This window comes from Rodentibacter caecimuris (assembly GCF_001019715.1).
GTDB lineage: Bacteria > Pseudomonadota > Gammaproteobacteria > Enterobacterales > Pasteurellaceae > Rodentibacter > Rodentibacter caecimuris.
The window spans coordinates 230,686-346,028 of record NZ_BBXJ01000001.1 but is presented as its reverse complement, the minus strand read 5'-3'; the positions used below and the strand labels follow the sequence as shown (position 1 = coordinate 346,028).

The following is a 115,343-nucleotide window of genomic DNA, read 5'->3' as shown; positions in this document are numbered from 1 at the left end:
CAAATTGCCATTGGCCGATCGTGTTTACCAAAACTTTAAAATTCTAGCAAATACAGAATTGCAACCTGCAACGGATTTGAAAGCTGAAATCGGTCAGAGTTTTACAACGATCTTTAAAACGGATTTAACACCGGAAGATCCTAAGACTTTCTTTAAGGATAAAAATATCAGTTGGTATGGTACGCTGATTAGCCCGTTATTTACCGATTGGGCATATAAAGATTTTTATGATCCAAAAGCACAAGATTTATTGCAACTCGCCGCAATTGATGCTTGGGTTCTGGGTAAGCAGCAAACTACAAATTATTCAAAAGAAGATCTTGCTAATTTATCAGAGCAAATTCGTGAACGTTATATCGCTGATTATATTCAAACGTGGCAGGAAGCGTTAAATAACTTAGAAATCATTCATTTTGTTGATTTACGTCATGCCGTTGATGTATTAGAGGCATTAACAAGTAATGAAAAACCATTGCAAAAAATGATTAATTTGCTTGATAAAAATAGCGATATTTATCCAAGTTTATCGGGAATTAATGCCGAAAATAGTAATAATAATGCAAATGTAGCAACTGCAAATCAGATGGCATCATTACAAATTGGCCATCATTTTGCCCCTTTAATTAATGAAGTAAAAGTAGCATCTAATGCCGATCAACCGCACATGGATGCAGTGATGAAAAAATTGTCTGAATTGAAGTTTTATATGCAAACGATTCAGAAATCGCCGGAGCCATCTCAAACGGCATTAAAAGCCATTATGTCCGAGCTTAACTTGGAACGCACTAATCCAACAGTTGATTTAAAACGCTTGGCAAATGAGATGGCAGAGCCACTTTCCGTTCAACTGAATAAGGTTGCGGATGAGGCTTGGACACTTGAACTAAAAACAGCTTTGAGCGAGATTAATACATTATGGAATCGTAACGTATATAGTTTTTATCAAAACAGGATAACAAACCGTTATCCATTAAATCGCAAAGCAACGCAAAGTGTTTCACTTGATGATTTCCGTGAGTTTTTTGGGCCAAACGGACGGGTACAACGTTTTTATGATAGCTATTTGAAATTCTTCTTAGAAGATAATGCCGAGCTTTCAATAGTTAATGGAGAAAGTGTAATTTCTTCAGAATTTTTGACCGCACTTCAGGATTTACAAAATATTCAAAGAAATTATTTTGATGCTTCCGGTAACGTCAGTATTTCTTTCAGCCTAAAACCTTTAGGACTTTCTGGAAAATTTACAGCATCGACCTTTAATATTGATGGACAGTTATTGAAGTATAGCCATGAGATTCCATCGGCAAGTCGTTTAATTTGGCCGAATACGACACGTCAAGATGTAGAAACGAGTTTGACTCTTGTAACTTCAATGGGAGAAACATCAACCCTGCGTCGTACCGGTGAATGGTCATTATTTAGAGTATTGGATCAGGCTGCCAAAAAAGCAAACGGACAATCTGTGGATCTTTCATTTAAGTTAAATGGTGGAGCGATTAATTATCGATTGACGGTAGAAAATGGATCAAATCCTTTCTTTGGCGGTATGTTAAGTGGTTTCAGATTACCATCTAAACTACTTGATACGGAAAAAGATACCAAAGATCTCATTGAACCAATGGAAATTTTTGAGGATGAAGTTGAATTACCTGAAAGTAATTAGCCAAATTAGCTTATGACATCTAAAAGGGAAATAGATAATATTTCCCTTTTTTAATAGAAAAATAACCTAAAGATTTGTCTGAAAATAAAAAAGCTAAACAGTGCCCTATTTAGCTTTTTTACAAAGTTTATAAAATTAAACTTGTGGTCTGCGCCAGTCGTCAGAGCCTGATGTACCTGCAATAGTATGATCCCAGTTAATTTTACGATAACTCATACTAACTTCTAATAATTGAGTATATGGTGCGTTGCTTGGATCTTGTGCATTTGGCATCACTAAATTCATATCAACAATCACTGCATCTTCTAATACAGTTGAGAAAAATTCTTCTTGACGACCATCAATAGAAGTGCGGAACCAAGTAACTTCAACTTTTGGTAACATTTCACCGGAAGCTAATGCGTTATACATTAAAGGTACTGCTTTGTTTAAAGAGCAAGTAAATTTGAATGCTTTGTGAACGCGTTGACCTGATGGCTGACCAGATTGAGGGTCAGTTGGAACGGTTACGATATGGCTAATTGCTTGTGCCATGATCTCATCTTCATGACCTTCAACATAAACATTACCGACAGAATCTTCAGTAAATGCACCTGCTGTAATTTTTCCTTGATTGCTACCTTCGATAGAAATAAATGCTGGAGTAGGCATAAAATTCTCCTAATGATGTTAAAGATTAAATAGTTGTTTGTCTATAAATAGACGGATATAACTATATCAAATTAAATAGCATTTAACATTAAATTTCATTAAAACGAGAGAAGTTTTTTTTATATTTCATGTTTATTAATTAAAGGGTGAAAAATATGTTTTTTTGTTTATAGGAAAGTTTGTTCCACTCCTGTTTCAAGGCAAAACGGCTTGTTCTGCTTTTTTCTCTGAAAACAGGGAAACGAATATACAAAATGCGAAAAGGATTAAACCAAGGAATACGACACTAAGATGAATATATTACATAAATTCAGGGCTTTCCTCGTTAAGATTAATTAAATAAAGTGCGGTCAAATTTTCAGACGTTTATGGATAAATGCTATTTGTGTTTTTCAATGCCGGAGAGGTTTCTTTCTCATCCCAATCATTATTCACTTCATTATGTAATCCTTGGGCTAGTAATCGTTCGTTCAGTTCTTTTTGGCGTTGAATAACACGGGCGAATTTCAGCATTTTTTGTTTATAAGAAAGCTTATCCCATTCTTGTTTAAAGGTGAGAATAGCTTGCTCTGCTTTTTTTCGTTTGAAAACGGGGAAGCGAATAAAGGCAAAACTATTACAAAATGCGATTAACGGATTAACCCAAGGAATGCGATAGCAAGAATGAATATATTGCATAAATTCGGGATTTTCTTCTGTAAAATAGGCTATCATCGCTTTGATTAAATGCATATTGTGATTTTTATTGAGTGAAGGATAGCAACCTAGAAGACCTCCATCAGTGGCTTCTCCCTCATCTAAATCCAATTTGAAAAACAGTGAATAATCGCCTTTTCCGCCAAACATATAAATACTAAAGCGATCGTATAAGATACCTGAAAGCGGATCGCCTTTATCCGGCACCGGTACAATAGAATGCCCTTTCCAATTTTGAAGATAGATCACCCGATATTTTCGGTTTAGGCGTAATGTTCTTGGGGTTGGATAAATAAATAAGAACAATACAAATAAAAAGACAATAAATTTAACCCCTAACCACATTCTAGTTTCAAAAATAGACCAAAAGTACCACGATTTATATTCTTCATAGCTCTCAACTTCTTCCGTTATTTTATATTTTTTAATAACATTTGGATCTAGCCGATATTTTAAATATTCATTGTATTTAGATGTTAACTCTTTGTCTGGGTTAAAGCCCCATTGGATATCTAACATAAGAGGTTGATATATGCCAGATAGCGGAGGCTCTCCTATCCGAGCATCTAAAAAGGCATTAATTATAAAGAAACCAATGATTAGAAATCTGAAAACGCCGCGATAGAAACCGCTTAAAAAGGAATGTCTGATTTCAATTTCATCGTTGCTGGTTTTTCTAATTGAATATCCTAGATCGTAATAAATTTGTTTTTTATCCATAGTGTAACTTATTTACTGATTAACTAAATAAAGTGCGGTTAAATTTAGCCCTGTTTTTTAATCATCACGCCAAGTCCAACGGTGATCTACTTCGTTATAAAATCCTTGTTGTTTAAGGGTGTCATTGATTTCTTGTTGGCGTTTTTGAACGGCATGATAGCGGGCTTGTTGCTGTTTCGGGCTGAGTTTGTTCCATTCGGCTTGATATTCGGCAATGGCTTTTTCTGCTTTTTTACGATGAAAGAAAGGAAAGTAAATCGGGCTGAGGCTGTTGCAAAACGCGATTAGTGGTCGGCACCAAGGGGGGCGGTAACATCTGCCGATATGCTGTAAAAATTCCGGATTGTCTTGGGTAAAAAATTCCCGCATTGCACGCACAATATGCTCGTTATGCTCCGCATTGGGCGTCGGGTAAATGCCTAAGAAAAAGCCGTCTCGGGCTTTTCCCTCAAAAAGTTTTAACGTGACAGATAATGAAAAATGTTGCCCTCTTCCAAAGGGATAAATGCTGAAGCGATTATATAAAATTCCGGAAAGGGGATCGCCTTTCTCCGGTACGGTAACCACAGCGGTACCGACAATATTTTGGCTGTAGAGAACTCGATACTTTCGGTTTAATCGCAAGGTTCGGTGGTGAGGGTAAAAGAACAGTAAAATAACAAAGGTTATCCAAATAAAATGGAAATATGCACTTACTATATCTCCAAAATGTCTATCTATGTAAGAAGATTTATATTGTTCGTATGAGATCCATTTCTCATTAGGGAAATATGCGATGAAATCTTTATTTTCTAGGTTATTTAGATATTTCTCATATAATGGCTTAACAATATCATCTGGGGAGAATGCCCAGATGAAATCTTGACGAATTGCTTCGTGTATCATAGAAAAAGGAAGTTTACTATGAACAATATCATTTATAGATATACATATAATAATTAATATAATAGCTAAACGAAATAAACCTCGTAAAAAACCATCAAGAAAAGAAAGTTTAACTTCAATTTCGTCTTTATTAATCTTTCGGATTGAATAGCCTAGATCGTGATATATATTTTTTTTATTCATTTTTAATATTCCTATAAATCATGAAGATTAGATATTATGGGTTCAGAATAAATATTTTCACCTATGTAACCCTCGTATCTTAACATTGACACTTTAATTTTTATCATTGTTAAGTAACGTCTTTCAATTTCTCTTTTTGTTTGATTATAATGATCATAGATCAGCCAATTTTTAGGAAGGGTAATAATTGCACATCCTTGTTTTTCATATTTTATCGATAACTCACTTTCTAATTTATAAATATCGTTATTATTAAAAACTATTTTTTCAGTAATTCTAATATTTTTTATCGCTAATGGGTTATTTATATTAGGATGAATGATTCTAATATTATTTTTATCAATTCTTTCTAAAATAGGTTTATCAGTTAATGAAAATAATCTTTGTATTTCAATTTTGTAATATTCATGAATACTTTCCTTATTATTTACTACGTCAAACCACTGTGATGAAAATTTAGTTGTACGTTCAAGAGTCCAATCATAAGCCCCAACAGCTTCCCCCCAATAATGAGGACTATTTCCCCAAAAGCCATGCTTAATCCACAATTCAATATCTTCCGACTTAAATAATCGCATAATCATACCGATTAATACTAATACAGAACCGATATAAGGGAATACGCGACCCAATAATTGAAGTATGCTGCCGCTTACTACATGCCCCTCTGCGATTGCCGTTACGCCGGTGGCAATAAAGGTTGGCGATAATCCTATCATACTGCCGCCTGTTCCTCGAGAAACCGCCCCCCAGAAATCGATATCGTCGCCTTTATAAGCCGCTTCTTGGGCTAAAAAGACTTCAAACATCACGGCAATGCCTGTTAGCGCAAGACTGGCATCCATTAAGCCTGCCCGCATTGCCGCCCAACGACTGGTGAACGCCTCTCCGGTTGCTTTATTGATGGCTTGTAATGAAATGTTGAGCCGGTCAAGTTGTCGATATTCCAGCGCTAAATTCCCCTCCGGTGCCATATAGGCGGCAACCCCCAGTATCAGCGCATAGGTTGAATCATTGGCTAATTTACCTTGTACTGTGTAGGTTTCAATATTCACCCAATAGCCGATAAAACTTAAAAAAGTTAATAATTTTACGGCGCCGTTTAATTTTCCGGCGGATTGTTGAAATTGGTGGTAACTTTCGTCGTGAATCTCTAATCTGGTTGAGCTAAATAGCGTTACCGATTTATTTTTAATCGGTGCTTTGCTTGGATTGAGGATTTGTATATTTCCCTGTAAAGCACTTCTCAGTTCTTTTATTTCGTATTCTTTCATTGAAAAACCTAATTTACGATAGACATTCGTAATGTTATTTACTCTTTGTGAACGTGGGTATTGGCGTTTTTTACCCGTTTGATAAGCTTCTCCGGTGATAATTTCCGCCACAACCGTGGTGACAATTTTATCATAGGCATAAACATTTAATCCGCGGATCTCTTGTAGTGCGGCAATCGCCGATAAACCATTTAATACGGTTGAGAGTGCGGTATTTAAACGATTGGCAAAAGGCTGTACTTGGGATTTCAGGTTTTCACTCAATACCGCATTATTCGGGTTAAAGGCTTGAATCATTGTTTGTAGGCCGAAACTTGTTGCGTTCAATCCCCATAACAAACCATGTCCGTAAAGGCAAAATCCATTCAGTATATCTTGCGCATTTTGATGTGCTTTATTGCTTTCATAAGCGGCTAAAAACTCTTCCAATTTATTCGCATTTTTTTCAATTAAGCTGAGATGGGCTTTGGCTATATTCTCAAATTTCTTTTCAAAAAAATGGGGGAGATTGGCTACTTTATGAATAATATTGTAGCCGGGGATATCGGGTAAATTAAACTCTTGTTTAAGGGCTTGGATGATGTCATTTTCTTTATGATCCAGATGTGCGCTGTCCACATAAGGCCTTAATACGGTTTGGTAACACTCCTCAAATGAGGTGTAAGGATTTGCATAGCGTTGCATAAGCCGTTGATATTCTGTCGCTTTGTTTTTGACATAATTATCAATCACGGTGGCTGTGCTAATTGCATATTCGTATTTCGTCAGCTTTTCATTTCGCTGATTTTCCAAATATTGAATATATGATACAAAATCACGGGCGTTGCTAATAATATCCGCTAACCCGACAATAATCCCTCTTTCTGAATATTTAAGCTGCTCCAGTTCTAACTGAATTTTTCCGATAGGGGCAAAGCATTGATAATTTTCTGCGTTTTGATTTAACTCAGGCGCACTTAAATCCAGATCTTTAACTAAGGTATTTAATTGACTAAAAGGGGCGCTGCCTGTCGCTTGGTCGGGTTCTTTAATATTGACCTTTTTCATCCAACTTTGACGTAAACGGGGATCGGTGGCGAGCTTATCTAAAAAAGCAAGAGGCAGCTCAAAATCGGAATACATAATCTCAATGTCAGAAATTAATTGACTTAGCGCAATATGGGGTTGTGATTTTCCTTTGGCACTTTCCCAAGTTTGATAAATATCTTCATTTTCACAATAGTATTGTGTAAAACAATAATCCAACGAGTTTATACCAATGTTCAATTTCAACGCGGTAGTTGGCGAATGATAATGGTAAATATACCAAGCCAACCCGGAGGAAGCCTTGGCGGTAATTCTTTGTGCGCTGCCGCAACCACTGATATTCGCCGCTAAGATATAAATAAATCCGCTTCGTAAGCGACGTAGTTCATAATCGCTTTTTTCGGCTGATGAAGGCAGCGAAGCAGGCGGAGAACTATATTCTCCGCTATTTGCTATTTTAGACAATGCCGCTTGAGTAAGTGCCAATCTGGCGGGATAAAGATAGTAATCGGCTTGACATGGTGCAACGATTCCCGTCGATTCTTTAGGTTTTAGATTTGTCGGTGTATGAGGCGGCATTTTATTCATCATGAAATTTCCTTCTCGATTCTATTCCAAAGCATTGAAATAAATAACGTATTATCATTGCTAACCTGTTGCTTTATTTGTAGCGCTATCTCGTCAAAAGGTAAATTGTTTACTTGTGCGGTCAAATAGCAAACGGTGTAACGATAGCATAACATTTCATTTTCCGTATAACCTTTTTGCTTTGTGTAATTGAGCGCTTTATCTATCTCTTCTGAGGATAACTGTGGAAAATAAGGATGAATGGTTTCATTCAGGTTTTTTCTGATTTCTATCCATTTTTGATGTTTAAAGCCTGCCATCTCCCAATCCGTCATCACGACTGCCGCTGGGAGCGTATCTTCAGGCAAGGCTTTTAAGGTGTAGTAGTGAAAGCTGTTTTCAAATCCCGATCCAAAAGCGTAGATAATATTGTTATCGTAGCCAAAAAACTTATGCAATTTTGCCGGCCGTTTGGCAATGATATGGAGATAATTCCGTAAGACTTTCGGGTCGTAAAAGCGGAAAAAATGCCATTTGCCCCGTTCGTCCTGTAACATCGGGAATTTACGTAAATGTTGATACACCGTATCAAAATCCGCATAGGAATGAATAAAAATCCCGAGATTATCTTCCCAGTTAAATTCATGTAAGGCGGATTTTAGGCTAAACAGCCCCATCATTTCACCGCTGTGAATATGCTCTTCATCACGAATCACTTCAACCAGATAAGGCGCAACCTTTGCCGTATCCTCACCGAACTTGCCTTGGAACAGGCTTTTCATTTTCGCTTTCAGCCTTAATGATTGGAAGAACGGCATTTTGTTGGCATCTAAGACAAAATAGACTTTTAGTGTCGGAGCGTGCGTATCATCGCGATATTGCGCAAGATGGCGCTGTAAAACTGTCTTGTCAATTTGCGGTTTAGGGAAATTGAATTGGACGGGGTTATCTCGATTTTGAAAATCCAGCAGATTGGGTGGAGTCGGAAAATCCGGCCATAACAGCAATCCGACCGCTTCCGGCGCAAAAAGGGCAGGGACACGGTCAAGCTGCATATCAAGAGGCTGAATATTATCAATCACATGACAATGCAGATAGTCAATATTTTCTTCCATAGCCGGCTGTGACGGTTCATCGGTTAAAGGGATGACCCGTATTTCTTCTTCGCTAAGGGTGGAGGCGTGGTATAACAAGCCTGTTCGCCCATGGCGTTGAAAAAACAAATTAGCCGGAATCGGCGCTAACTGAAAACGGAAATATGCAGGTATCTGAGAAAAGTGCGCTTGTGCGCGTTGTTCAAATTCTTCGCGGGTTTGAACAAATGCGGCTAGCGCAACAAATTGGTCTAACTGATGAGCCGCTTGTACATAAGCGGTGGCAAGCCAGAGAGATTTTTCCATAAATAGCTCCAACCAAACGTAGTAAAAAATAACCGCACTTTAAAGTAATACGCATAAAAAGCAATGTTAAAGTGCGGTCAAAATGTGAGAGGTTTTATGATGAATAATCTTGATTATTCTATATGAACCTGATATTCACCGTCTTCAAAGTTAAGGGTAATAGTCGACATTTTCTCTCCGCCGGCAATACGTTGAAGTAATGCCAATGAAAGCGGTGGTAAGAGTTGCCCTTCAAGAATCGCATCAACCAAGCGGGCACCGTTTGCATCCGCCTCACATTGTTTTTCGATATGCTCAAGAATGTTTTCTGCAATGGTGAATGTCGCTTTATAGCGTTCGGAAACTAACTTCTCTAATTTGGCAAGTTTAGCTTTCACAATGCGTTTCATGACATCCGTAGTTAAATAGTGATATTGCACAATTTGCATACGGGCAAGTAATGCCGGTTTAAAGAAAGAGAGCAGTGAGCGACGAAGCTCTTCATCACTTTTCACCGCAAAACGATCATTTGCTGCGTCAAAGCCACAGTTTGAAGTAAGCATAAAGAGAATGTTTTTACAATCAATTAACCGCCCTTCACCATCGGCAAGTTCCCCTTTATCGAACGCTTGATAGAATAAATTCAAGACGTCCGGATGGGCTTTTTCCACTTCATCTAACAAGACGATAGAGTATGGTTTTTGACGAATGGCTTCCGTAAGTAAACCGCCCTCGCCATAGCCTACATAACCCGGCGGTGAACCGATTAAACGGGAAACCGTGTGTTTTTCTTGGTATTCCGACATATTAATGGCAGTGAGGAATTGTTTGCCGCCAAAGATATGTTCGGCTATTTGAATAGCGGTTTCGGTTTTACCTACGCCACTTGGGCCGACCAGTAATAAGGCCCCTAACGGCGTACCGGCTCGGCGTAGATCAGCCATCGCGGTAAGTAGGTTTTTGTGAATTTGTTCAATGGCTTGGGATTGACCTTTAATGTTATCGTTTAGAATTTCAGGTAATTCGGTCAGCTTGGTTAATTCATCACCTGTCATGTTATTGACCGGAATACCGGTTAAATCGGCAATCACGGCAGTAATTTGCTTACTACCCACTTCGGCGTGAATGAGGCATTCTTCCGGTTTAATGGCTTCGTATTCGGCTTTTTTCTCTTGTAATTGATTGATCCATTGCTGACGTTCTTCTTCTGTATAGTCGGCTTCAGAATCAGAAAGTTTTTCACGCAATGCTAAGATTTCATCAACAAGCACTTTTTGTGTTTCAAAACGCGTAGAAAGTGCGGTCTTTTCTTCCGCTAATTCTGCAAGTTGCTTTTCTAATTTTGTTTTCACGCTACTATCAACGGTTTCACCAAGCTGATAATCACGATCAAACTCGTCAATCGCCACATTAATTTCATGGATCTTATTATCTAAATAACTCAAACGTTTCGGCGGTGTGTTTTTTGCTGTTGAAACACGCGCGCAGGCGGTATCTAAAATATCAATGGCTTTATCCGGCAATTTTTTTGCGGCAATATAACGTGCGGATAATTTAGTGACGGTTTCAAGCGCTTCACCTGTGATGTAAACGCCGTGCGTTTTTTCATAAAGCGGTTTCAGACCTCGTAAAATAACAATGCTTTCCTCAATAGAGGGTTCATCGACTTTCACTAATTGGAAACGGCGGGAAAGTGCCGGATCGCGTTCCACATATTTTTTATATTCAGTCCAAGTCGTCGCAGCAATAGTGCGAAGTTCACCACGAGCCAGAGCAGGTTTTAATAGGTTGGCAGCATCACTTCCGCCTTCATTGCCTCCGGCACCGATAAGCGTATGGGCTTCATCAATGAAGAGAACAATCGGTGTTGCACTATTTTTAACAAAATCAATGACGGCTTTTAAGCGTTTTTCAAATTCACCTTTAATAGACGCGCCTGATTGTAATGCGGCAAGATCAAGGCTCCAAAGCTCGACATTTTGTAAATGAGGCGGAACCTGTTTGTTTACGATACGTAATGCCAATCCCTCAATGAGTGCGCTTTTACCTACTCCCGCATCACCCACAACAATAGGGTTATTTTTTCTTCTGCGTGAAAGAATATCAATCATCAAATCAATTTCTTGATCACGCGCCAGCACGGGATCAATATTTCCGGCTAGTGCTTTCGCCGTTAAGTTTTCAGCGAAGCGGGCTAAATCGGATTGATCGGTATGTTTTGCGGTGGGGGTGGAGGTATTTTCTGGTGTGGTTTGAGATTCTGCGGAACCTTTTGCTAAGTTAAGTAAGGATTGTCGTAAGGTTTCTTTATTAATTTGATTTAAGAAGCTCGCAACGGAAGTTGGTAAATAGCGGGAGGCATTTAAGATAAGCGCTAAGAAAATGGTTGCGCTGCGAATTTGTGATTGTTCAAACTCAAGTGAACCAAGCAACCAAGCCTCTTGTAATGCTTCAATTAATAAAGGGGAAAAACTGGGTACTGAATCAATATTACTGTTGGAATGTTGATTGCCTCGCAATAAAAGTGCGGTCAATTCTTCATGAGAAATTTCAAGTTTATTTAAAATAAAACGTACATCTGAGAAGGGATTTTCTAATGATTTAAGTAACAAGTGTGCGGGGAGAATTTCCGATTCGCCACAACTAATCGCATACGCAGCAGATTCTTCTAACATTAATTTAGAGACATCGTTTAATGCGCCTAATGTTGCGCTCAAGTTAATTTTTATCATTATGTAGGCCCTCATATTTATAAAGCGGTTTAAAATATATCATAAAACTTAGATATTCTATTTTTTTACATTTAATTTAACCACAACTATTTTAATTATTTGGTTGGTACGCGCGGAGCATAGGGGAACCCAAACCGGCGTATTAGAGGAAGAAGCGATAGAACGGGCAACGGTTGAAGACGAAACCTCAAAAAGTGGCAACCATTACGAAAACACCCTATTCCTCATCCCCCATCACAAACCTTGGCGCAGCCCGCCAAAAACCCGCCCGATTATTCGCGGCACCCAAGTGGCGCATGTGGGTCGGCCCTGAGGGAGAAGAAATCTACTGTGACGAATGGGGCCGGGTCAAACTACAATTCCCGTGGGACAGACGGAGCAACGGAGATGAACACAGTTCTTGCTGGATACGGGGGCTTCAGGGCTGGGCGGGCGCCCAATACGGCAACATGATGATACCGCGAATCGGCGATGAAGTGCTGATCAAATACCTAAACGGCGACCCGGACCAACCGATTGTAGTGGGACGCACCTACCACAGCACCACCGAACCGCCCTATAAACTACCGGAACATAAAACCCGCACCACAATAAAATCCAAAACCCACAAAGGTAACGGCTTTAACGAACTGCGTTTTGAAGACGAAAAAGACCAAGAAGAGATTTTTATCTGTATTAGTAACACTATACGGTCAAAAATAAACTAATATGAAGTGAAATGAAATAGAAAAGCCCTGACATTACAGGGCTTTTAGCTATTTTTGAAATGAATTGAACTGTGGTGAAAGGCGGGTTTTTATTCCCACTCAATCGTTGCAGGTGGTTTTCCACTCACATCATACACCACACGGGAAATGCCATTTACTTCATTGATAATACGGTTGGAGATCTTACCTAATAAATCGTATGGTAAATGTGCCCAATGTGCGGTCATAAAGTCGATGGTTTCAACAGCACGGAGGGAAACAACCCAGTCATATTTACGACCGTCGCCCATTACACCAACAGATTTTACAGGAAGGAACACCGTGAAGGCTTGGCTGACTTTGTAATACCAATCTGCTTTGTGTAATTCTTCAATAAAAATCGCATCGGCACGGCGGAGTAGGTCACAGTATTCTTTTTTCACCTCTCCCAGTACACGTACACCTAAACCCGGGCCCGGAAATGGATGGCGGTTAAGCATTTCAGCAGGCAGACCTAACGCCAAGCCGATTTTACGCACTTCATCTTTGAAAAGTTCACGTAACGGCTCGACTAAGCCGAGTTTCATATAATCCGGCAGACCGCCCACATTATGATGTGATTTGATTACATGTGCTTTGCCTGTTTTGCTGGCAGCAGATTCGATTACATCAGGGTAGATAGTGCCTTGCGCTAACCATTTCACATTTGGCAATTTTTTTGATTCGTCATCGAATACATCTACGAAGACTTTACCGATAATTTTACGTTTCGCTTCCGGTTCGTCCACGCCGGCTAGTTCGCTTAGGAAACGATCTTCTGCGTTCACTCGGGTGATGTTTAAGCCGAATTTATTGCCGAACATTTCCATCACTTGATCGCCTTCGTTTAAGCGTAACAAGCCGTTATCCACAAATACACAGTGTAAGTTTTTGCCGATTGCACGGTGTAGTAATAATGCGACAACAGAGGAGTCCACACCGCCTGATAAGCCTAAAATCACTTCATCGTTGCCCACTTGTGCTTTAATGCGGGCTACTGCATCTTCAATAATATTTTCCGCAGTCCATTTGGTTTCGCAACCACAAATATTCACCACGAAATTTTTCAATAATTCCAAACCGCTTTTGGTGTGAGTTACTTCCGGATGGAATTGTACGCCGTAGAAATGGCGGCTTTCATCTGACATTGCTGCAATCGGACAAGTTGGGGTTGTACCGGTGATTTGGAAATTTTCCGGTAAACGGGTTACTTTATCACCATGGCTCATCCAGACATCCAGTTTGCCGTCACCATCATTTAGATGATCAAAAAGTGCGGTTGAATTTTCTAAAGAAACGGAGGCATAGCCAAATTCACGATGATCAGAGGTTTCCGTTAAACCGCCTAGTTGCATCGCCATCGTTTGCATACCATAGCAGATACCCAGTACCGGTATGCCTGCATTAAAGACGTATTCCGGCGCGCGTGGGCTGTTTTCTTCTGTGGTGCTTTCGGGGCTACCGGAAAGAATAATTCCCGTTGGATTAAATTCACGGATTTGCTCTTCCGTGACATCCCATGCCCAAAGTTCGCAGTAAACGCCAATTTCACGCACGCGGCGGGCAATGAGTTGGGTGTATTGAGAACCAAAGTCGAGGATTAGGATTTTATGGTGATGAATGTTTGTCATTTTTTACCTTAATAAAATGGTTAATAATGTAATTTTTGAATAATAGTTAAAATTTCGCTCATATCCTTGCCACAATAATCGGCTTCGGATTGGTCAATAAGTATTCGTTTTTCTTCGTAGGCAATTACAGGAATACCGGCAGATTTTGCCGCTTGAATGCCGAAAAAAGAAACCTCAATCGCTACAGTATTTTTTGCTTGCACACCTAGTTTTTCGAGGGTGTATCGATAAATTGTCGGATCAGGCTTACTACGTTCAAATTGTTCGCCACTGACAATGAAATCAAAGTGCTGAATAATATCACATTTTGTCAAAATATTCTGAATATGTTCAAGGCGGGAAGAGGAGGCTACCGCTAATTTGATGTGATGTTGTTTGGCAAAATCAATAATTTTTTGAATATCAGAACGGAAAATTGAAAGATAATTCACTGTTGAAAAAAGTTGGTTGAAAAAATCAAAATAGCGTCGTTTGATTTCTTCCAATGGTAATGATGAATTACTTAGTTTTTTCACGATTTCCGGAATTTCAGACAGCCCTTTCCCAACCACTTCCGAACGTTCGGACTGTGTTAAAGTGCGGTCGTGTTCTTTGATAGATTCGATAAACTTTGCTTGCAAGTTGTATTCTAAAAATTCGGTATCAACAATCACGCCATCCATATCAAAAATAATCGCTTGGAGCATGATAAAAATTCCTACATTATTAACAGTCTTTATTTTTATGAGAATGGCTTTGTAGTTGAATATATAAAAATAGTGGCTGAATAATAAACTAATAATGACAAAATATGTTTTCTATCATAACTATTCACTAGGTATTTATATTTTCTAATATATTTTGATATTTCGTCAAGTTTATACTAAGCCTAATTTTTCTAAAAATTCTTTTTCAGTTAATTTAGGCACATTGTTACCTAAGTAATAAAAAGAAGGTTTACGATCAATATAAATTTCTTGTTCTAAAGTAAATTCATTTTCCGAACAGAATAAACCTGCAGATAGTTCATAATTATTAGTACCCAATAAGTGATAATATAAGTGTGTTCCACATTTCTTACAAAACGCACGCTCCGCCCACTCTGAAGATTGATAACATTGAATGAAATCCTCTCCTAAAATATCTAACTTCTGTTGATAGGTTAAACTAAATAAAGGGCTACTATTCCAACGAACACAATTTCCACAGTGGCAAGCGTGAACATTTTTGTTTTTAGGTACGGAAATAGATACGGAACCACATAAACATTTACCTTTCATTTTTACTCCCTAAATTACTTACGTCCCAAAATAACAGGTGCGGCTTAATCAAAACTTCTTAAAGAACAACCGCACTTTATTTTTTAACAATTAATTCTTTACTGATAAATCATGATCTAACCTATATTTCATCAGTAGCAGTCTATCTGCCGCTCGCTATCCCATTCGATAATTCGGGGCTTCTTTGGTGATCGTCACATCATGAACGTGGCTTTCTTTAATACCTGCACCGCTGATTCGCACAAATTCCGCTTTGGTGCGGAGTTCGTCAATGGTGGCACAGCCCGTTAAGCCCATACAAGAACGTAAACCGCCCATTTGTTGGTGGATAATTTCTTTTAAATAACCTTTATATGGAATACGCCCTTCAATGCCTTCCGGTACGAGTTTATCGGCGGCATTGTCCGATTGGAAATAACGATCGCTTGAACCTTTTGACATTGCTCCTAAGGAGCCCATGCCGCGATAGGATTTAAATGCGCGCCCTTGATAAAGTTCGATTTCACCCGGCGCTTCTTCCGTACCGGCAAACATTGAGCCGACCATCACACAGCTTGCACCGGCGGCGATAGCTTTGGCAATATCGCCTGAGAAACGGATACCGCCGTCTGCAATAACCGGAATACCTCGATCTTTTAAGGCTTCCGCTGCATCGGCAATCGCCGTGATTTGTGGTACGCCCACACCAGTGACGATACGAGTGGTACAGATTGAGCCGGGGCCAATCCCCACTTTCACGGCGCTTGCTCCGGCATCAGCCAGAGCAATTGCACCTTCAGCCGTCGCAATATTACCGGCGATGATAGGAAGATCTGGGTATTTGGCACGGGTTTCACGCACACGTTGTAGAACACCTTCGGAATGACCATGTGAAGAGTCGATTAACAATACATCGACGCCGGCCTTGACTAAGGCATCAATACGTTCTTCATTACCCGGGCCAGCCCCCACTGCCGCACCTACACGCAAACGCCCAAATTCATCTTTACAGGCGTTCGGTTTGCTTTCGGCTTTTTGGTAGTCTTTTAAGGTGATCATCCCTTTTAGTTTGAAATCATCATTGACCACCAACACTTTTTCTACCCGATTTTCGTGCATTAAACGGAAAATTTCTTCACGGGTTGCCCCTTCTTTAACCGTAACTAAACGGTCTTTCGGCGTCATAAAATCAGCGACTGTTTTACTTAAGTCTGAGATAAAACGGGTATCACGGCCGGTGATAATGCCGACCAAGTTTTTATCCGCATCAACCACCGGATAACCGGCGAAACCGTTTTTCTTGGTAAGTTCGGCCAATTCTGCAAGAGTAAGGGTTGGTGAAACGGTAACCGGTTCGGAAACGATACCGCTTTCAAATTTTTTCACTTTACGTACCCGATCTGCTTGGCGTTCAATCGACATATTTTTGTGAATAAAGCCAATCCCGCCTTCTTGGGCAAGGGAAATTGCCAATTTGGTTTCGGTGACTGTATCCATTGCCGCAGAGAGCATAGGGATATTCAGGCGAATTGTTTTAGTGAGTTGGGTCGAAAGATTAGCCGTGTTTGGAAGCACGGTAGAATGTGCCGGGACAAGGAGAACATCATCAAAAGTGAGGGCTTCTTTTTTGATTCTAAGCATAGCAATATTTCCGTCGTTAAAAGTGAATGTTAAAAAATATTGCGGCGGGATTATACAGATTTTGCACCATTTTGAAAACGAAATTTTTCGATTTTATGCTATGATTCGCAAACGTTTTCGTGATGGGAAAAAGTATGAATTTGGTATTATTAACCAGTTTGTCCGATTGCACACCTAAAGTGCGGTCAGAATTGGCGACATTTTCGCAAAATGTGGCTTTTGATGTGCAGCAGTGGCGAGAGTTGGGGCTAAACATTGAAGAACATACCTCACACTACCAATTAATACCGCAATTACCTCTACTCAATTTACAGCAAATTTCAACCGCTCTTTTACCCTATCGGATACATTATGAACCGGTCATTTCCTCTACTAACGAATGGATTTTGCAAAATATTGCTCATCTTCATAAAGGCGATCTTTGTCTTGCGGAATATCAAACGGCTGGTCGTGGGCGGCGTGGTCGTCAATGGTTGTCACCTTTTGCTGGTCAAATGATTTTCAGTTTTTACTGGACATTCGATCCTAAAAAATCGCTCGAGGGATTGAGTTTAGTCGTAGGGCTTGCGATTGCCGAGACGCTTGGTGTGCAAGTGAAATGGCCGAATGATATTTTATTTGATGGGCGGAAACTTGGCGGTATTTTAGTTGAGATTGCGAGCCATAAGAATGGATTACTTAACTTAGTGATTGGCGTAGGAATTAACGTATCTTTACCTGCGCAAGCGGAAATTAGTCAGCCCTATGCGCAGTTGTGTGAAATTAATCCAAATATTGATCGGCAAGCTTTATTTCCAACGCTCATTCAACATTTGTATAGGCGCTTAGCTCGTTTTGAAAAAGAAGGCATTGATGCTGAATTTCAACAAGTATGGCGAAGACACAATGCCTTTTTCAATAGCGAAGTAAATGTGATAACCGAACAGGGCATAATCTCAGGCATTGAGCAGGGCATTGATAAACGGGGATATCTACAGTTGTTATGCGAAAATGAATTACGAACTTTTAATGGCGGTGAGGTATCACTTCGTCGAAAATAAGTGCGGTTAAAATCTCCAGTGTTTTTAACCGCACTTGATTTAAATCACTTTTTGTACGAGGGCGGAAACATCTTCCGCAAATTGCTCCTGCGTCGCCATTTGGGCTATCTGCTCGTGGGAATAGGTTTTGCCGTTATACACCGCTACAATACTGGTATCGCCGATTTGTAGGAAGTTATGCTCACCGAAATCGGTATAACGGGTTGCCCCAATGCTGATTACTGCTTTGGTCGGATAGTCAGCTTGCTTGAGCATTGCAGCGATATGGTTCATCGGACCTTCGTCCTGCTGATTGTTCATTCGATCCACAATCCAATCCAATAATTTTTGATGAAAATAGCTATACCCAACCGCAGGGCTGTCGATACCGTACTCATTCAATACGCCGTTGCGTTTGTGGAAACAGGCGATATGGTAATCGTCTAAGATACCGCCGGCGGTAAACTGATCGAGAGCGATCCAAGTGGGCGAAATGCCTTTCGATTTTTCGCCCCAATTCTTTTTTTCACAAATTTTACGAGCATTCGGACGGCGGATTGAGCAGTCATTATAAGCAGCAAAATGGGTTGGCTTTAATGCGATAACTTGCTGATTTTCATACTGAATATCGCAAATCAGCGCAATTTCCGGCTCAATTTGCAGGTTATCTGCATCATTTGGAAAGCAAATTTCGGTATTTGAAAGAGGATAGGTGGCAAGAAATTGGTATTCTCCAAGGTTATCACTTGGCACATAAAATGGAAAAATTGCTTTCGGTTGCACCGCTTCAACGGTTTTGACTTGCAAAAAATCCACCGCCTCGCCCGCCTGTTCTAAATGACCGGCAAAATTGCCTGCCACGCCTAAGCCGATAAATGTAGTGTTCATAGTGTTCTCCTTTTTTGTAAAAAATGGGTTAAATTCTACCGCTTGTGTGGTAAAAAATCAGTAGTAATAAGAATAAGAAAAACGCCTTAATTAGATTAGAAATAAAATATAGGAGGTTTTAATTATTATTTCTCTCAGACAAACAGGCGGATTTTCAGTAGAATTGGCGGAATATTGTATAATGATTGCACTTAAATAGGGAGTGAAAGATGAGCAAAGAACAAGAACGTGCGGAATTACATAAAACGATTTGGAGTATTGCCGAAGAATTGCGTGGGAGCGTAACAGGCTGGGATTTTAAATCCTATGTATTGGGAATGCTATTTTATCGCTTTATTTCTGAAAATCTGACGAACTATATCAATCAAGGCGAATGGAAAGCCGGTAATCCTGATTTCGACTATGCCAAATTAGATAATCAAACGGCGGAATATGGTCGGGAGCAAACGGTGCAATCCAAAGGTTTTTATATTTTGCCGAGCGATCTTTTTGAGAATGTGCAACAAAATGCCCCATTACATCAAGAAAATCTGAATGAAATTCTGAGCCGAGTGTTTAAAAATATTGAAAATTCTGCGCTGGGCGAAGAAAGTGAGGACGATTTCAAAGGGCTGTTTGCCGATATTGATGTCAATAGCAATAAACTCGGCTCAACAGTGCTGAAGCGTAACGAACGGCTGACCAAAATTCTCAATGCGGTCGCTTCCTTAAAATTGGGCGATTATCAAGAGAATAACAACGATCTATTTGGTGATGCCTACGAATACTTAATTGCAATGTACGCCAGCAATGCAGGAAAATCGGGCGGCGAGTTTTTTACGCCGCAGGAAGTATCGGCATTATTGGCGAAAATAGTGATTGGCGATAAAACGCACATCAACAAAGTCTATGATCCGGCGTGTGGAAGCGGGTCGTTATTGCTGAAATTTGCCAAAGTGCTGGGTAAAGATAAGGTTCGGCAAGGCTTTTTTGGGCAGGAAATCAATATCACCACCTACAACCTTGCCCGAATCAATATGTTTTTGCACGATATTAACTACGAAAAATTTGATATAGCCCTAGGTGATACCCTTATCGAACCACACCATTGGGACGATGAACCTTTTGATGCGATTGTTTCCAACCCGCCTTACTCAATCAAATGGGAAGGAGATAATAATCCGCTCTTGATTAACGACCCCCGTTTTGCACCGGCAGGTATTCTTGCACCAAAAAGTAAGGCGGATTTGGCCTTTACGATGCATATGCTCCATTGGTTATCGACCGACGGCACGGCGGCAATCGTTGAGTTTCCCGGCGTATTGTATCGGGGCGGAGCAGAGCAGAAAATCCGCCAGTATCTCATCGATAACAACTATGTGGATACCGTAATCCAGCTACCTGCCAACCTGTTTTTTGGCGTTACCATTGCAACTTGCATTATTGTGCTGAAAAAGAGCAAAGCCGATAATGCCGTTCTCTTTATTGATGCAAGCGGTCAGTTTGTGAAAGGCGGTAACAAAAATAAACTCTCTGAGGAGAATATTGCCACCATTTATCAAGCGGTAAAACAACGGCAAAATCAACCGCACTTTGCCGAGCTGGTTGAAAATAAAAAGATTGGCGAAAATGACTATAACCTCTCTGTTTCAAGCTATGTTGAGCAAGAAGACACGAGCGAGAAAGTGGATATTACAGAACTCAATACCCGTATTGCTGACATCGTCAAACATCAAGCCGAACTGCGTACCGCCATTGATAAGATTGTGGCGGAGATTGAGGGAAAATGATGAAACCGATTCCCAATATTTTCGAGCGTAACTAATTAAATATTAAGTTAGCACTTTCTAGAATGGAAATAGTTTAAATGGAAGGTTGAAGAATCTAAAAGCTACTAATGATGATTAGGCAAGAGCGGTCGATTTCTGGCTGATTTTTACAAAATAGAGAAAAGAGAATGAACGAAATTGAAAAAATGATAGAAAGTCTTTGCCCTGATGGGGTGGAGTTTAGGGAGCTACGAGATATTTGTACTCCGTTAAGAAAAGCAACGCTGAAGGTAAGTGAATTGTTAGAAGATGGTGAATATCCTGTTATAAATTCTGGTCGAAACTTGTATGGGTATTATAACAAATATAATAATGAGGGGAATGCTCTTATTGTTGCTGCTCGTGGAGAATATGCAGGTTTTATAAATTATATAGATACAAAATTTTGGGCTGGCGGTTTATGCTATCCATATCGTTCAAGAGATGAAAAAATGCTTTTAACCAAATTTGTCTATTATATTTTAAAAGTAAATGAAATAGACATTATGGAAAAATTAGTGTCTAGAGGAAGTATTCCTGCTTTAAATAAATCAGATTTAGATTTATTCAAAGTCCCCGTTCCCCCACTCGAAATTCAACAAAAAATTGTAAAAGTGCTTGACATTTTTACCGAGCTGGAAGCTACGCTGGAAGCTGAACTCACTGCCAGAAAACAACAATATGAGTATTACCGAAATAACCTTTTAACATTTGATAATGGGGATTCTCACCCACTGAAAAAATATTTAGAGGAACTTTGCTCGCAAGGTGTGCCTTGTAAGATATTACCTGAAATTTCTGTGAACTTAGACAGAATCAGAAAGCCAATATCATCTTCGAAAAGGGTAAAAGGGGAATATCCATATTATGGGGCTTCGGGTATCGTTGATTTTGTTGAACATTATATTTTTGATGGAGATTATTTACTGATCTCAGAAGATGGTGCTAACCTATTAGCAAGAAGTACACCTATTGCGTTCTCAATTTCAGGGAAAAATTGGGTAAATAATCACGCCCATATTATAGAGTTTAGAAATGATGTTACTAGAAAGTTTGTAGAGTATTATATAAATTCTATTGATATATCTAAATTTATATCGGGAGGAGCTCAGCCAAAATTAAATCAAGAAAATTTAAATAAAATAGAAATTCCATTTCCCCCACTCGAAATCCAACAAATGATCGTCGATATTTTGGATAAATTTGATAAATTGGTAAATGATTTAACCACAGGCTTGCCTGCGGAAATCAATGCACGTCGGCAGCAGTATGAATATTATAGGAATACACTTTTAACCTTTAAAGAGAGATAAATTTATCTCCATCATTGGCATTATTTCAATTTCTTGAATTATGATTAGCTTATTATAGAAAACTAAACAATAAACGAGGCAAAAAATGAACTATCTTGATTTGGTATTGGAAAATCCTGAAAGCTCGGTAGTGGCAAAATATGAGCGGGATAATGCTGTTCAGGAAGATAGCTATCAGAGTGAAGCACAGCTTGAACAAGCCTTTATTCAGCAACTGACTTCGCAAGCCTATGAACGTTTATTTATCCATACCGAGCAAGATTTAATTGCCAATTTACGCCGACAGTTAGAGCGGTTAAATCATTATGCGTTTAGCGAAACCGAGTGGAAACACTTTTTTAATGAAGTGATTGCCAATAAGAATAGTCATATTGCCGATAAAAGTGAAATCATTCAACAAGATGAAATCCAGCTTTTAACCTGTGATGACGGTACAACGAAGAATATTCGTTTGGTGGATAAAGAGGATATTCACAATAACCATTTGCAAGTGCTAAATCAGTATGAGGTGAATGATACGCCTCGTCAAAATCGCTATGACGTTACTGTATTGGTGAATGGTTTGCCATTGGTGCATATTGAGTTAAAACGGCGTGGGGTCGATATTCGGGAAGCCTTTAACCAAATTAATCGTTATCAGCGGGAAAGTTTTTGGGCGGGTAGCGGGCTGTTTGAATATGTTCAGTTATTCGTGATTTCTAACGGTACGCTCACTAAATATTATAGTAATTCAACCCGTGATAGCCATTTAAAAGAGCAACGCAATAGTCATCGGCGTAAGCAGAAAACCAGTAACAGTTTTGAGTTTACTTCGTGGTGGGCAGATGCGGAAAATAAGCCGATTACCGAGTTAATGGATTTCACCAAAACCTTTTTTGCTAAGCATAGCTTGCTAAAAATTCTGTTTCGCTATTGTGTGTTTACATCTGACCGTTTGTTATTGGTGATGCGCCCTTATCAGATCGTTGCTACCGAGCGTATTTTAAATAAGTTACAGATTGCACAAAATTATAAGCAATTAGGTTCGATCGATGCAGGCGGTTATATTTGGCATACAACGGGGAGTGGTAAAACTTTAACCTCATTTAAAACGGCGCAACTTGCCAGCCAGTTACCTTTTATTCATAAAGTGTTGTTTGTGGTCGATAGAAAAGATCTTGATTACCAAACAATGAAAGAGTATGACAAATTCCAGCAAGGGGCGGCGAATAGCAATACCAGCACCAAAATTCTTGCCAAGCAACTGGGCGACCCTAATGCTAAGATTATTATTACGACCATTCAAAAACTGGCGATATTTATTAAACGCCACGGTAGCCACGCTGTTTTTAATGAAAATATTGTGCTTATTTTTGATGAATGTCATCGTTCACAATTTGGTGAAATGCACCAAGCAATTACTAAAGCATTTAAAAAGTATGCGTTATTTGGCTTTACGGGGACACCGATTTTTGCCCAAAACGCACAGCAACAGTCATCGGTATTTTCACCATTACAGACTACAACGGCACAGACGTTTGGCACAAAGCTCCATACTTATACGATTGTGAATGCAATCGCAGATAAAAATGTGTTGCCGTTTCGGGTGGATTATGTCCGTACGGTGAAAGAAGCTGATAATGTGGAAGATAAGAAAGTTGCCGATATTGATCGGGAGCGGGCGTTGAATGCCCCTGAACGTATTCATAATATTGTCGCCTATATTTTACAGCACTTTGCTCAGAAAACCCTTCGCAATAAATCTTACTTTTTTAACCGCTTGTCAAACATTGAACATCTTGCTTCTGCCACAGATCGCCACTCAATAGAAGAAATCAAAACGAAAATTCGTCTAAGTGGTTTTAACTCGATTTTTGCCGTGAGTTCAATTGATGTGGCAAAGCACTATTATCAAACATTCAAACAGCAACAAGCACAATTACCTGAAGCACAAAGGCTAAAAATTGCTACGATTTTTAGCTACGGTGCAAATGATGAGCTTGATGATGACAATATTGACGATGAGAATTCAGAAAATACCGAAGGACTGAGCGTGAGTCATCGGGATTTTTTAGACAATGCGATTGCCGATTACAATCGGTTATTTAATACCAATTACGATACATCAGCGGAAAAATTCCAAAATTATTATCGTGATGTATCGTTGAGAATGAAAAATCGTGAGATTGATTTGTTAATTGTCGTGAATATGTTTTTAACGGGCTTTGATGCGACAACGCTCAATACGCTTTGGGTCGATAAAAACTTGAAAAATCACGGCTTGCTACAAGCCTATTCCCGTACCAATCGGATTTTAAATTCGGTAAAACGCTTTGGAAATATTGTTTGTTTTCGCAATCTGGAAAAAGCAACTAATGACAGTATTGCTTTATTTGGTGATAAAGAAGCTGGCGGTTTAGTGTTGATGAAACCCTTTAAGGATTACTATGAGGGTTATGAAGACAATGGAAAGAAACGGCGTGGTTATAAGGATATTGTTGCGGAGCTTTTAGAAAAATTCCCTGTTGGTGAGCGCATTGAAAGCGAAAAAGCTAAAAAAGAATTTATTAAGCTGTACAGTAGTTTTTTAAAATTACAAAATATTCTTTCCGTGTTCGATCAATTTAAGAGCTTAGAGATTTTGACGGAGAGGAATATCCAAGACTATCATTCACTTTATATTGATCTTTACGAAGAGTTTCGTAGCACGAAAGAGGACGATGCAGAAAATATTAATGATGACATTGTTTTCGAAATGGAATTGATCAAACAAGTGGAAATTAATATTGATTATATCTTAGAGCTTATCCGTCAATACCATATTAAAAATGGTGAGGATAAAGAGTTGCTGATTAACATTGAGAAAGCGGTTGATTCCAGCGTGGAGCTACGCAATAAAAAAGGTTTAATTCAAACCTTCATTGCTTCGTTAACACCAAATGCAGAATTTGATGAAAGTTGGCGTTTTCATATTGAGCAAGCGAAACAAAAAGAGCTAGATGAAATTATCGACAAAGAAAATCTTAACCCTGAAGCAACACATCAATTTGTAAACAGTGCGTTTGAAAATGGTGTATTTAGTGAAGCAGGCACGTTGATTGATAAAGTCTTGCCGCCGATGTCTCGTTTTACCCCCGATAATCAGCGTAGCAAAAAACTCCAGACCGTTTTGGATAAACTCAAAGCCTTTTTTGAGCGTTTTTTTGGGATCTAGTTAGATAAAACATTCAAATATTGAAGCAATTTTCAACATATTGATTGTGATTTCACCAGACGGTCACTTTTTTGAAATTTTTTGCGATTTTTTTGCAAAAACCGCTTGCATTGTTTTTCATTTTCCCTATAATGCGCACCACACAACGACGCGCTGTTGTGAAGTAAGAAGATTTGCCGGTGCGTCGTTATTTTTTGCTCTTTAACAACGAATCAGACAATCTGTGTGGGCACTTGTTAATAGACTTGTTAAAATATTTTTAATTTTGAAGTCTTAATAGGTGCTTAAACTAGAAATTCATTATTACTTTTTATAGTAGTGTATATTAATAGCTAAGCAGTTTATTGAGCGATTGAACTTTGAATTGAAGAGTTTGATCATGGCTCAGATTGAACGCTGGCGGCAGGCTTAACACATGCAAGTCGAACGGTAGCAGGAAGAAAGCTTGCTTTCTTTGCTGACGAGTGGCGGACGGGTGAGTAATGCTTGGGAATCTGGCTTATGGAGGGGGATAACTGCGGGAAACTGCAGCTAATACCGCGTAAAGTCTTTGGACTAAAGGGGGCGTTTGCTCTTGCCATAAGATGAGCCCAAGTGGGATTAGGTAGTTGGTGGGGTAATGGCTCACCAAGCCGTCGATCTCTAGCTGGTCTGAGAGGATGACCAGCCACACCGGGACTGAGACACGGCCCGGACTCCTACGGGAGGCAGCAGTGGGGAATATTGCGCAATGGGGGGAACCCTGACGCAGCCATGCCGCGTGAATGAAGAAGGCCTTCGGGTTGTAAAGTTCTTTCGGTGATGAGGAAGGCAGTTTGGTTAATAGCCAAGCTGATTGACGTTAGTCACAGAAGAAGCACCGGCTAACTCCGTGCCAGCAGCCGCGGTAATACGGAGGGTGCGAGCGTTAATCGGAATAACTGGGCGTAAAGGGCACGCAGGCGGATTTTTAAGTGAGGTGTGAAAGCCCTGGGCTTAACCTGGGAATTGCATTTCAGACTGGGAATCTAGAGTACTTTAGGGAGGGGTAGAATTCCACGTGTAGCGGTGAAATGCGTAGAGATGTGGAGGAATACCGAAGGCGAAGGCAGCCCCTTGGGAATGTACTGACGCTCATGTGCGAAAGCGTGGGGAGCAAACAGGATTAGATACCCTGGTAGTCCACGCTGTAAACGCTGTCGATTTGGGGGTTGGGGTTTAACTCTGACGCCCGTAGCTAACGTGATAAATCGACCGCCTGGGGAGTACGGCCGCAAGGTTAAAACTCAAATGAATTGACGGGGGCCCGCACAAGCGGTGGAGCATGTGGTTTAATTCGATGCAACGCGAAGAACCTTACCTACTCTTGACATCCAGAGAATCCTGTAGAGATACGGGAGTGCCTTCGGGAGCTTTGAGACAGGTGCTGCATGGCTGTCGTCAGCTCGTGTTGTGAAATGTTGGGTTAAGTCCCGCAACGAGCGCAACCCTTATCCTTTGTTGCCAGCGATACGGTCGGGAACTCAAAGGAGACTGCCGGTGATAAACCGGAGGAAGGTGGGGATGACGTCAAGTCATCATGGCCCTTACGAGTAGGGCTACACACGTGCTACAATGGCGTATACAGAGGGAAGCGAAGCAGCGATGTGGAGCGAATCTCACAAAGTACGTCTAAGTCCGGATTGGAGTCTGCAACTCGACTCCATGAAGTCGGAATCGCTAGTAATCGCGAATCAGAATGTCGCGGTGAATACGTTCCCGGGCCTTGTACACACCGCCCGTCACACCATGGGAGTGGGTTGTACCAGAAGTAGATAGCTTAACCGTAAGGGGGGCGTTTACCACGGTATGATTCATGACTGGGGTGAAGTCGTAACAAGGTAACCGTAGGGGAACCTGCGGTTGGATCACCTCCTTACCGAACGAGCTATAGTAAGTGTCCACACAGATTGGCTGAGAGTTGTAGACAAGATAGAGAGCGGAAATCAACATTGTCCTTGGGTCTGTAGCTCAGGTGGTTAGAGCGCACCCCTGATAAGGGTGAGGTCGGTGGTTCAAGTCCACTCAGACCCACCACTCTAAGAGTGAGTGAAGTAAGGGCAAGTATCTGCAAATTAATGATAACTGGGGATATAGCTCAGCTGGGAGAGCGCCTGCCTTGCACGCAGGAGGTCAGCGGTTCGATCCCGCTTATCTCCACCACTTATCATCGTTAAGTAAATGTTGCATTGATAGAAAATGGTATTGCGTTTACTTAACGATGATAACTGAAAAGTTTTATCTTCTGTTCTTTAAAAAATTGGAAACAAGCTGAAAACTGAAGAGACTTTTAAGTTCCAAAAGGAATAGAGGAAGTCTGAGTAGAAAAATCTTGACTGGAGAAAGGCAGTCAAGTGTTTAGTTGAATTAAAGATTCGCTTCAAGATGTAGGCCTGACTGAGTAGGCAGGCTGAAAACATTTGAGGTTGTATAGTTAAGTGACTAAGCGTACAAGGTGGATGCCTTGGCAATCAGAGGCGATGAAGGACGTGCTAATCTGCGAAAAGCTTGGATGAGTTGATAAGAAGCGTTTAATCCAAGATATCCGAATGGGGAAACCCGATGGATGAAGAATCCATCATTTCATTATGAATTCATAGTAATGAAAAGCAAACCGGGAGAACTGAAACATCTAAGTACCCCGAGGAAAAGAAATCAACCGAGATTCCGTGAGTAGCGGCGAGCGAAGGCGGAAGAGCCGGTAAGTGATAGTGAGCGTGTTAGGAGAATGAGTTGGGAAGCTCAACCGTAGGGGGTGATAGTCCCGTATCTTAAAACATGTTGATGGTACTAAGCTTACGATAAGTAGGGCGGGACACGTGATATCCTGTCTGAAGATGGGGGGACCATCCTCCAAGGCTAAATACTCCTGATTGACCGATAGTGAACCAGTACTGTGAAGGAAAGGCGAAAAGAACCCCGGCGAGGGGAGTGAAATAGAACCTGAAACCTTGTACGTACAAGCAGTGGGAGCCTGAAAGGGTGACTGCGTACCTTTTGTATAATGGGTCAGCGACTTATATTTTGTAGCAAGGTTAACCGAATAGGGAAGCCGAAGGGAAACCGAGTCTTAACTGGGCGATTAGTTGCAAGGTATAGACCCGAAACCCGGTGATCTAGCCATGGGCAGGTTGAAGGTTGGGTAACACTAACTGGAGGACCGAACCGACTAATGTTGAAAAATTAGCGGATGACTTGTGGCTGGGGGTGAAAGGCCAATCAAACCGGGAGATAGCTGGTTCTCCCCGAAATCTATTTAGGTAGAGCCTTGAGCGGACACCTTCGGGGGTAGAGCACTGTTTCGGCTAGGGGGCCATCCCGGCTTACCAACCCGATGCAAACTGCGAATACCGAAGAGTGATACTCAGGAGACACACGGCGGGTGCTAACGTCCGTCGTGGAGAGGGAAACAACCCAGACCGCCAGCTAAGGTCCCAAAGTGTATGTTAAGTGGGAAACGAAGTGGGAAGGCTTAGACAGCTAGGATGTTGGCTTAGAAGCAGCCACCATTTAAAGAAAGCGTAATAGCTCACTAGTCGAGTCGGCCTGCGCGGAAGATGTAACGGGGCTCAAACATAGCACCGAAGCTGCGGCATCAGGATTAATCCTGTTGGGTAGGGGAGCGTTGTGTAAGCGGATGAAGGTGTATCGGGAGGTATGCTGGACGTATCACAAGTGCGAATGCTGACATAAGTAACGATAAAACGGGTGAAAAACCCGTTCGCCGGAAGACCAAGGTTTCCTGTCCAACGTTAATCGGGGCAGGGTGAGTCGGCCCCTAAGGCGAGGCTGAAAAGCGTAGTCGATGGGAAACGGGTTAATATTCCCGTACTTGGTAAAGCTGCGATGTGGGGACGGAGCAGGTTAGGTTAGCGTGCTGTTGGATATGCACGTTTAAGTTGGTAGGTGGGGTGCTTAGGCAAATCCGGGCGCTTATTAACACCGAGAAATGATGACGAGGCCTCAAGGGGCTGAAGTAACTGATACCACACTTCCAGGAAAAGCCACTAAGCTTCAGGCTTTATTAAACCGTACTGAAAACCGACACAGGTGGTCAGGTAGAGAATACTCAGGCGCTTGAGAGAACTCGGGTGAAGGAACTAGGCAAAATAGCACCGTAACTTCGGGAGAAGGTGCGCCGGCGTAGCTTGTAGCCCCTAGCGGGTGAAGGGTGAACCGGTCGAAGATACCAGCTGGCTGCAACTGTTTATTAAAAACACAGCACTCTGCAAACACGAAAGTGGACGTATAGGGTGTGATGCCTGCCCGGTGCTGGAAGGTTAATTGATGGTGTAATCGAAAGAGAAGCTCCTGATCGAAGCCCCAGTAAACGGCGGCCGTAACTATAACGGTCCTAAGGTAGCGAAATTCCTTGTCGGGTAAGTTCCGACCTGCACGAATGGCATAATGATGGCCAGGCTGTCTCCACCCGAGACTCAGTGAAATTGAAATCGCCGTGAAGATGCGGTGTACCCGCGGCTAGACGGAAAGACCCCGTGAACCTTTACTATAGCTTGACACTGAACATTGAATTTTGATGTGTAGGATAGGTGGGAGCCTTTGAAGCGGTCACGCCAGTGATTGTGGAGGCGTCCTTGAAATACCACCCTTTAACGTTTGGTGTTCTAACGAAGATTGCGGAACGCGGTCTCGGACAGTGTCTGGTGGGTAGTTTGACTGGGGCGGTCTCCTCCCAAAGAGTAACGGAGGAGCACGAAGGTTTGCTAATGACGGTCGGACATCGTCAGGTTAGTGCAATGGTATAAGCAAGCTTAACTGCGAGACGGACAAGTCGAGCAGGTACGAAAGTAGGTCATAGTGATCCGGTGGTTCTGAATGGAAGGGCCATCGCTCAACGGATAAAAGGTACTCCGGGGATAACAGGCTGATACCGCCCAAGAGTTCATATCGACGGCGGTGTTTGGCACCTCGATGTCGGCTCATCACATCCTGGGGCTGAAGTAGGTCCCAAGGGTATGGCTGTTCGCCATTTAAAGTGGTACGCGAGCTGGGTTTAGAACGTCGTGAGACAGTTCGGTCCCTATCTGCCGTGGGCGTAGGAGAATTGAGGGGGGCTGCTCCTAGTACGAGAGGACCGGAGTGGACGCACCACTGGTGTTTCGGTTGTGTCGCCAGACGCATTGCCGAGTAGCTAAGTGCGGAAGAGATAAGTGCTGAAAGCATCTAAGCACGAAACTTGCCTCAAGATGAGTTCTCCCAGACTTAGAGTCTGTAAGGGTTGTTGGAGACGACGACGTAGATAGGTGGGGTGTGTAAGTGTAGTGATACATTGAGCTAACCCATACTAATTGCCCGAGGGGCTTAACTATACAACGCTCAAGTGTTTTTGGGCGGCTAGTGTGAAGTACAACGAATTAAAGTATACCGTAATCAGTCATCAGCTTGTATCCGATAGAACAGATGAAAAAGATAAAAGAGATAAAACGAGATAAAAAGATAGAACAAGATAAAACTTGAAGAGAAGAAGTTATCGAAGAATTATCCCGGCGGCGAGAGTGCAGTGGTTCCACCTGAATCCATCCCGAACTCAGAAGTGAAATGCTGTAATGCCGATGGTAGTGTGGGGTATCCCCATGTGAGAGTAGGGCACTGCCGGGTGTATACTATACAATCCCCCTGAATCGAGCGGTTCAGGGGTTTTTGTTATATGTAGAAAATGTTCTTTATACATTTTTAGTTAGCCAAAATACAGTTTTGAAAGATATCAAATTTTCATTTTCACAAATAACGTTAAAATTAACAAAAAAATCCATACGTAAAACGTACGGATTCGAGATAGAAGATTATTTTTACTGTTTTTATGCAACTCTCCTACTCATCTTTTATTAATAAAAGATATGTTCAATAATTAGATATTTTTCTGGAATATAATTTTGCTTAAGATGTCACCCAAATAAGTTTTGCCAGAAGCTTTGTATAAATTCCCTTTCCTTACAAAACTCCGAATCTGACACAATCGGTGGTTGTCCGATTAAATTAAGATGATGGATTTTATTACGTAAATCTACATAGCATTGCTTTAATTTTTCACAATCAGAGACGGAAATCACTTGAACACTTGCCATATCGTCAAAAATTCTCACATTATCCGACCATTTTGTTAGACTTGGGTTTTGTTGTGCATGAGCCAGCATTAAATATTGTGCGATAAACTCAATGTCGGTAATCCCACCACGATCCGTTTTTATATTAAATTCACCTTCTTTAGACTTAGAAAGAGTTTCATACATTTTTTCTCGCATTTCTTGGATATCCATTTTGAGTTGGATTACATCTCTTGGTGTAGCGAGAACTTTTTGTCTAATTTGCTCAAATTTTTGGCGTAACGGTTCATCACCAAATACCGCCCGACTTCTGACTAAGGCTTGCTTTTCCCAAGTCCAAGCTTCATTTAATTGATAATTTTCAAAGGCTTCTAAAGAACAGCCCAGTAAACCGGCATCTCCGGATGGGCGTAAGCGCATATCGACGTCATACAATACTCCGGCACTGGTATTAAGACTAAAAATACTCACAATTTTTTGCGCTAAGCGTAAGTAAAACTGATTGCTATCAATAATTTTTTTTCCGCCTATGGTTTGGCTTTCAACAGCTTTATAAAGAAAAACAAGATCGAGATCGGATTTATAACCTAGTTCAATCCCTCCAAGTTTGCCATAACCAATAACTAAAAACCCTTTTTCACCATCTTGCAAATGTTGAGGCACACCAAAGCGGGTTGAAACCTGTTTCCAAGCTAAGTTGATTACGGAGGCGATGATTGCTTCTGCTAGATAAGTAAGGTGATCGCTGACTTTCATTACAGGTAACACGCCCAAAATATCAGCCGCTGCCACACGTAATAATATAGCCTGTTTAAATTGACGCAGTGCATCAATAAATTGTTCCTCATCCTCTTCCGGAAGTCGGAGCAAATATTGTTGAAGTTCATTAGGATATTGTGTGAAAGGTATTGGGTTACGTAAACTTTCAGTGTTAAGTAGTTCATCTAACAAAATTGGGTGGCGCGCTAATTGGTCGGCAATTAACTGAGATTTTGCACAAAGATTTACCACTTGCTGCAAAGCTTGCGGATTCTCGAGAAGTAATTCTAAATAAGTCGTTCGACTGGAAATTTTCTCAATAATGTGCAGCATCCGAGATAGTAAAGTGCGGTCACTTTCTTGTTTAAAAATGAGAGAAAATATCTTGGGCATTAATTGTGCCAGTACATCCCGTCCACGGTTTCCAATAATACGTCGCTTTAGGCTTTCTTTAAATTGTCCTAGTTTATCTAAAATTTCACTAATGTAATCGGATTGAATGCTACTTTCTTCCAACATTTGTGTGATTTCATCAAAGTCCGCTTCAAGAAAATCCTGCCATTGATTTTCTTTATCGTTATTTTCATCGTTTTCCTCACCAATAAGATGATCGAAAACCGACCGCACTTTTTCTTGCATTTGCTGTAAAGTGCAGTAGAAATCTTGCCAGTTTTCCATTGGATAGGTGCGCTGAATCGCAATATTTTGCTCGTTGAAACTTGTAAAGTTTCGACAGGCTGTGATTAAACGTTGTTGATCGATTTCATTAGTCGGTAGGGTTTGGGTTTGTTGATCATTAATTGCTTGTAAAATATTTTCTACTCTTCGCAAAAAAAGATAGCTTTCATGTAAAGCGTGATGTTGTGTTTGACTAATAAGACCAAGTTTTGTTATTTCAGGTAAGATCTTAAGCAAGCTATGTTGCTGTAAAGCAATTTCCCTTCCACCACGAATCAGTTGGAAGACCTGTGCGATAAATTCCACTTCGCGAATACCGCCGGCACCGAGTTTGATATTATCTTTTAACCCGCGGCGGCGTACTTCCCGTTCAATTTTTCCTTTCATTTCACGCAGTGACTGAATGACGCTGAAATCAATATAACGGCGATAAACAAAGGGACGCAGCATTTTTTGTAAATACAGGCTATTCGGGTCATCCGATTTTTCGCCGAGAATACGCCCTTTAATCATCGCATAGCGTTCCCAATCCCGTCCCTGATCCTGATAATATTGCTCCATTGCGGCAAAACTTAATGCCAGCGCACCGCTTTCACCAAAGGGGCGCAGACGCATATCCGTGCGGTAAACAAATCCATCAGCGGTAAAATCATCCAATGCACTGATTAAACGTTGTCCGAGACGGGTAAAAAATTTTGCATTATCTACTGATTTTCTTGCATTGCTTCCCTCAATACGGGTTTCTCCCTGAGACGGATAAGTAAAAATTAAATCAATATCGGAAGAAAAATTCAGTTCAAATCCGCCCAGTTTACCCATACCAAGAATATAAAGCGGTTGTGGGTTACCTTGTTCGTCCACCGGTGTTCCCATTTCGGCACAAGCCTGACGATAAAGCCAATCACGTGCGCCAATGATAAGACTTTCTGCCAGTTCTGAGAGACGGATAAAAATTTCTTCTACAGTTGCCAAGTTGAGACTTTGACAAAAACTTAATTTCGCCATTTCTGTATTACGAAAAAACCGTAGAGTTTTATAAAATTCAGCCTCATCGGAAATTGCTGATAATTCGTTATTTAAGCGTTCTTGATATTGCTCACAGTCGGAAAATGTAGGGCTGGTTTCCCACCATTGTGCCAGTAAGTGCGGTTGTTTTTGTAAGACTTTTTCAACAAAGTCGGACATCGCAACGGCATAGCCTAATCTTCCGATAGGGTGGTTTTTATCTTCTTGGTGTTGTTGAATCGTTTGAGTAACGCCATTGGCATCAATTTCAGGAAAAGATTGGCATAAGATTATGCCAAGTGCGGTGAGTTTTTGTTTGCTAAGGGATAAAAGTGCGGTCATGTTGTTAACTTTTTATATTCTGATCGACAAGCTGTAAAACTTTCTCTTTCGCCTGTGTGGGCTGTAAGCTATCTAGCCATTGAATCGGCGTTTTCCAGCCTCGTAACCAAGTAATCTGACGTTTAGCCAGTTGGCGTGTGGCACAAATGCCTCGGAAGATCATTTCTTTGTGATCGTAATCGCCTTGCAAATATTCCCACATTTGGCGGTAGCCCACGCAACGGATAGACGGCAAATTCACGCTCAGATCGCCACGTGCATAGAGTTTTTCCACTTCCTCTTGAAAACCTAAATCAATCATTTTATGGAAACGCTGTTCAATGCGGGTATGCAAAATATGGCGATCTTCCGGTGCGATAGCAAATTGTAGAATATGATAAGGCAATGCTTCGCCCTTTTGTGCGGTGAGGTCGGTTAAGGATTGACCGGTAATATAAAATACTTCTAATGCACGATTAATCCGCTGTGAATCATTCGGATTAATACGTTGTGCCGAGACAGAGTCAATTTGAGCGAGTTCATGGTGTAATGCTGCCCACCCTTGTTGTGCCGCTTTCCGTTCAATTTCAGCCCGAATGGTTTCATCCGCGGAAGGCAAAGGGGAAAGCCCTTCGAGCAAGGCTTTGTAATAAAGCATTGTGCCTCCGACTAAAAGCGGAATTTTTCCTTGTGCGCTAATGTCCGCCATTTCGTGTAAGGCATCATCGCGAAAGTTCATGGCAGAATAGCTTTCAGCAGGATCTAAAATGTCGATGAGTCGATGGGGAGCTAAAGCAAGTTCTTCTTTAGAGGGTTTTGCCGTACCGATATCCATTCCTTTGTAGATTAAGGCAGAATCGACACTAATAATTTCCACCGGCAAATGTTGGCGTAATTGAATAGCTAAATCTGTTTTACCGGACGCCGTTGGGCCCATTAAAAAAATTGCAGTCGGTTTCATTTATAGCTCGTCTAATAAAGGTTGCCAATGAATGGGTTTGAGTAATTGCTCAAATTCAGCTCGATTGGTGTTATTGAGCAAGCGTTCTATCTCGCTTAATAAATTCACCGCATCGGCAAATACGGTCACGGTTTTGCTTTCTAATTGTGAGTAAAGTGCGGTTGAAAAAGGCGCTGAATTTTCCGAGTGATTTAAAATTGTCATCACACATTTTTGTAAATTTTGTGTGCGTAAAAAGCGGGGAACTTTGTTTAACGTTAAACGCCGTTGGGGTTTATTCTCGATAAACTCAAAACCCGCTTGGGCAAAATTTTCCGCCACTTTTTCCCATTGGCTAAATTGCTTTTCCGTTAAACGAAATACTATGGGGATCAACAAAGGTTGCAGCTCAATTTGTGGCTGCTGTAAAGCTAATTTCCATTGTAATTGTTGCAATTTTTCCAACGAAAGCAAAAAGTGATGTTGGTTTTGCTGTAATAAAAGTGCGCGGTTTTCAATCAGTGATAATGCCCGCAGATGTGTTGGATTTTCGTTTTTTTCCACCACTTGTTCTGACGTTTTGGGCTGAACAAGATTGTCATTGTCTTTGGTTGAGCCTAGCAATTCTCCATACAATCTTTGCTCGGTTTTACTCGGTTTTTCTGAACGATAGTTTTCCCAATAATCACGAGAGCCTTGATGAGACGTTCTATTGTCTAGCGAAAAGTGCGGTGGATTTTGCATAGGTTTTTCCGCAGAAACATTCTGGGTAAACATATTTTGTCCGGCTGACGCCCGATTGGGTTTATTTACCCAAGATGTCCCATAAGTCGGGGTGGGTTCTTTTATATCATTTTCTCGTAAATGTTTATCCGCACTTTGTTGAGGCAGTGTTGCTTGAAGTGATGGTTGATTGTTCAATGCATGATTTATCCCTTCATAAATAAAATCATGAATGAGTCGTTGTTGATGAAAACGTACTTCATGTTTTGTCGGGTGGACGTTCACATCCACCTCGTGAGGATTGAGATCAATAAATAGCACAAAGGCAGGGTGGCTTTCGTGGGGTAAATATTCTGCATAGGCTTGGCGAATTGCATGGGTAATGACTTTGTCACGCACCATGCGTCCGTTGATATAGCAATAATTCAGATCATTTTGTGAACGGCTGAAATCCGGGGTAGCAATCCAACCGGAAAGATGTAAATCATCGTATTTCCAATCAATACGCAGGGCATTTTTGACAAATCCTTCTCCACAAATTGCCGAAACCCGTTTGAGTTGTTGGGTAAGATCGGTAGCAGGGCGATATTGACGAATAATTTTGCCGTTATGGGTGAGGGTAAAGGCAATATTAAATTTAGCCAGTGCAATGCGGCGAATGACTTCATCAATATGGGCAAATTCGGTTTTGTCGGTGCGTAAGAATTTACGGCGTGCCGGAGTATTAAAAAACAGATTCGCCACTTCCACTGTTGTACCAACAGGATGTGAGGCTGGTTTGACAGTGGTTTCCATATCACGCCCTTGCGCATAAACCTGCCATGCTTCGGTTTGTTCTGCGGTGCGTGAAGTGAGGGTTAAACGGGAAACTGAACTGATACTTGCCAATGCTTCACCACGAAAACCTAAACTTAAAATAGACTCAAGATCTTCTAAATCAGCAATTTTACTGGTGGCATGGCGCGCAAGGGCAAGGCTTAATTCCTCTTTTGCAATGCCACAGCCATTGTCACGAATGCGGATCAGTGTTGCACCACCGTTTTCAATATCGACTTGAATTTTATTTGCGCCGGCATCTAAGCTGTTTTCAATCAATTCTTTCACCACAGAAGCAGGGCGCTCCACGACTTCTCCTGCGGCAATTTGATTGGCAAGTTGTGGGGAAAGAATTTTAATCGCCATTATTTTTCTCTCAGTTTAATTTTTTGACCGGTAATCACTTTACCATTTTTTAATGTTGGATTCAGTTTCAAAATTTGCTTCACCGGAATGTTATATTCCCGTGAGACCGCATAAATTGTCTGATCTTTTTTGATGGTATGATAGAGCGGAATATCCGCTTTTTTTCCATCAGTTTTACTTTTTTTCTTTTCGTCTGTATCTGTTTTGGGGTTGTCTTTTTTATCCGCAGGTTTTATTGTCGTTTTTTCGGCTTTTTGGGCTTCAACAATTTTTTGATTTTTACCGTTATTCGGGATTTTTATTGTTTCGCCAATCCATAATTCTTTACGTTTCAATTTGTTAAGCTGAATAATATCCGTTACTTTTACATCGTATTTATTGGCAAGACTGCCGATACTTTCACCGTTTTTCACTTTATGGCGAATACCGCTGTCTTTTACTTCCGAAGTGCGGTCGGTTTTTTCTGTATTTTTGTCGTTTGTTTTTTTATCGACAGAATCGGTTTCTTCCGGTTTTTTGTGTTTTCCGTTATCCGGAATTTTAATGGTTTCGCCCACCCATAAAGCTTTTCGTTTTAAATTATTGAGTGCCACTATATCGGCGATTTTCACATCATATTTATTGGCTAGACTGCCAAGACTCTCACCATTTTTCACTTTGTGGCGAATTAAACTGTCTTTCGTCAATAAAGTGCGGTTAGTTTTGCCGCTGTTTTCTTTATCATCATTTTCAAAGGCGACAAGTGATTTTAAATTGCCGTTACGATAGGCGACTAATCCCTCATAAATCATATAGGCGATGCGGCGGCGATAAGTCGGAGAATTGAGTTTTTGTTCTTCCTCGGCATTCGATAGAAAACCGGTTTCCACCAATACCGAAGGAATATCCGGTGAACGTAATACACCAAGGCTTGCATGCTGTGGTGTGCTACGGCTTAAGGTCGTGATTTTTGAAAAGCGGCGTAAAATATGTCTGCCGATTTCATAACCGGTACGTTGGCTGTGTCCAAACTGGAGATCGAGTACGGTTTGATCTAAATATTTATCGTTGTTATGAGAGAGAACTTTTCCGGCCCCGCCCAATAATTCGGAGCGTTTTTCATCGTCTTCCAACCATTGCCCCATTTCATCATTTGCCCGACGGTTTGACAGCACCCATACGGACGCGCCGCGTTGGTTGGAGTTAAGCGAGGAATCCGCGTGGATAGAAACCAGATAATTTGCTTTGAATTTGCGGGCTATTTCCGAGCGTTCAGGCACGGAGATGTAATAATCACCGTTACGGGTTAAGACAGCACGGAAATTCGGATCTTTATCCAATAAAGCCTTCAGTTCGCGTGCGATGGAAAGGGTCACATTTTTTTCATAAATACCAAGATTACGCCCGATTGCGCCGGGGTCTTTACCGCCATGACCGGGATCAATGGCTATTGTCCACTGTGCTGCAAAAGCCGTAGAGGCAAAAAGAGAGAATATTATCCCTAAAAAAAATGAAAATTTTGTGTTCATTGTGAATTGATAAAAAGATTATAGTTGTTGAATAATTTGCTCGCCCAGAGCATTTTGTGCGATTAATGTAATGTTTCGTGCATCATCATAGTAATCAATATTAACAAGCAAATCAGCCGGCGGAAGGATTCCGTCACCTTTTTCAGCCCACTCGATAAGGCAAATTGAATCTTTGGCAAAGTAATCACGAATCCCCATAAATTCTAATTCCTCCGGATCGGCAAGGCGATATAAATCAAAATGGTAAATCATTTTTCCGGTAATGTTGTATTCTTCCACTAGGGTATAAGTCGGGCTTTTTACATTACCTTGGAACCCTAAACCTTGTACCATGCCTCGTGTTAGTGTGGTTTTTCCCGCACCTAAATCACCGTTGAAATATAAAATAACGGCACGCTCGGTGTGGCATTTCAAAATAGTTTCGGCTAATTTTTTGCCAAAACGTAACATAGTGGATTCATCAGGAATGTATTGAGTTAATTCATTCATCTTGATTATGATTGTTAAAGTCAAAACTGGTGGGAATTCTACCGCACTTTTGTTTTTTTCGCTAAGGGGATTTTATCCGTATTAGAGGTTGTTTTATGGAAAACGTTCCATTGACTAGGAATAAAAATCCACCGCTTTTCAGCAGTGGATTAAGAATTTGGAGCGGGAAACGAGGCTCGAACTCGCGACCCCAACCTTGGCAAGGTTGTGCTCTACCAACTGAGCTATTCCCGCAGAGAGTACAAAATTGGAGCGGGAAACGAGGCTCGAACTCGCGACCCCGACCTTGGCAAGGTCGTGCTCTACCAACTGAGCTATTCCCGCAGTTCACATCAGTGAATGGGGCGCATTATACGAATATTTTTCTCTCTTGCAAGAGCAAATTTTTCAAAATGACTTAGCTGACTAAGTTTTCGTCAATCCAATTTAATGAAATGATCGCGATAATAGGCGAGTTCTTTAATGGATTCACGGATATCATCTAAGGCTAAATGCGTATTCGCCTTTTTGAAACCTTCTAAAATTTCAGGTTTCCAGCGGGCGGCAAGTTCTTTTAATGTGCTGACATCCAAATGACGATAGTGGAAATAATCGGCCAGATCCGGCATATATCGGTAAAGAAAGCGTTTATCTTGTGCAACACTATTGCCACAAATGGGCGAGGCACCTTTGGGTACCCAACGCTTCAAGAAATCCAAGGTTTGTAATTCTGCCGCCCGTTCGGTGAGTTTACTGGCTTTTACCCGTTCCACTAAGCCGTTTGCGGTATGCGTTTTCACACACCATTCGGACATTTTTCCTAATAAATCATTGCTTTGATGAATGGCAAGGACAGGGCCTTCAGCAAGAATGTTGAGATCTTTGTCGGTGACGATAGTTGCGATTTCAATAATGCGTTCTTTATCGGGTTCCAATCCGGTCATTTCTAAATCAATCCAGATCAGATTTTGTTTATCTAATTGCATAATATAAGGTATCCTATGTAAAAATTTTTTCCATTTTATCAAAATCGTCGTAAAAAACGACCGCACTTTTATGGCTAAACGTAAACTCACTCAAAATCAGTTCCGCCGAATTGAATTTAACAATGCCCGAACGCTTCATCGCCACAAGAAAAGAGAAATTGAATGGCAAGATGAAATGCTGGGGGTATCACAAGACGGCTTGGTGGTGACGCGTTATTCTATGCACGCCGATGTAGAAAATGCACAAGGGGAGATTTACCGCTGTAATTTACGCCGTACTCTGTCAAGTTTAGTGGTGGGCGATAGAGTCATTTGGCGGGAAGGAAACGAACAGTTACAAGGTGTGAGTGGGGTGATTGAAGCTATTCATCCGCGTGTAAATGAAATTTTACGCCCTGATTATTATGATGGATTGAAACCTATTGCCGCGAATATTGATCGTATTATTATTGTTTCCGCAGTGTTGCCGGTTTTTTCTCTTAATATTGTTGATCGTTATCTTGTGGTATGTGAAATTTCAGGTATTGAGCCGGTTATTGTCGTCAATAAAGGCGATCTTTTAACGGATGAAGAGGAAAAAAATATTGAACAACAACTGCAAATTTATCGTGACATCGGCTATCAAACCTTGATTATTTCTGCCTCAAACGGAAAAAATATGGAAAAACTAACCGCACTTTTAAGCAGTGGCACATCTATTTTTGTCGGGCAGTCCGGTGTCGGCAAATCCAGCTTGATCAATGCTATTTTCCCCAACGTCAATGCACAAGTAGGCGAGGTGAGTGAAAATTCGGGGCTGGGGCAACATACGACAACTTCCTCACGTCTTTATCATTTACCTCAAGGCGGAAATCTCATTGATTCGCCGGGGATCCGCGAATTTGGATTATGGCACTTAGATGCCGATCAAATCACCAAAGGATACCGAGAATTCCAATATGTCTTAGGTACTTGTAAATTCCGTGATTGTAAACATTTGAATGATCCGGGCTGTGCTTTACGTGAAGCGGTAGAGACTGGGAAAATTTCTCAGATTCGTTATGAAAACTATCACAAACTTATTGCAAGTTTATCCGAAACAAAGTCACAACGGCATTTTTCAACAAGTTAGCCGGAACTTAGAGTAAAATTTGGTTAATCGGATTAGAATGTTGATCTCACTTAAGTTTTTTTGCCTTTTTCCTTGATTATTTTGTTTTTAACAAGGATACTATGGCAGGTTTTGGATCTGACAGTTTTATAATTAAACTATTTATTAGTAGAGGTAACATTATGTTCTCAAAAGATGTAGAAATCACAGCACCTAACGGTTTGCACACTCGTCCTGCTGCGCAATTCGTAAAAGAAGCAAAAGGTTTTGCTTCAGACATTACTGTGACATCCGCAGGGAAAAGTGCGAGTGCCAAAAGTTTGTTTAAATTACAAACTTTAGGTTTAACACAAGGAACGGTTATCACCATATCCGCGGAAGGTGAAGATGAACAACAAGCCGTTGAACATTTAGTCGCATTAATCCCTACTTTAGAGTAACTATTGAGTATAAGATAGCCATAAAATCCGTTTTGATTTACTCCTGTAAGCACGTGTTTTATGGCTATTGTTTTATTTAATCCTATTAATCTTGGAAGGTGAACATGATTTCAGGTATTCCAGCATCCCCCGGTATTGTTTTTGGTAAGGCGTTAGTTCTTAAAGAAGAAAAAATTGTCCTTGATACAAAGTCGATTTCTGATGATCAAATTGAAACGGAAATTGCACGTTTTTACGAAGGGCGTAATGCCGCAGTTGAACAATTAAATTCCATCAAAGATCGTGCTTTTGCTTCGTTGGGAGAAGAGAAAGCGGCGATTTTCGAAGGGCATTTAATGATTTTGGAAGATGAAGAATTAGAAGAAGAAATTATCGACTATCTACGTTCACATAAAGTTAATGCCGGTGTCGCTGCGAGTAAAATTATTGATCAGCAAGTGGCGATGTTATCAGAAATTGATGATGAGTATTTGAAAGAACGTGCCGGTGATATCCGTGATATTGGTAACCGTTTAATCAAAAACATTTTAGGTATGCATATTGTTGATCTAGGCGATATAAACGAAGAATCTATTTTGGTTGCCTATGATCTCACCCCTTCTGAAACGGCGCAATTGAATCTTGAGAAAGTATTGGGATTCATTACAGATATTGGAGGCCGTACTTCACATACTTCTATTATGGCCCGCTCTTTGGAATTACCGGCTATTGTTGGAACCAACAATGTGACTGAAAAAGTGAATACCGGTGATTTCCTGATTCTTGATGCCGTAAATAACAAAGTCTATATTAATCCAACCGAAGCCCAAATCAACGAATTAAAATCTTTAGAAGCAAAATTAGCAGAAGAAAAAGCCGAATTAGCAAAATTAAAAGATCTTCCTGCCGTGACATTAGACGGGCATAAAGTTGAAGTAGTGGCAAATATTGGTACTATTCGCGATTGTGACGGTGCAAACCGTAACGGAGCCGAGGGGGTAGGTTTATACCGTACAGAGTTCCTCTTTATGGATCGCGATCAACTTCCAACGGAAGAAGAGCAATTTATTGCTTATAAAGAAGTCGTAGAAGCTATGGACGGACGTTTGGTTGTGCTTCGTACTATGGATATCGGTGGTGACAAAGATTTACCGTATCTAGATCTTCCAAAAGAAATGAACCCGTTCTTAGGATGGCGGGCAATTCGTATTGCACTGGATCGCCGTGAAATTCTCCATGCTCAGTTACGTGCGGTGTTGCGTGCCTCTGCATTTGGCAAATTAGCGGTGATGTTCCCGATGATTATTTCGGTAGAAGAAATTCGTGAATTAAAATCTGTGATTGAAACTCTGAAAGTGGAGCTACGTGCAGAAGCTAAAGCCTTTGATGAAAATATTCAAATCGGTGTAATGGTGGAAACGCCGTCTGCTGCGGTAAATGCGAAATTCTTGGCGAAAGAAGTGGATTTCTTTAGTATCGGGACTAATGACTTAACGCAATATACCTTAGCCGTTGATCGCGGCAATGAATTGATTTCTCATCTTTATAATCCAATGCAACCGTCCGTACTTGGCTTAATTAAACAAGTTATTGATGCGTCTCACGCAGAAGGTAAATGGACGGGGATGTGTGGTGAGTTAGCCGGTGATGAGCGTGCAACCTTGCTCTTGTTAGGTATGGGATTAGATGAATTTAGTATGAGTGCAATTTCGGTACCTCGTATTAAAAAACTCATTCGTAGTGTGAATTTCCAAGAGGTAAAAGAGCTTGCAAGTAAAGCATTAGAGAAACCAACCGCTTCGGAAATTGAGCAATTAATTGAAGAATTTTTGTCAGAAAAAGCACTGAGTTAGATACAAAATCAGTGTTTTAAGCTAGAATATCAACCATATTTAATGGATAGGAGATGAAAATGGGTTTATTTGACAAGCTATTCGGTTCCAAAGAGAACAAATCCGTCGAAGTTGAGATTTATGCACCGCTTTCCGGTGAAATTGTCAATATCGAAGATGTACCGGATGTTGTGTTTTCTGAAAAAATTGTTGGTGATGGCATTGCTATTCGTCCGACAGGCAATAAAATTGTCGCACCGGTTGATGGTGTTATTGGTAAGATTTTTGAAACCAACCATGCCTTTTCAATGGAGTCAAAAGAAGGGGTTGAATTATTTGTTCACTTTGGTATTGATACCGTTGAGTTAAAAGGTGAAGGTTTTACTCGTGTTGCGCAAGAAGGGCAAACTGTAAAACGTGGTGATACAGTAATTGAATTCGATCTTGAATTACTGGAAGCAAAAGCTAAATCTGTATTAACACCGGTTGTGATTTCCAATATGGATGAGATCTCAAGTATTGAGAAAAAAGCAGGCGAGGTTATTGCCGGCGAGTCCGTAGTGTTAAGCCTTAAAAAATAATTTTATATAGAATAAAAAAGTCCGCCGTTGTGCGGATTTTTTGTTTAGAGGTGAAAAGTGATTTATAAATTAACTGGTGTTTTACAACATTATATTTGGGGCGGACAGCATTACATTCCACAATTATTAAATCTTTCGGTGGAAGAAAATCAACATTATGCCGAATGGTGGCTTGGTGCACATATTTCTGCCCCCGCCATAATTGAAGTTGAGGGCAAAAATTTACCGCTGACTGAATTTTTACAGCAAAATCCGACCGCACTTGGTGAGAAAAGTCGAGAAATTTTTGGTGAAGAATTACCCTACCTATTGAAGATTCTTGATGTAGCAAAGCCGCTTTCTATCCAGTTGCACCCAACCAAACAACAGGCGGAAATCGGTTTCGCAAAGGAAAATGCGAAAGGTATTGATTTAAAAGATTCGAAACGAACTTATAAAGATAATAATCATAAACCTGAAATGATGATTGCATTATCTGATTTCTGGCTGTTACATGGATTTAAGGCAAAAGAAAAAATCCTCTCTTTACTTAATGAACGTCCTTCTCTTGCCCCTCTTGCAGAAAAATTAGGTAATCAAGATCTGCATTCATTTTATGCGGATGTCATGCAAGCGGATCAATCCCAACTATATCAATGGCTTGCCCCTATTGTTGAACAAAATCGTGAGGCTTATGCTCAGAATGAACTCAGGCTAAATAATCCCGATTATTGGCTGCTTTATTCTATGGAAGCGATGGAGATTTCACTGGAAAAACTCGATGCGGGTTTAGTCTGTTTTTATCTTTTCAACATTGTTCACCTTAAAAAAGGCGAGGGGATTTATCAAGAGGCGGGTATTCCGCACGCTTATTTACTCGGACAAAATATTGAATTGATGGCATGTTCCGATAATGTCATTCGTGGCGGATTAACACCAAAATATGTAGATATTCCGGAGCTATTGAAAGTGGTGGATTGTCGAGAAATAGAACCGCAAATTATTTCTGCTGCCCCTCATGATATGCGCGTATTTACTTATTCCACGCCGGCAAAAGATTTCGCCTTACAAAATATACAATATGAATGTGGTGAAACTCATCGCTTAAAAATTCAGAGTGCAGGAATTTTAATGGTGATGAAAGGGCAACTCAATTTACGCTCGGAAACCACCGCACTTTCTCTTAAAAAGGGAGAGTCTGCTTTTATCACTTCCGGTTCTTCTTATGAAATTGAAGGGCTATCGGAGGGCTATGCCGTCATAGCAAAGCTACCCTGAGAATCTAACGGTATATTAACTAATGTTATAAAGGATCATTGGATATTGTGATCCCCCTCACAAAATCCGATATTCTTTCTGAATGAAAGATAAAATTCAGTTATAGTAAGGCAATCTTTCCTCTTTCGGAGTTGCTATGCCATTACCGAATTATTTCCAAGATCCTCAAATTCTTCACATTAACACCACGCCGCATCATGCTTATTTTATTCCTTTTGATTCTGTGGAAAGTGCGGTCAAAAATCAGCGAGAATTTTCTGCTTTTTTCACTTTACTTAATGGCGAGTGGGATTTTGCCTATTTTGATCGCTATGTAGATTTACCGAAAGATTTTCTTCATTTCTCCTTTTCAGAAAAAATTCCGGTTCCCGCCAATTGGCAGAATCACGGTTATGATCATCATCACTATACCAACGTGAATTACCCTTTCCCTTTTGATCCGCCTTATGTGCCGATTGAAAATCCTTGTGGGCTTTATCACCGCACTTTTACGCATTCGCCTAAACAAAATAAACGTTATTTACTCAATTTTGAGGGCGTGGACAGCTGTTTATTTGTGTATGTGAATCATCAATTTGTGGGCTATAGTCAAATTAGCCATTGCACTAGTGAATTTGATGTGAGTGATTTTCTAAAAAACGGTGAAAATCATCTTCATGTTGTAGTATTAAAATGGTGTGACGGCAGCTATTTGGAAGATCAGGATAAATTCCGAATGTCAGGCATTTTTCGTGATGTATATTTGCTTGAACGGGAAAACCATTACTTACAGGATTTTTTTATTCGCACCGAACTTGCGGATGATCTAAAAAGTGCGGTCATTTCTGTGGAGGTTTCTTTTGTGGAAAGAGGGAAACCGGCACATCTTCGTGAAATTGCATGGCAACTGAACGATCCGCAAGGTGAAATTTTGCTTTCTGCGGTCACGGAAAGCGGTTTCCATTTCACGTTGAATGAAATCACCTTATGGAATGCGGAAAACCCACAACTTTATACACTGCTATTTCGCTATGGTTCGGAGGTGATTTGTCAAAAAATTGGTTTGCGTAAAATTGAAGTAAAAGATGGTGTGATGCTATTTAATGGTGAAGCCATCAAATTTAAAGGCGTAAACCGCCACGACAGCGATCCCAAAACCGGTTATGTCATTAATCACGAGCAAGCTTTACAAGATTTACGCTTGATGAAAGAACATAATTTCAATGCAATTCGCACCGCACATTACCCTAATGCCCCTTGGTTCGCCGAACTTTGTGACGAGTATGGTTTTTATCTGATTGCCGAAAGCGATATTGAATCTCACGGCACCAATGCGGTGTATGTGAAATCGCCTGAAACCAGTATTTTGCTTGGTGTGAAAACAGAAATTGATCATCAAGCCATTCGCCAACAAATTATCGACAATTATTGTTATATGGCGCGTAGCCCTGAATTTAATGCGGCAATTTTAGACCGCACTTATGCCAATGTCGAACGTGATAAAAACCGCTGTTCCGTGCTGGTATGGTCGCTTGGCAATGAAAGCGGCTATGGAGAGAATTTTGAGCAAGCGGCGGCTTGGGTGAAACGCCGTGATCCAAATCGATTAGTGCATTATGAAAATGCCGTTTTCCAACATTCCGATCATCAAAACGATTTAACGAATCTTGATTTTCATAGCGAAATGTACACCGGTACAGAGGAACTGGATGCTTATTTTGCGGATCCTCATAATCGGAAACCCTATTTATTCTGTGAATATTTGCACGCCATGGGAAATTCTTGTGGTGATGCGGAAGAATATTTTCAAGCGATGGAACGTCATCGCGGGGCCGCGGGCGGTTTTGTTTGGGAATGGTGTAATCATTCGCCTTATTTGCCTCATTCCGAGCGGATGGGATATGGCGGGGATTTTGGCGATGTACCAAATGATGGCAATTTTTGCGCTGATGGTTTAGTGACGGCAGATCGCCAAATTCAGAGCAGTTTATTAGAGCTAAAAAATGTACAGCGTCCGATTCGGGCCTTTTTAGATGAAGGCAACGTGCGGTTAAAAAATTATATGGATTTCACCGATACGGAAGAAGTGATCGCCATTCATTATCAAATTACCGAAAATTTGCGTGTCATCAGTGAAGGCTATTTTGATGGAATAAAAATTACCCCGAAAGCAACCGCACTTTTGCCGCTTGATTTGCCTGAAACCGATAATGAACTCTGGCATATCACTCTCACCTATTACCAAAAAATTGATCGTGGCTTGGTGGCAAAAAATCATTGTTTAGGTTTCGATCAACTTTGTTTTTCTTCCCAAAGCAGGTTGCCTGTTCATCAGATAAAGAAAGCGACGCAGACTATTTCTCTTAATGAAACGCCCCATCATGTGTTGATTTCTGTCGGAAAAATTTGTTATGAATTGGATAAACACAGAGGGATTATCACACAAATTTTCTGTGAGGGAAGCGCTTGGCTTAATGCGCCTTTGGATTTTAATATTTGGCGGGCACCATTGGATAATGACAGCCTGATTAAAACCCATTGGTTGGCAGCAGGTTATGAGCAGGCTGTGACTCGTGCTTATGATTTTGTTATTGTTGAACAAGAAAGTGCGCTGGAAATTCGAGTCAAATCCGGCATTAATGCAGTTTCACGCGAGCGTATTTTAACCCTTGATGTAATTTATCGAATTGATACGCAGGGCAATTTATCAATTAAAATTCATGCTAAAAAACAACCGCACTTACCGTTTTTACCGCGTTTTGGCGTTCGCTTTTTCTTAAAAGACAGTTTTCAACAAGCCGAATATATCGGCTATGGCGAAACGGAAAGTTACCTTGATAAACATCAAGCAACACAGTTTAACTTGTATAAAACGACACCAAAATCCAACCATGTGCTCTATTTAAAACCGCAAGAAAATGGAAGCCATTTTGGTTGTCGGAGGTTTACGATTAAGAACGATCGAGAGGGATTTTCAATTTATTGTGATAAAGCATTTAGCTTTAATCTTTCACCTTATACACAAGAAGAATTGGAGGCGAAAAAGCATAACGATGAATTGGAAGAAAGCGGCAGTACAATATTATGTGTGGATTATAAAATGAGTGGCATTGGCTCTAATTCCTGCGGCCCAAGTTTGAAAGAAAAATATCGCTTAAGTGAAACGGAATGGGATTGGGAAATGCAATTTTTACCACGCTAACGAGGGGTAAAATGAAAAAGTGCGGTTGATTTTAACCGCACTTTAAGGAAGTAAAGACTTCTTGCTTATTTTAAATGACGCTCTTGATGACCGGTATAAATTTGTCTTGGGCGGACAATTTTTAGGTTCTCTTCGTTCATTTCTTTCCAGTTGGCAATCCAGCCGACTGTTCTACCTAGCGCGAAGATGACAGTGAACATTGACACTGGAATGCCAATGGCTTTTAAAATAATACCGGAATAGAAATCCACATTCGGATAGAGTTTTCGTTCAATAAAATAGGGATCGCTTAGGGCAATGTGCTCAAGTTCCATAGCGACTTCTAATAATGGGGTGGTGATGCCAAGCTCCTGTAACACCTCGTGGCAGGTTTCACGCATAACTTTGGCACGAGGGTCGTAGTTTTTGTACACACGATGTCCGAAACCCATTAAGCGGAACGGATCCTTTTTATCTTTTGCCCTAGCGATAAATTCTGGAATACGATCTACCGTGCCGATTTCTTCTAACATTCTTACGCACGCCTCGTTGGCACCACCATGGGATGGTCCCCATAAAGAGGCAATTCCTGCCGCGATACAAGCAAATGGATTTGAGCCTGATGATGCGACACTACGCACTGATGAGGTAGAAGCATTTTGTTCGTGATCAGCGTGTAGAGTAAAAATTCTATCCATTGCTCGTTCTAATACTGGATTAACGATATAAGGTTCACACGGTGTGGCGAACATCATATATAAGAAGTTACCTGCATAGGAGAGGTGATACTGTGGGTACATAAATGGGCGGCCAATGCTATATTTATAACACATTGCTGCTAAGGTAGGCATTTTTGCCAATAAACGAATCGCTGTACGATCAATGTTTTTTTCTGTTTGGAAATCATTATTGTAGAATGCTGCTAACGCACTACTTGCTGCACACATGACTGCCATTGGATGGGAATCTCGACGGAAACCTTGAAATAGGCGGGTAAATTGATCGTTTACCATATAATGTGAGCAAATTTCTTTTTTGAACTCTGTGAGTTGTTCTTCTGTAGGCATTTCGCCTTCTAACAATAAATATGCGGTATGAAGATAAGTTTTATTGAAGGCTAATTCATCTATTGAATAGCCTCGGTGTAATAAAATACCTTGATCGCCGTCAATGTAAGTAATGCTGGATTCACAAAGTGCAGTGGAGGTTAACCCCTGATCGTAGGTAAATAAACCTTGTTTTTGCAGCGCTTCTACGCCGATAGCATCATAGCCTAAAGTGCCGTGGTAAACTGGTAAGGCAATTTTTCGACCATCACTTAAATGAAGTTCTGCGGTTAAAGTTGGATGTAAGTTTGGCATATTAAGTCTCCTTATTTATATGGTTTGTGTTATACGGCTTTTTGGAAAATTAAACTGTTAACTTTGTTAGAATAGTAGTCGATTTGATCGAAATTCATATAGCGATAGGTATCGTCTTTATCTGCGTCAAGACTTTGTACATATTGCAAATATTCTTCTGGTGTTGGAATGCGACCCAGTAAGGCACAGACAGCGGAAAGCTCCGCTGAGGCGAGATAAACGAATGCTCCTTTACCCATTCGGTTTGGGAAGTTACGAGTGGACGTGGAAACTACGGTTGCACCATCTGCCACTCGTGCTTGATTGCCCATACAAAGTGAACAACCCGGTACTTCAATACGTGCACCGCTCTTGCCGTAAATACTAAAATAGCCTTCATCACTTAATAAGTGTGCATCCATTTTAGTTGGTGGTACAATCCATAGACGGGTTGGGATCATTCCTTGGTGTTGATTGAGTAATTTGCCGGCAGCACGGAAATGACCGATATTTGTCATACACGAGCCAATAAAGACTTCATCAACTTTATCACCTTGTACCTCAGATAATAGGCGAGCATCATCGGGATCATTTGGGGCACATACAATAGGTTCTTTTATGTCGTTGAGATTTATTTCAATGACGGCTGCATACTCTGCATCTTTATCCACTTCTAATAGTTGCGGATTGGCGAGCCAATCTTGCATTGCTTTAATTCGGCGTTCAAGCGTAGTTTTATCGCCATAACCTTCGGCGATCATCCATTTCAGTAGCACAATATTAGAATTGAGGTATTCAATGATAGGTTCTTTATTGAGCTTAATACTACAAGCTGCCGCTGAGCGTTCGGCAGAGGCATCGGAAATTTCAAAAGCTTGTTCTACTTTTAGATGTTCCAACCCCTCAATTTCAAGGATTTTTCCTGAGAAAATATTTTTCTTTCCCGCTTTTTCCACGGTGAGTAGCCCTTGTTGAATAGCATAGTAAGGAATGGAGTGGACTAAATCTCGTAGTGTAATACCGGGTTGCATTTCTCCGGTAAAGCGAATTAAGACAGATTCAGGCATATCCAATGGCATAACGCCTGTCGCTGCGGCAAATGCCACTAATCCGGAACCGGCTGGAAAGGAAATTCCAATTGGGAAACGGGTATGAGAATCTCCTCCGGTACCTATGGTATCTGGCAATAGCATACGGTTTAACCAAGAATGGATTACGCCATCGCCAGGACGTAATGAAATGCCACCTCGATTCATAATGAAATCTGGTAAGGAATGGTGAGTTATCACATCTACTGGTTTTGGGTAGGCTGCTGTATGACAAAATGATTGCATGACTAAATCAGCAGAGAAACCCAAGCAGGCCAAATCTTTTAATTCATCACGAGTCATTGGACCTGTAGTATCTTGCGAGCCGACACTGGTCATTCTCGGTTCGCAATACTGTCCAGCTCGAATACCCGTTACTCCGCAGGCTCTCCCTACGATTTTTTGAGCAAGTGTAAAGCCCTTATTATTTTTATTAGAAACTTGCGGTTTGGCAAAAACATCGCTTTCAGGTAGACTGAGCTCTACTCGTGCTTTGTGAGTTAAGCCTCGCCCGATGATCAATGGAATGCGCCCACCCGCTCTCACTTCATCAAGTAATACATCTGTTTTAAGTTTAAAGGTTGACAGAACTTCGTCTGTATTGTGTTTGCATACTTTACCTGCATAAGGGTAAATATCGATCACATCCCCCATATTAAGCTGGCTTACATCAAGCTCAATTGGTAGTGCTCCGGCATCTTCCATTGTATTAAAGAAAATCGGTGCAATTTTGCCACCAAGCACAATTCCCCCCGTGCGTTTATTTGGAATATAGGGCATATCTTCGCCCATTAACCATAGCACTGAATTAGTGGCAGATTTTCGGGAAGATCCCGTTCCTACTACATCGCCTACATAAACTAATGGAAAACCTTTTTGTTTTAATGATTCAATTTGTCTCATTGGTCCAATAGCACCCGCCTCATCAGGTTTGATCCCTTCTCTTGGATTTTTTAACATTGCCAATGCATGTAAGGGGATATCAGGACGTGACCAGGCGTCTTGTGCTGGTGACAGATCGTCCGTATTGGTTTCACCAGAGACTTTAAATACGGTATAGGTTAATTTTTCAGCTAACTGAGGGCGAGATAAAAACCATTCGGCATCAGCCCAAGATTGTAGAATCTGCAGGGCATAAGTATTACCTTGTTTGGCTTTTTGAGCGACATCATAAAAGTTATCAAACATTAATAAGGTATGAGATAAAGCTTTCACCGCTAATGGTGCGAGTTTGTCAATTTCTAGCGTATCAATTAGTGGTTCGATATTATAACCGCCCTGCATTGTGCCTAATAATTGCACTGCTTTTTGTGGTGAAATCAAGGGTGATTGTGTGTTCCCCTTAATTAAATCGGCTAAAAAAGCCGCTTTCACATAGGCAGCTTCATCAACGCCTGTGGGAATGCGGCTTTCAAATAATTCAACTAATAGATTCTGATTCTCTGGCGGTGGGTTTTTTAGTAGCTCGACTAATTCTGCGGTTTGTTGGGCATTGAGTGGAAGAGGGACGACACCTTGAGCAGCCCGTTGGTCAACATGGGTTTGGTATTCAGTTAAAAACGACATATGCGATCTCCGTCTGAATGAAAAATAATAGAAGGTCGTGAGTAAAGATTCAGTAAATTTATCATGGAAAAAGAATACAGCTATAAAAAGTAAATTACTTACATATTACTCACAATGTCTTGTGCGAATTCCATGGTAGAACGCAATTTAGCATTCTCCAGCGTTTCGGCCAAATCTAAGGTTACGGTTTTATTGGAAATAGTTTTCGCTACTGCTTTTACGACTAAATTTGCTGCTTCCGTCCATCCTAAATGACGTAACATCATTTCACCGCTCAAAATAATTGAACTCGGATTCGCTTTATTTTGTCCTGCAATTTTAGGTGCGGTGCCGTGAGTTGCTTCAAAAATAGCTGTCTCCACCCCAATATTTGCACCAGGTGAAATACCTATACCGCCAACTTGAGCAGCCAGAGCATCGGAGATATAGTCACCGTTCAGATTCAAAGTTGCGATCACATCATAATCTTTAGGGTGTAACAGCACTTCCTGTAAAAATGCATCAGCAATACAGTCTTTTATGATAATTTCCCGTCCAGTTTTTGGGTTTTTCAATTTGTGCCAAGGACCGTTATCAATCATTTCAGCACCAAATTCTTGTGCGACTTGATAACCCCATTCCTTAAATGCCCCCTCGGTAAATTTCATAATATTGCCTTTATGCACTAAAGTGAGTGAGCGACGATCATTATCAATAACATATTGCAATGCGGAACGTACCAAACGCTGTGTACCTTTTTTTGATACCGGTTTAATGCCAATACCGCACTGTTCAGTGAAACGAATTTTTTTTACGCCCATTTCATTACGTAAAAATGCAATGACTTTATCCGCTTCTATTGAGCCGGCTTGCCATTCCACTCCGGCATAAATATCTTCCGAATTTTCACGGAAAATGACCATATCAATAAATTCAGGATGTTTCACTGGGCTTGGTGTGCCATCATAATAACGAACTGGACGTAAACAGTTATACAAATCCAATTCTTGTCGCATTGTGACATTCAATGAACGAATGCCGCCCCCCACAGGGGTCATCAATGGACCTTTGATCGCAATATGATATTGTTTAATCGCGTTTAATGTTTCTGCTGGCAACCAAGTATTTTCACCGTAAACTTGATTGGCTTTTTCGCCGGCATAAATTTCTAACCAATCAATTTTACGTTCCGTACCATAGGCTTTCGATACTGCGGCATCAATGACCAAACGCATCGCAGGTGTGACATCTACACCGATACCATCGCCTTCAATAAATGGAATAATAGGATTGTTTGGGACATTGAGGGTGCAATCTTGATTTAGTGTGATTGCTTGACCATTCGCTGTTGCTACTTTTTTGTGTTGCATAGTTTCACCTCACAGAGTTGAGTTAGGGTTGAGTTGAGGAAAAATTTTCTTCAACTGTATAGCAAGTATAATCCTTATACGCATTGAATAACAATATATTTACAAAAATATAAAATAATTTAAATGGTTTCCGGTTTGATATGGATTAGAATTGAGAATATATCTAATGCTAACGAGTTTTTGAATTGAGGGAAGCAATGATGATGTTGATGATTCCTCCAAGTAAAAATAAAAAGGCTAAGCTCTGACGAGTACAGAACTTAGCCTCTAAATTAGGTGAAGTCAAATTTTTTTAGTAAAGATAAATTCTTTGGTTTTAAATACCTTGAAAATTAACCGAACTTTTACAACAACCAGGTTAGTGTTGTATTTTAAGCTACTACACCAAATTGTTCTTTCATTAATGCTTCAAAATCGGTACAGCCACCAATCGGTTTTTCATCAATAAAGATTTGTGGCACGGTTTCAACCGGTTTACCGACTGATTTGGATAAGTCTTCTTTTGTGATCCCTTCCGCATGAATATCAACATAACGGTAATCGAAGTCGGCGACTTCGCCTTTTAATTTTTCCGCAAGATTTTTTGCACGGACACAGTAAGGACAACCCGGACGACCAAAAATAACAACAAACATAAATTCTTCCCTTTGTTAATGTTAAAGTTTTCGTGATTCTACTCTTTTTTTAATTTGCCATAAATAGATTTTCAGGATTTTTATGATTGGTATAATGTATCGTCATTTTTTTGTTTGGAATCTCTGATGAAATTTTTAATGCTTTGCCGTGAACCCCGTTTATACAGTAGTCAGCGTCTGAAAGAAGCCGCAATACAATGCGGACACGAAATGGATATTTTGGATCCGAATCGTTGTATTCTAAAACTCACGGAAAATTCACCGCACTTTGATATTTATTATCAGCCAAAGGAAGGCAATACCTACCTTTTACCTGATTATGATGCGGTGATACCACGTTTTGGTACGGCAAGTACAAAAATGGGCTGTGCCGTGTTGAGGCATTTTCAGGCAAAAGGGATTTATTGTTTAAACACAGAAAAGGCGTTTTTAACGGCACGTGATAAATGGCAAAGTTTGCAAATACTGCGAGAGCAGAACATTGCCGTGCCGAATAGTCAATTATCCGGTACTGAAGTGGAGGCGAAAGCCTCCGTTCAAAAAATGGTTTCTCCTTTGATCCTGAAAACCTTAAACGGCTCTCAGGGCATTGGTGTTATGTTGATGGAAAATGCACAAAGTGCGGTCAGTATTTTAGAAACCTTAAAACAAGTGAGTGTTCCGGTATTATTGCAAGATTTTATTGAGGAAGCCGATGGCGCAGATATTCGCTGTTTTGTTATCGGCGATAAGGTTGTTGCGAGTATGCAACGCTTTGGGCAAGACGGTGAATTTCGAGCAAATATCCACCGAGGCGGAAGTGCGCAAAAAATCACACTGAGCGAACAAGAAAAACAAATTGCAATCAAGGCAACCAAAGCATTAGGATTGGCGGTTTCAGGTGTGGATTTTATTCGCTCAAAATCCGGTTTATTGGTGCTGGAAGTGAATGCAAGCCCCGGCTTGGAGATGATCGAGAAAACCAGCGGTGTGGATATTGCGCTACAGATGATTCTCTATTTGGAGAAAATGACTTGGCAAAAATAAACGGCGAGTAATTACTCGCCGTTTATTTATCCATTCAAATTATGTTGAGGATCATAATTAGGCGGTAATTCCGGCATAGAATTTTCTTCGTCAAAAGGCTCGCTATCCGGTTTATATTGAAATTCTTGTTTATTTTGACCGCGCTTTTCTTTGCCTAATAATTGTGGTTGTAATTTTAAGAAACTACTTTTCGGTGAAAGCCAAATATTGATAAAAGCTCGGGTAAATTTACGATCAAACTCATGATCCAACACAGTATCGTTAGCGATAAAATAACCTTTATTTTCTAGTGCCACGAAATTTAAAATGTCATTTGGTGAAAAATCAGGAAAAATTTCCTGCATTTTTTTTAGCCAAGCAGTGGTGTCATCCGTATCGAATTGCTGAGCTTCCATTTCTTTTATTAAGGTGATAGCGAAGTTTTTGCCTTCAATCGGCTTTTCATATTTGATGGAAAACATTAGTGGGGATTGATTTTCTTGGTATGAACCGGTTTCAGAAAAAAGCCCGACACTATACACATGGAAAGGCCCCCAAGTATATTCGGCATTGCCCACCAACTGCCAATGGGCGGAAAGAGCGGTTGAAAAAAAGGCTAAAATTGCCACGAAAAAATATTTAATTTTCATATTGTTCTTTTACGGTTCGATAACGCACGGATTATAGCAAAAACGCCTAAAAAACCACAAATAAAAGGCGAGTGAATCACCCGCCTTTGACCGCCATTTTATGGGGAAGTTTATTTTAAGCTGCCCACCATATCTTCTGGGCGTACCCATTTGTCGAAATCTTCGGCTGAAACCAAACCGAGATTAATCGCTTCTTCACGTAGGGTTGTACCGTTTTTATGTGCTGTTTTGGCAATTTTCGCCGCATTTTCATAACCGATATGGGTATTCAGTGCGGTGACTAACATTAATGAATTTTCAAGTTGTTGTTTGATTCGCGGATAATTTGGTTCAATACCCACAGCACAGTGTTCATCGAAAGAAACACAAGCATCACCTAATAATTGTGCGGATTGCAAGAAGTTGGCGATCATCACCGGATTAAACACATTTAATTGGAAATGGCCTTGTGAACCTACAAAAGCAATGGCGGTGTCGTTACCAAATACTTGTGCACAAACCATGGTCATCGCTTCACACTGGGTTGGGTTTACTTTGCCCGGCATAATGGAAGAACCCGGTTCATTTTCAGGAATTAAAATCTCACCGATACCGGAACGAGGGCCGGAGGCTAACAAACGAATGTCGTTAGCAATTTTAAATAAACTCATCGCGAGCTGGCGTAATGCGCCGTGGGTTTCTACGATGGCATCGTGCGCCGCTAATGCTTCAAATTTATTATCAGCGGTAACAAATGGAAGTCCGGTGAATTTAGCAATGTAATCCGCCACTTTCACATCATAGCCTTTCGGCGTGTTTAATCCTGTACCGACTGCCGTACCACCGAGAGCTAATTGGCTTAGATGAGGAAGGGTGTTTTTTAATGCGCGTAAACCAAAATCCAATTGTGCTGCATAAGCAGAGAATTCTTGACCTAATGTTAATGGTGTCGCATCCATTAAATGAGTACGACCAATTTTCACCACATCTTTGAATGCTTCGGATTTGGCAGCGAAAGTTTTTTGTAAACGTTCTACGCAAGGAATAGTGTGTTCCACCACTTTTTTGTATGCCGCAATATGCATAGCGGTTGGGAAAGTATCATTTGAAGACTGTGATTTATTTACGTCATCATTTGGGTGAATAATCGATTTTTCTCCTAATTTACCGCCATATAAAACGTGTGCACGATTTGCTACGACTTCATTGACGTTCATATTGGATTGCGTACCGGAACCGGTCTGCCAAATAACGAGTGGAAATTGATCATCTAATTTCTTGGCAAGAATTTCATCGCAGGCTTGAGCGATTAAATCACGTTTTTCAGCAGGTAATACACCTAAATCATGGTTTGCGAAGGCTGCCGCTTTTTTCAAATAACCAAAGGCTTCAATAATTTCAGTTGGCATTGAGGCTTCAGGCCCGATTTTAAAGTTATTGCGTGAACGTTCGGTTTGCGCCGCCCAATATTTATCGGCAGGAACCTGAACTTCGCCCATAGTGTCTTTTTCAATACGAAATGCCATTGTGATACTCCTTATAGAATATAGATTGAAAATAAAAACGGGTTGATTCTAACACCTAGGAGTTATGAATGGAACGAGACGGAAATGCTAAAAATCAGTTTTGTGATGTAGATCATAAAAGTGCGGTGTGTTTTGAGCGTGTTTTTTCATATAGGGTTTCACAGATGATGAGTGACTTTCTTTTATCCTTTATTCCCTTAAATTTATGTTACCGAAATTTTCTGAACTTGTTTTGTTCAGACAGACGAAAATATCCTAAAAATTCAATTTCATAAAGGCGGGAAAGAAAGGAAAAGGGCATTAATTTAAAAATCATGGTAGGGCAATAATCTTTTCTTGAAGGATTTATTTTTTCATCATTTTTTAGTAAAATCTTGCAGTTTTAAACTTGGCAAAATTGAGACAAAAATGGCGAAAAATGCACAATTTTATATTTTAAATGCAGAAAGTAAGAAAAGTGTAGAACAACTCGCCTGCGATCTTGCCGCCTCCGCTTGGCGTTTAGGGAAACGGATTTTGATCGCTTGTGAAACGGAACAACAAGCACTTGATATTGATGAGGCGCTTTGGCAGCGGGATCCCAATGAATTTGTGCCGCATAACTTATCGGGTGAAGCGACTCAATATCCCACACCTATTGAGATTTCATGGCGCGGAAAACGCAATGCACAACGACGTGATTTACTCATTAATTTGCAGCATGATGTGCCGGAGTTTAGTCATAGTTTTACTCAATTAATTGATTTTGTTCCGGTGGAGGAAATGTCAAAAGCCCAAGCACGGGAACGTTATAAACAACTACGTATGCAAGGTTGGCAGCTTTCCACTGAAAATGCGTAACACTTTTCGAATAACCTAACGGAGTTTATATGAGATTATCAACTAAATTTGTTTTATCTCTTTTTGTCGGAGCAAGTATTTTAACGCTAACCGCATGCGATAACCAAGAAACAAAAACAACTGAAAAATCAACCGCACTTCCAGCACCTACACCCAAAGCAATGAATGATAAGGCGGAATCGGAGGTGAAAAAAGACGAATCGGTAGCTGCAACGGTTTCGGTAGAAACTAAACTTGAAGCTCAAGCTCAAGCTCAAGCTCAAGCTCAAGCTCAAGCTCAAGCTCAAGCTCAAACAAACGATAAAACGGATAACATTAAAGTTGAAATCAAAGAAACAGAACCTGCACAGGTTGTAGAAAAAGACAACGTGTCGGTGGCAACTCAAGTGATCACCAAGCCGGTAAAAAAGGCGAAAAGTACTGCGCAAAGTCGCTATCTGAACGAACAAAAAGCAATGCTTAAAGTGCTAGAATCTCAATACAAGCAAGTACGTTGTACCCCGGAAGCGGAAAAATTAGGTGATAACAGTTTCTGTCGCCAAGAAGAACGCCGTTTATTTTTAGAAATTGAGCGAGTGAAAGACGAGATTCGTTTGAATCAGTAATCAAAACTTCCTGAAATTTAACCGCACTTTAAGGAACAAATGCAACCAAACGACATCACCTTTTACCAACGCTTTGAAGCCGATATTCTCGCCGGTCGTAAAACGATTACCATTCGGGATAAATCTGAAAGCCATTTTAAAATCGGTGATATTTTGCATGTCGGACGATTTGAAGATAATCAATACTTTTGCACGATTGAAGTGTTAAGCGTATCACCGATTCGGTTAGATGAACTTACCGAACAGCATGCGAAGCAGGAAAATATGTTGTTAAGTGAGTTGAAAAAGGTGATAAGGGAAATTTATCTGAACGAAGAATTATTTTGTTTGATTGAATTTAAGATTATATATGAGGAGATGTCGTATGACTGATTCATCATTAAATAGCATTTCAACTATGTAAATTATAATTTATGAAATGTATATAAATGTATATAAATGTATATAAATGTATATAAATGTATATAAATGTATATAAATGTATATAAATGCATGGGTTATTCTGTAGAACAATGCTTTTATGTACGCACTACAAAGAGAAAAAATAAATGACAAAACCATTCCAAATGGCAGATCGCTTTGAGGCGTCTGCGGTAGAACAAGCCCTGTATAAACACTGGGAAGAACAAGGTTATTTTAAACCGACTGAAAATCCGAACGTGCCGAGTTACTGTATTGCGATTCCGCCGCCGAATGTAACGGGCAGCTTGCATATGGGGCACGCTTTCCAGCAAACTTTAATGGACACCTTAATCCGTTTTAACCGTATGGAAGGACATAATACCCTGTGGCAGTCGGGTACTGACCACGCAGGTATCGCCACGCAAATGGTGGTGGAGCGTAAAATCGCTGCCGAAGAGGGCAAAACCCGCCACGATTACGGGCGTGAGGCGTTTATCGACAAAATCTGGGACTGGAAAGCCTATTCAGGCGGGACAATCAGCCAGCAAATGCGCCGGTTAGGTAACTCGATTGATTGGGATCGTGAACGTTTTACAATGGACGAAGGTTTATCCAATGCGGTAAAAGAGGTCTTTGTCCGCCTGCACGAAGAGGGGCTGATTTACCGTGGCAAACGCTTGGTAAACTGGGATCCGAAACTTCGCACCGCCATTTCCGATTTGGAAGTGGAAAATCGTGATGAAAAAGGCTTTATGTATCACGTTCGCTATCCGTTTGTGGATAAATCCGAAACCTTTGGCGGCGGTTATATGCACATTGCGACCACCCGTCCTGAAACGATTTTAGCGGACGGCTGTTTGGCGGTTCACCCTGATGATGAGCGTTACAAAGATGTGATCGGTAAAATGGTACACGTTCCGATGACCGACCGTATCATTCCGGTGGTTGCCGACCCTTACCCAGACCCTGAATTTGGGACGGGCTGTGTGAAAATCACGCCGGCGCACGATTTCAACGACTACGAAGTGGGCAAACGCCACGATATTGAAATCATCAATTTAATGAATCCGGATGCGAGCCTGAATGAAAATGCCCCTGAGCGTTATCGCGGTTTGGATCGCTTTGAGGCGCGTAAGAAAATCGTAGCGGATTTGGAAGCGGAAGGCTATTTAGAAAAAATCGAACCGCACGAATTAAAACGCCCGTATGGCGACCGTTCTGGCGTGGTGATTGAGCCGTATTTGACGGATCAATGGTATGTGAGCGTTAAACCGCTGGCGGAAGTGGCGACCAAAGCCGTGGAAGACGGTGAAATCCAATTCGTGCCGAAACAGTACGAAAATCTCTACTTCTCGTGGATGCGGGATATTCAAGATTGGTGTATTTCTCGCCAGTTATGGTGGGGGCATCGTATTCCGGCGTGGTATGACGAAGCGGGTAATATCTACGTTGCCCGTAGTGAAGAAGAAGCCCGCCAAAAATATAATCTGCCGGCGGATTTACCTTTAACCCAAGATGAAGACGTACTGGACACGTGGTTCTCATCGGGGCTATGGACGTTCTCCACGCTCGGCTGGCCGGAACAAACCAAAGAGCTGAAAATGTTCCACCCGACCGATGTGTTAATCACCGGCTTTGACATCATTTTCTTCTGGGTTGCCCGAATGATTATGTTCACGATGCACTTCATCAAGGACGAAAACGGCAAACCGCAAGTGCCGTTCAAAACCGTCTATGTAACGGGGTTAATCCGTGATGAACAAGGGCAGAAAATGTCGAAGTCTAAGGGGAACGTGCTTGACCCGATTGATATGATTGACGGTATCAGCCTTGAGGCGTTATTGGAAAAACGCACCGGTAATATGATGCAGCCGCAACTGGCGGAAAAAATTGCTAAGTCCACCACTAAGCAGTTCCCAGAGGGAATTGCTCCGCACGGCACGGACGCGTTACGCTTTACCTTGGCTGCGTTAGCGAGCAACGGTCGGGACATCAACTGGGATATGAAACGCCTTGAGGGCTACCGCAATTTCTGCAACAAATTGTGGAACGCCAGCCGCTATGTGCTGATGAATATGAATGCGCTCGAATTGGGCGAGGGCGAGAAAACCTTCAGATTGGCGGATCGTTGGATTCAGGCGGAATTTAATAACACGGTGAAAACCTTCCGTGAGGCACTTAGCCAATACCGTTTCGATATGGCAGCCAATGCCCTGTATGAATTTACTTGGAATCAATTCTGCGACTGGTATTTGGAGCTGACCAAACCGGTATTTGCGCAAGGTTCGGTGGCAGAAAAGCGTGGGGCGTGCGACACGTTAATCAATGTATTGGAAAAATTGTTGCGTTTGGCTCATCCGATTATTCCGTTTATCACCGAAGAAATTTGGCAGAAAGTGAAAGGCTTTGCCGGCGTGGAAGGCGACACTATTATGTTGCAACCGTTCCCGCAATATGACGAAGCCCTTGAAAATCCGACCGCACTTGCGCAAATCGGCTGGTTGAAAGAGGTGATTGTCGCGGTACGGAATATCCGCGCGGAAAGCAATATTGCGCCAAGTAAACCGTTAGAATTGCTCATTCGCAATACCCAAGAAAGCGATTGCCAAATTTTGGCGGAAAACGACCGCTTGCTAAAAGCAATGGCGAAGCTGGAGCGCGTACAAGCAATTCCGGCTGGTTCGGAAGCGCCGCTTTCCGTTGCCAAATTGGTCGGCAATATGGAAGTGCTTGTGCCAATGGCGGGCTTTATCAACAAAGAGGCAGAGCTTGCCCGTTTAACCAAAGAGATCGACAAGCTCACCAACGAGGTTAAACGCATTGAGGGTAAACTCGGTAACGAAGCCTTTGTTGCCAAAGCACCGGAAGCGGTAATCAACAAAGAGCGTGAAAAAATGGCAGAATATCAAGCGGGACTTGAGAAATTGCAGACTCAATACCGAGCGATTGAAGCATTATAATTTTGAAAAAACGCTGACTGGTTCAGCGTTTTTTATTTAAAAAATATAGTGGGATGATGATTCCCACGATGGCTATCCCGCTCATACCAACTAATAGATATACAATTTTCCTTTCAGTGCTAAAATACTTTGCCAGTATCTTTTCCCACATTGAATCAATAATGAAAAACTTCAAATATTTTGCGCAGCGATATGTTGATTGGGTTATAAAACTCGGACGTGTTCGGTTTTCCCTACTTGGATTATTCATTCTCGCCGTCTTGGCGTTGAGCGCTCAGATTTTACTTAGTCTATTTATTACTAATCAAATTGATTGGATGGTGCTTGTCCGTTCAATTATCTTCGGGCTTCTCACTGCGCCTTTCGTTATTTATTTTTTGACTTTGCTGGTTGAACAATTAGAACGCTCAAGATTGGATCTGTCTAAAACGGTATTACGTTTACGAAATGAAGTATCGGAAAGAATTATCGCTGAAAAGAAACTTTCTATTGCCTTAGATAAATTAGAAAAAAATAATCGAGAAAAAAGTAGCTTACTTGCGACTATTAGTCATGAATTGCGAACACCGCTTAATGGTATTATTGGGTTGAGCCATATCTTATTGGATGATCAGCTTTCAGAGCAGCAGCGTAATTATTTAAAAACAATTAACTTAAGTGCGGTCAATTTAGGACATATTTTTAGCGATATTATTGATTTAGATAAGTTTGATACAAAACGTCTAAAATTGAACTTTGAACCGATTAATTTGAATGAATTATTGAATGATATTCAAAATTTTGCCATTTTAATGGTCGAACCTAAAAATCTTAAATTTATTTTAGACGTTGAACCTCATTTACCGGATTTGCTTTATTTGGACAGAGCACGTTTGAGTCAAATTCTTTTAAATTTGATTGCTAATGCAGTGAAGTTTACTGAAAAAGGCACAATTAAACTCACTATTCAGTCTTTAGAAAAAGATATTTATCGTTTTAGTGTTTCTGATACCGGCATAGGGATCGCCCAATGTGAGCAGGATAACATTTTCAAAATGTATTATCGTGTGAAAGAAAATACAAATCGATCTTCCGGTAGTGGAATAGGGCTTGCAATATCAAAAAATCTCGCCTTATTAATGAAAGGCGATATTCAAGTTGAAAGCCAGCTTGGTCAGGGTTCAACCTTTGATCTGATTATCTATGCCAAAGAAGCGCATCCAATTAATCATTGTGAACCTATTCAACCGTTGAATTTATCGGTTTTATTAGTTGAAGATATTGAATTAAATGTTCTTGTTGCAAAAAGTGTATTGGAAAAACTGGGGCATTGTGTTGATGTTGCGATGAATGGAAAAGACGCGATTAAGCTTTTTGAACGCAATACTTACGATATTATATTGCTTGATATTAAATTACCGGATATGTCGGGTTTTGATATAGCCGCTTATCTACGTAAAAAATACGAAGACGGCATTTATGATTTTCTCCCACCTCTTGTTGCCTTCACGGCAAATGTGATGCAAAGTGAAGAGGAGTACCAAAGTAAGGGAATGGATTCGGTTCTGCGTAAACCTCTCGCCCTAGATGAGTTAAAACGTTGTTTTTATCATTTTTTTGGTGAAGGAAATATAAAAAGTATCGATTCTAAAGCCGTAGAAAAACAGTCATCCTATCAGTCTTTAAACCTGGAACTGATAGAACTGTTAGGTAAAACGCAAACCGAACGGAATTTAGTCTTGTTTAAACAAATGATGCCGGCATATCTTCAAGAACTTAATGAAGCCTTTAAGGTTTATTTGTCGGATCACGCCGCCGATCAAAGTGTTGCGGATGTGGCGCATAAAATTAAAGGAGCAGCAGGTTCTGTCGGATTAAGCAGATTACAGCAACTTGCGGAAAAAATGCAATGTAATCAGGAAGAGGGTTGGAACGATAATATTGAAAATTGGCTTCGTGAACTGAATAGTTACTGGCAAGTTAATGTCGAAGAATTGGAAGATTATTTGAATTCTGTTGGATAACGAAAAGACCGCACTTTAAAGCGAAAGTGCGGTCGTTTTTTTAGGAGTTTTTATTATTCAGTTTATCTTCCGAGTATTTTCGCAACAGGTGAATTTCACGTTTTGCCTTATCAGACAGCACTTTTAGCATTTGTTCGGAACGCGCCATAATAAAGTGTAAATAATCGGCATTTTGCGTTTGTTCAAAAAATTGTTTCGCTTGATACATATCGCTGAAATCTTTATTTGCTTGAGTAAGCAACATTTTTTGCCCGAATAACACGATGAATGTCAGCGCTAAGGAGATGAGCGTACCATAACCGTTTGTCGGATAATAAAGTAATCCGCCGACAATAAATAGGCCGGAAACCAATCGGGAACTGTTTTTGATATAAGTTTCACTGGGTGGCGCTTGTATTAATTCTTTGAGTTTCATCATTTTTACCCTAAAAAATAAGGGCGTTATCGTACGCCCTTATGGTGAAATATTTCAAGTATTCTCTAAGCAAGAATACCCGCCCAGTAACCTAAAATCCCAACCCCGAATAGGGCAAAGATAATAATCATCGCATTCACTTTTTTACGTAATAAATACATACATAAGAAGGTAAGTAATAATGCAAGTACACCGGGAAGAAGAGCATTTAATACGCCTTGAAGGGTAACAACCACTTCTTCACCTAACTGATTGTTATAGCGGGTAAGTTCTAATGGCACATTAATCGTCGTCCATTTGGATACAAGGGAACCCATAACAAAGAGACCGAGAATAGAGGCACCTTGTGTAATTTTTTGTAAACGGCCACCGCCCATATCGGAAACAATTTCCGTTCCTTTTTCATACCCGTATTTGAAACCATACCAACGGGTTAATAGACGAATGATGTTAATTAAAATAAAGAATAATAATGGACCTAAAGGACTACCGGTTAAAGCAATACCGGCACCCAGTGCGGCTAAAACAGGACGCAATGTTCCCCAGAAAATTGGGTCGCCCACACCGGCAAGTGGCCCCATTAAGCCTACTTTTACTCCACTGATTGCCGCATCGTCCACATCTTTTGCACCGTTTGCCCGTTCCTGCTCCATCGCAGCGGTAACGCCCATAATGGCGGAACCCACCCAAGGTTGGGTGTTGAAGAATTCAAGGTGGCGTTTTAATGCCGCGGCTTGATCTTCTTTTTTACTGTATAAACGCTTGATGGTTGGGATCATCGACACACAGAATCCCATTGATTGCATGCGTTCAAAATTAAATGAACCTAAAAGGAACGTTGAACGGAAGTAGGTTTTTAAAATATCACCTTTAGTAAGTGTCACTTTTTGATCTGACATAATACGCTCCTTATAGACCTTCTAATTCGTTATCGGCTAATTTTCTTTTTGTCGCTATCGGCATTGCGGCTTGGTTAAAGCGAGGATTTAATTGGATATACAGCATTGCCAAGCAAGTGCCTAAAATACCTAACCCCACTAAATTATAGTTAGTGAATGAGGCAATCACGAAACCAAGGAAGAAGAATGGCATTAATGCACCTGCACTCATCATATTGATAACCATCGCATAGCCCACAACTACAATGAAGCCACCGGCAATTTGTAACCCACGGGTAATCACTTCAGGAATTGCATCTAATGCACTGGTTACGCTATCCGTGCCTGCCACTAAAGCGACGGCTAATGCGGGAACCGCAACACGTAAGGCTTGTAAAGAAAGACCGGCAAAATGACAGAGTTCAATCCCTCGGAAATTCGCTTGTTCCGCAAATTTATCGGCTTTGTGTTGTAAGAAAATCGTTAAAGTACGAACAAAGATCGTTAATACTTGGCCTGCCGCAGCAACCGGTACGGCAATGGCAATGGCGGTACCAACCGATTGTCCACCTTTAATAACCAAGATTGCAGAAATAACACTTGCCAGTGCCGCATCCGGAGCCATTGCCGCCCCTACGTTCATCCAGCCTAATGCGATCATTTCTAAGGTACCGCCAAGAATGATACCGGTTTCAAGATCGCCTAAGACAAGACCTATCATGGTACAAGCAAAAAGTGGACGGTGGGTTTGACGTTCATCTAACACACTGCCCATACCGCAGATTGCCGCAACCAGTACGACTAAAATGAGTTCCATTGTTGACATAAAAGGCTCTCCTAAAATTTAATTGAATCTAATTTTTCACGGGTAAGCTCGATTGGTTTATTGGCTGCCACTTTTTGAAGTGAGAGTTTTACCCCCATATCGAGTAATTTTTTGAATGCTTCCACATTAGATGGATTGACGGTGACTGCATCAGAAAGTTGTTTATTGCCTTCTTTATGTGTCATTCCGCCTACATTGATGGTATCAATCCGCAACCCGCCTTCAATTAAACGCAGTGCATCTTCCGGTTTTGTTACGAGCATTAAAATATGACGGTTGGCATATTTAGGATTGTTATACACCTTAATCGCTTTATCCACAGAAATAACATAGGCTTTTAAATGAGGCGGTGCAATTTGAAGTAACAATTCTTTGCGAAGTTCATCATTTGCCACTTCATCACTGATCGCAAAAATAGCTTCACATTTCACTGCTTTTGCCCAAGATGTCGCCACTTGACCATGAATCAAACGAATGGTGGCAAAATAGACAGCGAATAATGGAGTGCTTTTGACAGGAAAGTGCGGTCAAAATTTATCATGTTTTGTCGATATTAAAATTTCGTTAAAATGCTCCGAAATAATGATAAGGATTCCTTATGCCAAATCGTCAATGCCAAGTGCTTATTTCTGATGTATTCCCTGAATTTTTGCCTCCACAAGTTTTAATCCTTGGAGAGCGGGGGATTCCTTTTGCTAAAGCATCCAATTTATTGGGACAAGAATTTGAACATATTTTATTTGATGCACGAAATGGCATTCATTTAGAAGCCCTTGCCATTGCCGCCGGTACATTAAAAGTGGGGGGGACGTTCTGTTTGTTGCTTTCGGCGTGGGAAAATTTAGAAAAACACCCTGATTTTGATAGTCTTCGTTGGAATGGCGGTACTTCTGCCATCAGCACAGCAAATTTTATTCATCATTTCAAACAATGTGTGGAACGCTACCATTTTCCTATTTTGAGAAAAGCAAGTGCGGTTGGTTTTCCGTCCGTTTTTCATTGTGAAGAAAAGGGCAAATCAGCCACTGCCGAACAGCAACAGATCCTTAAGCAAATCTTGCAACGACAATGTGATCTGTATTTTCTCACGGCAAAACGCGGACGGGGAAAATCAGCATTATTAGGGCTGCTTGTTAATCACATTGATACCCCGATTTATCTCACCGCGCCTAACAAAAGTGCGGTCAATTCATTATATGATTTTGCAAAAAGAACCGTTGAATTTATTGCACCGGATGAATTAAGCCAACGATTACGACAAGATGCGGCATTTGCCGAAAATGCTTGGCTTTTGGTTGATGAGGCGGCGATGATTCCGTTGTCTTTGCTACAACAGTTTTCCCAATATTTTCGCCACATTGTTTTTAGTACAACCATTCATAGTTATGAGGGAACCGGACGTGGCTTTGAATTAAAATTCAAACAAAAAATCCACCGCACTTTTCAACAAGTGGAACTCTATCATCCTTTGCGTTGGCAAAAAAATGATGTTCTTGAATCGTTTATTGAAGATTTGTTATTGCTGAATGCCGAAGATAAATTTGAGCAAATTGCCTATAACGCACTGAGTGAGATTCAGATTCATAAAATAACACAATCTCAGTTAATTCAGTCGCCTGAACCTTTTTATGGCTTGATGATACTGGCGCATTATCGGACTTCGCCTATTGATTTACGTCGTTTATTTGATGGTGAAAGGCAGCATTTTTATTTGGCGAATGATCAACGACAGCTTATTGGTGCTATTTGGGCGTTGGAAGAAGGCGGAATGGAGGATGAAAATCTGATTGCACAAATCCGACAAGGAACACGCCGCCCCAAAGGAAACCTTGTACCACAATCTTTGTGTTTTCACGGCAATTTTCCCGAAGCCTGTCGGTTGAAGTCTTTACGAATTTCTCGCATTGCCGTACAACCTCATTGGCAACAAAAAGGGATCGGGCAAAGGCTGATTAGCTCAATGGATAATGCCGAGGCTGATTTTCTTTCCGTCAGTTTCGGTTATACGGAAGAATTAGCACATTTCTGGCAAAAGTGCGGTTTTGTTTTGGTTCATTTAGGGGAGCATCAAGAAGCCAGTAGCGGTTGTTATTCAGCTATTGCTTTGAAGGGTATGTCGGAAAAGGGAAGGGCTTTGACGAAAATTGCACGGCAACAATTTCAACGTAACGTGGCATTATTTATTCATCCTTTGGCTAAAAAAATAATGCGCGGAAAAATTGATTGGATACTTAATGAGGAAGATTGGCAAAGCTTAAAAAATTTTGCCTATTTCAACCGCTCTTTATTTTCCTCAATGCCCGCGATTCAACGTTTGTTAAGGGCGCAAAATAAACGCAATTTTCCACAACTTTCAAGCTATTTAACGAAAAAACAATTACCCTTTGACAAGAAAAAAAGCGTAGAATGCTTTCGTTTAGAAATTAAACAATACTTAGAGGAACTTTTATGACAACAGAAAAAAAAGAGAAACCAAAAGGCTGGTTTAAACGGGCGTTGGAAAAATATGATCATTTTCTTAAAACTTACGATCTTGATTCCCCGAGCTGCTGTGGTGTACCCAAAATGCGCGAAGACGAAAACGGAAATTTATGTAAAGAAGATTCACTTTTCAAAAAATAACCTGTTTTTTTATACAGACTTCAGCTTGAATCCCCATTTTTAATTCAGTAAACTATGCGTCAATTTTTATAAGAGATTGGCGCATTATTTATGAAAACCGCTTTTTTTCAACTCGATATCCCCTCCGGTCCAAATGATCACAAAATTTTAGGTAATGTCTTGCAAGGCGCTGATGCCCTTGCGATTAGCGAGATTGCCGAACAACACCAACATTTAACTGTCGTAGTGACTCCAGATACCAGAAGTGCGGTTCGTTTATCCGGTATTTTATCGGAATTAAGCGAGCAAGAAGTGAAACTATTTCCTGATTGGGAAACGCTACCTTATGATACTTTTTCGCCTCATCAAGATATTATTTCTTCCCGTCTAAGCGCACTTTTTCAGCTCCAAAATGCAAAAAAAGGCATTTTTTTGTTGCCGATTGCGACCTTAATGCAGCGCCTTTGCCCGCCCCAGTATTTACAACATAATGTTTTATTGATTAAAAAAGGTGATCGCGTTGTTATTGATAAAATGCGTTTACAACTGGAATCAGCCGGTTATCGTGCTGTAGAGCAAGTTTTGGAGCATGGGGAATATGCCGTGCGGGGCTCATTGCTTGATCTTTTTCCGATGGGAAGTGCGGTGCCTTTTCGATTAGATTTTTTTGATGATGAAATTGATTCTATCCGCACTTTTGATGTGGATACGCAACGTACGATAGATGAAATTCAATCCATTAATCTGCTGCCTGCACACGAATTTCCTACCGATGACAAGGGTATTGAATTTTTTCGCACTCAATTTCGAGAAACTTTTGGGGAAATTCGACGCGATCCGGAACATATTTATCAGCAAATCAGTAAAGGTACGTTAATTTCTGGTATTGAATATTGGCAGCCGTTGTTTTTTGCAGAAATGGCAACCTTATTTGACTACCTTCCACCCCAAACCTTGTTTGTGGATATGGAGGCAAATCAAGCACAAGGGGAGCGTTTTTATCAAGATGCAAAACAGCGTTATGAACAACGCAAAGTGGATCCAATGCGTCCTTTATTGCCACCGGAACGCTTGTGGTTAAATATTGATAAAGTAAATCGCCAATTGAAAGACTACCCGCGTATTACACTGAAAAATGAAAAAGTGCGGTCATCAGTGCGTCAGAAAAATTTACCTGTAGCCTCATTGCCTGAGATCACTATTCAATCACAACAAAAATACCCCCTGGGGCAACTTCGTCAATTTATTGAACATTTCAATGGAAACCTGTTGTTTTCGGTCGAAACGGAAGGACGTAGGGAAACCCTACTTGATTTGCTTCAAGCGTTAAAAATTAAACCTAAACAAATTCAATCCCTCACACAGACTGAGCAAGAAAAATTTAGTTTATTGGTCAGCTCCTTTGAGCAAGGTTTTATTATTGAGCAATCCCCGCCGTTAGCCATTATTGGTGAAGCGAATTTACTGGGCGAAAGGGTTCAACAGCGTCGACGTGATAAGCGTAAAACCATTAATCCGGATACGCTTGTGCGTAATTTGGCGGAACTTAAAATTGGGCAACCGGTGGTACATTTGGATCATGGTGTGGGGCGTTATGGCGGTTTGGTAACACTTGATGCCGGGGGAATTAAAGCGGAATATTTGCTCCTGAATTATGCCAATGAATCTAAGCTTTATGTGCCGGTCACCTCGTTGCATTTGATTAGTCGCTATGTAGGCGGTTCCGATGAAAGTGCGCCATTACATAAACTGGGTAACGAGGCTTGGGCAAAATCACGCCAAAAAGCCGCAGAAAAAATTCGTGATGTGGCGGCGGATCTGCTGGATGTTTATGCACAACGTGAGGCGACAAAAGGCTTTGCCTTTAAATATGATCGCGAAGAATTTCAACAGTTTGCAGCAACTTTCCCTTTTGAAGAAACCCATGATCAAGAAATGGCGATCAATTCCGTTATTTCAGATATGTGTCAGCCCAAAGCGATGGATCGTTTAGTCTGTGGCGATGTAGGCTTTGGTAAAACCGAAGTGGCAATGCGTGCGGCATTTTTGGCGGTAATGAATCATAAACAAGTCGGCGTTTTAGTGCCTACGACATTGCTTGCCCAACAACATTATGAAAACTTTAAAGATCGTTTTGCCAATTTGCCGGTAAACGTGGAAGTGCTATCTCGTTTTAAAACGGCGAGAGAACAAAAACAAATTCTGCAAAATCTGGCAGAAGGTAAAGTGGATATTTTGATCGGCACCCATAAACTGATTCAATCGGATGTGAAATTTCATGATCTCGGTTTGCTGATTATTGATGAAGAACATCGTTTTGGTGTGGGGCAAAAAGAAAAAATTAAACAACTACGTGCCAATATCGATATTCTCACCCTGACGGCAACCCCGATTCCACGCACCCTTAATATGGCAATGAACGGTATTCGTGATCTCTCTATTATTTCCACGCCGCCAGCTCGCCGCTTGAGTATTAAAACCTTTGTTCGTCAAAAGGATGACTTAGTGGTACGCGAAGCCATTTTGCGTGAAATTCTGCGTGGCGGACAGGTATATTATTTACACAATGATGTGGCGAGTATTGAAAATACGGCAGAAAAATTGACCGCACTTGTGCCGGAAGCTCGGGTGATTGTGGGACATGGACAAATGCGGGAGCGTGAACTAGAACGGGTGATGAGCGATTTTTATCATCAACGCTATAATGTATTGGTTTGCTCAACCATCATTGAAACGGGCATTGATGTTCCAACGGCAAATACGATTATCATCGAACGGGCGGATCATTTTGGTCTGGCGCAATTACATCAATTACGTGGTCGGGTAGGGCGTTCTCATCACCAAGCCTATGCTTACTTGCTTACCCCTCCCCCGAAAATGATGACAAAAGATGCTCAACGCCGTCTTGAAGCTTTGGAAAGTTTAGATAATCTTGGCGCGGGATTTATTCTTGCCACCCATGATTTAGAAATTCGTGGCGCAGGGGAATTGTTGGGGAATGAACAAAGCGGACAAATTGAAACCATCGGTTTTTCCCTTTATATGGAATTGTTGGATGCGGCGGTGAAAGCTTTAAAAGAAGGACGTGAGCCGTCTTTGGAAGAATTAACCCAACAACAGGCTGAAATCGAACTGAGAGTCGCGGCTTTGTTACCGGATGAATATTTAGGCGATGTGAATATGCGTTTATCCTTCTATAAACGTATTGCCGCCGCCGAGACAAGACAAGAATTAGATGAATTAAGAGTCGAATTGATCGACCGTTTTGGTTTGTTACCGGAAGCAACGAAAAACTTACTTCAAATTGCCGAATTACGTTTATTGATTGAGCCTCTAAAAATACTTCGCATTGATGCCGGCACACAAGGGGGCTTTATTGAATTTTCACCGACAACACAAGTCGCACCGGAAAAATTTATTCAGCTTATTCAAAAAGAACCGATTGTCTATCGTTTTGACGGGCCGTCGAAATTTAAGTTTATGAAGGATCTTTCGGATAATAAAGTGCGGTTGGAATTTGTGGTAAATTTAATCAAGTTTCTGCTTGAGTAAGATTTTTTAACTCTGTTGTATTACATTGCAGAACTTAGCATGACAACAATGACGTACTATTTTTATAGTGCGTCATTTTTTTACTTCAATTTTTCTTTCTGAATAATAAGCCGTGATATTAAACCGAATGCTATGTCAGTATGTTTTTGTTGCATTAAGTTTGCTGTATTTTTGGTTTTGTCACTTTTCCCGATTTGAAAGACAATCTCGTTACTTAGGAAAAATGCGGTATTTATAACCGAATTTTTCTATTTGTCAGGATGGATTTGCTGAATATATGGATTATTTTGCAATAAATTCATACTGTGATCCAGATCTCATTTTAATGATTAATAAATACAGTATTATGCTGTTACTGAACGGTAAGCGTGTTAAGTAAGCTGTTCCTAAGAGGTAATATTTATTTATTGGTATATTTATATTGAGGATCTCGCAATGAACAAACGAAATTTTTTAAAATCATTAATAGCTGCTTCAGTATTGGCTACGACAGGCTTTACCTCTATCTCTATTCAAGCGACAGAGACTATAAAATTAGGTTTTTTGGTGAAACAGCCGGAAGAACCCTGGTTCCAAACAGAATGGGTATTTGCGGATAAAGCCGCCAAAGATCTAGGGGACGTTCAGATTATAAAAATGGCGATTCCTGACGGTGAAAAAACATTGAATGCTATAGATAATTTAGCAGCAAACGGTGCAAAAGGTTTTGTTATTTGTACACCTGATCCTAAATTAGGGCCAGCTATTATGGCAAAGGCTCGTTCTTATGATCTGAAAGTAATTACAGTCGATGATCAATTTTTAAATGCAGCGGGGGAACCTATGAATAATGTGCCGATTATCATGATGGCTGCAACAGAAATTGGTGAACGTCAAGGTTTAGAATTGTATAAAGAAATGCAAAAACGCAGTTGGAATGTCAATGAAACCGCGGTATTAGCTATCACAGCAGACGAACTGGATACTGCCCGTCGCCGTACGGACGGATCTATTTCTGCCTTAATCAAAGCAGGCTTCCCTGAAAAACAAATCTATAAATCGCCCACGAAAAGTAATGATATTCCGGGAGCGTTAGATGCCGCTAATGCCATGTTAGTGCAGCACCCCGAAGTGAAAAATTGGTTAATCGTCGGGATGAACGATAATACCGTGTTAGGGGGAATTAGGGCTACGGAAGGGCAGGGCTTTAAACCTAAAAATGTTGTCGGTATCGGTATCAATGGTACGGATGCAGTAAGTGAGCTTTCAAAGCCTAAAATGACCGGTTTTGTCGGCTCATTACTGCCAAGCCCCGATGTGCATGGCTATCGTAGTACGGAAATGCTTTATAAATGGGTTAAAGAGGGAATTGAGCCACCAAAATATACGCCGATTGGTGATCCCGTATTACTGACGCGAGATAACTTTAAACTAGAGTTGGAGAAAAAAGGGCTTTAGTTGAATGTCATTAAAATATCGGTAAGGAGGAAATATTTATGCAAATTCCTTATTTAGAATTTGACCAAATTAGCAAATCTTTTCCTGGTGTTAAAGCATTACAAAATGTGTCATTTAAATGCTATGAGGGGAAAGTACATGCCCTTATGGGGGAAAATGGTGCCGGTAAATCTACCTTACTGAAAATTTTAAGTGGTAACTATTTGCCGACGGAAGGAAAAATGCATATTGGGGGACGCTCTCTTACATTTCGCACAACAAAAGATGCCTTACTTGCCGGAGTTGCTATTATTTATCAAGAATTAAATATCGTACCGGACATGACGGTTGCAGAAAATCTTTGTTTGGGTCAATTCCCTCATTCTTTTGGATTGGTTAATCAGAAAGAATTAATAATCCGTACGAAAAAATACTTAGATAAATTAGCCTTAAATATTTCACCAAATACTCCTTTAAGAGAACTTTCCATTGGTCAATGGCAAATGATTGAAATTGCAAAAGCATTGAGCCGTGGAGCGAAAATTATTGCGTTTGATGAACCGACCAGTAGCTTGTCTGCACCTGAAATTGAAAAGTTGTTTGCAGTGATTGAAGAACTGAAAGCGGAAGGAAAGGTTATTCTGTATGTTTCTCATCGAATGGAAGAAATCTTTCGTATTAGTGATGAAATTACCATATTGAAAGACGGTCGGTTTATTGAAACATTTTCGGATCTGTCAAAGATTAATAATGACATCTTAGTGCGTAGCATGGTTGGGCGTAATTTAGGCGATATTTATCATTATCGTTCAAGAGAAATAGGGAAAACACGGTTAAAACTGACCGCACTTTCAAGCAAAAAGTTGCCGGGAAATTTTAATCTTGAAGTGAAAGCGGGAGAGATTCTCGGGTTATTTGGGTTGGTTGGCGCCGGTCGTTCGGAGTTATTTAAGCTTATTTTTGGTGCGGATCCAATGATTCAAGGAAATATTGAGTTAGACGGAAAAAGTATCAAGATAACTTGCCCCAAAGATGCTATTGAACAAGGCATAGTGTTATGTCCAGAGGATCGTAAAAAAGAAGGAATAATTCCTTTGGCGAGCGTAGCGGAAAACATAAATTTAAGCGCAAGACGATCCCATAATTTCTTTAAATTTATCATTAATGAGTTTTGGGAAAAACAAAATGCAGAGAAACAATGCCAACAAATGAATGTGAAAACACCATCCATTGAGCAACTTATTATGAATTTATCCGGTGGAAACCAACAAAAAGTGATTTTAGGACGATGGTTATCCGAGGATATTAAAGTGCTTCTATTGGATGAGCCGACACGCGGTATTGATGTAGGGGCAAAATCCGAAATCTATGATCTGATTTTTAAACTAGCTGATGAAAAGATTGCAATCATTGTGATTTCAAGCGATTTACCTGAGGTTATCGGTTTATCCGATCGCATTATGGTCATGAGAAATCGACAAATTACAGGTGTTGTAGAACGTGAAGAGGCAACGGAAGAGCGTGTTTTGAAACTTGCTATGGTGGAAACCGATATCTTTGAAACCGTAGCTAAGTAATATAAGGAGAATTTTTATGACTTCAGTAACTTCTCAAACTCACAATATGAGCAGATTTAATAAAATTTGGAATGCTTATGGTATGTTGTTAATTTTTGCTGTTATTTTTATTTCTGCTTGTTTATTTATTCCTAATTTTGCAACGGTTATTAATATGAAAGGCCTAGGGCTAGCCATTTCAATGAGCGGTATGGTTGCTTGCGGTATGTTATTTTGTCTTGCTGCCGGTGAAATTGATTTATCTGTCGCTTCTGTGATTGCTTGTGCCGGCGTTGTCACTGCAACAGTGATTAACCTTACTCAAAGTGTAACGTTAGGTGTGTTATCAGGCGTATCATTAGGTGCTTTAATCGGTTTGATAAATGGTTTTGTTATAGCAAAATTAAAAATCAATTCCTTAATTACCACATTGGCAAGTATGCAAATTGCACGTGGTTTCGGCTATATTATTTCTGATGGTAAAGCAGTGGGTATTACAAAAGAAGAATTTTTCGAGCTGGGTTATCAAAATTTACTTGGTATTCCTTTACCAATTCTATTTACCATTATTTGTATTGCTATCTTTGGTTTTTTATTAAGTAAAACTACCTACGGACGTAATACTTTAGCAATTGGCGGCAATGAGGAAGCAGCACGATTAGCCGGGATTAATGTTGATCGCACGAAATTAATTATTTTTGTCGTATCCGGAGCAATTTCTGCGCTCGCCGGCGTTATTCTTGCTGCTAGAATGACAAGCGGACAACCTATGACATCCATTGGTTTTGAATTGGTGGCAATTTCAGCTTGCGTACTTGGCGGCGTATCTTTGAATGGTGGTGTCGCTAAAATTTCATTTATCATAGCTGGAGTATTAATTTTAGGTACTATTGAAAATGCGATGAATTTATTAAATATCTCACCGTTTTCTCAATATGTTGTAAGAGGTTTAATTCTATTAATTGCCGTCATATTTGATAGATATAAACAGAAACTAATAAAGTAAAAATGTGAATGGATAATAATGCGGATATTTTAGTCTCCGCATTTTGTTTTGTATTCATCGGTATTTTATATCTATGCTTGTAAGCCAATTTGTTTTTGTTGGAACACTACCTTAAGTTGTATGTGTAATTTGAGAGATAATATGAAAATAATAAACAAAAATAATGTTCAACAGAATCCGTTATTACCCGGCTATAACTTTAATGCATATTTAGTTGCCGGTTGTACGCCAATTGAAGAAAATAGTGAATTGGATTTTACGATTAACCGTCCCCATGGAATGAGAGGATATATCATTAATCTTACAACAAAAGGAGAGGGGCGGGTATTTCAAGGGAAAGAAGCATTTAATTGCCAAGTCAGTGACTTGCTTTTATTTCCGCCAAATGCCGTTCATTATTACCATCGAGCCAATAATTCGCCAAGTTGGCACCATCAATGGATTTATTTTCGCCCGAGAGCATTTTGGCTGGATTGGGTTAAATGGACTGATGAGGTTAATAATGTAGGAAGACTGACGATTCCTGATGATCAAAGCTATCAAGAAATTCTCTCTTTGTTTTTACAGATTGAAAAGGAATATAATTCTGATGATCCGCTTTCGGAAGCCGTTTCAATGTGTTTATTGGAACAGTTATTAATTCGTTGTTTTCGATTTGACCCGGCAAATAAACAAAGAATGCTTGATCCCCGAATACTCGAAACTTGCCATTTTATTTCCGATAATATTGATAAAAACTATACGGTTAATGAAGTAGCCAAGCAGGCTTGTATGTCCACTTCTCGACTTACACACTTATTTGCCCAGCAAATTGGCACAAGTATCATAAAATGGCGGGAAGAGCAAAGAATGATTAAAGCAAAACATTTATTACATGCTTCCGGCGAACCTATTTATCATATTGCCCGCCAATTAGGTTATGACGACCAACTTTATTTTTCACGAATTTTTAAACGTTACACCGGTTTAAGTCCCTCTCGTTTTCGGGATTCAAGATAAAATTTGATCTGGTTCGCATATTTTCTTATGCAACTTTTTTGTCCATATTTCTAGCCTATCATTGTCTAACGATTGATAAAAAAAATCGCTAATCTACTGTTAATCCGTTTAAGGAATAAAGGTGGTGGCAATGCAAAAGATTAAACAAATAATTGAAGAGGGCAATATTTCTATTGGTATTGAATTTGGTTCAACAAGAATTAAATCGGTTTTAATTGATAGCAAAGGAAATATTTTAGCCAAAGGCGAGTTTGAATGGGAAAATCATCTTATTGATGGTATTTGGACTTATCCTCAAGAAGAAATTTGGCAGGGTTTACAAGGTGCTTACGCCTCGCTCTCCGAATCCGTCAAAAAACAATACAATGTCGTTATTAGGCAGGCGAAAGCAATTGGTATTAGTGGCATGATGCATGGTTATATGCCATTCGATAAAGAGGGTAATCAGCTGACTTTTTTCCGCACCTGGCGTAATAATATCACATCAAAATCTTCTGAAAAATTGACCGCACTTTTTCAATATAACATTCCGCAACGTTGGAGTATTTCTCATTTATATCAAGCCGTTTTAAATAAAGAAGAGCATGTACCGAATATTGATTTTTTAACAACGTTGGCAGGTTATATTCATTGGAAATTAACTGATGAAAAAGTATTGGGAATCGGTGAGGCTTCAGGGATGTTTCCTATTGATATTCAACTACTTGATTTTAATCAAAAAATGTTAGATCAATTTGATCGGCTTATCAGTGAATTAGATTATCCCTGGACGATTCGTCATATTTTACCCAAAGTAGCCAGAGCCGGAGAATACGCTGGCGTGTTGACAGAATCCGGTGCTAAATTGATTGATCCAAGTGGTGGATTACAAGCCGGTATCCCGCTTTGTCCGCCGGAAGGGGATGCTGGAACCGGTATGGTGGCAACTAACAGTATCCAAGAAAAAAGCGGAAATATTTCAGCCGGAACTTCTGCTTTTGCCATGATTGTATTGGAAAAAGAGCTATCTAGAGTGTATGAACAATTAGATATGGTGACTACGCCGAGCGGTAAATTAGTCGCAATGGCGCATGCCAACAATTGTACATCGGATATTAATGCTTGGGTGAGTTTATTCGGTGAATGTCTGGCTACATTTGGTGTAAATGTCAGTCAAAGCAAACTTTATGAAACCTTATTTATAAAGGCGTTAGAAGGTGAGAATGATTGTGGCAATTTGCTTGCTTATGGCTTCTATTCAGGGGAGCATGGTGTAGGCTTAAATGAAGGCTGCCCTATGTTCTTACATCCGATGAAGGCAAATTTTAATTTAGCCAATTTTATTCGAGTTCATCTTTATACTGCCTTTGGAGCAATGAAGCTTGGTATGGATATTTTACTGCAACGGGAACAAGTCAAAATCCAGCAAATCTTAGCCCATGGCGGCATTTTCAAAACAAAAGGTATCGCACAAAAAATTTTGGCCTCTGCACTCAATGTACCTATTGCTGTAACTGAATCAGCGACTGAAGGGGGCGCATGGGGAATTGCATTATTAGCCAATTATCTTTCATATAAGCATAAATCTCTCGAAACCTATTTAGATGAAGATATTTTTAGTAGTTGTAATAAAGAGATTGTTTATCCGGATAGTGAGATGGTTCTAGGTTATAACGCATTTATTAAACGCTATTCTCAGGGGCTTTCTATTGTTCAAGAAGCCATTAATACAAAAATTTTAACGATATCATAGGAGATGATGATGGAATTTATTAAAAATCTGGAAGTTTGGTTTGTTGTAGGAAGCCAACATTTATACGGAGATGAAGCGTTGCAACAAGTAAAACAAAACGCCGGGCAAATCACAGAGTATTTGAATCAACAAAATCCATTTATCAAAATTAAGCTAAAAGAATTGGCTACTTCACCGGAAGAAATTCTATCAATTTGCCAAGCCGCGAATAACCAAGATAATTGCGTCGGAATTATTGCGTGGATGCATACATTCTCACCGGCAAAAATGTGGATTGCGGGTTTAACTCAGTTAAGTAAGCCATTATTACAATTTCATACCCAATTTAATCAATTTATTCCTTGGAACGAGATTGATATGGATTATATGAATCTTCACCAAACCGCACATGGTGATCGTGAATTTGGTTTCTTGCTATCCCGTTTACGTAAAGCCAGAACCATTGTTGTGGGACATTGGAAAAATGCCACTGTGTTAGAAAAAATGAATCGTTGGCAACGTGTTTTAGCCGCAATTTATGATCAAAAAAATTTACGCATCGCACGTTTTGGCGATAATATGCGGCAAGTTGCAGTAACCGAAGGAGATAAAGTTGAAGCCCAGATCAAATTTGGCTATAGCGTTAACGGTTATGGTGTCTATCAATTGGTTGAAAGTATTCATACAGTCACTGATGAAGATGCAGAGGTATTGGTTAAAGAATACGAAAAAGAATACCGAATCAGTGCTAAATTACAAAAAAATGGTGAAAAACGTACCGCACTTTTTGATACGGCGAAAATTGAATTGGGGCTAAAACGTTTCTTAGATAACGGTGGTTTTAAAGCCTTTACGGATACGTTTGAAAATCTACATAATATGAAACAATTGCCGGGATTACCGGTACAGCGTTTAATGCAACAAGGTTATGGATTTGGTGCTGAAGGAGACTGGAAAACTGCTGCGTTGGTTCGGGCAATAAAAGTAATGGGGTATGGATTGCCAAAAGGCAGTTCCTTTATGGAAGATTATACCTATCATTTAGCCGAAAATAATGAAGTGGTGCTGGGGGCGCATATGTTGGAAGTTTGCCCATCCATTACTGATGATAAACCTCTGTTAGAGATAAAACCGCTTGGTATTGGTGGCAAAGAAGATCCAACCCGTTTGATTTTTACTGCAAAAACCGGTCGTGCGGTGAACGCAGCCATTGTTGATATGGGAAATCGATTCCGTATGGTTGTTGCTGATTTGGATGTGGTAGAAAAACCGCAAGATATGCCTAATTTGCCGGTTGGACATGCTTTTTGGCAGCTTAAGCCTAATTTTGAGGTTGGGACTCAAGCTTGGATTTTAGCCGGCGGTGCGCATCATAGTGCATTTAGCTTAGATGTGGATGCCGATATGTTACGTATGTTTGCAGAATATTTTGATATTGAGTTTATTCATATCAATGAAAATACAGAACTTTTTCAATTAAAAAATGAGTTGCGTTGGAATGAATTAAGTTATAAATAATTTTTCGTCTCTATTTCCTTTAAAGAAAGCCTATTTTCCAAATGAAGATAGGCTTTTTAAGAAAAGCATTATTTCACCTCCGAGCCCTTTAACCATTTTCTTACCCAAGAGCGGTTGGCGGATAGGTTTTGTATAATTTCTTCCCCTAAAGGCAAAGGTTCGCCATAAATTAATGAGGCTAAAGTTTCGCCTAATAAAGGGGCGGAGGTTAATCCGCGTGATCCTAATGCGGCAACCAGAAAAAGGTTGGGAAAATTGACCGCACTTGGAATCGCTTGCTTACGGCGGCGGAGATTAAAGAGATTGTGATAATCTTCCCGTTGTCGGGTGAAATTAGGGATATTTCCCACCATTGGGGCGAGATCACGTACGGAGCAACGAATGCCCATGCGTGCCAAATTGCCCGATGTATCCACATCTTGCGTCCAACGTTGAGCAATATTTTGTTGTAGTTTTTGTTGGTTTTCCCGTTGTTCTTGTTCGCTAAAGCGACGATCCGTATTATCCCGTATATGACTTGCACCAAGGCAATGGCTGGTTTTGGCGTGATCTGCCGGTGTGAGATAGCCATCGTAACAAAGTACGGACTTAAGTTTCAGTAAGTTTTCGGAAGTGGGAATTTGACTCACTTGTCCTCGAATCGGGTAAAGAGGAAGTTTTTCCGTTTGAACAAAATCCGTGATTTTATAGCCGTTGGCGAGTATCACAACTTCGTGCTCTGTGATGTCATTTTGGGAATTATGCACTTGCCAACCGGCTTGGGTTTGGGCAAGTGCGGTAATTTTTTGTGAGGTTTTGATTTTTACGCCACATTTTTCAAGTCGTGAAAAGGTATTTTGCACAAATTGGCGAGGAGCAAGCCAAGCACCTTGAGGGATAAACCCACCGCCACAAGAAAGGGGCAAGCCGACTTTTTCGCTTAATGCCTCTGTATTGAGCATTTCAACTATTTCATTAGGTAAGCCTAATTGGGAAATTTTTTCCAATTTGACCGCACTTTTTTCGTTATAGGCACATAATGCTACGCCACAAAATTCATATTCAAATTCTATACCTTGTTTTATCGCCCAATCCAGTAATTGTTTGCCGTAGGAGAAGGCATGAAGATAAAAACGGACAGTGAGAGGATTATCATCGCTCAGTTGAGGATAAAACGCCCCTTGTTTATTGCCGGAAGCATTGAGTGCCGGTTGTTCATCTTCACAATAAAGGGTGATGTCGGCACCGCGTTGAAGTAATGAAATGGCGGTACAGAGCGAGGCAATGCCCCCTCCGACAATTGCAATGTCTTGTTTTTTCATGCTGGCAGGTTGGGGTAAATACCAAGGCGCTGAAAGTGAGGTCGGTTTTGCTTGTGTTTTTTGCCCGTTTAAGCACTCCCGTTTTTTGCCAAAACCTTTACGTTTTTGGACTGCAAAACCTGCCGATGCTAATCCTTTTCTGACCGCACTTGCTGCGGTGAAGGTGGCAAAAGTGCCGCTCGCTTTGGTGAACCGATACATTTGGCTATATAAGTCTTCGTTCCACATATCCGGATTTTTGCTTGGTGCGAATCCGTCTAAAAACCAAGCATCAATGCGATCATTCATATAATCGCCAAGTTGCGGTAAATTTTCTGTTACATCGCCAAACCATAAATCCAGGGTGGTTTCATCAAAATTAATGCGTTGACAGCCTTTAATCGGTGAGCGCCAGTAGCATTGTAAATGCTGGCTTAATTCGGCAAATTGCGGATATGCCGTATGGGCTTGCTGAAGTGCGGTCGGTTTTAGCGGATATTTTTCAAAAGAAATAAAATAGAGGCGTTTGAGAGGCGCATTGACATATTTTTTGCGAAATTCTCGAAATAATCGGATGGTAGCAAAAAAATTTAATCCTGTACCAAAACCGGTTTCTGCAATGGTGAAGTGAGTATGTTGATGATCTTGCCAACGTTCCCATAATTGATTGCCCTGTAAAAATACATAATCCGTTTCTGCCAATCCATCGTGATTGGAAAAATAAACATCATCAAATTGATTGGAGACGGGGGTATGTTGTTCATTAAAATGAATGTCTGCATACTGAACGGCAAGCATTTTTTATTCCTTTCTTGCATTATTGAATTGACTTATAATAACGGAATTTTCCGGCTTATTGAAATTTGTCGGCGTATGGGTTTCACAGTCTCTAACTGGTCGAACAAATGAATTATTGCTTGAAATATTTTTATTTCGTAGTAGTTTTGAGCCGTTATTTTGACATATAAAACAAAAAGGAAGAAGCAATGAAAAGAGCTGTAATTACAGGCTTTGGTATTATTTCCAGTATCGGTAACAATAAAGAAGAAGTGCTTGCCTCACTAAAAGCAGGAAAATCAGGCATTGAGATTGTGCCTGAATTTGTTGAGATGAAAATGCGTAGTCAGGTTGCGGGTACGATTAAATTGGATCCAAGTGAGCATATTGATCGTAAAGTGTATCGTTTTATGGGTGATGCAGCGGCTTATGCTTATCTTTCTATGCGTGAAGCGATTGAAGACGCGGGATTAACGGAAGATCAGGTATCGAATGATCGTACCGGTTTAGTTATCGGGGCAGGTACAGGATCGGCGCATAATCAATTGATAGCCTGTGATGCGGCGCGTGGTCCGCGTGGTGTGAAGGCAATCGGCCCTTATGCCGTAACAAAAACCATGGCTTCCAGCGTTTCTGCTTGTTTGGCGACCCCTTATAAAATCCGTGGCGTCAGCTATTCTATTAGTTCCGCTTGTGCGACTTCGGCACATTGTATCGGTCACGCATTAGAATTGATCCAATTAGGGAAACAAGATGTGGTGTTTGCAGGTGGAGCGGAAGAGTTATCTTGGGAATGTGCGACCGAATTTGACGCAATGGGAGCGGTTTCCACTAAATACAATGAGACGCCGGAAAAAGCGTCCCGTGCTTACGATGCCAATCGTGACGGTTTCGTGATTGCCGGTGGTGGTGCGGTTGTAGTTGTGGAAGAGTTAGAACATGCCCTTGCTCGCGGAGCAAAAATTTATGCGGAAATCGTGGGTTATGGTGCAACATCAGATGGCTATGATATGGTCGCACCAAGTGGTGAAGGGGCGGAACGTTGTATGAAACAAGCGATGGCAACGGTGGATACCCCAATTGATTATATTAATGTTCACGGCACTTCCACTCCGGTTGGTGATGCGAAAGAATTGGGCGCAATCAAAAGTGTGTTTGGTGCCAATGTGCCGGCAATTTCATCCACTAAATCTATGACCGGTCACTCTTTAGGGGCGGCAGGTGTGCATGAAGCCATTTACACCTTATTAATGCTGGATAATGATTTTATTGCGCCAAGCATTAATATTGAAACCTTAGATGAAGCGGCGGAAGGTTGCAATATCGTGACAGAAACCAAAGAAAATGCAGGTTTGCAAACGGTGATGTCAAACAGCTTTGGTTTTGGCGGTACGAATGCAACGTTAATTTTCAAACGTTACAATGCTTAATCAAATTCACCAATAATAAAAAGAAAAATCGCACGGTAGCAATATCTTGCGATCTTTTGTGGATATTCAATATGATTTTTTCGGCTTATGAATCACACTTTCATGATTTTAAATTAGTGCGTGAAGTTCGGGTCAATCATTTATGTTGTCCGCTATCAAACCAAACCGAAACCATGGTACTGAGCCTTTATTCTTATGAGGAATACCGTGGTTTTATTGATCGAACTTCACCAAAACTTGCCGGCGTATTTGCTCGTGAAAAGGATAATGAACCCATTGCCACGGTTGATTGGACGCCAGAAATGGAAAGTTTTTTCAAACGGGAACGCCAAAACACCGATAAATTTGACCGCACTTGGCGTTTTACGAACGGTGCAAAAGTTTGGCTTGCGATGGTAATTTTAGTGGTAGGGGGGATGGGATATGCGGTCTATCACAAAGTGCAAAAAGGCGGGAAAATAGATTGGTATATTCTCACTAGCCTATGGGATAATTATGATGCAACACCGGAACTTGGTACAAAGTATTTTGTAAAACTCCAAAAGGGTGGCGTAGTGCGAGATAGGTTTTGGGTGAAAATTGAGGAACTTCTAGGTGATAATCGGTATGCTATTAGTATTAATTATTACCCTAATCCGATAGCCGAGATTGGACAGGCATTTGATATTAAAATCTTGTTGAACGATGAAAAATTTAAAGGCAAAATTTTTATAGAATTTCAACCGCACTTTTCACATAATGGTAAAACTCAGGCTGCTTTTGTTGATAAGCAAAATCATCGTGTTTTTTTATTACAAAAACCGACGGAAAAATTATCCCTTGATAAACTAAAGCTCCCGCTTTCCGTGCAGGAGGTTTACCGATGAGACATCCCGTTCACAATCCGCAATTTGTTCAACGCTATATGTATATCGACAAATTATCGAAGTCAAAAATGTTACCTTTGTTCATCGGATTTTTCTGGGCGGTATGCTGTTGGGGAATAGGTGGTGTTAGCTATTATCAAATTCTTCAGGCGGAGGCGGAACAAAAAGAGATCGTTTTATGGCGACCGGTCACAGTAATTTATGATTTGGTCGGAGGAGAGGCAGTTTTGGTTATTTCCCTTTTATTGGGGATTGGCTCACTCTATTTTGGTTGGCGGAATTATAAAATAAAAAATACGTCTTTAATACAAGGTGAATCTGTGAACGATGAAACGGGTTCTTATAAGGTGACAGTGGGCGATATAAATGCGTTAGAAAGACAAATCGGCTTTTCATTACCTCAAGATTATCGTGATTTTTTACTACGTTATAATGGTGGTTCGCCACTAGCTTCGTTATTTAATGACAATATTGAAATTGACTATTTTTATAACTTAGTCACGGATAATCGTGAACTTCAATTAAGCGAAATTTTTGAGCGTTTGCCAAACTATGGTTTACCGATTGCAGTAACGTTTGCAGGAGATTTATTGATTCTTGCCCCGAAAGGGGAAATTTTCTTTTTTGACATTGAAATTTTCTGTGATGATGAGGGCGAATTTCTTTCTGATATAGATGATGAACCGGAATGCATTGCAGAAAGTTTTACAGCATTGTTAGAAGGATTATATTGATGAGTGATAAAATAAATTTTATACATATTGAACAGGAAACAGTTCCAAATATTATTTCGTTACATGATTGTGTGTGCACAAGTATTCAGGTGATAGATAATAAAGTTTATTTTGAATTTGAAGATGGGTTTGTGGTGCTCAATACGCATTCGGATAATCGATCCGGAAAACATTTGAAAACAGATAAATCTTGTATTGTTTTTAGTCATAATGAGCCTGATATAGAATACCATTATGAAATAGAAATGTTTCATAATATTTATTTTCTTAATAAATATCTTTTTACAACTAGAAAGTTTATTGATTTTTCTCAGCTATGTAGCATGATTAATTCTAAAGAATATGAACTAGTATTTATTAATCTTGATAAATCAATTAAAACAGAAAAATATTTTTTAGAGGCAGTGTTAATTAGAAAGAAAACAAGAAAACATTTCCCTATGTTTATTAAGATTATAAGTACATATAATCTTCTGTATAAATGGAATAATTTATGTATGGATAGGGAAATTCGTTGAGGTTAATCATACGAAGTGGTACAGAATACAGCAGAAAAATCTCTTTAAAAAATGACCGCACTTTATCTATAAAAAAGCCCTGAATATTCAGGGCTTTGTTGGTTATTGATTAATTTGCGATACCTTTATGTTTTAACAGCGCATCTAACTGTGGTTCGCGGCCACGGAAGCGTTTGAAGAGTTCCATCGGCTCTTCTGAACCGCCACGGGTTAAGATTTCATCGAGGAAGGATTTACCCGTAACTGGGTTAAAAATCCCTTCATCTTCAAAGCGTGAGAAGGCATCGGCAGAGAGTACTTCCGCCCATAAGTAACTGTAATAACCTGCTGCATATCCCCCCGCGAAGATATGGCTGAAACTATGCGGTGTTCTTGCCCAGTCCACTCCTTGAATTACCGCAACTTGCGATTTTACGGCTTTGAGCGTATCAAGAATTTGATTCATTTTTTCCGGATCAAATGTGTGATGTAAACGGAAATCGAAAATGCCGAATTCAAGTTGGCGTAACACGAACATCGCCGCTTGGAAGTTTTTTGCTTTCAATAGTTGTACTAATTTTTCTTTTGGCAAAGGTTCGCCCGTTTCGTAGTGGCCGGAAATAAATGCCAGCGCCTCTTCTTCCCAGCACCAGTTTTCCATAAATTGGCTTGGTAATTCCACTGCATCCCAAGGTACACCGTTAATGCCTGCCACATCAGATACGTCAATTTGTGTGAGCATATGGTGAATGCCGTGTCCGAATTCGTGGAAAAGCGTGGTGACTTCATCATGGGTAAATAATGCGGGTTTATCACCAATAGGCGCATTAAAGTTACAAGTTAAATATGCCACCGATGTTTGAACGGAACCGTCAGATTTACGTTTTCTACCCATGCAATCATCCATCCAAGCTCCGCCGCGTTTGTTTTCACGGGCATAAAGATCGAGATAAAAACTGCCGCGTAGTTGATCATTTTCATCAATCAGATCAAAGAAACGTACATCTTTGTGCCAAGTATCTACTCCAAAACGTTCTACTACACGGATATTGAAAATGCGTTTAATCAGTTCAAATAAGCCGGAGATCACGCGATCTTCAGGGAAATAAGGGCGAAGTTCTTCGTCGTTGATCGCGTATAGATGTTGTTTTTGTTTTTCGCTGTAGAAAGTAATATCCCAAGGTTCAAGTTTTGTTACACCAAATTCTTTTTCGCAGTAGGCTTGGAGTTCAGCCAATTCTTTTTCACCCTGTGGTTTGGCGCGTTTCGCCAAATTATCTAAGAAATCCAGCACTTGTTGTGGATTTTCCGCCATTTTAGTCGCAAGGGAAAGTTCGGTGTAAGTATTAAAACCGAGTAATTTCGCCAATTCTACACGCAAGGTGAGAATTTCTTCCATGATTTTACTGTTATCCCATTTACCGGCATTCGGACCTTGCTCTGAGGCACGGGTTGCGTAAGCACGGTACATTTCTTCGCGTATCGCTTGATTTTCACAGTAGGTCATGATCGGCAAATAGCTTGGAATTTCAAGAGTAAAGCGATAGCCTTGTAATCCTTTACTTTGAGCGGATTGTTTTGCCGCTTGCAATGCGGATTCAGGCAGTCCTTTAAGTGCTGTTTCATCTTCAATCACTTTTTCCCAACCCATCGTCGCATCAAGCACATTGTTGCTGAATTGAGAACTGAGTTCGGATAATCTTGCTGAAATTTCACCATAACGTTTTTGTTTTTCTTCCGATAAAGCAATACCGGAAAGATCAAAATCCCGTAAGGAATTTTCAATCGCCTTTTTTTGAGCTATGGAGTAAGTGGCAAATTCAGGACTATTTTTGAGTGCTAGATACGCATTATAAAGTCCTTTGTGCTGACCAACCCAAGTACTATATTCAGAAAGTAGAGGTAGGCAAGCCTGATAGGCAGTGCGTAAGTCTGGACTGTTTTTTACCGAATTTAAATGGGAAACCGGCGACCAAGCCCGACCTAGACGATCGCTCACTTCCGTTAAAGGTAAAATAAAATTTTCCCAAGTAAAGTGCGGTTGATTTAAGACCTGTTCTATTGTGTCACGGCAATCTTGAATGAGTTTTTCTACAGCAGGTTGAATGTGTTCCGGTTTGATTTGTGAAAAAGGCGGTAGCCCTTGGATATTGAGTAATGGATTTGTCATAGATATTTCCTTTGTTAAACTGTTCTGTATATGACGGTGAATTCTATAATATCAAGGTTGAAAAATCTAAAAAATCAGTAATAATGGTTCGCATTTAAATTATTTAGGAATACTATGAAGTACATTTATATTCTGTTGGGTTTTATTTCTCTTGCTCTTGGTGTTGTTGGTATTTTTCTTCCGCTTTTGCCAACCACACCATTTCTTTTACTGACGTTGTTTTTCTTTGCGAAAGGCTCAACGCGTTTAGAAACCTGGTTTCTTGGCACGTCTATCTATCAAAAACATTTGAAGTCTTTTAATGAACGCCGAGCAATGAGCAAAAAAACAAAAATAGTTATTTTGGCGTTTGCCAGCTCAATGTTATTAATCGGATTTTATTTTACTCCTAGTGTGGTGGGCAGAAGTATTATCGCCGCATTAATTATTGTGAAGTATTGGTTTTTCTTATTTTGGATTAAAACTGAGGAAGAATCAGAAGTTGATTCCATACCAAGAGAAGAGATAGGAAATGAATAATTTTTTCTCTGCAAGTCTGAAAAGTGCGGTTATTTTTTCCGTTATTTTTACGCTAAGCGGTTGTGATAACGAGAATCTGAATAATCCAACGCTATCTCAATCTCAGTCTGAATCTACTATTTCAATAGAAAAACCGACGGTTCAACACAATCGTGAAAAACTGATTCGTGGCATAAAATTCGATGCGGTTTTAGATCCTTGGCAAGTGAAAGAGGAAGAACAGCTTTCGCTTATTCGGGATCTGTTTGAAGGACTCACGGCTTATGATGCGCAAGGGAATATTGTTCCGGCGGCGGCAGAAAGTTGGCAAACCCAAGATAATCAAAATTGGACGTTTATTCTGCGTGAGGGGCTGAAATGGTCAAATGGTATGCCTTTAACTGCACAAGATTTTGTTCTGTCTTGGCAAGCACTCTCTCAATCCGAAAGTCCGTTTAAATTTTATTTACAGTATTTAAATTTGAAAGGGGCGAAACCGGTTCTGGAAAAAAAACAGCCGTTAACAAATTTGGGAATCTCGGCTGAAAACGACCGCACTTTAGTAATCACATTGGATAAACCTACCCCTTATTTACCTGAGATGTTGGCACACATTGCGTTATTGCCGCAATATCGTGATTTGGATTTATTCGTATCAAACGGGGCATATACGCTTTCACTGCGCGATGAAAAAGGGGTTCATTTGGTGAAAAATCCGTATTATTGGCAAAAGGATAGGACATCATTCAAACAGGTGGATTATGTGCCTTATAATAGCAAACCGCTTGATGAGTTAGATATTATCTGGTCTCCGCCAAAGAAAACAGGAAACATACAATATTTTCCCCAATTATGCGGCTATTTTTACGAATTTAATTTACGGGATCCTAAGTTGGCTAATCCTTTGGTGCGGAAAGCCATCGCTTCTCTTATTTCTGTGTCTGCGATTATAAATAACGAAATGCCGGATTCTATTCCAAGTTCTTATTTTTTACCAAAAGCGATGTTACAAGGACAGGATTCTCGTTGGGAGCCAGTGCTGGCGGAGCAGTTGTTGGCACAAAGTCATATTACGGAAAAGAAACCGTTGATTTTACGATTAACCCATGACGATACTTTATTACATCAAAATATTGCAAATCGCTTAGCGAGACAATTATCGGAGTCGGATTTATTGCGTGTAGAAGACGAGCCGATGAGTTGGCAGCAATTGCAGGAAAAACGGAATAAAGGTGATTTTCAATTAATTCGTTCCGGATGGTGTGGCGATTTTAATCATCCTATGGCATTTTTGGGATTGTTTTACTCAAAAAGCCCGGACAACAAGAGTGGTTATACCAATGCAGGATATGATCAGCTTTTTGAACAGGCACTAAAAAGCACATCGGAAAAAGAGCGGTCGGAAATTTATTTAAAATTAAGTGAAATCATCCAACAGGAAAATTTAGTATTGCCTCTGTTTCAATATACAACGGCTGTTTATATTTCCCCGTCGGTAATGGGAGTTCAAAAAAATTCTATTGGTGCGATTTACAGCAAGCATCTATGGCGAAAAGTAGAAGTTGAGTAAAAATAAAACCTCACTACAAAAATACCCACTTAATATTTAAGCGGGTATTTTTTTGAGAATTATTTTTCGTCTTTCTTAATTTCTTCGCATGTTTCAATATCGCTGCATTTTCCATAAAGATACAAACTATGGGCTTTTAATTTAATGCCATATTGTTCGCTAATTTCTTTTTGGCGTTGCTCGATCAGGTTATCGGAGAATTCAAATACTTTGCCGCAATCTTCACAAATAATATGATCGTGATGTTCTGTTGGCGCAAGTTCAAAAACCGATTTATTTCCTTCAAAATTATGACGAATTAAAATATGCGCTTCATCAAATTGGTTAAGCACACGGTAAACCGTAGCAAGACCAATATCACTACCTTGTTCTAACAAAATTTTATACACATCTTCTGCAGAAAAATGTTCATTTTTGTGATTTTGCATTAAGGCTAAAATAGTTAAACGTGGTTCGGTTATTTTTAACCCCGCTTTTTTGAGTAATTTGATGTTCTCTTCTGACATAAAGTTCCCCTTTTATGTATGATGTTAGGCGAGTTCCGCTAAACACATTTCTTCATAAATTTGTTTACACCATTTTTCCACGCGTTCGGCAGTGAGTTCAGGTTGACGATCTTCGTCAATACACAAACCGATAAATGTGCCTTCCTCAAGAAGGGCTTTTGACGCTTCAAACGTGTAACCTTCCGTTGACCAGTTACCGACTATAATAGCACCACGCGGTTCCACAATATCACGAATCGTACCAATAGCATCACAGAAATAATCCGCATAGTCCTCTTGGTCGCCACAACCGAAAATCGCCACTAATTTATCTGTGAAATCAATTTCTTCTAAGGTTGGGAAAAAATCATCCCAATCTGCTTGAGATTCGCCATAGTACCAAGTCGGAATCCCGAAAAGTAAGAAATCATAGGCTTCAATATCTTCTTTTGAGGTTTTTGCAATGTCACGAATATCGACTAAATCATTACCTAGCTGCTTTTGAATCATTTTTGCGACATTTTCTGTATTACCTGTATCGCTACCATAAAATAGACCCACTACTGCCATCTTTCTTTCCTTTTTTAAAATTTTAAAAAACACAAAATATAGGGGATAAACCCCTACAATTTGTGCGAACTATATCATAAACTAATTCTCATTTAAACCAATTAATTCTTATTTAGAAACCTATTAATGGCACGAACAACAAAGTCGGGTTTCTCTGCATGAACCCAATGTCCGCAGCCGTTTATGGTGAATGAGACCGCATTAGGAAATTGCTGTAAAATATATTCTGCATTTTCCGCTTTAATATAAGAAGAATCTCCGCCTTTAATAAATAAACTCGGCGTTGTTACATTAACATTTTGCCAATCCATTAAATGGCTATAATTATTGAAAAGTGCGGTCAAATTAAAACGGAAAAATTCAGGCGAGCTTGGCTCAAAGGATTTCAACATAAATTGCACCACACTCGGTTCATTGATCTCTCGTTCTAAAATTTGTTTCGCTTGTTGGCGTGTTTCCGGTTTAGTCTGTTTCACCGCAAACAAACCTTGAAAAACATCTTGGTGCCCTTGTTTACCGTAAGGGAGCGGCGCGATATCAATGACAATCAATTTTTCGACAATTTCAGGGTGACGTGCGGTCAATTTCATCGCCGTTTTTCCACCCATGGAGTGGCCAATCAAAATAACTTTTTTTAAGTTAAGATGTTGGAAGAGCGTAAAGAGATCTTCCGCCATAAGCGTATAATTCATTGATTCGGCATGAAAACTTTGTCCGTGATTGCGTAAATCAATACGTAGAATATCGTAATCATCACTGAATGCACGGGCGATAACGCCAAGATTATTCATATCACCGAACAAACCATGAATAAAAACTAAGGTTGGTTGCTTAGTGACTTGTTTTGCCTGATGAAATTGAAAGTTTAATAATTGAGGATGAGGCATATTTTTGCGTGAGAATTAATTGAAAAATCGTTATAATAAGCGAAAATTTTAGCAAACGGAGAGATAAAAATGAAGATAATTGAAGTAGATGAAGAATTATATCAATACATTGCAAGACAAACTCAATCAATTGGTGAAAGTGCTTCCGATATTCTTCGCCGTTTGCTCAATTTACCGATTAACTCAAGTAACACACTGGATTTTGTTTCTTTTGATAATACGATTAATGCAAGTGCGGTCAAATCCGATAATGTTTTAACTAAAGCAATGTCGGCGCAGGCTCTTCAAACTCAGTCTGAAGCTATACTAAAAAAAGGTGAATCTAGCGCACCGAAAACCGTGAAAAAACAATCGGAGACGGCGATTAATCAAATAACGGATAAGGTTCGCGCTTTATTAAGTTCCACCGAATTTCAGGAAGAAAATAAAGCCGTTGTGCGTTTTTTAGCAATTTTACGGGTGCTTTACCGCACCAATCCAGAAAGTTTTGCCCAGGCGACGGAGCCTCTACAAGGGCGTACCCGTGTTTATTTTGCGCGTGATGAGGCAACATTATTGATGGCGGGTAATCATACCAAGCCAAAACAAATTCCGGATACGCCGTATTGGGTGATAACAAATACAAACAGTGGCAGAAAAATGTTGATGCTGGAAGGCGCAATGCAATCAATGGATTTGCCGGAAGATCTTATTAACGAAGTACGTACCTATTTTGTCAGCAACTAAATTATTTCCTTGGCAAATTTTTGCCAATGATCCTCAATACCGTGAAAAGATCGCCTTGCGTTCATCGCAAGGTGATGTTTTTACTTGGGAAGAAATTGAGCAAAAAATCAATGAAACTGCCGCTTTTTTACAAACACGTGGTATTACATCGGAAAGTGCGGTCGCTTTTTGTGGTAAAAACTCCGAGGCGGTCCTTTTTCTTTACCTTGCGACCATTCGGTTAGGGGCAAAAATTCTTGGGATAAATCCGGCATTTCCACAAGAAAAAATCACTGAACTATGTGCTGAATACGCTATTGATTTATGCTTGTGCGATAAAGATTTATTGGCTATTTCTGGTGGCGATTTATCTGCAGGGATTCCTCAGGCGGATTTTTTTCGTTCGGCGACCATGACCCTCACTTCCGGCTCAAGCGGTTTGCCTAAAGCCGTGGTGCATCACGTGCAAGCCCATTTGGATAATGCCCGTGGGGTGTGTCAATTAATGCACTTTGATTCCTCGCAATCTTGGTTATTATCCTTGCCGCTGTATCATGTTTCAGGTCAAGGCATCGTGTGGCGCTGGTTGTTTTGCGGTGCCGAACTACATTTTCCGCAATGCGATTTTTATGAATCAGTGCTACGGACAACCCATGTATCATTAGTACCAACGCAGCTGCAACGTTTGCTTGATTATCTTAAGCAGTATCCTCAAGCAAACTTTAAAACGACGCATATTTTATTGGGAGGGGCTCATATTCCGGTGGCATTAACCCAAGCTATCCGGCGATATGGCATTTTCTCTTATAGCGGTTATGGAATGACGGAAATGGCATCGACTATTTTTGCCAAACGGTCAGATGGTTTTATGGGCGTGGGGCAACCGCTGTTAGGACGGGAATTTCAGCTTGTGAATAGCGAAATCTGGCTAAAAGGTGCAGGTCTTGCTATGGGCTATTGGAAAAATGGCGAGATTATCCCGCTTGTGAATGAACAGGGTTGGCTACAAACCAAAGATAAAGGTGTTTGGCAAAATAATGAGTTAGTGATTGTTGGACGTTTAGATAATATGTTTATTTCCGGCGGCGAAAATATTCAGCCGGAAGAAATTGAAAAAGTGATTTTAGGTTCAGGATTAGTCAAACAAGTTTTTGTGTTACCGAAGTCGGATAGCGAATTTGGTGCGAGACCTGTTGCAATTCTTGAATTTTATGAACACTTCACTGAAAGTGCGGTCGAAATGCTGTGTATTTTTTTACAAACGCATTTAGCACGTTTTAAGCACCCCGTTGCATATTATCCTCTTCCAAAGGATTTAGAGCAGGGGGCAATTAAGATTTCACGTAAAGTGCTGGCACAATGGCTGGCATCAAAAACAGAATAGATAGGAAAAATATGAAACTACCTCGTTTTTTAACCGCACTTTCAGTGAGTTTTATCGTGAGCTTTGCCTTTGCACAATCGGCTATTGCAGAGCAGGAAAAATTACTCCCGACAGAACAAAGCCTAAAAGCGGATTTGTCTGCAGCACAAAAGATAGATGATGCCGAAACGAAAAAAACACGGATTAGTGAGTTGCAGACTTCCTTGGATTTGTTACAACAAATTCGAAATCAACAAAAAAATAATGATGATTTAGATAGTACGCTGAGTCGTTCAGATGCGGAAATTCAAAAAAATAATACGGAATTACAAAACCTTAAAAAAAATTTAGAGCAAGCCAAAGTAGATGACTACGCCTCGGCGTCTTTGGAGGATTTACAAGACGAGCTGGAAAAACTGAATAATCAGCAACAAGAGAATCAGACGGCATTAAGTGTCGCCAATACTTTAATGGCGGGGCAAAGCGGGGTTTCGGAACGTGCGCAGACTACACTAACAAATAATTTAAGACGCACGCAAACCTTAAACCAACAACTTTCCGAACACTCGATCAGTACAACGTTACAACAGCAATATCAGCTGGAGTTGCAACTAATTGAACTCAAAAATATTTATAGCCAAACTTTGCTGAAAAATAGCGATCAGCTTTCTTTACTTTATAAAAGCCGATATGACTTATTAAGTGTGAAACAGCAGGTTCAACAACAGCAGATTTCGGCAATTCAAGAAGCGATTAATCAGAAAAATTTAGCGAAAAGCCAAGATAAAGTTGAACAAGTACAACAACAGCAACAAAGTGCGGTTAAAAATAATTACATTCAAAAAGAATTGGAACGTAATGCACAACTCAGCAAGTTTTTGTTAGAACAAACAGAAAAAACAAATACATTAACGCAAGACGAGCTTAAAATGCGTAATGTATTGGATAACTTAACACAAACTCAACGTACGATTGATGAACAGATCAGTGCATTGCAGGGAACCCTTGTGCTTTCCCGCATTATTCAGCAGCAAAAACAAAAGCTGCCTACGAATCTAAATATTCAAGGCTTATCAAAACAAATTGCTGATTTACGGGTACAAATTTTTGATATTACACAACGCCGTAATGAGCTCTATGATCTTGATGCCTATATTCAAAAAGTGGAATTTAATGAAGATCAAACTTTTACCAATGCGGAAAAAACACAATTAACCACTTTGCTTACCGAACGCCGAAAAATGGGTTCGGATTTGATTAAGTCATTAAATAATCAACTCAATTTGGCGATTTCTTTAGAATTAACACAACAACAAATTACACAAATCAGTGATCAAATTCAGTCCAAACTTGATCAACAAAGTTTCTGGGTAAAAAGTAATAACCCGATTAATTTGGGTTGGCTGAAAGCGTTGCCAATGTTATTAGAGGAGCAATTGGACGGCATGGTGAACCGTCTCGGTTTTCCTACAAATTATGATAATTTACCTTCATTGCTGACTTATGTATTTTTTCTTATTGTGATTGGCGGTGCGATTTTTAAATTCAAACCCGCTATTAAACAACGTTTGGCGGTGATTAACGGTGAAATTAATACCCTGCGTGCTGATAGCCAATGGCATACACCGATAGCGCTGGTTTTAACCGGACTACTTAATTTATCCGGTACACTTTGGTTTCTCGCAATTTGTCAAATGATCGGCTTTTTCTTTTTCCGTAATCCGCAGGAATTTTGGGATTGGTCATTCCGTATGGCAGGATACTGGTGGTTCTTCAATGTGTGGTTTGCGATTTATCGTCCAAACGGAATTTTCGTACGCCATTTTGGATTTGCACAAGAAGATGCCGAGAAATTCCGAGGTGTGGTAAAACGCATTATTGTTGCCGTTGTTCTATTATTGAATACATCAGTATTCAGTAATGTCATGGATAATGGGTTAGCCAATGATGTATTGGGCGAGCTTAATACGATTGCCTCTTTGATTTTCTGTACAGTGATTATTGCTCCTCGCTTTAATCGAGCCCTTCGCGCTTATGAAGAAAATCAAGCGGAACGTAATAATGTGATTGTAAAAACCATTCAGATCTTATTACAGTTGGTTCCTATTGGCTTGATTCTGTTGATTGTACTCGGGTATTACTATACCGCACTGAATTTAATTCAACATATTATCAATTCTTATATTGTTTGGTGTATTTGGTTTATTTTACGCAATGTCATTTATCGTGGTATTACCGTGTCATCGCGTCACTTGGCACATCGCCGTCTGATGGAAAAACGTCGCCAAAAATTGGAAGAATTTAATGATGGTGTACCTTCGGATGATGTAGTTGTGCTCACAGACCAAGAAGAAGGTTTAGCGCTAAATGAAGTAAGAAGTCAATTGCTACGCTTTGCAGATTTATTTATTTGGTCGGCATTATTTGCGGTTTTCTATTTCATCTGGTCGGATCTTGTGACGGTAGCAAGTTACTTGCGTGATATTACATTATGGCAACAAATTTCTTCAGTGAATGGGGTAAATGTTACTGAAAGTATCTCATTATTTAATCTGCTTGTTGCCCTTATTATTGTAGGTATTACCTATGTGCTTGTAAGAAATATTTCGGGTATTTTGGAAGTTTTGCTTTTCTCACGTTTGAAATTATCGCAAGGCACACCTTATACCATCACAACTTTATTAACCTATGTGATTGTAGCGGTAGGCGGAGCGTGGGCGTTTGCCACATTGGGAATGTCGTGGTCAAAATTACAATGGTTATTTGCCGCACTTTCCGTAGGGCTTGGTTTCGGTATGCAAGAAATTTTTGCTAACTTTGTTTCCGGGATTATCTTGCTCTTTGAGCGTCCGATCCGTGTGGGCGATACTGTAACGATTAATGGGGTAAGCGGCACGGTAGCGAAAATTCGTATTCGTGCGATTACCTTGATTGATTTTGATCGCAAAGAAGTGATTGTCCCGAATAAATCTTTTGTAACCGGTCAAGTGATTAACTGGGCGCTTTCCAGTACGATGACCCGTTTGGTTGTGACTGTCGGCGTGGCTTACGGTTCGAATTTAGAATTAGTGCAAAAATTACTCCTTCAGGCAGCAAACGAACAATCGGCAGTTTTAAAAGATCCTGAGCCGCGAGCACTATTCTTGTCTTTTGGTGCGAGTACACTCGATCACGAGTTACGTGTTTATGTCGGCCAGCTTTCTGAACGAACCAATACAGTAGATGCATTAAATCGCCGTATTAATGAACTCTTTGCTGAAAATAATATTGATATTGCGTTCAATCAACTTGATGTCTTTATTAAAAATAATGATACGGGTGAAGAAATTCCTTTCGTCGATGTCAATACAACAACATTATCTAAGAAAAAGTCGTAGAAAAATGAGAGGTAAAATATGGCAGGTAATACAATAGGACAACTTTTCCGTGTGACAACCTTTGGTGAATCACATGGTATTGCACTTGGTTGTATTGTGGACGGTGTCCCGCCCAATATGGCATTGTCCGAAGCGGATATTCAGCCGGATTTAGACCGCCGTAAACCGGGTACTTCACGTTATACCACCCCTCGTCGTGAAGCGGATGAAATTCAAATTTTATCCGGTGTATTTGAGGGAAAAACTACGGGAACGAGTATCGGCATGATTATCAAAAATGGCGATCAACGTTCTCAAGATTATGGTGAAATTAAAGATCGCTTCCGTCCCGGACATGCGGATTTTACCTACCAACAAAAATACGGCATTCGTGATTATCGTGGCGGTGGACGTTCTTCCGCACGTGAAACGGCTATGAGGGTTGCAGCCGGGGCGATTGCGAAAAAATATTTACGGGAACAATTCGGCGTTGAAGTACGCGGTTTTTTAAGTCAAATCGGCGATGTAAAAATTGCTCAGCAAACAGTGGGGAAGATTGATTGGGAAAAAGTGGAGAGTAATCCTTTTTTTTGCCCCGATGAAAGTGCGGTTGAAAAATTTGATGAATTGATCCGAGAACTCAAAAAAGAAGGGGATTCCATTGGGGCGAAGCTCACCGTGATTGCTGAAAATGTACCGTTAGGACTAGGCGAACCGGTGTTTGATCGCCTTGATGCGGATCTTGCTCATGCCTTAATGAGCATTAATGCTGTAAAAGGGGTTGAAATTGGTGATGGTTTTGCAGTGGTGGAACAGCGCGGTAGCCAACATCGAGACGAAATGACACCAACGGGTTTTGAAAGTAATCATGCAGGTGGAATTTTAGGCGGTATTAGTTCCGGTCAGCCGATTATTGCAACAATTGCTCTAAAGCCTACCTCAAGTATTACTATTCCGGGGCGTTCTGTGAATCTTGCCGGTGAAGCAGTGGAAGTGATAACCAAAGGTCGTCATGATCCCTGTGTGGGGATTCGTGCTGTGCCGATTGCGGAAGCCATGGTTGCGATCGTATTATTGGATCATTTATTGCGTTTTAAAGCGCAGTGTCGATAAACATTTCCTTGTTTGTTCCTACACAAATCAAAAGCTAAAAAATGAATAAAATAATATTAAAAACAGCGGTTGTTTTGACCGCACTTTTTTCTCTATCAGTTCAGGCTTCCCCTCAAGATTGGCAAAAAATTAAGCGTCCGATCCCAAGTGAGAGCGGAAACGCGCAGCCAATCGGAAGCTATTCCAACGGTTGTATTATCGGAGCCAAAGCTTTACCGGCAAAAGGTGACGGTTATCAAGTGATCCGTATGAATCGCAACCGCTATTATGGACATCCGGAGATGATTCACTACCTTAAGCGTTTGGGCGAAAGAGTGAAAGCTGAGGGATTACCGACAATGCTTGTTGGTGATATTGCGATGCCGGGAGGAGGACGTTTCTTGACCGGACATGCAAGTCATCAGATGGGATTGGATGCGGATATTTGGTTACGCATGGGTGATATGTCGGATGTAGATGCATTAAATTCAGATGGAAAAGGCTTGTTAGTGGTTGATAGAAAAGCACAGCGTGTCGATGAGCGTATATGGCATAACAATCATGCTACACTGATTAAACTTGCCGCTCAGGATCATAGCGTGACCCGTATTTTCGTGAATCCGGCAATTAAACTAAAGTTATGTCAAACGGCAAGCAATGATCGTGGCTGGTTACACAAAATTCGCCCTTGGTTTGGGCATGACTCACACTTTCATGTTCGTTTAAAATGTCCGGCTGATGCGGCATATTGTGAAAATCAATCTCCCGTTCCAGCAGGAGACGGTTGTGGTGATGAACTGTATTCTTGGTTTGAACCGGTAAAACCGAATACGGGAGCAAGCAAACTGAAAGTGATTCCTCCTGAGCCTTTCCTATGCCAACAAGTGTTGAATTCACCGAATCGAAGTGAATGGTTAGAATAAAACGGAATTTAATATGGGGAAGACAAAGTGGAATTGGGCACAAACATTCTAGCAATTTTATTTATAGTGGCATTTGTGGCGGCATTTATTGATGCGATTGCCGGCGGGGGCGGCTTGATTACTATTCCTGCTTTGCTAATGACGGGGATTCCGCCTGCGGTTGCACTGGGGACAAATAAATTGCAGGCAATGGGAGGCGCATTTTCTGCCAGTCTCTATTTTTTACGTAAAAGAGCGGTCAATTTACGGGAATTTTGGTTTATTTTAGTTTGTGTTTTTCTTGGTTCGGCCTTAGGCACAATCTTAATTCAATGGCTTGATGCGGCTGTGTTTAAGAAAATTTTGCCATTCTTAATTTTAGCGATTGGACTGTATTTTCTCTTTACGCCTAAATTGGGTGATGGAGATCGTAAACAACGTTTCACTTATATTGTTTTTGGTGTGTTGATTGGCCCATTTTTAGGATTTTATGATGGTTTTTTCGGGCCGGGAACCGGCTCTATAATGAGCTTGGCTTGTGTGATGTTATTGGGTTTCAATATTGCGAAAGCGACAGCACATGCGAAAGTGATGAACTTTACCTCAAACCTTGCGTCTTTTATGTTATTTTTCGTTGGCGGGCAAATTTCATGGACTATAGGTATTGTAATGATGGTTGGGAGTATTTTGGGTGCAAATGTCGGGGCGAGAATGGTTATGACAAAAGGAAAAACGCTTATTCGCCCTATGGTAGTCGTGATGTCGTTATTAATGACAGCAAAAATGGCATACGATCAAGGATGGTTTAGTTCTTAAAGTGCGGTCAATTCCGCCATTGTTTTTTTAGTGATTATGACAGATTCTCAACAAAATTTACGTTTAACCGCACGTGTGGGCTATGAGCCTCACTTTTCGTGGTCATATTTAAAACCGAAATACTGGGGCATTTGGCTCGGTATTTTCTTTTTACTTTTATTGGCATTTATACCGTTTCGTTTGCGTGATAAATTTGCGGCAAAATTAGGTGTATGGATTGGATATAAAGCAAGAAAGCAGCGAAAACGGGCTCAAATTAACTTGAGCTATTGTTTCCCTGATTGGACAGAACAACAGCGTGAACAAGTGATTGATAAAATGTTTGCAGTCGTTGCGCAGGTGATGTTTGGTATTGGAGAGATTGCACTACGTTCTAAAAAACATCTACAACAACGTAGTAAATTTATTGGTATTGAGCATATCCAAAAAGCCAAAGCAGAGGGCTATAACATTATTTTAATGGTACCGCACGGTTGGGCGATTGATGCTTCCGGCATTATTTTACATACTCATGGAATGCCAATGACTTCCATGTATAACCCGCATCGTAATCCTTTAGTGGACTGGCTTTGGACAATAACCCGCCAGCGTTTTGGGGGAAAAATGCATGCCCGTCAAAATGGTATTAAGGCTTTTTTGAATGATATTCGCAAAGGAGAAATGGGATATTACTTGCCGGATGAAGATTTTGGTGCAGAGCAAAGCATCTTTGTAGATTTTTTTGGTACTTATAAGGCAACTTTACCGGGCCTAAATAAAATGGCTAAACTCGCAAAGGCTGTGGTAATCCCAATGTTCCCTCGTTATAACTCGGAAAGCGGTAAGTATGAAATGGAAATTCACCCGGCAATGAACCTTAGCGAAGAATTGCAATCAGCCCGAGCAATGAATAAAGAGATTGAATCCTTTGTTACGCCGAGTCCTGAACAATATGTTTGGATTTTACAATTATTAAGAACACGTAAAGATGGTGAAGATCTTTATGATTAACCATTGGCGTTTAACGGCATCATGTAGCAAATGCGCAATTTAAAGAAAATGCAGGGACGCCACGCTGGCGTTCACCATACAAATTTTTGAAATTATTTGATTTTTTATGGACACCGGTATGCCGCCCTAGCTATGAGATAAAATCCAAGTTTGTGCAACTGCTACATAATACCGGAGTTTAATTAAAGTGCGGTCAATTTTAACCGCACTTTTTTGTTTCTGATTAAGCTGCAAATTTTAACGTATTGCGCTTTGATTGAATTTGATGAATGGTATTGGTTACGGTTCCGACAAGGGGTAAGTTTGCCCAGTTTTTTGTTTTTATATTCTGCATTTTTGAGTCTAGTGCCATAAAGACAAACTCATCGTCATAGGTGATGAACTCATATATATGAAATTCGCTTCCGCTTTTTAATACAACAAGATCGCCGCTACAAAGTTGTTCATTTTTTTCGACGATTAACATATCACCCTGTTCAATTCCCCAAGCCAACATGTTCGGATTCGTTACACGGATAAAGCAGGTTTGCTGAGGGCGCTTGATACAGTAGAGGTTCAAATCAAGCTTTTTACTAAATGTGAATCTTTCCCCAACATCATTAAAAAACGGCATAGGATGATAAGAAAATGCCATATCATTTTGAGCAATCATATCTGTGCGGTTCATCATCTTGTTTCCTTTGAATTGAGTGGTTATTTATACAGTTATTAATATACTGTTATTACATACAGTCTGTCAATGTGGGAATGGAAAAATTTTCTATAAAGCAAAATGTTAGAAAAAATATAGTGAATATTTGAAAACGGTTAAAGTGTCATAAAAGAGTAAGAAAACATTTCTTTTAGAAGAAATTTAAGTTATCTTTAGCTAGCCTATGGGGATCAGTAATGATCTGAAGTTTAACCTTAATTTTATTTAAGCTTTATTATGAATGTATCACGTTTATTTTATTTTCTTTTTCAAGGCAATTTGGTAAAGCGAATTGCAGTTGGTCTTGTACTCGGAATCCTTGTTGCACTAGTGAACCCAAGTATTGAACAAACATTAGGATTTGAACTGGCAGCAAGTGTTGGAATATTGGGACAGATTTTTGTTAAAGCACTACGTGCGGTCGCACCGATTTTAATTTTCTTCCTTGTTATGGCGGCGTTAGCCAATAAAAAAGTCGGTTCGAAAAGCAATATGAAAGAAATTATTGTGCTTTACCTTTTAGGCACTTTCTTAGCTGCATTCGCCGCAGTGATTGCCAGTATGCTTTTTCCTTCGGAAGTGGCATTATCAGTGAAAGAAGATGTTACTTCTGCGCCACAATCGGTCTCCCAAGTATTATTAACTTTAGTGCTTAATGTCGTGGATAATCCACTCAATGCGATCTTTAAAGCAAACTTTATTGGTGTATTGGCTTGGTCTATCGGTTTGGGGTTAGCACTTCGTTATGCCTCTGAGGTAACAAAACAAGTGGTAGCGGATTTTGCAGAAGGTATCTCTAAAATCGTCCACGTCATTATTTCATTTGCACCTCTGGGGGTATTTGGTTTAGTGGCGGAAACCTTATCTGATAAAGGCTTAAAGGCCTTAAGTGGTTATTTCCATTTATTAGCCGTCTTAATTGGTGTCATGCTCTTTACTGCATTTGTGCTTAATCCTATTTTAGTTTATTGGAAAACTCGCCAAAATCCGTATCCATTAGTTTGGACTTGTGTGCGTGAAAGTGGTGTAACCGCATTTTTCACCCGTAGCTCAGCGGCAAATATTCCGGTGAATATCAATTTGGCAAAACGTTTAAATCTTGATGAAGAAACCTATTCCGTCGCGATTCCGCTTGGTGCAAACATTAATATGGCGGGGGCAGCGATTACCATTACGGTATTAACTTTAGCGGCTGTATATACGCTTGGTATAGAAGTATCCTTTATCAGCGCCGTGGTATTAAGTGTGGTTGCTGCACTTTGCGCTTGCGGCGCTTCAGGGGTTGCCGGCGGTTCATTATTACTGATCCCGTTAGCTTGTAGCTTATTTGGTATTTCTGACGATGTGGCGGCGCAAATGATTGGTGTCGGTTTTGTGATCGGTATTTTGCAAGATTCAACTGAAACCGCGCTGAATTCATCAACCGACGTTTTATTTACCGCTGCGGTATGTATGGAAGAAGAACGAAAAAACAACGCATAACTCACTGATGTTAAAGCGGGCGAAAGCCCGCTTTTTGTTTTTTACCTGTATTGCCGATAAAAAACAAAACTGCCATATTCCTTATATTTCGCTATACAAAGTGTGGTCTAATTTGATAGACTTTTTTCGTTTAAAACCGAATAGAGGACGTCAGAATGGATGGATTAACCCTAGCAACATTAGTGTTTCTTGTACTCATTATTGTTATTTTATTTTCAACTATTAAAACTGTTCCACAGGGATATAACTGGACGATTGAACGTTTTGGGCGCTACACGCGAACATTAATGCCCGGTTTAAATATCGTTGTGCCTTTTGTGGATCGTGTCGGTCGCAAAATTAATATGATGGAACAAGTATTAGATATTCCATCACAAGAGGTTATTTCTAAAGATAACGCTAATGTTGCCATTGATGCGGTATGTTTTGTTCAAGTGATTGATGCACGCAGCGCAGCTTATGAGGTTAATCATCTTGAACAGGCGATTATTAATTTAACCATGACGAATATTCGTACTGTACTCGGATCGATGGAGTTGGACGAAATGTTATCGCAACGTGATTCTATTAATAGCCGTTTGCTCGCTATTGTTGATGAAGCAACGAATCCGTGGGGGATCAAAGTAACCCGTATTGAAATTCGTGATGTTCGTCCGCCACGTGAATTGATTGATTCTATGAATGCTCAAATGAAAGCTGAACGTAATAAACGTGCGGAAGTATTGGAAGCAGAGGGGATTCGACAAGCGGAAATTTTACGTGCGGAAGGGGAAAAACAAGCACGTATTTTAAAAGCCGAAGGGGAACGCCAAGAAGCTTTCTTGCAAGCGGAAGCCCGTGAGCGTGCGGCAGAGGCGGAAGCGAAAGCAACACAAATGGTATCTGAAGCCATCGCAAGTGGTGATACGAAAGCAATCAATTACTTCATTGCCCAAAAATACACGGAAGCACTAAAAGAAATTGGCGGTTCAAAAAATAGCAAGGTGGTATTAATGCCATTAGAGGCGGGCAACTTAATTGGTTCTGTGGCAGGTATTGCAGAATTATTAAAAGGCGATAACAAAGCCTAAAGGCATTTAATTTTTTCAAAGTGCGGTTAAAATTGACCGCACTTTTTCTATCAAAGGAGGCAATATGACAGAATGGTTAACCTCGTGGTCATTATGGCATTGGTTGGTACTCGGTTTTGTTTTACTGATTGCTGAAGTGATCATCCCTGGTGTGTTTTTGCTTTGGTGGGGATTGGCCGCTTTAGTGACTGCACTTGTGCAATTTATTTTTCCGAATTTTGCCTTAACAGGATTGGCAATTTTTTATGCGGTTTTGGCGTGTATTTTGTCGGTGATTTGGTGGCGCTATCAATATAATAAAGACAATCGGGATCAGGCTCAAAGTACATTAAATCAAAGGGATCACGCTATGCTCGGTAAACAGGGAACCGTGCGGGAAATTGCGGCAAACGGTATTGGCAGAGGGGCATTTGACGATACGACTTGGCGCATTCAAGGGGAACGTCTTATGGTGAATGATCTTGTCAAAGTGGTGCGTGTAGAGGGTATCACGCTTATTGTGGAAAAGGTAATAACAGAATGAATCATCTTATTATTTTTGCGCATCCTAATTCTAAAGGTAGCTTTGGGCGTGCAGTGGCGGATTGTGTGGCGAAAACCAGTCAAATGCTTGGGGTAGAAACCCAATTCCGTAATCTCTATACCATGGATTTTAATCCGATAATCTCTTTTGAAGAATTACAAGCAGTGAATAGCGGCATCATTCCCGAGGAAGTCAAATATGAACACGATCTTATTCGCCAAGCCGATTTAATTACGCTTGTTTATCCCCTTTGGTGGATGGGATTTCCAGCGCTTTTAAAAGGTTATCTGGATCGGGTATTAAGTCATGGTTTTGCTTACAAAACAGAAAATGGAGAATCCGTTGGTTTGCTTAAAGGGAAACAAATGCAGCAATTCATCACACTTGGTAGCAATGTTGATAAGTATAAAGAATTTGGTATTGATAAATCCTTGGATCATTGTTTAGTGAACGGTTTATTTAATTATTGCGGTATTGAAAAGGTAACCTATGAGCTATTTGGTGATATTCATTTAATTGATGATGAAGCACGTCGTACAATGCTTGATGTTGTTGAGCAAAAAACATTGGAAAAATTAACCGCACTTTTAAATGGAAAAGCAGTATGACTACAGAAAAAACACTAAATAATTTTTCTTTAATTAGCCGTTTATTCGGCAACTTATTTTATCGTGCTCCGACAGATCCGGTGCTTGCCGGTGTTTTTGATTGGTTGCAACAAAAAGGCTTAAACCAAGTGTGGGCATTAGATGCGGATAAAGAAAGTCAAGCTGCGTTAGATAATCTTCAGTTAAAAATCGATCTCACCTTGTTAAATCAAGAATATCAAAAATTGTTTGGTACAGAAGGTCATGTTGCCACAGCGATTTCAGCTTATGATATTGATTTAGCGGATTTTATCGCTTTTCGTGATGAGCGCAGTATGCCGGAACTGGAAAGTGCGGATCATTTTGCGTTACTTTTGCTAACGGCTTCTTGGTTAGAAGATAATGTTGATTCCATTTCTGCGCAACGAACCCTATTTGAAGCTTTCTTATTGCCTTGTGCAGCGAAATTTTTAACTCAAATAGAAACCTATGCTACCTTACCGTTTTATCGCTCTTTAGCGTATTTAACGCGAGAAATTTTGGCTGCAATGGCGGATGAGTTAGAGGAACATAACAGATATGGTGATATAGACTAAAAAAGATATTCTCTTATTTTCCTTTATTTTGTTGGTGTGTAGTCATTATATTTTTACTATATCGTGCCATTGAGCATGCTCATTTAAGTGGAGAACCATTATTTATCGGAGAATATTATATTGGTTATGCACTAGTGCTTTTTACACTAAGCTTTCCTTTAGGTAGTCTTTTTATTTTCATTTTATCTCTAGTTGGTTTTGGTGGCGCTGCATTTTTAATCCCTTCTCTGCATTTATTTTGACTATTTTTGCTACTTTCGGTTTTTATATTCAGTGGTATGTGCTTTATCCTAAATTACGAAAAGCGATATTAAGAAAATACTTTAATGGTTCAGAAAGTTATTTTATTTTTGATGTGCTTATTTTGTTTTGATTGTTTTTTTCATTTTATCTACTTTTTCTTGGGAGCCGTGAGGCTATTTTTTATATAAATTTTGCCTAAGAATTAATTTATACGACTAATAAGGGTTTAGAGTTAAATTGATGAAAGAGTGTAATTATTAATATTAATAATTTTGTAAACAAAAAGGAAAACATTGATGAGAATAATAATAATAGAAACAGCAGAAGAGTTTAAGATGGTTTTGGATGAAGAAATGGGTTCTCCTTATTTCCCAAGAGTTGAAGATGAGCAGATTTGGCTGGATGTTATTGAAAAATACCCTGATTTGGAATATATCGTTGTTCAATATTTAGTTTCTCCTGCGGTATTAGCAAAATTAGCATATAGTAAAGATTCTGATGTTCGATGTATGGTGGCTGAAAAACGCCGAATTTTACTTGAAACCTTTGAATTACTATCAAATGATAAAGATTATACCGTACGTATGAGGGTAGCAATTAATGCAAAATGTCCTAAGCATATTTTAGAAAAATTAGCGAATGATAAACATGAAGAGGTTGTAGATTCTGCTATGCGTAGTCTAAAAAAACGATTTGGAGGGTGATTAAGGATAGGTCATTATTATTTTTTATAAATACTTCAATCACACTAGAAATACTTTATTTTGTTTCGTATAATTTTTGAGGTTTTTTGTTTACTATCAATTAAATGAGGAAATTATGAGTATCGCTAAAAAATTAAAATTTCAGGATTTAAAAAAAGGGACAGCTTCACTACTAAAGGGATTAGTTTCCGTTGTGATTGGTGGAGGTTTAATTATTAACGAGTTTTTAAACTATTTTTCTTCCATTGAAAATAAATGGATTTTATGGATCTTAAGTAGTGTTTTGGTGATCTATGGTTTAGTAAAAATGTTTACGGGCTGGGTGGTTTTTCAGTCCGCTAATCAGAGTGTAGGTGAACCGTTTTTTGGTTTATTGATCCTACTGGAACCCAAAGCTCCATTACAAAATGACGAAGAAAAATATGCATTTTTAATTGATGGTTTTTATGAAAGTTCATTGATTTTACATGATGACAAAGAGTCTTTAGCAGAATTAAAAAATAATCCGCTTCATCGCCGTGAACTGAGCGTGCAATATGGTGATTCTTTCGCTCTGAACGATTTCTATGGGATTTATAACGAAGCAGAATCAACGGTAAAATCTTCACTTTCGAATTCTTGGGATATTAACAGTTCGGAAGAGGCAAGGGAACAGATTGCAGCTCTATGGGATGGTGCAGTGGAGGGAGCGGAAATGTCATTAATGGCTTATTCGAATGCTGAGGATTTAATTCAATCTATTGTTGAACTGGGCTTTGACAATAAAGATATGGACGCTGAAAAAATCAACGTTTCTGGTTTTGATTTGGTTCGCACTATCTGGGTAGCTCGTCATAGCTATGTTGCTGGTTACATTGAAGCGGAAGAGTTACGTGCTATTTCGCGTAACGTAGCAGCGTTTACGGCTGCAAACTATGCAAACTGGCAAGAGTTGGGATATTCCTATCTGGTTAGTTACTTAGATTGGTTAGAAAATGCAAAACCAAGTTTTGCGTATAATATGTTAAAAGAACGTGTTTATGCGGTTTCTCAATATCTCTCCCAGCAGCATAGTCCTCTTGCCGGCACATCGCTGGATGAATTAAGAGCTTATTTCGATTCACTTCCGGTAGGGGAAAACTAAAAAAACAAACGGCTGATATTCAGCCGTTTTTCTCACTAGAGCTTATTCTAATGTCGCCAAAATAATTTGTTCCGGATCGATATGCAACCAAATTTGTTGATCAATTTTCCATTGGTTTGGTTGGGTGATTGTTGCACAAAATTCCATTCCGCTATCATCAAAAACTAAAATAGCTTCCTCTTCATTGATTGATTTTATGTTAACGGGAAATTGATTTGCCTGATTTTCCAAAGGCTGTTTCGTCATTTTCACCCAAGGTGCTTTACACATCAGCATCACTTCTTTTTCTGTCATTAATTTTAAACGTGAAGCACTTTTTGTGGTAATTGATACTTGTAAGGGGATTGGCAATCCCTCTACGTTTACATCAACAATACAGCGGGTATCCATCATTCGTTGGCGTGCAACCTTGCCAAAGAGTTGATTCCGTGCACTACTTTGTAAGGAAAAACGTGCAGTGGCGGTAAGCAGACTATCAAGCGGTACGGATTCATCTTGCAAAATTTTGAAGGCATGCTCTTGGGTTTTCTCTAGTAGATCGTAAAGTTGCAGTAAACGTTCTGCATAGCTTGTTAAACTTGTACCGCCGCCATTTTTTCCTCCCGTATTGCGTTTCAGTAAAGGGGAGGGGCTGAGCTTATTCATTGCTTCAAGATGGTCCCACGCACTTTTGTAACTGACTTTCGCATTTTTTGCCGCTTGATTAATTGAACCGCATTGTTGAATTTCTTTGAGTAAGCGAACCCGCTTGGGATCAATAAAGAGCATTTGTTGCAGTTTTATTGTGAGTAAAATTTCAGTATTTTTCATAGGGATTCCTTCATAACAATAGAGCGTTATATATTTTATGATAAAACCACATTTTTACGTATCGCTATTCTTTATTTCGATATATAATAAAGTAAATAACGTTATTTGACATAGGAGAAATGATGAAAAAATCAACTCAAATTTCAATCGCACTTTTTATTTTCGGTTTTGGCCTTTCTTTGGCTGCTTCGGCGAAAGTTACCGTGTTTGCCGCAGCCTCAATGACGGATGCGTTACAGCAGGTCGCAGCAGATTATGCGAAACAAAACCCTAAAAATGAAGTGGTATTTTCTTTTGCTTCCTCTTCAACCTTAGCAAAACAAGTGGAAGAAGGCGCTCCGGCAGATATTTTTATTTCAGCCAGTAATAAATGGATGAAATATCTTTCTGAGAAGGATTTAACGGTGAAAGAGTCGGAAAAAGTATTGGCGGGAAATAAATTGGTCTTGATTGCTCCGACAAAAAGTGCGATCGAAAAGATTGATATTGCTAAAGGCGAGTGGATTGAAGCATTAAAAGATAGTTATTTATCAGTGGGGGATCCGGCACATGTTCCTGCAGGGCAATATGCGGAAGAAGCTTTAATCAAATTAAATCTGTGGGATAAAGTGAAAGCTCGCTTGGCTCGGGCTAAAGATGTGCGTGGTGCGTTAGCGTTAGTTGAAAGAGCTGAAACGCCTTATGGTATTGTGTATAGCACAGATGCGAAAGTGAGCCAAAAGGTGAAAACTGTAGGGATATTTCCATTAGAGAGTTATAAACCGGTGGTTTATCCTATGGCGATTTTGAAAGGCCATGATCATTCGGATTCCCGTGATTTCTTAACATATCTCAATTCTGAAGCAGCGAAAAATGTGCTGGAAAGCTACGGTTTTTTCCGTGAAATAAATCAAACTAAAGAAAGGGTAAGTTTTTTCCCCTTTTGTTAAAATGTTAAGCAAGATATTAATGTTATAAGGATAGGCAGTTTGCTCACTCAATTTCTTTCCCTATTTAACCTTAGTCCGTTAGAAACGGATGCAATTCGCTTGAGCTTAAGTGTGGCATTTAGTGCCATGTGTTGGAGCTTACCCCTTGCGATCTTTGTAGCATGGTTGTTGGCGCGTAAAAATTTTTATGGTAAGTCCTTAGTGAGTGGCATTATTCATTTACCTTTAGTGTTACCGCCGGTTGTCATTGGGTATGTATTGTTGGTAGCAATGGGGCGAAATGGATTTATCGGACAGTATCTATATCAATGGTTTGGGTTATCTTTTGGGTTTAGTTGGAAAGGGGCGGTACTTGCTTCGGCGGTGGTGGCTTTTCCTTTAGTCGTTCGGGCGATTCGTCTTTCCCTTGAAAGTATTGATGTTCGGTTTGAACAGGCGGCGCAAACTTTGGGGGCTTCTCCATGGCGTGTATTTTTTTCGATCACTTTTCCCCTTTCACTACCGGGAGTATTAGCCGGATTAATATTAGGTTTCGCCCGTTCATTAGGGGAGTTTGGTGCGACCATTACTTTTGTCTCTAATATTGCAGGTGAGACCCAAACCATTCCTCTTGCCATGTACTCTTTTATTCAAACGCCAGGAGCAGAGGCGCAAGCAGCCCGTTTATGTGTATTCGCCATTATCCTTTCATTAATTTCATTGCTTGCTTCGGAGTGGTTAAGCAAATATATGCAGAAAAAATTAGGGCGGGGAAATGTTGCAAATTAATGTAAAAAAACAGTTGGGGCAACTTGCCTTACAAGTGAATTTATCAATTCCTGAACAAGGGGTAACTGCCGTTTTCGGTTTATCCGGTTCAGGTAAAACCTCTTTAATTAATCTTGTGGCCGGATTAATTCAACCTGATGAAGGATTTATCCGGTTAAATGACCGCACTTTAGTGGATATTGAAACTCAAGTAAATATAGCGGTTCACCAAAGAAAAATTGGCTATGTATTTCAAGATGCCCGTTTGTTTCCTCACTATAACGTGAAAGGCAATTTATGTTATGGGATGAAAAATATACAGAAAGAGGATTTTGATTACATTGTTGAGTTGCTTGGTATCAGACATTTATTAAAACGCTATCCGCTCACGCTTTCCGGTGGTGAAAAGCAGCGTGTTGCTATTGGTCGGGCTTTGCTGACAGATCCGGAAATATTGTTGATGGATGAACCGCTTTCAGCCTTAGATATGCCGCGTAAGCGGGAATTAATGCAGTATTTGGAGCGACTTTCTCAAGAAATTAATATTCCTATTTTGTATGTTACGCATAGTTTAGATGAATTATTACGACTTGCGGATCTCGTGGTATTAATGGAAAACGGAAAAGTAAAAACCTATGATTCTGTGGAACGAATTTGGAACAGTTCTATTTTTGCACCATGGAAAGAGGAAAATGAGCAGAGTAGTGTTTTAGCTTTACCTGTGCATTTACACAATCCGCCTTATAAAATGACCGCACTTTCACTTGGCGAACAATCACTTTGGATTAATCAAGTCAATACGGAGGTGGGGGAGCTTGTACGGATTTGTATTTATAGTTCTGATGTTTCAATCGCCTTACAGAAATCGCAACAAACCAGTATTCGCAATATTTTACAGGGGCAAATTGCACAAATTGATATACAGGATTCACGCGTCGATATTGCACTATTAGTCGAAGGGCATAAGATTTGGGCAAGTATCAGTAAATGGGCACAAAATGAATTACGCTTTACGGTTGGTATGAATGTTTATGTACAAATTAAAGCGGTATCCGTTGTTTAAAATGATATTCCATAAGATTATAAGCTATAACAAAAAACGATTAGATCTTTTATGAGAAAGTCTATCTAATATCGCAATTCAAATTTATAGGGGAATATTAATATGTTATTTCTTACTTTAATCATTTTTGTACTGATTCTTGTATTGTTAGGCTATCTTTATAAAAAGACACAAAAATTAGGACAAACCGTTTTTGTCGGCTTAGCGCTTGGTTTAGCATCAGGGGCATTGCTGCAAAATATTGGTGCTGAGGAGACGATTAAAACCGCATTGGATTGGATTAATCTTGTGGGTGGAGGCTATGTCCGTTTATTACAAATGATCGTGATGCCATTAGTCTTTGTGTCAATTTTATCGGCTATCACCCGTTTAAATGAGGCGCGCGCTTTAGGTAAGATCAGCTTTAGTGTACTTTCCGTATTACTCGTTACTACGGCGATCGCCGCATTTATCGGTATTATTATGGTACAACTATTCGGTTTAACGGCAGAAGGCTTAGTCGCCGGTGAACGTGAGCTTGCCGCTCAAACCAAAGTATTAGGTCGTGCGGATCAAATTAATGCCTTAAGTGTGCCGGCAATGCTACTTTCTTTCATTCCAAAAAATCCTTTTGCTGAATTAACGGGCGCAAATCCAACCTCAATTATTAGTGTGGTGATCTTCTCTGCATTTTTAGGCGTCGCGGCGTTGAGTTTACGTAAAGAAAATCAGGAGTTGGGTGATCGCATTGCTCAGGGAGTGGAAACCTTAAATAAATTAGTCTCACGCCTAGTTCGTTTTGTGATCCGTTTAACGCCTTATGGTGTATTTGCTTTGATGATTAAAGTGGGAGCGACATCAAAATGGGCGGATATTCTGAATTTGGGAAGTTTTATTGTCGCTTCTTATATTGCGATCTTCTTGATGTTTGTTATTCACGGCTTGTTACTTTTCTTATCTGGTATTAGCCCGATTCAGTATTATAAAAAAGTCATGCCGGCATTGAGTTTTGCCTTTAGTTCCCGTTCCAGTGCTGCGACTATCCCGCTTAATATCGAAACCCAAACGGATAAGTTGGGCAATAACCCTGCTGTTGCGAATTTCTCAGCCACTTTTGGGGCGACAATCGGACAAAATGGCTGTGCAGGAATTTATCCTGCGATGTTGGCTGTTATGGTTGCGCCAACGGTAGGCATTGATCCTTTTACGGTAAGCTATATTGCGACACTTGTTTTAGTAGTGGCGATTTCTTCTTTTGGTATTGCCGGTGTGGGCGGTGGAGCAACTTTTGCAGCGATTGTTGTGCTTTCAACCTTAGGTTTACCGCTTGAGTTAGTCGGTTTATTAATTTCAATCGAACCGCTCATTGATATGGGACGTACAGCATTAAATGTTAACGGTGCAATGACAGCGGGAACATTAAGTAGTAAATGGTTGAAATTGAAAGAATAATATGTTGAATAGAAACATCATATTTATGATGACTTAACAAAAAGCCCGCAAAGTGCGGGCTTTTTTGCTTAAATTTTTACTTATCCGATTTCCCTAAATTATCAAAGAATTTCTTCACGCCGTCTAAAAAGCCGGAGGATTTCGGGCTATGTTTGCTTAACCCTTTGCCTTGCAAACTTTCTTCAAGTTCTTTCAGTAATTCTTTTTGTTTACTGTTTAAATTCACCGGTGTTTCGACCACAATACGACAGATTAAATCGCCTGCATAACCGTTACGATTAGACATTACCCCCTTGCCGCGCATTCGGAATAATTTTCCGGTTTGGGTTTCGGCAGGAATCTTGAGTTTTACTCGACCATCTAAGGTTGGGACTTCAATTTCACCGCCGAGTGCGGCAGTCGCAAAGCTAATCGGGACTTCACAATAAAGATTGTTTCCGTCGCGTTCAAAAATATGATGTTCTTTCACATGAATTACGACATAAAGATCACCCGCCGGAGCACCGCTTTCGCCGGCAGCGCCTTTACCTGGCAAACGAAGCTGGTTACCTGTATCCACGCCTGCCGGAATTTTAACGGAAAGACTTTCTTTTTTATGAATGCGACCGTCCCCATGGCAAACGTGGCAAGGTTTTTCAATTTTCTTGCCGGAACCGTGACAAGTCGGACAAATACTTTCAGATACAAAGAAACCTTGTTGCCGGCGAACACGCCCCGCGCCGTGACAGGTTGGACAGGTTTCAACTTTTGAGCCTTTTTCCGCCCCTGTACCATCACAGTTATCGCAATGAGCAAGCGTGTTGATTTGAATGTCTTTGGTGGTGCCTTTTACTGCTTCTTCTAAGCTGATTTCAAGATCATAGCGTAAATCTTCACCACGCACTACACGCTGACGGGTACGGGCACCGCCACCAAAAATATCTCCAAAAATATCGCCGAACATATCACCGAAATCTGCACCGCCAAATCCGCCACCGAATCCACCGCCGCCGCCAAAACCACCTTGTTCAAAGGCAGCGTGTCCGTACTGATCGTAAGCCGCACGCTTTTCTTTATCGCCTAAAACTTCATAAGCTTCTTGGATTTCTTTGAATTTTTCTTCTTTCGCTTTATCACCCTTAGTTCTATCAGGATGATATTGCATTGCGAGTTTTTTATATGCACGCTTAATTTCTTTTTCGTCAGCACCTTTTTGAATGCCGAGGAGTTCATAATAGTCTTGTTTTGCCATTAGGTTTGTTCCGTTTTATCTTTCTCCGAATGGTTTCTACCATTATTCCCCCCCTTTTTACTAACTAATAGGGAGCTAGAGAGATTTAAAGTGCGGTCAAAATTTGAAATATTTTTCCGTGAAAAACAGTTAAAAATTTAACCGCACTTTGCTATCAGGTATATACACGAAAAGGGCGTTTTACAACGCCCTTGTTAGTATTAACAAATAAATTATTTGTTATCTTTCACTTCTTCAAACTCGGCATCAACAACGTCATCGTTTGGGGTGCTGTTGCTTTGAGTTTGCTCGCCTTGAGGCTGTGCAGTTTGTGCGAGTTTTTGTGCTGCTTCGACAAGAACTTGAATTTTCGCTTCAATTACCACTTTATCTTCGCCTTTTGCAGCCGTTTCTAAGTCACTTAATGCACTTTCGATCACACCGCGATCTGTTGCAGGGAGTTTATCCCCCGCTTCATCTAATTGTTTGCGTGTGCTGTGAATTAAATGATCGGCTT

General features: G+C 40.2%; 85 protein-coding genes, 4 tRNA genes, 3 rRNA genes and 2 pseudogenes (2 of these 94 only partly in view). 56 read left to right on the top strand and 38 right to left on the bottom strand.

The window, feature by feature from the left end; translation table 11 throughout:
- Positions 1-1,663: the 3' end of a type VI secretion system membrane subunit TssM gene (tssM, locus tag PNEUHYL_RS01545; RefSeq protein WP_059365525.1), read on the top strand. Its footprint begins 2,024 nt before the window's first position; only the last 1,663 of its 3,687 coding nucleotides appear in the window; its start codon lies off the left edge, out of view; the stop codon is at positions 1,661-1,663.
- A gap of 135 nt (positions 1,664-1,798) precedes the next feature.
- Here the strand turns inward: tssM and PNEUHYL_RS01540 are convergent, their stop codons facing one another.
- From PNEUHYL_RS01540 to tssH, 6 genes are all read right to left on the bottom strand, one after another.
- On the bottom strand, positions 1,799-2,314 hold the full coding sequence (locus tag PNEUHYL_RS01540) for an Hcp family type VI secretion system effector (protein ID WP_059365521.1): 516 nt from the start codon (positions 2,312-2,314) through the stop codon (positions 1,799-1,801).
- Between the two features lie 366 nt (positions 2,315-2,680).
- A complete protein-coding gene (locus PNEUHYL_RS01535; RefSeq protein ID WP_239690372.1) occupies positions 2,681-3,529 on the bottom strand; it encodes a hypothetical protein in 849 nt (282 codons plus the stop codon).
- A gap of 258 nt (positions 3,530-3,787) precedes the next feature.
- Entirely contained in the window at positions 3,788-4,798 is a 1,011-nt protein-coding gene (locus PNEUHYL_RS01530) for a hypothetical protein (RefSeq protein ID WP_059365518.1), read from the bottom strand.
- An 11-nt stretch (positions 4,799-4,809) separates the two neighbouring features.
- A complete protein-coding gene (locus tag PNEUHYL_RS01525; protein WP_255204417.1) occupies positions 4,810-7,689 on the bottom strand; it encodes a toxin VasX in 2,880 nt (959 codons plus the stop codon).
- On the bottom strand, positions 7,686-9,065 hold the full coding sequence (locus PNEUHYL_RS13530; protein ID WP_059365515.1) for a DUF4123 domain-containing protein: 1,380 nt from the start codon (positions 9,063-9,065) through the stop codon (positions 7,686-7,688). The genes PNEUHYL_RS01525 and PNEUHYL_RS13530 overlap by 4 nt, the downstream gene beginning before the upstream one ends.
- Before the next feature lie 113 nt (positions 9,066-9,178).
- Positions 9,179-11,776 carry a type VI secretion system ATPase TssH gene (tssH, locus tag PNEUHYL_RS01515; RefSeq protein ID WP_059365512.1) on the bottom strand — a complete coding sequence of 866 codons (2,598 nt, stop codon included), beginning with the start codon at positions 11,774-11,776 and terminating at the stop codon, positions 9,179-9,181.
- A gap of 100 nt (positions 11,777-11,876) precedes the next feature.
- Here tssH and tssI point away from each other — a divergent pair.
- Positions 11,877-12,447, top strand: a pseudogene (gene tssI, locus PNEUHYL_RS13555) (type VI secretion system tip protein TssI/VgrG); the annotation flags it as partial.
- 125 nt (positions 12,448-12,572) lie between these two features.
- Here tssI and guaA read toward each other — a convergent pair.
- The 4 genes from guaA to guaB all read right to left on the bottom strand — a co-directional run bounded on the left by guaA (position 12,573) and on the right by guaB (position 17,011).
- On the bottom strand, positions 12,573-14,132 hold the full coding sequence (gene guaA, locus PNEUHYL_RS01505; RefSeq protein ID WP_059365508.1) for a glutamine-hydrolyzing GMP synthase: 1,560 nt from the start codon (positions 14,130-14,132) through the stop codon (positions 12,573-12,575).
- Between the two features lie 20 nt (positions 14,133-14,152).
- Entirely contained in the window at positions 14,153-14,818 is a 666-nt protein-coding gene (locus tag PNEUHYL_RS01500) for an HAD family hydrolase (RefSeq protein WP_059365506.1), read from the bottom strand.
- Between the two features lie 171 nt (positions 14,819-14,989).
- Positions 14,990-15,391, bottom strand: coding sequence for a GFA family protein (locus PNEUHYL_RS01495; protein ID WP_059365505.1), 402 nt, complete (start codon positions 15,389-15,391; stop codon positions 14,990-14,992).
- A 156-nt stretch (positions 15,392-15,547) separates the two neighbouring features.
- A complete protein-coding gene (guaB, locus tag PNEUHYL_RS01490) occupies positions 15,548-17,011 on the bottom strand; it encodes an IMP dehydrogenase (protein ID WP_059365504.1) in 1,464 nt (487 codons plus the stop codon).
- A 134-nt stretch (positions 17,012-17,145) separates the two neighbouring features.
- On the opposite strand from guaB, the gene birA reads away from it, so the two are divergent.
- A complete protein-coding gene (gene birA, locus PNEUHYL_RS01485) occupies positions 17,146-18,051 on the top strand; it encodes a bifunctional biotin--[acetyl-CoA-carboxylase] ligase/biotin operon repressor BirA (protein ID WP_059365502.1) in 906 nt (301 codons plus the stop codon).
- Between the two features lie 39 nt (positions 18,052-18,090).
- Here birA and PNEUHYL_RS01480 read toward each other — a convergent pair whose 3' ends face one another.
- Positions 18,091-18,918 carry a DUF5718 family protein gene (locus PNEUHYL_RS01480; RefSeq protein WP_059365500.1) on the bottom strand — a complete coding sequence of 276 codons (828 nt, stop codon included), beginning with the start codon at positions 18,916-18,918 and terminating at the stop codon, positions 18,091-18,093.
- 209 nt (positions 18,919-19,127) lie between these two features.
- Here PNEUHYL_RS01480 and PNEUHYL_RS01475 point away from each other — a divergent pair, with 209 nt between their 5' ends.
- The 8 genes from PNEUHYL_RS01475 to rrf all read left to right on the top strand — a co-directional run bounded on the left by PNEUHYL_RS01475 (position 19,128) and on the right by rrf (position 30,848).
- Positions 19,128-20,687 carry a type I restriction-modification system subunit M gene (locus PNEUHYL_RS01475; RefSeq protein WP_059365498.1) on the top strand — a complete coding sequence of 520 codons (1,560 nt, stop codon included), beginning with the start codon at positions 19,128-19,130 and terminating at the stop codon, positions 20,685-20,687.
- A gap of 167 nt (positions 20,688-20,854) precedes the next feature.
- Positions 20,855-22,018: a restriction endonuclease subunit S gene (locus tag PNEUHYL_RS01470; protein WP_059365496.1), complete on the top strand. Its 1,164-nt coding sequence runs from the start codon at positions 20,855-20,857 to the stop codon at positions 22,016-22,018.
- A gap of 85 nt (positions 22,019-22,103) precedes the next feature.
- Positions 22,104-25,211, top strand: a complete 3,108-nt coding sequence (locus PNEUHYL_RS01465) for a type I restriction endonuclease subunit R (protein WP_059365495.1) — start codon at positions 22,104-22,106, stop codon at positions 25,209-25,211.
- A 361-nt stretch (positions 25,212-25,572) separates the two neighbouring features.
- A 16S ribosomal RNA gene (locus tag PNEUHYL_RS01460) occupies positions 25,573-27,108 on the top strand.
- 81 nt (positions 27,109-27,189) lie between these two features.
- Positions 27,190-27,266 (top strand) — tRNA-Ile (locus PNEUHYL_RS01455).
- 50 nt (positions 27,267-27,316) lie between these two features.
- A tRNA-Ala gene (locus PNEUHYL_RS01450) sits at positions 27,317-27,392 on the top strand.
- Between the two features lie 269 nt (positions 27,393-27,661).
- Positions 27,662-30,559: ribosomal RNA gene (locus PNEUHYL_RS01445) — 23S ribosomal RNA — on the top strand.
- A gap of 173 nt (positions 30,560-30,732) precedes the next feature.
- A 5S ribosomal RNA gene (gene rrf, locus PNEUHYL_RS01440) occupies positions 30,733-30,848 on the top strand.
- The 16S, 23S and 5S rRNA genes sit together here with 2 tRNA genes alongside, the layout of an rRNA operon.
- Positions 30,849-31,135: 287 nt before the next feature.
- On the opposite strand, the gene glnE is transcribed toward rrf, so the two are convergent.
- The 8 genes from glnE to orn all read right to left on the bottom strand — a co-directional run bounded on the left by glnE (position 31,136) and on the right by orn (position 39,864).
- A complete protein-coding gene (gene glnE / locus PNEUHYL_RS01435) occupies positions 31,136-34,078 on the bottom strand; it encodes a bifunctional [glutamate--ammonia ligase]-adenylyl-L-tyrosine phosphorylase/[glutamate--ammonia-ligase] adenylyltransferase (RefSeq protein WP_059365493.1) in 2,943 nt (980 codons plus the stop codon).
- A 4-nt stretch (positions 34,079-34,082) separates the two neighbouring features.
- Positions 34,083-35,018, bottom strand: coding sequence for a tRNA (adenosine(37)-N6)-dimethylallyltransferase MiaA (miaA, locus tag PNEUHYL_RS01430; protein ID WP_059365492.1), 936 nt, complete (start codon positions 35,016-35,018; stop codon positions 34,083-34,085).
- Positions 35,019-36,902: a DNA mismatch repair endonuclease MutL gene (gene mutL / locus PNEUHYL_RS01425; RefSeq protein WP_059365490.1), complete on the bottom strand. Its 1,884-nt coding sequence runs from the start codon at positions 36,900-36,902 to the stop codon at positions 35,019-35,021.
- A complete protein-coding gene (locus PNEUHYL_RS01420) occupies positions 36,902-38,410 on the bottom strand; it encodes an N-acetylmuramoyl-L-alanine amidase (protein ID WP_059365489.1) in 1,509 nt (502 codons plus the stop codon). The genes mutL and PNEUHYL_RS01420 overlap by 1 nt, the downstream gene beginning before the upstream one ends.
- Positions 38,411-38,428: 18 nt before the next feature.
- Positions 38,429-38,899, bottom strand: a complete 471-nt coding sequence (gene tsaE / locus PNEUHYL_RS01415) for a tRNA (adenosine(37)-N6)-threonylcarbamoyltransferase complex ATPase subunit type 1 TsaE (RefSeq protein ID WP_059365487.1) — start codon at positions 38,897-38,899, stop codon at positions 38,429-38,431.
- Positions 38,900-39,057: 158 nt separating this feature from the next.
- Positions 39,058-39,133: transfer RNA gene (locus PNEUHYL_RS01410), tRNA-Gly, on the bottom strand.
- Positions 39,134-39,147: 14 nt separating this feature from the next.
- A tRNA-Gly gene (locus PNEUHYL_RS01405) sits at positions 39,148-39,223 on the bottom strand.
- 92 nt (positions 39,224-39,315) lie between these two features.
- Complete coding sequence (gene orn / locus PNEUHYL_RS01400; RefSeq protein WP_059365486.1) at positions 39,316-39,864, bottom strand: oligoribonuclease; 549 nt, start codon at positions 39,862-39,864, stop codon at positions 39,316-39,318.
- A 70-nt stretch (positions 39,865-39,934) separates the two neighbouring features.
- Here orn and rsgA point away from each other — a divergent pair, with 70 nt between their 5' ends.
- The 6 genes from rsgA (at position 39,935) to PNEUHYL_RS01370 (ending at position 48,224) form a co-directional block, all read left to right on the top strand.
- Positions 39,935-40,975, top strand: coding sequence for a small ribosomal subunit biogenesis GTPase RsgA (gene rsgA / locus PNEUHYL_RS01395; protein WP_059365485.1), 1,041 nt, complete (start codon positions 39,935-39,937; stop codon positions 40,973-40,975).
- Positions 40,976-41,136: 161 nt separating this feature from the next.
- Positions 41,137-41,394 carry a phosphocarrier protein Hpr gene (ptsH, locus tag PNEUHYL_RS01390; protein ID WP_018356695.1) on the top strand — a complete coding sequence of 86 codons (258 nt, stop codon included), beginning with the start codon at positions 41,137-41,139 and terminating at the stop codon, positions 41,392-41,394.
- Between the two features lie 104 nt (positions 41,395-41,498).
- Positions 41,499-43,226, top strand: a complete 1,728-nt coding sequence (gene ptsI, locus PNEUHYL_RS01385; protein ID WP_059365483.1) for a phosphoenolpyruvate-protein phosphotransferase PtsI — start codon at positions 41,499-41,501, stop codon at positions 43,224-43,226.
- Between the two features lie 59 nt (positions 43,227-43,285).
- A complete protein-coding gene (gene crr / locus PNEUHYL_RS01380; RefSeq protein ID WP_059365482.1) occupies positions 43,286-43,786 on the top strand; it encodes a PTS glucose transporter subunit IIA in 501 nt (166 codons plus the stop codon).
- 57 nt (positions 43,787-43,843) lie between these two features.
- Complete coding sequence (manA, locus tag PNEUHYL_RS01375; RefSeq protein WP_059365481.1) at positions 43,844-45,043, top strand: mannose-6-phosphate isomerase, class I; 1,200 nt, start codon at positions 43,844-43,846, stop codon at positions 45,041-45,043.
- A gap of 136 nt (positions 45,044-45,179) precedes the next feature.
- Positions 45,180-48,224, top strand: a complete 3,045-nt coding sequence (locus PNEUHYL_RS01370; protein WP_059365480.1) for a glycoside hydrolase family 2 TIM barrel-domain containing protein — start codon at positions 45,180-45,182, stop codon at positions 48,222-48,224.
- A 65-nt stretch (positions 48,225-48,289) separates the two neighbouring features.
- Here the strand turns inward: PNEUHYL_RS01370 and PNEUHYL_RS01365 are convergent, their stop codons facing one another.
- The 4 genes from PNEUHYL_RS01365 to PNEUHYL_RS01350 all read right to left on the bottom strand — a co-directional run bounded on the left by PNEUHYL_RS01365 (position 48,290) and on the right by PNEUHYL_RS01350 (position 54,181).
- Positions 48,290-49,564, bottom strand: a complete 1,275-nt coding sequence (locus PNEUHYL_RS01365; protein ID WP_059365479.1) for a citrate synthase — start codon at positions 49,562-49,564, stop codon at positions 48,290-48,292.
- A gap of 29 nt (positions 49,565-49,593) precedes the next feature.
- The gene (gene acnB / locus PNEUHYL_RS01360) at positions 49,594-52,197 is read right to left on the bottom strand and encodes a bifunctional aconitate hydratase 2/2-methylisocitrate dehydratase (RefSeq protein WP_059365478.1); all 2,604 of its coding nucleotides are present in this window, start codon (positions 52,195-52,197) and stop codon (positions 49,594-49,596) included.
- A gap of 98 nt (positions 52,198-52,295) precedes the next feature.
- Positions 52,296-53,546 (bottom strand): NADP-dependent isocitrate dehydrogenase, encoded by a 1,251-nt coding sequence (gene icd, locus PNEUHYL_RS01355; RefSeq protein WP_059365477.1) that lies wholly within the window; start codon positions 53,544-53,546, stop codon positions 52,296-52,298.
- 371 nt (positions 53,547-53,917) lie between these two features.
- Entirely contained in the window at positions 53,918-54,181 is a 264-nt protein-coding gene (locus PNEUHYL_RS01350; RefSeq protein ID WP_059365476.1) for a GrxA family glutaredoxin, read from the bottom strand.
- 126 nt (positions 54,182-54,307) lie between these two features.
- Here PNEUHYL_RS01350 and PNEUHYL_RS01345 point away from each other — a divergent pair, with 126 nt between their 5' ends.
- Positions 54,308-55,207, top strand: coding sequence for an ATP-grasp domain-containing protein (locus PNEUHYL_RS01345; protein WP_059365475.1), 900 nt, complete (start codon positions 54,308-54,310; stop codon positions 55,205-55,207).
- A gap of 26 nt (positions 55,208-55,233) precedes the next feature.
- Here the strand turns inward: PNEUHYL_RS01345 and PNEUHYL_RS01340 are convergent, their stop codons facing one another.
- Both PNEUHYL_RS01340 and fumC read right to left on the bottom strand, forming a co-directional pair.
- Positions 55,234-55,836 carry a chalcone isomerase family protein gene (locus tag PNEUHYL_RS01340; protein WP_059365474.1) on the bottom strand — a complete coding sequence of 201 codons (603 nt, stop codon included), beginning with the start codon at positions 55,834-55,836 and terminating at the stop codon, positions 55,234-55,236.
- A gap of 110 nt (positions 55,837-55,946) precedes the next feature.
- Positions 55,947-57,341 carry a class II fumarate hydratase gene (gene fumC, locus PNEUHYL_RS01335; protein WP_059365473.1) on the bottom strand — a complete coding sequence of 465 codons (1,395 nt, stop codon included), beginning with the start codon at positions 57,339-57,341 and terminating at the stop codon, positions 55,947-55,949.
- 408 nt (positions 57,342-57,749) lie between these two features.
- On the opposite strand from fumC, the gene PNEUHYL_RS01330 reads away from it, so the two are divergent.
- The 5 genes from PNEUHYL_RS01330 to PNEUHYL_RS01310 all read left to right on the top strand — a co-directional run bounded on the left by PNEUHYL_RS01330 (position 57,750) and on the right by PNEUHYL_RS01310 (position 64,151).
- Positions 57,750-58,181: a DNA polymerase III subunit chi gene (locus PNEUHYL_RS01330; RefSeq protein WP_059365472.1), complete on the top strand. Its 432-nt coding sequence runs from the start codon at positions 57,750-57,752 to the stop codon at positions 58,179-58,181.
- A gap of 29 nt (positions 58,182-58,210) precedes the next feature.
- The gene (locus PNEUHYL_RS13380) at positions 58,211-58,786 is read left to right on the top strand and encodes a hypothetical protein (protein ID WP_059365471.1); all 576 of its coding nucleotides are present in this window, start codon (positions 58,211-58,213) and stop codon (positions 58,784-58,786) included.
- Positions 58,787-58,825: 39 nt separating this feature from the next.
- Complete coding sequence (yqfB, locus tag PNEUHYL_RS01320; protein WP_059365470.1) at positions 58,826-59,158, top strand: N(4)-acetylcytidine aminohydrolase; 333 nt, start codon at positions 58,826-58,828, stop codon at positions 59,156-59,158.
- Between the two features lie 176 nt (positions 59,159-59,334).
- Positions 59,335-62,148 carry a valine--tRNA ligase gene (locus PNEUHYL_RS01315; RefSeq protein ID WP_059365469.1) on the top strand — a complete coding sequence of 938 codons (2,814 nt, stop codon included), beginning with the start codon at positions 59,335-59,337 and terminating at the stop codon, positions 62,146-62,148.
- A gap of 161 nt (positions 62,149-62,309) precedes the next feature.
- Positions 62,310-64,151, top strand: a complete 1,842-nt coding sequence (locus tag PNEUHYL_RS01310; RefSeq protein WP_059365468.1) for an ATP-binding protein — start codon at positions 62,310-62,312, stop codon at positions 64,149-64,151.
- Positions 64,152-64,191: 40 nt separating this feature from the next.
- Here PNEUHYL_RS01310 and PNEUHYL_RS01305 read toward each other — a convergent pair whose 3' ends face one another.
- From PNEUHYL_RS01305 to PNEUHYL_RS01290, 4 genes and pseudogenes are all read right to left on the bottom strand, one after another.
- Positions 64,192-64,566, bottom strand: coding sequence for a hypothetical protein (locus PNEUHYL_RS01305; protein ID WP_059365467.1), 375 nt, complete (start codon positions 64,564-64,566; stop codon positions 64,192-64,194).
- 65 nt (positions 64,567-64,631) lie between these two features.
- On the bottom strand, positions 64,632-65,465 hold the full coding sequence (locus PNEUHYL_RS01300) for a PTS system mannose/fructose/sorbose family transporter subunit IID (RefSeq protein ID WP_059365466.1): 834 nt from the start codon (positions 65,463-65,465) through the stop codon (positions 64,632-64,634).
- 10 nt (positions 65,466-65,475) lie between these two features.
- Positions 65,476-66,270, bottom strand: a complete 795-nt coding sequence (locus tag PNEUHYL_RS01295; RefSeq protein WP_059365465.1) for a PTS mannose/fructose/sorbose transporter subunit IIC — start codon at positions 66,268-66,270, stop codon at positions 65,476-65,478.
- 11 nt (positions 66,271-66,281) lie between these two features.
- Positions 66,282-66,743, bottom strand: a pseudogene (locus tag PNEUHYL_RS01290) (PTS sugar transporter subunit IIB); the annotation flags it as partial.
- 125 nt (positions 66,744-66,868) lie between these two features.
- Here PNEUHYL_RS01290 and PNEUHYL_RS01285 point away from each other — a divergent pair.
- The 9 genes from PNEUHYL_RS01285 (at position 66,869) to araA (ending at position 80,629) form a co-directional block, all read left to right on the top strand.
- Positions 66,869-68,722, top strand: coding sequence for a tRNA(Met) cytidine acetyltransferase TmcA (locus PNEUHYL_RS01285; protein WP_059365463.1), 1,854 nt, complete (start codon positions 66,869-66,871; stop codon positions 68,720-68,722).
- Positions 68,719-68,892 (top strand): DUF5363 family protein, encoded by a 174-nt coding sequence (locus tag PNEUHYL_RS13375; protein WP_157888081.1) that lies wholly within the window; start codon positions 68,719-68,721, stop codon positions 68,890-68,892. Before PNEUHYL_RS01285 ends, PNEUHYL_RS13375 begins: the two co-directional genes overlap by 4 nt.
- 90 nt (positions 68,893-68,982) lie before the next feature.
- Positions 68,983-72,423 carry a transcription-repair coupling factor gene (gene mfd, locus PNEUHYL_RS01280; RefSeq protein ID WP_059365462.1) on the top strand — a complete coding sequence of 1,147 codons (3,441 nt, stop codon included), beginning with the start codon at positions 68,983-68,985 and terminating at the stop codon, positions 72,421-72,423.
- 435 nt (positions 72,424-72,858) lie between these two features.
- Positions 72,859-73,860 carry an arabinose ABC transporter substrate-binding protein gene (locus PNEUHYL_RS01275; RefSeq protein WP_059365461.1) on the top strand — a complete coding sequence of 334 codons (1,002 nt, stop codon included), beginning with the start codon at positions 72,859-72,861 and terminating at the stop codon, positions 73,858-73,860.
- Between the two features lie 38 nt (positions 73,861-73,898).
- A complete protein-coding gene (araG, locus tag PNEUHYL_RS01270; RefSeq protein WP_077664029.1) occupies positions 73,899-75,416 on the top strand; it encodes an L-arabinose ABC transporter ATP-binding protein AraG in 1,518 nt (505 codons plus the stop codon).
- Between the two features lie 16 nt (positions 75,417-75,432).
- Positions 75,433-76,401, top strand: coding sequence for an L-arabinose ABC transporter permease AraH (araH, locus tag PNEUHYL_RS01265; protein ID WP_059365459.1), 969 nt, complete (start codon positions 75,433-75,435; stop codon positions 76,399-76,401).
- 141 nt (positions 76,402-76,542) lie between these two features.
- Entirely contained in the window at positions 76,543-77,400 is an 858-nt protein-coding gene (gene araC / locus PNEUHYL_RS01260) for an arabinose operon transcriptional regulator AraC (RefSeq protein WP_059365458.1), read from the top strand.
- 130 nt (positions 77,401-77,530) lie between these two features.
- Positions 77,531-79,132, top strand: a complete 1,602-nt coding sequence (locus tag PNEUHYL_RS01255) for a xylulokinase (RefSeq protein WP_059368791.1) — start codon at positions 77,531-77,533, stop codon at positions 79,130-79,132.
- Positions 79,133-79,141: 9 nt separating this feature from the next.
- Positions 79,142-80,629: an L-arabinose isomerase gene (gene araA, locus PNEUHYL_RS01250; protein WP_059365457.1), complete on the top strand. Its 1,488-nt coding sequence runs from the start codon at positions 79,142-79,144 to the stop codon at positions 80,627-80,629.
- 68 nt (positions 80,630-80,697) lie between these two features.
- Here araA and mnmC read toward each other — a convergent pair whose 3' ends face one another.
- A complete protein-coding gene (gene mnmC / locus PNEUHYL_RS01245; RefSeq protein ID WP_059365456.1) occupies positions 80,698-82,707 on the bottom strand; it encodes a bifunctional tRNA (5-methylaminomethyl-2-thiouridine)(34)-methyltransferase MnmC2/FAD-dependent 5-carboxymethylaminomethyl-2-thiouridine(34) oxidoreductase MnmC1 in 2,010 nt (669 codons plus the stop codon).
- 188 nt (positions 82,708-82,895) lie between these two features.
- On the opposite strand from mnmC, the gene fabB reads away from it, so the two are divergent.
- From fabB to PNEUHYL_RS13525, 4 genes are all read left to right on the top strand, one after another.
- On the top strand, positions 82,896-84,116 hold the full coding sequence (gene fabB, locus PNEUHYL_RS01240; protein WP_059365455.1) for a beta-ketoacyl-ACP synthase I: 1,221 nt from the start codon (positions 82,896-82,898) through the stop codon (positions 84,114-84,116).
- Positions 84,117-84,187: 71 nt separating this feature from the next.
- Positions 84,188-84,982 carry a hypothetical protein gene (locus tag PNEUHYL_RS01235; RefSeq protein ID WP_059365454.1) on the top strand — a complete coding sequence of 265 codons (795 nt, stop codon included), beginning with the start codon at positions 84,188-84,190 and terminating at the stop codon, positions 84,980-84,982.
- The gene (locus tag PNEUHYL_RS01230) at positions 84,979-85,716 is read left to right on the top strand and encodes an SMI1/KNR4 family protein (protein WP_059365453.1); all 738 of its coding nucleotides are present in this window, start codon (positions 84,979-84,981) and stop codon (positions 85,714-85,716) included. The genes PNEUHYL_RS01235 and PNEUHYL_RS01230 overlap by 4 nt, the downstream gene beginning before the upstream one ends.
- Positions 85,716-86,234, top strand: coding sequence for a hypothetical protein (locus PNEUHYL_RS13525; protein WP_059365452.1), 519 nt, complete (start codon positions 85,716-85,718; stop codon positions 86,232-86,234). Before PNEUHYL_RS01230 ends, PNEUHYL_RS13525 begins: the two co-directional genes overlap by 1 nt.
- A gap of 109 nt (positions 86,235-86,343) precedes the next feature.
- Here PNEUHYL_RS13525 and prlC read toward each other — a convergent pair whose 3' ends face one another.
- Complete coding sequence (gene prlC / locus PNEUHYL_RS01220) at positions 86,344-88,383, bottom strand: oligopeptidase A (RefSeq protein WP_059365451.1); 2,040 nt, start codon at positions 88,381-88,383, stop codon at positions 86,344-86,346.
- Positions 88,384-88,497: 114 nt separating this feature from the next.
- Between prlC and PNEUHYL_RS01215 the strand changes: the two genes are divergently transcribed.
- Positions 88,498-88,902, top strand: a complete 405-nt coding sequence (locus PNEUHYL_RS01215) for a YbaN family protein (protein ID WP_059365450.1) — start codon at positions 88,498-88,500, stop codon at positions 88,900-88,902.
- Complete coding sequence (locus tag PNEUHYL_RS01210; protein WP_059365449.1) at positions 88,895-90,451, top strand: peptide ABC transporter substrate-binding protein; 1,557 nt, start codon at positions 88,895-88,897, stop codon at positions 90,449-90,451. Before PNEUHYL_RS01215 ends, PNEUHYL_RS01210 begins: the two co-directional genes overlap by 8 nt.
- A 59-nt stretch (positions 90,452-90,510) precedes the next feature.
- Here the strand turns inward: PNEUHYL_RS01210 and fur are convergent, their stop codons facing one another.
- From fur to PNEUHYL_RS01195, 3 genes are all read right to left on the bottom strand, one after another.
- Positions 90,511-90,957, bottom strand: a complete 447-nt coding sequence (gene fur, locus PNEUHYL_RS01205) for a ferric iron uptake transcriptional regulator (protein ID WP_059365448.1) — start codon at positions 90,955-90,957, stop codon at positions 90,511-90,513.
- A gap of 24 nt (positions 90,958-90,981) precedes the next feature.
- Positions 90,982-91,506 carry a flavodoxin FldA gene (gene fldA, locus PNEUHYL_RS01200; RefSeq protein ID WP_059365447.1) on the bottom strand — a complete coding sequence of 175 codons (525 nt, stop codon included), beginning with the start codon at positions 91,504-91,506 and terminating at the stop codon, positions 90,982-90,984.
- 101 nt (positions 91,507-91,607) lie between these two features.
- Complete coding sequence (locus PNEUHYL_RS01195) at positions 91,608-92,393, bottom strand: alpha/beta fold hydrolase (protein ID WP_059365446.1); 786 nt, start codon at positions 92,391-92,393, stop codon at positions 91,608-91,610.
- A 69-nt stretch (positions 92,394-92,462) separates the two neighbouring features.
- Here PNEUHYL_RS01195 and seqA point away from each other — a divergent pair, with 69 nt between their 5' ends.
- Genes seqA through lpxM form a run of 7 tightly spaced genes read left to right on the top strand, consistent with a single transcriptional unit; the run spans position 92,463 to position 101,617 of the window.
- Entirely contained in the window at positions 92,463-93,119 is a 657-nt protein-coding gene (gene seqA / locus PNEUHYL_RS01190; RefSeq protein WP_059365445.1) for a replication initiation negative regulator SeqA, read from the top strand.
- On the top strand, positions 93,106-94,482 hold the full coding sequence (menE, locus tag PNEUHYL_RS01185) for an o-succinylbenzoate--CoA ligase (RefSeq protein ID WP_059365444.1): 1,377 nt from the start codon (positions 93,106-93,108) through the stop codon (positions 94,480-94,482). Before seqA ends, menE begins: the two co-directional genes overlap by 14 nt.
- 11 nt (positions 94,483-94,493) lie before the next feature.
- Positions 94,494-97,838 carry a mechanosensitive channel MscK gene (gene mscK, locus PNEUHYL_RS01180; RefSeq protein WP_059365443.1) on the top strand — a complete coding sequence of 1,115 codons (3,345 nt, stop codon included), beginning with the start codon at positions 94,494-94,496 and terminating at the stop codon, positions 97,836-97,838.
- An 18-nt stretch (positions 97,839-97,856) separates the two neighbouring features.
- The gene (gene aroC / locus PNEUHYL_RS01175; RefSeq protein ID WP_059365442.1) at positions 97,857-98,930 is read left to right on the top strand and encodes a chorismate synthase; all 1,074 of its coding nucleotides are present in this window, start codon (positions 97,857-97,859) and stop codon (positions 98,928-98,930) included.
- Between the two features lie 41 nt (positions 98,931-98,971).
- On the top strand, positions 98,972-99,832 hold the full coding sequence (gene mepA / locus PNEUHYL_RS01170) for a penicillin-insensitive murein endopeptidase (RefSeq protein ID WP_059365441.1): 861 nt from the start codon (positions 98,972-98,974) through the stop codon (positions 99,830-99,832).
- 27 nt (positions 99,833-99,859) lie between these two features.
- A complete protein-coding gene (locus PNEUHYL_RS01165; protein ID WP_059365440.1) occupies positions 99,860-100,627 on the top strand; it encodes a TSUP family transporter in 768 nt (255 codons plus the stop codon).
- Between the two features lie 36 nt (positions 100,628-100,663).
- The gene (gene lpxM / locus PNEUHYL_RS01160) at positions 100,664-101,617 is read left to right on the top strand and encodes a lauroyl-Kdo(2)-lipid IV(A) myristoyltransferase (RefSeq protein ID WP_059365439.1); all 954 of its coding nucleotides are present in this window, start codon (positions 100,664-100,666) and stop codon (positions 101,615-101,617) included.
- A gap of 223 nt (positions 101,618-101,840) precedes the next feature.
- Here lpxM and PNEUHYL_RS01155 read toward each other — a convergent pair whose 3' ends face one another.
- Positions 101,841-102,284, bottom strand: coding sequence for a LexA family protein (locus PNEUHYL_RS01155; protein WP_110890493.1), 444 nt, complete (start codon positions 102,282-102,284; stop codon positions 101,841-101,843).
- Positions 102,285-102,545: 261 nt separating this feature from the next.
- On the opposite strand from PNEUHYL_RS01155, the gene sstT reads away from it, so the two are divergent.
- From sstT to PNEUHYL_RS01120, 7 genes are all read left to right on the top strand, one after another.
- Positions 102,546-103,790, top strand: coding sequence for a serine/threonine transporter SstT (gene sstT / locus PNEUHYL_RS01150; RefSeq protein WP_059365437.1), 1,245 nt, complete (start codon positions 102,546-102,548; stop codon positions 103,788-103,790).
- 155 nt (positions 103,791-103,945) lie between these two features.
- The gene (locus tag PNEUHYL_RS01145; RefSeq protein WP_059365436.1) at positions 103,946-104,860 is read left to right on the top strand and encodes an SPFH domain-containing protein; all 915 of its coding nucleotides are present in this window, start codon (positions 103,946-103,948) and stop codon (positions 104,858-104,860) included.
- A 64-nt stretch (positions 104,861-104,924) separates the two neighbouring features.
- The gene (locus tag PNEUHYL_RS01140; RefSeq protein WP_059365435.1) at positions 104,925-105,383 is read left to right on the top strand and encodes an NfeD family protein; all 459 of its coding nucleotides are present in this window, start codon (positions 104,925-104,927) and stop codon (positions 105,381-105,383) included.
- Entirely contained in the window at positions 105,380-105,991 is a 612-nt protein-coding gene (locus PNEUHYL_RS01135) for an NAD(P)H-dependent oxidoreductase (RefSeq protein WP_059365434.1), read from the top strand. The genes PNEUHYL_RS01140 and PNEUHYL_RS01135 overlap by 4 nt, the downstream gene beginning before the upstream one ends.
- The gene (locus tag PNEUHYL_RS01130) at positions 105,988-106,566 is read left to right on the top strand and encodes a TorD/DmsD family molecular chaperone (RefSeq protein ID WP_059365433.1); all 579 of its coding nucleotides are present in this window, start codon (positions 105,988-105,990) and stop codon (positions 106,564-106,566) included. The genes PNEUHYL_RS01135 and PNEUHYL_RS01130 overlap by 4 nt, the downstream gene beginning before the upstream one ends.
- A 539-nt stretch (positions 106,567-107,105) precedes the next feature.
- On the top strand, positions 107,106-107,513 hold the full coding sequence (locus PNEUHYL_RS01125) for a hypothetical protein (protein ID WP_143529654.1): 408 nt from the start codon (positions 107,106-107,108) through the stop codon (positions 107,511-107,513).
- A 115-nt stretch (positions 107,514-107,628) separates the two neighbouring features.
- A complete protein-coding gene (locus PNEUHYL_RS01120; protein ID WP_059365431.1) occupies positions 107,629-108,636 on the top strand; it encodes a DUF1266 domain-containing protein in 1,008 nt (335 codons plus the stop codon).
- Positions 108,637-108,678: 42 nt separating this feature from the next.
- Here the strand turns inward: PNEUHYL_RS01120 and PNEUHYL_RS01115 are convergent, their stop codons facing one another.
- On the bottom strand, positions 108,679-109,446 hold the full coding sequence (locus PNEUHYL_RS01115) for a TOBE domain-containing protein (RefSeq protein ID WP_059365430.1): 768 nt from the start codon (positions 109,444-109,446) through the stop codon (positions 108,679-108,681).
- A 122-nt stretch (positions 109,447-109,568) separates the two neighbouring features.
- On the opposite strand from PNEUHYL_RS01115, the gene modA reads away from it, so the two are divergent.
- The 4 genes from modA (at position 109,569) to PNEUHYL_RS01095 (ending at position 113,616) form a co-directional block, all read left to right on the top strand.
- Positions 109,569-110,375, top strand: a complete 807-nt coding sequence (modA, locus tag PNEUHYL_RS01110; protein ID WP_059365429.1) for a molybdate ABC transporter substrate-binding protein — start codon at positions 109,569-109,571, stop codon at positions 110,373-110,375.
- A 39-nt stretch (positions 110,376-110,414) separates the two neighbouring features.
- Positions 110,415-111,143, top strand: a complete 729-nt coding sequence (gene modB / locus PNEUHYL_RS01105; protein ID WP_059365428.1) for a molybdate ABC transporter permease subunit — start codon at positions 110,415-110,417, stop codon at positions 111,141-111,143.
- Positions 111,130-112,185 (top strand): molybdenum ABC transporter ATP-binding protein ModC, encoded by a 1,056-nt coding sequence (gene modC, locus PNEUHYL_RS01100; RefSeq protein ID WP_059365427.1) that lies wholly within the window; start codon positions 111,130-111,132, stop codon positions 112,183-112,185. Before modB ends, modC begins: the two co-directional genes overlap by 14 nt.
- A 102-nt stretch (positions 112,186-112,287) precedes the next feature.
- Positions 112,288-113,616 (top strand): L-cystine transporter, encoded by a 1,329-nt coding sequence (locus PNEUHYL_RS01095; protein WP_059365426.1) that lies wholly within the window; start codon positions 112,288-112,290, stop codon positions 113,614-113,616.
- Positions 113,617-113,692: 76 nt separating this feature from the next.
- On the opposite strand, the gene dnaJ is transcribed toward PNEUHYL_RS01095, so the two are convergent.
- Together dnaJ and dnaK are read right to left on the bottom strand one after the other, a co-directional pair.
- The gene (dnaJ, locus tag PNEUHYL_RS01090; protein ID WP_059365425.1) at positions 113,693-114,847 is read right to left on the bottom strand and encodes a molecular chaperone DnaJ; all 1,155 of its coding nucleotides are present in this window, start codon (positions 114,845-114,847) and stop codon (positions 113,693-113,695) included.
- Positions 114,848-115,059: 212 nt separating this feature from the next.
- Positions 115,060-115,343, bottom strand: partial view of a molecular chaperone DnaK gene (gene dnaK, locus PNEUHYL_RS01085; RefSeq protein ID WP_059365424.1) — the 3' portion only. The gene runs 1,612 nt beyond the window's last position; 284 of the gene's 1,896 nt are visible here — the last part of the coding sequence; the start codon falls outside the window, past its right edge — the gene reads right to left on this strand; it ends in the stop codon at positions 115,060-115,062.

Excerpts from the sequence above, each read along its gene's own strand:
- PNEUHYL_RS01095 (WP_059365426.1), top strand. The coding sequence starts at position 112,288 with ATGTTATTTCTTACTTTAATCATTTTTGTACTGATTCTTGTATTGTTA.
- PNEUHYL_RS01340 (WP_059365474.1), bottom strand. The coding sequence starts at position 55,836 with ATGAAAATTAAATATTTTTTCGTGGCAATTTTAGCCTTTTTTTCAACC.
- PNEUHYL_RS01145 (WP_059365436.1), top strand. The coding sequence starts at position 103,946 with ATGGATGGATTAACCCTAGCAACATTAGTGTTTCTTGTACTCATTATT.
- PNEUHYL_RS13525 (WP_059365452.1), top strand. The coding sequence starts at position 85,716 with ATGAGTGATAAAATAAATTTTATACATATTGAACAGGAAACAGTTCCA.
- lpxM (WP_059365439.1), top strand. The coding sequence starts at position 100,664 with ATGACAGATTCTCAACAAAATTTACGTTTAACCGCACGTGTGGGCTAT.
- PNEUHYL_RS01300 (WP_059365466.1), bottom strand. The coding sequence starts at position 65,465 with ATGTCAGATCAAAAAGTGACACTTACTAAAGGTGATATTTTAAAAACC.
- PNEUHYL_RS01535 (WP_239690372.1), bottom strand. The coding sequence starts at position 3,529 with ATGTTAGATATCCAATGGGGCTTTAACCCAGACAAAGAGTTAACATCT.
- PNEUHYL_RS01235 (WP_059365454.1), top strand. The coding sequence starts at position 84,188 with ATGATTTTTTCGGCTTATGAATCACACTTTCATGATTTTAAATTAGTG.
- aroC (WP_059365442.1), top strand. The coding sequence starts at position 97,857 with ATGGCAGGTAATACAATAGGACAACTTTTCCGTGTGACAACCTTTGGT.
- PNEUHYL_RS01470 (WP_059365496.1), top strand. The coding sequence starts at position 20,855 with ATGAACGAAATTGAAAAAATGATAGAAAGTCTTTGCCCTGATGGGGTG.
- PNEUHYL_RS13375 (WP_157888081.1), top strand. The coding sequence starts at position 68,719 with ATGACAACAGAAAAAAAAGAGAAACCAAAAGGCTGGTTTAAACGGGCG.
- PNEUHYL_RS01120 (WP_059365431.1), top strand. The coding sequence starts at position 107,629 with ATGAGTATCGCTAAAAAATTAAAATTTCAGGATTTAAAAAAAGGGACA.
- ptsI (WP_059365483.1), top strand. The coding sequence starts at position 41,499 with ATGATTTCAGGTATTCCAGCATCCCCCGGTATTGTTTTTGGTAAGGCG.
- PNEUHYL_RS01475 (WP_059365498.1), top strand. The coding sequence starts at position 19,128 with ATGAGCAAAGAACAAGAACGTGCGGAATTACATAAAACGATTTGGAGT.
- PNEUHYL_RS01310 (WP_059365468.1), top strand. The coding sequence starts at position 62,310 with ATGAAAAACTTCAAATATTTTGCGCAGCGATATGTTGATTGGGTTATA.
- mfd (WP_059365462.1), top strand. The coding sequence starts at position 68,983 with ATGAAAACCGCTTTTTTTCAACTCGATATCCCCTCCGGTCCAAATGAT.
- PNEUHYL_RS01255 (WP_059368791.1), top strand. The coding sequence starts at position 77,531 with ATGCAAAAGATTAAACAAATAATTGAAGAGGGCAATATTTCTATTGGT.
- PNEUHYL_RS01155 (WP_110890493.1), bottom strand. The coding sequence starts at position 102,284 with ATGAACCGCACAGATATGATTGCTCAAAATGATATGGCATTTTCTTAT.
- PNEUHYL_RS01210 (WP_059365449.1), top strand. The coding sequence starts at position 88,895 with ATGAATAATTTTTTCTCTGCAAGTCTGAAAAGTGCGGTTATTTTTTCC.
- orn (WP_059365486.1), bottom strand. The coding sequence starts at position 39,864 with ATGCAATTAGATAAACAAAATCTGATCTGGATTGATTTAGAAATGACC.
- modC (WP_059365427.1), top strand. The coding sequence starts at position 111,130 with ATGTTGCAAATTAATGTAAAAAAACAGTTGGGGCAACTTGCCTTACAA.
- acnB (WP_059365478.1), bottom strand. The coding sequence starts at position 52,197 with ATGTCGTTTTTAACTGAATACCAAACCCATGTTGACCAACGGGCTGCT.
- miaA (WP_059365492.1), bottom strand. The coding sequence starts at position 35,018 with ATGAAACCGACTGCAATTTTTTTAATGGGCCCAACGGCGTCCGGTAAA.
- icd (WP_059365477.1), bottom strand. The coding sequence starts at position 53,546 with ATGCAACACAAAAAAGTAGCAACAGCGAATGGTCAAGCAATCACACTA.
- sstT (WP_059365437.1), top strand. The coding sequence starts at position 102,546 with ATGAATGTATCACGTTTATTTTATTTTCTTTTTCAAGGCAATTTGGTA.
- yqfB (WP_059365470.1), top strand. The coding sequence starts at position 58,826 with ATGCAACCAAACGACATCACCTTTTACCAACGCTTTGAAGCCGATATT.
- araH (WP_059365459.1), top strand. The coding sequence starts at position 75,433 with ATGACTTCAGTAACTTCTCAAACTCACAATATGAGCAGATTTAATAAA.
- PNEUHYL_RS13380 (WP_059365471.1), top strand. The coding sequence starts at position 58,211 with ATGAGATTATCAACTAAATTTGTTTTATCTCTTTTTGTCGGAGCAAGT.
- PNEUHYL_RS01525 (WP_255204417.1), bottom strand. The coding sequence starts at position 7,689 with ATGATGAATAAAATGCCGCCTCATACACCGACAAATCTAAAACCTAAA.
- mnmC (WP_059365456.1), bottom strand. The coding sequence starts at position 82,707 with ATGCTTGCCGTTCAGTATGCAGACATTCATTTTAATGAACAACATACC.
- PNEUHYL_RS01350 (WP_059365476.1), bottom strand. The coding sequence starts at position 54,181 with ATGTTTGTTGTTATTTTTGGTCGTCCGGGTTGTCCTTACTGTGTCCGT.
- fumC (WP_059365473.1), bottom strand. The coding sequence starts at position 57,341 with ATGGCATTTCGTATTGAAAAAGACACTATGGGCGAAGTTCAGGTTCCT.
- PNEUHYL_RS01195 (WP_059365446.1), bottom strand. The coding sequence starts at position 92,393 with ATGCCTCATCCTCAATTATTAAACTTTCAATTTCATCAGGCAAAACAA.
- PNEUHYL_RS01230 (WP_059365453.1), top strand. The coding sequence starts at position 84,979 with ATGAGACATCCCGTTCACAATCCGCAATTTGTTCAACGCTATATGTAT.
- PNEUHYL_RS01275 (WP_059365461.1), top strand. The coding sequence starts at position 72,859 with ATGAACAAACGAAATTTTTTAAAATCATTAATAGCTGCTTCAGTATTG.
- dnaJ (WP_059365425.1), bottom strand. The coding sequence starts at position 114,847 with ATGGCAAAACAAGACTATTATGAACTCCTCGGCATTCAAAAAGGTGCT.
- PNEUHYL_RS01215 (WP_059365450.1), top strand. The coding sequence starts at position 88,498 with ATGAAGTACATTTATATTCTGTTGGGTTTTATTTCTCTTGCTCTTGGT.
- guaB (WP_059365504.1), bottom strand. The coding sequence starts at position 17,011 with ATGCTTAGAATCAAAAAAGAAGCCCTCACTTTTGATGATGTTCTCCTT.
- PNEUHYL_RS01530 (WP_059365518.1), bottom strand. The coding sequence starts at position 4,798 with ATGAATAAAAAAAATATATATCACGATCTAGGCTATTCAATCCGAAAG.
- fldA (WP_059365447.1), bottom strand. The coding sequence starts at position 91,506 with ATGGCAGTAGTGGGTCTATTTTATGGTAGCGATACAGGTAATACAGAA.
- mutL (WP_059365490.1), bottom strand. The coding sequence starts at position 36,902 with ATGGCGATTAAAATTCTTTCCCCACAACTTGCCAATCAAATTGCCGCA.
- PNEUHYL_RS01115 (WP_059365430.1), bottom strand. The coding sequence starts at position 109,446 with ATGAAAAATACTGAAATTTTACTCACAATAAAACTGCAACAAATGCTC.
- mepA (WP_059365441.1), top strand. The coding sequence starts at position 98,972 with ATGAATAAAATAATATTAAAAACAGCGGTTGTTTTGACCGCACTTTTT.
- rsgA (WP_059365485.1), top strand. The coding sequence starts at position 39,935 with ATGGCTAAACGTAAACTCACTCAAAATCAGTTCCGCCGAATTGAATTT.
- fabB (WP_059365455.1), top strand. The coding sequence starts at position 82,896 with ATGAAAAGAGCTGTAATTACAGGCTTTGGTATTATTTCCAGTATCGGT.
- glnE (WP_059365493.1), bottom strand. The coding sequence starts at position 34,078 with ATGACCGCACTTTTATCCCTTAGCAAACAAAAACTCACCGCACTTGGC.
- araA (WP_059365457.1), top strand. The coding sequence starts at position 79,142 with ATGGAATTTATTAAAAATCTGGAAGTTTGGTTTGTTGTAGGAAGCCAA.
- tssH (WP_059365512.1), bottom strand. The coding sequence starts at position 11,776 with ATGATAAAAATTAACTTGAGCGCAACATTAGGCGCATTAAACGATGTC.
- PNEUHYL_RS01365 (WP_059365479.1), bottom strand. The coding sequence starts at position 49,564 with ATGCCAAACTTACATCCAACTTTAACCGCAGAACTTCATTTAAGTGAT.
- guaA (WP_059365508.1), bottom strand. The coding sequence starts at position 14,132 with ATGACAAACATTCATCACCATAAAATCCTAATCCTCGACTTTGGTTCT.
- crr (WP_059365482.1), top strand. The coding sequence starts at position 43,286 with ATGGGTTTATTTGACAAGCTATTCGGTTCCAAAGAGAACAAATCCGTC.
- fur (WP_059365448.1), bottom strand. The coding sequence starts at position 90,957 with ATGTCAGAAGAGAACATCAAATTACTCAAAAAAGCGGGGTTAAAAATA.
- modA (WP_059365429.1), top strand. The coding sequence starts at position 109,569 with ATGAAAAAATCAACTCAAATTTCAATCGCACTTTTTATTTTCGGTTTT.
- PNEUHYL_RS01135 (WP_059365434.1), top strand. The coding sequence starts at position 105,380 with ATGAATCATCTTATTATTTTTGCGCATCCTAATTCTAAAGGTAGCTTT.
- PNEUHYL_RS01420 (WP_059365489.1), bottom strand. The coding sequence starts at position 38,410 with ATGAACACAAAATTTTCATTTTTTTTAGGGATAATATTCTCTCTTTTT.
- PNEUHYL_RS01345 (WP_059365475.1), top strand. The coding sequence starts at position 54,308 with ATGAAATTTTTAATGCTTTGCCGTGAACCCCGTTTATACAGTAGTCAG.
- PNEUHYL_RS01370 (WP_059365480.1), top strand. The coding sequence starts at position 45,180 with ATGCCATTACCGAATTATTTCCAAGATCCTCAAATTCTTCACATTAAC.
- PNEUHYL_RS01540 (WP_059365521.1), bottom strand. The coding sequence starts at position 2,314 with ATGCCTACTCCAGCATTTATTTCTATCGAAGGTAGCAATCAAGGAAAA.
- PNEUHYL_RS13530 (WP_059365515.1), bottom strand. The coding sequence starts at position 9,065 with ATGGAAAAATCTCTCTGGCTTGCCACCGCTTATGTACAAGCGGCTCAT.
- PNEUHYL_RS01305 (WP_059365467.1), bottom strand. The coding sequence starts at position 64,566 with ATGAAACTCAAAGAATTAATACAAGCGCCACCCAGTGAAACTTATATC.
- araG (WP_077664029.1), top strand. The coding sequence starts at position 73,899 with ATGCAAATTCCTTATTTAGAATTTGACCAAATTAGCAAATCTTTTCCT.
- PNEUHYL_RS01500 (WP_059365506.1), bottom strand. The coding sequence starts at position 14,818 with ATGCTCCAAGCGATTATTTTTGATATGGATGGCGTGATTGTTGATACC.
- ptsH (WP_018356695.1), top strand. The coding sequence starts at position 41,137 with ATGTTCTCAAAAGATGTAGAAATCACAGCACCTAACGGTTTGCACACT.
- PNEUHYL_RS01285 (WP_059365463.1), top strand. The coding sequence starts at position 66,869 with ATGCCAAATCGTCAATGCCAAGTGCTTATTTCTGATGTATTCCCTGAA.
- PNEUHYL_RS01125 (WP_143529654.1), top strand. The coding sequence starts at position 107,106 with ATGAGAATAATAATAATAGAAACAGCAGAAGAGTTTAAGATGGTTTTG.
- PNEUHYL_RS01140 (WP_059365435.1), top strand. The coding sequence starts at position 104,925 with ATGACAGAATGGTTAACCTCGTGGTCATTATGGCATTGGTTGGTACTC.
- PNEUHYL_RS01295 (WP_059365465.1), bottom strand. The coding sequence starts at position 66,270 with ATGTCAACAATGGAACTCATTTTAGTCGTACTGGTTGCGGCAATCTGC.
- PNEUHYL_RS01315 (WP_059365469.1), top strand. The coding sequence starts at position 59,335 with ATGACAAAACCATTCCAAATGGCAGATCGCTTTGAGGCGTCTGCGGTA.
- birA (WP_059365502.1), top strand. The coding sequence starts at position 17,146 with ATGAATTTGGTATTATTAACCAGTTTGTCCGATTGCACACCTAAAGTG.
- PNEUHYL_RS01480 (WP_059365500.1), bottom strand. The coding sequence starts at position 18,918 with ATGAACACTACATTTATCGGCTTAGGCGTGGCAGGCAATTTTGCCGGT.
- PNEUHYL_RS01495 (WP_059365505.1), bottom strand. The coding sequence starts at position 15,391 with ATGAAAGGTAAATGTTTATGTGGTTCCGTATCTATTTCCGTACCTAAA.
- PNEUHYL_RS01465 (WP_059365495.1), top strand. The coding sequence starts at position 22,104 with ATGAACTATCTTGATTTGGTATTGGAAAATCCTGAAAGCTCGGTAGTG.
- PNEUHYL_RS01330 (WP_059365472.1), top strand. The coding sequence starts at position 57,750 with ATGGCGAAAAATGCACAATTTTATATTTTAAATGCAGAAAGTAAGAAA.
- seqA (WP_059365445.1), top strand. The coding sequence starts at position 92,463 with ATGAAGATAATTGAAGTAGATGAAGAATTATATCAATACATTGCAAGA.
- araC (WP_059365458.1), top strand. The coding sequence starts at position 76,543 with ATGAAAATAATAAACAAAAATAATGTTCAACAGAATCCGTTATTACCC.
- mscK (WP_059365443.1), top strand. The coding sequence starts at position 94,494 with ATGAAACTACCTCGTTTTTTAACCGCACTTTCAGTGAGTTTTATCGTG.
- PNEUHYL_RS01130 (WP_059365433.1), top strand. The coding sequence starts at position 105,988 with ATGACTACAGAAAAAACACTAAATAATTTTTCTTTAATTAGCCGTTTA.
- prlC (WP_059365451.1), bottom strand. The coding sequence starts at position 88,383 with ATGACAAATCCATTACTCAATATCCAAGGGCTACCGCCTTTTTCACAA.
- tsaE (WP_059365487.1), bottom strand. The coding sequence starts at position 38,899 with ATGAATGAATTAACTCAATACATTCCTGATGAATCCACTATGTTACGT.